The organism is Mesorhizobium sp. W050 (genome assembly GCF_054719535.1).
On sequence record NZ_JBTTIH010000001.1, the window covers coordinates 1,753,126 to 1,865,808 of the forward strand.

A 112,683-nucleotide genomic window follows, 5' to 3' on the forward strand; every position below is an offset into this window, starting at 1 on the left:
GCCTGGGTGAGATGCTCGCCGGCAGGCTCACGCTCGGAGAGTGCATAGAGCGCGAGGCCTAGATTGTTCTGCGAACCGGCCCAGTCCAACGGCAGCTTGTCGCGCGGACGCTTCTCAAGGGTGGCGCGCGTCGCCGCCACCGCTTCATTGAGACGCTTCGGGTCGCTCTCGCGTTCGCCGATCTTCAGAAGCACGTTGGCCAGGTTGTTCTGCGCCGCGGCCCAGTTGCGGTCGTCCTTCTCGCGCTCGAAAACGGCAAGCGAACCGCGGAAGATCTGCGCTGCCTCTTCCAGATGCGCGGTCTCGGTTTCGCGTTCGCCGATGGTTTGCAGCACGACCGCCATGTTGTTGCGAGTGATTGCCCAATCGCGGCTCTGTTCGCCATTGGGAATGAAGTTCAAGATGACATGATAGGCCTCGATGGACTGTTGTAGCGCATCGAGGTCGCCGGTGGCGTAGCCATGAGCGTTCAACGCCTCGGCCTCCTGGTTCTTGTAGTTCCAGCGCAGCTTTTCGTCCCACTTCTCGACCAGCGAATACGCCTTGGCATAGTCGTTGGCGGCGGATTTGTAGTCGAAGACCAGCGCGGCGGCGTCGGCGCGTTTGGCATAGATGGCGGCGTCGGCGATGCGCTTTTGCCGGAGCAGGTCCTCGGCCTCATCCACCGCACCGCTGTTTTCCTCGATCCGGCCGACCGCGTCGTCGAGGAATTTGCGCGCCGTCACCATGGCGCCCTGGCCTATGGCCTTGTCGGCGGATGCGACCAGGCGACTGATCTCGGGATCGTCGGTGCGTAATGCGGCGCGCTCGGCCATCATCTTCTTCAGACGCTCGGCCTGGCTGTCCAGCACCTTCTGCAGGTCGTTGGGATCCTCAGGGATCTTTTCCGTGCCGAGCGCCTTGAGCACGCCGTAGAGCGCGTCAAGGGGCACGCCGTCCTGGAGAGAAGCCAACTCCACCTGAGCCCGTTTGGGATCGGGCAGGTCGGAAATGGTCAGCAGCAATTGCCGCCGCTCACCGGTGATCAGCCCGTCGTCGCCGGTCGGTTCCGGCGGCGCGACGCCGAAATAGAGCAGGCGACGCAGACTCTCGCTGACCCAGGGGCGCTGCTTTGCCTTGGTGTCGAGATAGACCTCCTCGGTGACCATGCGCATGACCGAGCCGAATTCCGTGCCTTTCATCGCGGTGAGGTGGCGCAGCAGGGCGGCGGCGTAGGGGCTGTTTTCGCCGGCTGCGCCATCAAGTGCGGGTCGGCCCGGCTCGGCGGCGAAGCCGACCACGGTTCCCAGGCTCGCATCGGCGGCTGGTGCATTGCCGAGGGCCTTGGCGCCGCGCACCGGTTCCAGCCCGCCGGCGCCGACAGGCTCGGCGGAAGCCGTCGGCCCCCGGCGCACCACGGCATCCGGCGGAAACGGGTTGGTGCGGCAGGCGTCAAGCAGCACGATCGTCACCGGCACGGTCTTTTTCAGCTCGTCCATGACGGCTGAAATCGGCACCAGCGCCTCACCGGCATTTTTCAACGACGAGACGTCGGCATCGACCGGCACCAGATAATTCTCGCCGCCCGCCTCGATGCCGTGGCCGGAATAATAGATGAAGGCGACGTCGGCGCCTTCGGCATCCTCGACGAAGCGATCGAGATCGCGCTTCAGTTTGGCGGCATCGCGATCGGTGACGTTGCGGGCATCGAAGCCGAGGTCGGTAAGCATCTTGGCCATGTCGCGGGCGTCGTTGGCCGGGTTGGCAAGGGCTGCGATGTGCTCGTATTTCGACTGGCCGATGATCAGCGCCACGCCCTTGAGACTTTTGGTCTCGGCGGCCTGGGCCTCAGATACGCCAAGGCAAAGCAGTATAGCGACGAAACCCGCCAGCCACCCCTGTCTGACCAGCCACACTTGTCTGACCAGCCACTCCTGTCTGACCAGCCACTCCCGTCTGAAATGACGCTGTTTCGGCGTCGCAACCATTCGCTGTGTGTCCGCCCTGACGATCCCAAGCCTGTATAGCGCTGCCACCCGACCATGATCAAATTCAGGCGCCGGGCGGATCGAGGATCAGTTTCTGAAGATCATGGCGATTGCGCTGGAATCCGGGCTCGCCTATCCCTGAAAAATGTCTCCGCTCACCGAAACCGTTCTTTTCGTCTTCAGCCTCGTCGCGCTCGGCTATGTCACCGGGCTCACCGGCTATCTGAAACCGGCCAGCGGGGACGGCATCTCCGAATTCGCCATCAACGTCGCGATGCCGCTGCTGCTGTTTCGGACGATGGTGAATTCGGATTTCCACGGCGTGGCGCCCTGGTCGCTGTGGGGTGCTTATTTCGCGGCGGTTGCAATGACATGGGCCGCCGGCCATCTGGTGACGACACGGATCTTTGGGCGGGACGCGCGCACCGGCATCGTCGGTGGAGTGTCGTCATCCTTCTCGAATGTGGTGTTGCTGGGCATTCCCTTCGTTCTCGGCGTATTCGGGTCCAGCGGATTCGAAGTGCTGTCGCTGCTCGTTTCCGTGCATCTGCCGACCATGATGATGGCTTCGATCATCATGTTCGAGATATTTGGCCGCGGCGGCAGCGAGCCCGTACACCCGCTGCGCATCATCCAGAGCTTTCTGAGAAGACTGTTCACCAATCCGTTGATCATCGGCATCCTGGCCGGGCTGGCATGGCGCCTCACCGGCGCGCCGCTGCCGAACCTTGCCATGCGACTGGCCGATGCGCTGGCTAACACCGCCGGGCCGGTGGCGCTGTTCGCCATGGGGCTCAGCCTGCGCCGTTTCGGCATTTCCGGTAACATCCGACCGGCGCTGGCGCTGTCGACGCTGAAACTGTTCCTGATGCCGGCGCTGGTGCTCGGCCTGGTCTGGCTGTTTGGCCTGCCGCCCTTGACGGCCAAAGTGGCGGTCGTGGTGGCGGCGCTGCCGTCCGGCATCAATTCCTATCTCATCGCCGTGCAGTTCAACACCGGCCAGGCGCTGGCGTCGAACCAGATGACCATCGCCACGGCAAGCGCGGTTGTTACAACCGCCTTTTGGCTGACGGTGGTGGTGCATGTCTTTGGGTAGGCTTGGTCTTCTGTAAGGCTGGTCTTTGGCAAGGCTGGTCTTTGGCAAGGCTGCGGCCCAAACTAATTTACATGTGAATTTCTCTGGCGTTGGGCTGGCCCAAAGCCTATATGCCATCTTGCAATTGCTTGCCGGGCTTGCCCTAGGTAAAGAGCAGTGGCTTCAGCGTGTCGGCTCCGCCGCCATTGTGCACGCTCGTTCAAGAGATCCAGGAAACCGGCCCGTCAATGCGCCGAACGGAGGCTAGACCATGCTGCAGAAAACCAGCCATTTCATGCGCCAGGCCAATCTCATCAATGGCGAATGGGTGCAGGCCGACAGCGGCCAAACGGTCGACGTCAACAACCCGGCCACCGGTCTCAAGATCGGCACCGTGCCGAAGTCGGGCAAGGCGGAAACCCGCCGCGCCATCGAAGCCGCAAGCGAAGCCTTCAAGACCTGGCGCAAGACGACCGCGCTGGAGCGCTCGAAGCTGTTGCGCAAGCTGCATGACGCGATGATGGACAATCAGGATGTGCTGGCCGAACTGCTCACCATCGAGCAGGGCAAGTCGCTCGCCGAATCCAAGGGTGAGATCGGTTCGGCTGCCGCCTACATCATGTGGTTTGCCGAGGAAGGCCGCCGCACCTATGGCGATGTCGTGCCATCACCATGGGGCGATCGCCGCATCCTGGTGACCAAGGAGCCGGTCGGCGTCATTGCCGCCATCACGCCGTGGAATTTCCCCTCCTCCATGCTTGCCCGCAAGCTCGGCCCCGCGCTTGCCGCCGGCTGCACCGCCGTGGTCAAGCCGGCTTCGCAGACGCCGTATTCCGGCCTCGCATGGGGCGCGCTCGCCGAGGAAGTCGGCTTCCCCAAGGGCGTCATCAACATCCTGACGGGTGCTGCCGGCGAAATCGGCGACGAGATCTGCGCCAATCCGCTGGTGTCGAAGATCACCTTCACCGGCTCGACCGAGATCGGCAAGCTGCTGATCCAGAAGTCGTCCGTCACCGTCAAGAAGGTCTCGATGGAACTCGGCGGCAATGCGCCGTTCCTGGTCTTCGACGATGCCGACCTTGATCGCGCCGTCGCCGGCGCCATCACCGCCAAATACCGCAATTCCGGCCAGACCTGCGTGTGCACCAACCGCTTCCTGGTGCAGGCCGGCATCTACGACAAGTTTGTCGAGAAGCTGGCCGCTGCCAGCAATGCGCTGAAAGTTGGCTCGGGCCTGGAAGAGGGCGTGCAGCAGGGACCGCTGATCGACGTGAAGGCGGTCGAGAAGGTCGAGGAATTCATCGCCGACGCCACGTCGAAGGGTGGCAAGGTCGTTGCCGGCGGCAAGCGCCACGCGCTTGGCGGCTCATTCTTCCAGCCGACCGTCATCGCCGATGCGAAGCCTGACATGCGCTTCATGAAGGAAGAGATTTTTGGCCCGATCGCCCCGGTGTTCAAGTTCGAGACCGAGGAGGAAGCCATTGCGCTTGCCAACGACACCGAGTTCGGCCTTGCCGCCTATTTCTACACCGGCGACCTCGGCCGCGCCTTCCGGGTCATGGAAGGCCTGAAATACGGCATGGTCGGCGTCAATGAAGGCCTGATCACCACGCCGGAAGCGCCGTTCGGCGGCGTCAAGGAATCGGGCCTCGGCAAGGAAGGCGGACATCAGGGCATCGAGGATTATCTCGACACCAAATATGTCTGCATTGGCGGCCTCGGCCTCTAAATCATTGACGGGCAGGGCAGGGCAGGCCGCGGGCCGGCCCTTGCCAGACGACATTCAGCCGGACTGGAGCGGTTCAGCGTTTCACGGAAACGCCGAACCGCTCCAGTTCTTTGTTTTTTGCAATTCCGGACGGAAAACCGTTTCACACTTTTGCTGGAATTGCTCTAAGTCGATAGATCGACGAATTAGCATTTGGACATAGAAGATGAAGGACGGCGAAGTCTTCGGCACGACGCAGGCAGGCGAACCCGTTCGCCGTTTCACCATCCGGGGCGGCGGCGTCAGCGCCAACATCATCGGGCTCGGCGCAATCATCCAGGATCTGCGGCTCGCCGGTCACGACGCGCCGCTGGTGCTGGGCTACGACCGCTTCGAACCTTACGAGACCGACCGGGCCTTCTTCGGCGCGGTCGTCGGCCGTTACGCCAACCGCATCCGCGACGGCCGCTTCACCATTGCCGGCCAGCGCTACCAGACCGAGCGCAATTTCCTCGGCAAGCACACGCTGCATGGCGGCTCGGAGGGCTTCTTCCACCGGCCGTGGACGGTTTCGCTGCACGGCCGGGATTTTGTCACGCTGACCCTGCACGATCCCGAGGGCACGATGGGCTTTCCCGGCGCGCTCGACGTCACCTGCACCTACCGGCTGAAGATCCCCGGCACGCTCTCGATAGAATTGACCGCCACCTGCGAGGAGCCGACGCTGTGCAACCTGGCGCAGCATTCCTATTTCAATCTCGACGATGGCGGCACCGGTGACATTCTCGACCACCGGCTGATGCTGAATGCCGGCGCCTATACGCCTGTCGATGGCGAGATGATCCCGACCGGCGTCGTCAAACCTGTCGACGGCACGCCCTTCGACTTCCGCCAGGCGCGGCCGCTGCGCATGGAAACGGAAGGCGGGCAGCTTCCTTACGACGTCAATTTCTGCCTGGCGTCAGCCCGGGGCCCGCTTCACCAGGTGGCGTGGGCGCAAGGCGCCAATTCCGGCGTCGAGATGGAGGTCTGGACCACCGAGCCGGGCCTGCAGCTTTACACCGGCCAGTATGTCGCGCCGACCTCGGGCGGCCTGGACGGACGGCGCTACAAGGCGTTTTCCGGCTTTTGCCTGGAAGCGCAGACGTGGCCCGACGCGCCGAACCGGCCCTATTTCCCACAGGCCACGCTGTGGCCGGGCCAGATCTATCATCAGGTGACGGAATATCGTTTCAGGCTTCCCTAAGGTCTTAGCCCTCGAAAGCGGTTCTTAGAACCTCGAACGGCGCCAGCGCGCCTCGCACCTGCACGACAGCGGCGGCGACGCGATGCGCGCGCTGCACGGCATCCGCCGGGGCATGGCCGGCAAGCCGGGCGGCGAGATAGCCGCCATTGAAGGAATCGCCGGCGCCGGTGGTGTCGACCGGGGTGGCGACATGCTGGGCCGGAACCGGCTGCAGGGCTCCGCCAGCAGCGATCAGCGCGGGCTTCTCGCCATTCTTGACGACGACTTCGCCGACGAGTTTTCCGAACCGTTCGGCGGTCGCTTGCGGTGCCGAGTCGCCAAACAGCATCTGCTCGTCGGGAAAGGTCGGCAGCGCGATGTCGGTGACGGCAAGCGCGTCGAGGATCGCGGCTTGCGCCTCCTCGCGGCTCTGCCACAGGCGCGGCCGGTAGTTGGGGTCGAAGGCGACGAGCGAACCGGCAGCCCGCGCCTTGGCCACTTCTGCCAGCAACGTCTTGCGCGCGGCGGCATCCAGAATTGCCAAGGTGATTCCGGAAAAATACACAAGAGCCTGGTTTTCAAGGCTTTTTGCCAAGGCGGCCGGGTCCGAGGCAAGCCGCCTGGCCGCCGCGTCGCTGCGCCAATAGGTGAAGGCGCGTTCGGCGCCGGTCAAGGTGATGGCGTAGAGGCCGGGCCGCGCGCCTGGGATGACCGGGCTGGCGCCGATGTCGATGCCGTTTTCGGCGAAGAACGAAATCTGGCCCTGCGAGAAGGGATCGTCGCCGAAGGCCGAGACATAGGTCGCCGGCCGCTCGCCGCTCAGCGCATGCAGCGCCCACAACGTGTTGAACGTGTCGCCGGCAAAGCCCATGCGCCAGTTCGGCCCGGCCTGGCCGGACAGCTCGAGCATGCATTCACCGATCGAAGCGACGCCGTCTGCTGCCATGTATCTGTCTCCGGACCAGTTCGCTGCTGTAGCTTTTTGCGGCCGGCAGCGCCATGCTTGGCGGCGGCGGTTTTTTGCGCCAGAAGCGTTTTCCCACAGAAGCGGCGGGACGCGAATTGCTTCCCGAGACGTTATGTCCAGAAGAGGAACCGGTTTGGCATCGATATGGCGTTATCTTCTTGCGGGCGTTGGTCTGGCCGCCTTGCTGGCTGGCATATTGGCGATCGTCTATCTGACCGCGCCGCAGTCGGCGCCGGGCCCCGATGTTTCGCGCTCGAAGAAGACGGCGAACGGCTTGTTTGTCGCCAGCATTCAGCCGGAACGCGGCGTTATCCGGCAAGGCGAACTGCAATCCTGGTTGCTGACCCTGAAGACGGTCAAGGGCGATTCCGTGGAAGGTGCGGCGATCTCGGTGTCCGGCGGCATGCCGCAGCACAATCACGGCTTGCCGACCAGTCCGCAGGCGACCGATTATCTTGGCGAGGGGCGTTACCGCATCGAGGGGCTGAAATTCACCATGAGCGGCGTGTGGCAGTTGCGCTTCGCCATTTCGGCGGCGGCCGGTTCCGACACGGTCGTCTTCAACGTGGTGCTGTGAGCGGATGAACGGCCTGTTGCGCCTTCTGGCATTGGCGGCGGTCGTGCTCGTTGCCGGCTGCGGCAAACCGGATTTTTCCGATGCCGAGAAGAAGACCATCGCTTCGCTGGCGCTGAACACCTTGCCGGCGCTCAAACCCGACACCACCAACCGGTTCGCCGACGTGCCGGCCGCCGCCGCCTTGGGCTCCACTCTGTTCTTCGACCAGGGCATGAGCCGCGACGGAAACGTATCCTGCTCGACCTGCCACAAGATCGACCGGCAGTTCCAGGATGACCTGCCGCAATCCGTCGGTGTCGGCCGCACCAACAGGCGCTCGATGCCGCTGGCCGGCATCGCCCGCAATCCGTGGTTCTTCTGGGATGGACGGCGCGACAGCCTGTGGGCGCAGGCGCTGACGCCGCTGGAAAATCCGCTCGAGCAGGCGGGGAACCGCGCGGCCTTCGCGCATTACATCCAGAAGCGGTTCGGCGAGCGCTATGAGCGCATCTTCGGGCCACTGCCGGATCTTTCCGCCGTGCCGGCCAACGCCAGCCCGCTCGGCAATGAGGCCGAGCAGGCGGCATGGAAGGCAATGACCGCGGCCCAAATGGACGACGTCAACCGCGTCTTTTCCAACATCGGCAAGGCGATCGCCGCCTTCGAACGGTCGATCGAACCGGCACAGACGCGCTTTGACCGCTTTGCCATCGATCTTGCGTCAGGCGCCAAGCCGAAAGCCGACGATGCCTTTTCGCCGGAGGAGATGCTCGGGCTGAAACTGTTCATCGGCAAGGCCAATTGCGTCACCTGCCATAACGGCCCGCGCTTCACCGACAACGCTTTCCACAACACCGGCGTGCGGCCGGTCAGGGATTTGCCATTGGATCGCGGCCGTTTCGATGCGGTGGCCCAGGTTCAGGCCGACCCATTCAACTGCTTCGGCGCCTTCCGCGATGGCGACGCCGGCGCCTGCGGAGAACTGCGCTTCATCGTCAAGGCAGCACCCGAACTGATGCGTGCTTACAAGACGCCGTCGCTGCGGGGCGCGGCGACACGGCCGCCCTATATGCATGCCGGACAGTTCTCCACGCTGGAGGAGGTGGTGGCGCACTACGCGAAGGCGGAGGCGGCCGTTGAAGGCACCTCCGAAGTGCACCCGTTGCAACTGTCGGACCGCGAACGCGCGGCGCTGGTGGCGTTTTTGAAGACGCTGTCGGAGTGAGCTAGCGATCCTTCACCGTCTCCATGGCCACGAAGGTCGAGGTCTGCGCAACATGCGGCAGTGCCGAGATGCGCTCGCCGAGCACGCGGCGATAGGCGGCGATGTCGGTGGTACGGACTTTCAGGAGATAATCGAAGCTCGACGCCATCATGTGGCACTGCTCGATCTCCGGCACGGCCTGCACCGCACGGTTGAAAGCATCGAGCGCGGCCGAGCGCGTGTCCGACAGTTTGACCTGGACGAAGGCGACATGGCCTTCGCCCATGCGCTCGCGATCGATGATCGCCTGATAGCCCCTGATATAGCCGTCCTTCTCCAGGCGCTTCACCCGCGCCTGCACCGGCGTCTTCGACAGGCCGACCTTGCCGGCCAGTTCCGACATGGACAGCCGCCCGTCGCGCGCCAGCGCCGACAGGATGTTTTTGTCGATGCGGTCCAATTGGTCTTCTGTCACCGGTATCACAGTCCACCTGATAATAATTTAACCGCAATGATAGACCGATCGGCCTGCCATGTCGATTTCTTTGGACCGGCCGAAAATGCGGCTCTGTGCTAGCTTGCGCCATTCGGTCCGGCGACCGCCGGCCCGCTCCCAGATGCTTGCTCCGCAGGACCGCCATGCCGCTCGACACCATCCGCCAGCAGATCCGCGCCAACTACCTGCCCGACGAAGACGCGGCTGTGAAGCGCTTGGCTGCCGCGACAGAACTTTCGGCCGATGACCGCAAAGCCGTCTCGGCCCGTGCCGCGGATCTGGTGCGCGCGGTGCGCGGCTCGTCCGACCCGCGGCTGATGGAGGTTTTTCTCTCGGCCTACGGCCTCTCCACCAAGGAAGGAGTGGCGCTGATGTGCCTGGCCGAGGCACTGCTGCGCGTGCCTGACACCGAGACTATGGACGACCTGATCGCCGACAAGATCGCACCGCATGACTGGTCGGCGCATTCGGGCGGTTCGAGCTCGATCTTCGTCAACGCCTCGACCTGGGCGCTGATGCTGACCGGCCGTGTGCTCGACGAAGGCGAGGGCGGCATTGAAGGCACGCTGCGCTCGATGGTTCGCCGACTGGGCGAACCGGTGATCCGCAAGGCGGTCGCCGCCGCCATGCGCGAAATGGGCGAGCAGTTCGTGCTCGGCCGCACCATTGCGGAAGCCGTCAAGCGCGGCAAGTCGATGATCCAGAAAGGTTATCTCTATTCCTTCGACATGCTGGGCGAGGCGGCCCGCACCAAGGCCGACGCGCTGCGCTACCTCAAGGCCTATGCCGATGCGATCTCCTCGCTCGATTCAGGCTCCAACGGTCCCGATATCCGCCAGAACCACGGCATCTCGGTCAAACTGTCGGCGCTGCATCCGCGCTACGAAGAGGCACAGAAGGAAAAGATGCTGCCGGTGATGGCCGAGCGGCTGCTGTCGCTGGCGCTGGCCGCACGCCATTCGCGCATGGGCCTCAACATCGACGCCGAGGAGGCCGACCGGCTCGACCTGTCGCTCGACGTCATCGAGCGTGTGTTGTCCGAGCCGGAGCTTGCCGGCTGGAATGGCTTTGGCGTCGTCGTCCAGGCCTACGGCCCGCGCGCGGCCTTCACCATCGACTGGCTCTATGCGCTGGCGGAAAAGTACGACCGCAACATCATGGTGCGGCTGGTCAAGGGCGCCTATTGGGACACCGAGATCAAGCGGGCACAGACGCTCGGGCTTTCCGGCTACCCCGTCTTCACCCGCAAGGCCAACACCGATGTTTCCTACATGGCCTGCGCCAAAAAGTTGCTGTCGATGACCGACCGCATCTATCCGCAATTCGCCACGCACAATGCCCATACCGTCGCCGCCATCCTGTCGATGGCTGACAACCGTGACGCTTTCGAATTCCAGCGCCTGCACGGCATGGGCGAAGCGCTGCATGAGACGGTGCGCCGGGCCGAAGGCACGCGCTGCCGCATCTATGCGCCGGTCGGCGCGCACTCCGACCTCTTGGCCTATCTGGTTCGCCGCCTGCTGGAGAATGGCGCCAACTCCTCCTTCGTCCATCAGCTCACCGACGAGGACGTCGAGCCGGAGGATATTGCGCGCGATCCGCTCGAGACGGTCGAGAGCCAGGGCCCCGCCGCCAATCCGGCAATCGCTCGTCCTGCGACGATCTTCGGCGCTGGTCGGCGCAACTCGAAGGGGTTCGACATCACCGATCCGGTGACGCTGGCGGCGATCGACAAGGCCAAGGCGGCCTTTGCCGGGCCCGAGCGCTGGCATGCCAAGCCGATCACGCGCGCCGCCGGCTACGGCAAGCAGCGCCCGGTGGTCAATCCGGCAAAGCCTGCCGAGATCGTCGGCACGGTCGCCGAAGCCACCGTCAAGCAGGTCGCGACCGCGGTGCGCTTTGCTGTGGAAGCGCAGCCGGCCTGGGCGAAGCGTCCCGTTGCGGAGCGCGCCGCCATCCTCAACCGCGCAGCCGACCTCTATGAGGCCAATGCGGTCGAGTTTTTCGCGCTCGCCACCAGGGAAGCCGGCAAGTCGCTGGCCGACGGCGTGGCCGAAGTGCGCGAAGCCGTCGACTTCCTGCGCTACTACGCTGCCGAAGCGGCCAACAACGAAGCGGGCACCGAGGCGCGCGGCGCGATCGTGTGCATTTCGCCGTGGAATTTCCCGCTCGCCATCTTCACCGGCCAGATCGCGGCAGCGCTCGTCACCGGCAATTCGGTCATCGCCAAGCCGGCCGAACAGACGCCGCTGATCGCCTTCCGCGCCGTCGAGCTGCTGCGCGAGGCCGGCGTGCCGGAAGATGTGATCCAGCTTCTGCCGGGCGACGGCCCGTCGGTCGGCGGACCGCTGACCGCGCATCCGCGCATTGCCGGCGTCTGCTTCACCGGCTCGACCGAGGTTGCAAAGCTGATCGAGAAGCAACTGGCCGAGACGGCCGCGCCCGACGCCATGCTGATCGCGGAGACCGGCGGTCTCAATGCCATGATCGTCGATTCCACAGCACTGCCCGAACAGGCGGTGCGCGACATCCTGGCGTCCGCCTTCCAGAGTGCGGGTCAGCGCTGTTCGGCGCTGCGCGTGCTCTACGTGCAGAAGGATGTCGAGAAGAAGATGCTGGATATGCTGAAGGGCGCCATGGAAGCGCTCACCATCGGCGATCCCTGGCAGATTTCGACCGATGTCGGGCCGGTCATCGATGACGAGGCGCAGGAATCGATCCGCGAGTATTGCACCAAGATGGGGCTTCAGGGCCGGTTGATTGCCAAGCTCGAAGCACCGAAGGACGGCCGCTTCGTTGCGCCGCATGTGTTCCGGGTCAAAGGCATCGAGGAGATGGAGCGCGAAGTGTTCGGCCCGGTGCTGCATGTCGCCAGCTTCGACGCCGACGGGATCGACGCCGTCATCGCCGCCATCAACCGCAAGGGCTATGGCCTGACCTTCGGCCTGCACACCCGCATAGAAGGCCGCGTCCAGCATTTCGTCGACGGCATCCACGCCGGCAACATCTATGTCAACCGCAACCAGATCGGCGCGGTCGTCGGTTCGCAGCCCTTTGGGGGCGAGGGGCTTTCGGGCACCGGGCCGAAGGCCGGCGGGCCGCATTATCTCCGGCGGTTCCGCAAGGGGCCGGAGGCGGGCACGGAGATTGCCGAGGGCCACAAGGTGACTGCGACCGAACTCGCCGACAATCTGCCCGATCCGACGCTTGGCGGCTGGTCGACGAGGCCGGACCGCATCGCCATTTTGAGAAAGCATTTGCGCGGCAAGGGCGCTGCAGCGATCGGCGCTGCAGCCGCCATCGATTTCGGCCAGGTCGACCTGCCCGGACCGACCGGCGAGGCCAACACGCTGTCGCTGTCGCCGCGTGGCCGGGTGCTGTGCCTCGGTCCGGACGCCGACACGCTGCTTGCCCAGACGATCCAGGCGCTGGCCGCCGGCAATGCGGTGCTGGCCGTGGCGCCGGGCGCGCCGGCAGCACTGTCGGCGCTGACCGGCAAGGGGTTGCCGCTGGCGGCCATAGACGGTCGGTCAGACCCAGTCGAAGCGCGTTCGCTGCGCGTCGATGTCGTCGCCTTCTCGGGCAGGCCCGAGGCGGCGCGGATCGTGCGCAAGGTCATTGCCGACCGCAGCGGGCCGATCGTGCCGCTGGTCAGCGAGGTGCTCAACCCGGCGGCCTATGCGCATGAACGCGCTGTCTGCGTCGACACCACGGCTGCCGGCGGCAATGCCAGCCTGCTCGCGGCGGCCTAGGGGGCTTTTCGCGGCTCGCTTGCCTGCGTCGGGTTGCAAGGGTATGCGCAAGGGACAGAGAGCAACTCGAGCGGGGCAGCGGAACAGATGGAAGACACGTCCCGGCCGTTTGAGCTGCCGCGGGTGGCGGTGGTCATCACCTGCTTCAACTATCGGCCGTACGTCGAACAGGCGATCCGCTCGGTGCTTGCGCAGACCTACCGGAATTGGGAATGCGTCATCGTCGACGATGCCTCGACGGACGGCTCGGCCGACCAAGTCCGCCAGCTCCTAAGGGATATAGACGACCCGCGCCTGCGCCTGATGGCGCGCACGGAGAATGGCGGGCAGATCGCCGGATTCCGCGACGGCTTTGCCGCAACCGACGCGCCTTTCGTCGCGTTTCTGGATTCCGATGACGTGTGGCTGCCGGATTTTCTCCTGGCGCATCTGTCCGCCCACCTCAACACGACGCATTCGGCCGCACTGTCGAGTTCCGATGTGTTCCTTGTCGATGGCGGCGGCACCTTGCTGGGCGGCACCTTCCTTGCCTTGCGCAAACCGCGGTCCGGACCGGATCGGAGTGGCGTCGCCATCGCGCCCGGTGGCCGGCTTGCCGGCATGGCGCCTGGGATCGCCTATGCATCGGAGCATCCGGTAACCTATTTCGCACCTGCGGTGACGGGCTGGCTGTGGTCGCCATGCTCGGCGATCATGTACCGGCGTGGCGCGCTGGAACCGGTATTGTCCTTCCCGTTCAAGGCCAAGGTCGGGACCGATTATCTGACGGCGACACTCGCGCACCAGGCCGGCGGCAGCCTCATCCTGTCAGAAGGTCTCGGCCTCTATCGCCTGCATGGCTCCAACCTGTCCACCGGAACTGCCTTTGCCGGCGGCAATGTGCGGCAAACGCCTGCATACAGGAGCTACAGGAGCGTGTTGGCGGCGGATGCCGCAGACTATTTGCTGGCGAATTCTGCCTGGCTCAGCGATCTCAACGGGCGCAATTTCATACCTGCATTCCTGACGCAGCATGTGCGCCAGTTCCCGGAGCTGGCCGGTGATCCGCGGTTGGCGCGCTACCTGACACGCGGACAGCCCTGGCGGCGGCTGCGCCTGCACATTGCCCAGCGGCTTCGGCGACTGGGCGGCCGGAATTCAACCGGAACATGAGGGCATCTGCCCGTCGTCAGATCTCGTCGACGGGTGAAATCTCAATCAGGCCCCTTCGACGACCGAAAAGCCTTCGAACTGCGGATTGCCGAGATAATGCACCTTCGAGGTGCCGGTGTTGCGGTGGGCGGCGCGAAAATTCTCGGATTTGGTCCAGGCGACGAAATCCTCATGGCTTGCCCACACCGTGTGCGAGGCAAACAGCGTGTAACCCTCGGCCTCGTTGACCGGGCCGCGCAGCAAGTGGAACTCTCTGAAGCCTTTCATTTCCGAAAGGCTGGAATCGCGGTTCTTCCAGACATCCTCGAAGGCGGTCTCGGAGCCGTTCTGGACCTTGAAGCGGTTCATGGCGATGTACATTGGGCTTCCTCTTGAATTGGTGGACGATGACATTTGGCGAAGGTCTGCGAGCTGGTTAAAACGGACCGATCCGCGCCCTGAACACCCAACTTGATAATCCGATCTCGGGTGGAATGGGCGGGAACGGGGCTTGCTGGCGCACCAGTTTCAAAGCGAATTGGTCTAGTTCGGCAGACCCTGAACTTTCGACAAGCTGCAAGTCGCTGACGCTGCCGTCAGCCATGACGACGAAATAGACCCTGGCATTGTTGCGAGCCTTAGCTTGAATTTCCTTCGAAACGCGCCGGTTAGCGCGGGCAAGCTTCTTTTGAATTTCACCGCCGTAACGAGATTCCATCGCATTGCCAGCCGCGTCCTGGTTTTTACCCTTGCTGGCAACCGCCGGTGCGTCGCGTTCTTCGCCATCTGCCGCACCGCGGGTATCTCCAGATCCGGCTGGAGGGGTCGGCCGCGGGCTCGGGACTGGTGGTTTGGCAGCAGGCAAATCAACGGCGGGCTCGTCGGCGGGCGGTGCCTCTGAACTTTGCGTTTGAACCCCTGGCGGAGTCGACGTCTCAGCGCTTGGGGCGACAGTTTGATCATTCGGGATGGCGGCCGTCAGTGTATCTGGCGCGGCGGTCGCCTGTTCGGCGGCTTCCGGCGCAGGCTTGGGCGCCGCCGGCTCCTTTACCGGTTGAGGCGCCTCGGTCGGCGGCACGGGTCGAACGGCCTCGGGCTTGGCCGGCTGCGGATCGGTTACCAGGGTAACATCGACCGCGTCGGGAGCCTGGCTGTCCAAGGCGCTGCCGACCACCTCGGCGCCCGATTGGTCGGTGCCTTCGGATTGTATCGCGTTACTGGAATCGAATGTCCCTGCGGGTCCGATGAAGAACGCCGCTGCGGCAGCGGCATGGAGCAGGCAGGACGCGACGATCGCCACAGTCCATTTGCGGTCCGCGGCTGCCGGCTGTGCGAGCTCGTCCATCGTAATCGCCGGTTCGTTGCCGGCGTCGGGGAGGGGGGTGATGTCCTGCATGGTTCGCGGCGAGACCTGCCGCGAGCGGGGTGGGATTGTCAAATCAAGATCGGTTGCCGGCCATGACGGCGGAGCTGCGACGGGTCGTGTCGCATTGTCGTGCAGGAAGGCGGGATGCAGACCCACCTCAAACGCCGAATGCGATACCGGTCTTGGTCTGCGTCTTCAGGCCGCGCATGCAGGCGCCCGGTTCGACGCCGGCGCATTCGGTGGCGCTGTTGATCAGCACGCGGCTGAGTTTGGTGCAGTCGGTGCCGGCGAGGTCGAAGCGGATCACCTTGGTCTTGCCGGCCGGCAGGTCCTTGAAGTCGAGCACGCTCAGGCGGCCGACCACGCCGGCCTCGTTGAACAGCGCGATTTCGAAAGCCGCCTTGGACAGATCGGCGCCGAGCGCATTGTTGACGACGAAGGTCAGCCGGCAACCCTTGTCCGAGGGCTGCACGGCATTGAGCTCGAGGCTGAGTTGCGGAGCCGGCGCGGACTGAGCCCACGCCGGCGCCAAGCCAAGCGACATCGCCAACGTCGAGGTCAGGAGCCGAAGCGATGCCGTCAAACTTGTCATGGGTGTCAGCCTCCAAAGCGCATGGTTGCGGCCAGCTTCAGCGTGATGCCGGGTTCATAGATGACGGCGGTGGTGCCGCCGTTCAGCGGGTTGGTGTATTTGACGTCGAACAAATTGTCGGCGCGGAAGTCCACCTTCAGATTGTCGGTGGCCTGGTAACTGGCGAAGGCGTTGACCAGAGTATAATCCTTGGCCACGGGGTTGCCCTTCGGCTTGCCGTTGTACTGCACCACGCCGCCGACGGTCAGCTTGTCCTGAAGGAAACGGAAGCCGAGCTGCCCGGTGACCTGCGACGACGGGATGGTGGCAAGGTCGGCCCGCTCGCCTTCATCGGAGATGGTGTGGCCGTTGATGATCGAGGCCGACAGCCCGGCATAACCCCAGGCGGCATCGTAGACGCTTTCCAGTTCGAAGCCGTTGATCTTGGCCTGGGCGACGTTCTGGTACTGGAAGCAGATCGGAATCCCGGGGCCGAACGGGCAGCCGCTGGTCGGGTCGAATGCCGACAGCGTGACGCCTTCGATGTAGTCGTCGACATCGTTGTGGAAGTAGCCGGCCTTGAGCCGGAACGCGTCGCCGGCCTCGATAAGGTCCTTCAGCTTGTAGTTGACGCCGAACTCGGTCGTCTTGCCGGTTTCTGGCCGCAGGTTCGGATTGGGCAGGAACGGGAAGGTGACGCCCGCCGGATGGTTGCCGCTGATCAGCGTTTCGGTCAGCGACGGCGAGCGGTAGCCTTCCGCGTAGGTGCCATAGAACTGCAGGCCCGCCAGGCTGGCGCTTTCGAAGGGCGTGACACCAACGGTGATGCGCGGCGACAGACGATCACCTGACGTTTCGTGGGTGCTGTCTTCGAGGCTGTAATTGTCGTAACGCAGCCCGGCAATGACCTCGAGCCAGTCCCAGGTGAGCTTGTCCTGGATGTAGGCGCCCGAAACACTACGCTTGCCCGATGGGGTGTAGAAGCTGTCGCCGCCGGCGGTGCCGCCGGTCTCGACATCGTCACCCACCCAGTCGCCGCCATAGGTCAATTCGTGCGCAACACCGGCTGTTTCGAAGCGCGACGTGTTCCAGATGTCGACGCCGGCCGTGCCAACGTCGAAGGTCGAGGTCGAACCGACGGGCAGCAGCACGGGAAGGCCGGTCGACGGATCGAAGCGGTTCTGCGGGACCAGCGTGGTGAGGTCGAGATTGGTCTTGTTGTAGGAGGCGTTGATGTGGAGATCGAGCCAGCTCCTGGCGTCGTCAGTGATGTTGTAGCGGGCGGTGAAGGTGTTCGACTTCAGGTCGACGTCGTTGGCCGGCACGCCGCCGCTGGTTTCCGTCCAGCCGTCGCTCGAGCCGACCCAGCCGAGCTTCAATTCGCTGTTCTCGCTCGGGCGGATTGTGGTCTTGAGCAGGCCGCTCAGCACGTCGAAACCGGTACCGGCGACGGTGTCGCCGCTGCCATTCTTGTAGTCGCCGTAGTCGCGGTAGACGATGTTGCCCAGCACATCCAAATCGTCGTTGAATTTGTAGGCGCCGCTGGCGCTGGCGGTCCAGCCCTTGCCGTTGCTTTCATAGCGCCCGGTGACGGAGCCGGCCCAGGTTTCGCCCGGTCTGAGGAAATCCACCGCATCCTTGGTGTCGAAGAAGACGACGCCGCCAATGGCGCCGGAGCCGTAGGTGTTGGCGGTCGGTCCGCGAATGACGTCAACGGATTTGATGAGCTCGGGATCGACATAGAAGGTCGACTGCGTGCCGTGGTCTGAGCGCTGGAAATTCTGCCTGGCACCGTCGACGATGACCGCGACGCGACCGAAATCCTGCAGGCCGCGGATGTTGATGCTGGAGCTGACGCGTCGCGCATCGGCCTGCACGGCGACACCAGGCACACCGAGCAGCATTTCGTTCGGCGTCGGCGCCATGCGGCGGTCGAGCTGTTCCTGGTCAACATGGCTGGCCGAGGCCAGCGATTCGATTGCCGTCTCGCCGGTGCGGCTGATGACGAGGATCTTGTCCAGCAGGGTCGCGCCGGCGGGCGCCGGCTTGGTGTCCTCGGTTTTCCTGGTCTGGTCGGCCTGGTCAGGGGCCGGCTGAGCGCTGGCCGGCGATGTCAGCAGCGCGATCGTCGCTGCCCCCGCAAGCAAGGCTGCCATTGCCTTTGCCATAGGCCGATGCACCGGATCGGCGTTCGCCAGACCCAGTCGTCCACAATTTCCCAAGCCCATGCCCCAACTCCAAAATTCCAGGTTCGATGCTGGCTGGCTTGGTGCTCGCTGGCATTTTTCATTCTGTCCGGCGTCTTAAATGTTGACTCATTTGGTCCGGTATTGCACTGACTAATAAACATGATTATTCGAGTCAAGAAATGAATCGGCATTTTTGCAACGCCTAGCCAGTTGCCCGGCACAGGAAAGGGATCGAAAGAGATGAACACCCACAATCCCAACGACTTTCGTTACCGCGTCCGCCGTTCCGAAGAGACGCCGACCCGCTTCGACCGGGTGCCGCTGGCGGTGCGGACGCTGTCCTCCAACACGCTGTTCCAGGGCGAGCACGAGATCGGCATCGAGCACCATGGGGCGCTCTATCGGCTGAAGATCACCCGCCAGGGCAAGCTCATCCTCAACAAGTGACGAAACAGCCAGGCAGGCCAAAACGCCAGGCAGGACAGGTAAGCAGGACATGGACCAGCGCGTAAAACCCGCACCGCATGAAATCCGGCGAGCGCGGGCAGACAATCCGAAAGCGCGCGAGCGCGATCTTGCCGCCGAGCTCGGTATTTCCGAAGCCGAGCTGGTGGCCGCGCATTGCGGCGACGGTGTCGTGCGCGTCGAGCCCAGGGTCAACGATCTTCTGACCGGCCTCGACGCCGTCGGCGAAGTGATGGCGCTGACCCGCAACGAAAGCGCGGTGCACGAGAAGATCGGCGTCTACAACAAGGTTGTCACAGGCACGCACAATGCCATGGTGCTGGGCGAAAACATCGACCTGCGTATCTTTCCAAAGGTCTGGGCGCATGGCTTTGCCGGGGAAAAGCGCGACGGTGGCGACATCCGCCGCAGCCTGCAATTCTTCGACGCGGCCGGCGATGCGGTGCACAAGGTGCATCTGCGGCCGGCGTCCAATCTCTATGCCTACCAGAAGCTCGTGGCCGCACTCGAATCGCCGAACCAGGAGGCAACCGTGTCTATCGAAGGCCTGGCCGACGACGACGCGGAGACGTCGGGCATTGCCGCAGACATCGATGATCTGCGCGACCGCTGGAGCCGGCTGACCGACGTCCACCAGTTCTTTGGCATGTTGAAAACGCTGAAGCTCACCCGCCGCCAGGCCGTGCGCATGGTCGGCCAGGACTATGCCTGGCTGCTCGACAATGACGCCATCGTCGCCATGTTCCACCATGCCGCCGCCGACGGCATGCCGATCATGTGTTTTGTCGGAAACCGAGGCTGCATCCAGATCCATTCCGGTCCCGTCAAGTCGATCAAGCCGATGGGGCCGTGGATCAACGTCATGGACGAGACGTTCCACCTGCATCTGCGCACCGACCACATCCAGGAGGTGTGGGCGGTGCGCAAACCGACCAAGGACGGTCATGTCACCTCGCTCGAAGCCTATGGCGCCGACGGCAAGATGATCATCCAGTTCTTCGGCAAGCGCCATGAAGGCGAGGGCGAGCGCGACGACTGGCGGTTCCTTGCCGAGAACCTGCCGCGCATTCCAAGCCCGACCGCAGCCTGAGGAAACGACGATGATTTCACTGTTCAGGACGCTTGCCGCGGCCATGGGCCTGTCGCTGTTTATTGCCGCCCCAGTGCCGGCCAGCGAGAACGTGGCCGTGTTGGCCGACACGTCGCGGATCGTGGCGATCGGCGGTTCGATCACCGAGATCGTCTACGCGCTTGGCGAGGAAGGTCATCTCGTCTCCCGCGATTCGACCAGCCGCTACCCCGCCGCCGCGGTCGCGCTGCCCGACGTCGGCTATATGCGCCAGCTGTCGCCGGAAGGCGTGTTGTCGGTCAATCCTTCGGGCATTCTGGCGCTGCATGGCAGTGGGCCGAAGGAAGCGGTCGATGTGCTGAAAAAGTCGAGCGTTCCGTTCATCGACGTGCCCGAGCATTACAGCCATGACGGCATCCTGGAAAAGATCCGCATCGTCGGCAAGGCGCTTGGCGTCGACGCCAAGGCCGAGACGCTGGTGGCTGAGACCGACGCCAAGCTGAAGGCGGCCGAGAAGCAGACGGCGTCGATCAAGCAGCGCAAGCGCATCCTGTTCGTGCTGTCGATCCAGGGCGGCAAGATCCTGGCCGCCGGCACCGACACCGCCGGTGACGGCATCATCAAGCTCGCCGGTGCCGTCAATGCGGTCGAAGGTTTTTCCGGCTACAAGCAGATGTCCGACGAGGCGATCGTCACTGCCAGGCCGGACGTGATCCTGGCCATGAAGAATGCCGGCCCGCCGATTGCGGAGGCCGAGCTGTTCGCCATCCCGTCGATCACCTCGACGCCGGCGGGCGAAGGCCGCAAGCTGACCCTGATGGATGGCAGCTATCTCCTCGGCTTCGGGCCGCGCACGGCCGATGCCATCCACGATCTGGCCGCCTCGCTCTATGGCAGCCAGGTCACGGACTGAGCCGATGGTGGATCAGTCGATCGCCGGCGCGGCGGGCAAGGTGGCCGAGGGCGATCGTTCCGGGCGCGCTCGCCTGGTTATTGTGCTCCTGTGTGTGGCGCTTGCCCTTTCGATGTTCCTGTCGCTGAGGTCGGGCGCTTCCGATGCATCGGCCGTTGGTGTCATTCGTGACTGGCTGACCGGCGCCACGCCGGACGACGCCGCGCTTGGTGCCCGCGACCGGTTGATCGTCTACGATATCCGCATGCCGCGCGTACTGCTCGGTGTGCTCATCGGGGCGGCACTGGCCGTATCGGGTGCGGTCATGCAAGGCCTGTTTCGCAACCCGCTCGCCGATCCCGGCCTGATCGGCGTTTCCGCCGGGTCGAGCCTCGGCGCGGTCGCCGTCATCGTGCTCGGCACGACGTGGCTGGCGCCGCTCACTCTGGCGCTCGGCGGGCTGGCCTTGCCGCTCGCCGCTTTCTGCGGCGGCCTTGCGGTCACGCTGGTGCTCTACCGCGTCGCCACGCGGCAGGGGCGCACATCGGTCGCTACCATGCTGCTTGCCGGCATTGCGCTCGCAGCCCTTGCCATGGCGCTGACCGGTATCCTGATTTTCATGGCCGACGACCGGCAGTTGCGCGACCTGACCTTCTGGCAACTGGGCTCGCTGGGCGGCGCGACCTGGCCGAAGATCGCTTCCGTCGGTCCGATCATCATCCTGGCGCTTGCGGCAATGCCGTTCCTGGCCAAAGGCCTCAACGCCCTGGCGCTCGGCGAGGCGACGGCCGGACATCTCGGCATCCCGGTACAGCGGCTGAAATACACCGCGATCGTCGGCGTCTCGGCAGCGGTCGGCGCCTCTGTCGCAGTCAGCGGAGGCATCGGTTTTGTCGGCATCGTCGTGCCGCATCTGCTGCGGCTGCTGATCGGTCCGGACAATCGCTATCTTTTGCTCGCATCGGCGCTGCTCGGCGCCTCGATGCTGCTTCTTGCCGACGCAGTTGCCCGCGTCATCGTGGCGCCGGCCGAATTGCCAATCGGCATCGTCACGGCGATCGCCGGCGCGCCGTTCTTCCTCTGGATCCTGCTGCGCAAGCGCGGCGTAATCGACTTGTGAGGCGGCATGATCGAAGCACGCGATGTCTCGGTGGCGATCGGCGGCAAGCGCATTGTTGCCAATGTCGATTTCGTCGCGCGGCCGGGCGAAATTGCGGCAATCGTCGGACCCAACGGCTCGGGCAAGACGACGTTTTTGAAGGCGTTGTCGGGCGATCTGGCGTTTGCGGGGACAGTGGCCGTCAACGGGCGCGACCTCTCCGCGATGAAGCCGGTGGAGGCCGCGACTGTGCGTGCCGTGCTGCCGCAGGCCGCGACGCTGTCCTTTCCCTTCACCGTGCACGAAGTGGTCAGGCTCGGCCTTATCGGCGGCCGTTCCGGCGTTCTGCCGGGCGAAGATGATCGTCTGCCCGAGCGGGCGCTGGTGCGGGTCGACCTCGACGGCTTTGCCGGCCGCTTCTATCAGGAGCTTTCGGGCGGCGAACAACAGCGTGTGCAACTGGCGCGCGTGCTGTGCCAGGTCTGGGCGCCGGTGCTCGACGGCAAGCCGCGCTATCTCTATCTCGACGAGCCGGTCTCCAGCCTCGATATCAAGCACCAGCTGATCATCATGAACATCGCCCGCGATTTCGCCCGGCGCGGCGGCGGTGTGATCGCCATCCTGCACGACCTCAATCTGACGGCCATGTATGCCGACCGGATTTTCGTGATGCATCGCGGCCGGCTCGCCGCCGACGGTTCACCGCAGGAGGTGCTGAGCGACGATCTGATCGAAAAGGTGTTCGATTGTCGGCTAAGGGTCGGTGTGTTGCCGGCGGCGAGCATGCCGTTCGTCTTGCCGCAGTCAGCCGCCTAAAAGCGCGTCGCGTTTGAACGGACTCAGGCGACGCGCTTTAGGTCTTTGTTTTTATGCATGTCGTTGTCTCAAAACCGGGGCCACTTTTGAGCGACATGCACTAGAAAACTCAGGCGGCCGGAGCTCGCTGGACCAGCATGTCGATGCCGAGCAAATGACGCACATTCGGGCGCGCCGCTACCATATCGGCGATGGTGTAGCGGGAGAGTACGGCAAAGAAGGCGTTGAGCGCCTCGCGCAGCGCCGAATTCAGCTGGCAGCTGTCGACCAGCGGGCATTCGGCGGCGTCGTTTTCGAAGCACTCGGCCATGGCGAAGCTCTCTTCGGTCACCCGTACGACGTCGAACAGGCTGATCTGCTCGGCGGGGCGGCCGATCCTCACGCCGCCATTCCTGCCGCGCACCGTCTCGACCAGGCCATGCTCGACCAGCGGCTGCAGGATCTTGAACAGGAAAAGCTCCGACACCGAATAGGCGGCCGCAATCTCGGGGATGCGGCTCAGGCGATCGTTGTTGGCGGCGCAATACATCAGGATGCGCATGGCGTAGTTGGTCTGGCGCGTCAGCCGCATTTAATTCCTCACCCGAGTGCTGGCGCGCTGGAACTGCACCAGATTTTAGATTGTGCTGGTGCGGCTTTCTCACCCGGAGTTTCGGATTCGCCCACACTGGCCCGATCGGAATATGGCCTATACCTTGGAACAATTCCAGACTGGGATTGCATGATAGATGAACATTCTTGTCAACTTTGCGTGCGAAACCGGCAATTCCCGGACGAAATCGGCCCATCCGATCATGCTACGGGCCCAAACACCCCCTAAATAGCCCATGCCAGATAGCCAAGAGATCGATGAGGAGCGGCGTATCATGTCCCAATCGGCTTCGTCCCTGGCGCCTGGCGGTTTTGATGCCGAGACGGGCGCCAAGCTTTTCGCGTTGCGGCGGACAAAGTTCCTCGCCACGGCTGCGCTGGTGCTTTGCGTCGTGGTTTTTGCCGTGGCCAAATCGTTCGAGGCCAAGTATCCGTGGCTGGGCTTCGTGGCGGCCTTCGCCGAGGCGGCGACCATTGGCGGCCTGGCCGACTGGTACGCGGTGGTGGCGCTGTTCAAGCGGCCGCTGGGCCTGCCGATCCCGCACACCGCCATCATCCCAGCGAACCAGAACCGCATCGCCGATAATCTGGGCCGCTTCATCGAGGTCAATTTTCTGGCGCCGGAGCCGGTGCGGGAAAAGCTGGCCGAGGTCGATTTTGCAGCACTCGTCGCCGACTGGCTGACTGACGCCGAACGCTCTGCCGGCCTGTCACGCTTCGTCGTACGGCTGGTCCCGCAGACGCTTGCGGCGATCGAGCAATCCGGCCTGCGCGGCTTCGTCACCAGCCGCATGCTGGAGCAGATCGACAAGGTGCCGCTGGCGCCGCTCGCGGCCGAATTGCTGTCGGCACTGACCGACGACCGCCGCCACCAGAAACTCTTCGACGAATTCACCAGGGTGATCGGCCGGTTCCTGAACGATGAAGAGGCGCTGGCGACCATGCGCGAGAAAATCCGCGAGGAATTGCCGTCGCTGTTCAACCTGTTCAGAGCCGACGCCTATCTGCTGAAAAAGATCGTCGCTTCCGCCGGTTCGCTGCTTGACGAGGTGCGGGCCGACCCCGACCATCCGATGCGCGCCGAATTCGACCGTTTCGCGCACAGCTTCATCGAGCGGCTCAGAACCTCGAAGCAATACGCCAAACGGGCCGAGAAGCTGAAGCGCGATTTCCTGGCGCGGCCGGAAGTGAAGTCGCTCGCCGGCGACATGTGGCAGAGCCTCAGCGTGTTCATCGAACAGGACGCCAAGGCGGAGAATTCGATTGTTCGCGCGCATCTCGCCAACATGTTCGTCGAGGTCGGCCGCCATCTCTCAGGCGATCCGCAGATCAGGGCCGACATGAACCGGGGCTTTGTCGTGGCGCTGTCGTCGTTCGTGGAGAGCCAGAAGAGCGGTGTGTCGACATTCATCGCCGACCAGGTCAAGCGCTGGGACCTCGCCCAGCTGACGAGGCTGATCGAGATGAACATCGGCAAGGACCTGCAATATATCCGCTTCAACGGCATGATTATCGGCGGATTGGCGGGTATCGTGCTCTACACGGCGGAGAGGCTGTTTCTCGCTGGCTGATGCTGCATTTGCCGCTGAATTGCTTGGGCGTGCGAATGGACACACGGCGCGCGAGTGCTATTGTCCAGAACAGGGTTCAGCATTTGCGACAACTGGGGAGCACGAGCAATGGCCAAACAACCCGACTCCGATTCGTTCCTGGACATGTTCAGCCGGTTCGGCCGTGACCTGAAGGTGCCGAATGTCGAGGCGATCCTCGCGCATCACCGCAAGAACCTCGAGGCGCTGGAAAGATCCGCGCGGGCGGGAGCTGCCGGCGCGACCTCATTGTTGTCCAGACAGCGCGAGATGCTGCAGGACACGCTGCGTGAAGTCAGCGACATGGCGCAGAGCTACAAGGCGCCGGGCAATCCCCAGGAACTGATGACAAAACAGGCGGAGTTCGCCAGGAAATCCTTCGAAGCCGCCCTGAAAAATGCCGGCGAAGTGGCCGAGCTGGTCAAGAAATCCGGCACCGAATCGATCGAAATCCTGCGCAGCCGCATCAAGGAAGCGATGGAGGAAATCCGCTCGGGCTATGACAAGAAGTGACTCTCAACGCAACCATGAGAGGAGTGGCCGGTTGCGGCGCATGAGCATGGACGAGGGACGCTGTTTGGCGGAAAATGGCGGAACGGAATCGCAACGGGCGAATTGACAGGAGCCGTCCGTTCGTGGTCCGAGGCACTGGGAGCCACCGGGAAAGCAGGAATGACGGAACTACGGCCGAAAACGCCGCCGACCTTCGAGCAGTTAAGGGCGATGGCCGGGCAGGAGCTCGGCGTGTCGGAATGGACGACCGTCGACCAGAACCGCATCAACCAGTTTGCCGAATGCACAGGCGACCATCAGTGGATCCACGTCGATCCGGAGCGGGCGAAGCGGCAGAGCCCATTTCGCACCACGATCGCGCATGGCTATCTGACGCTGTCGATCATCGGCGCGCTGGCGCTGGGCATGGGCATCGTCCCCGAAAACACGCAAGCCGCCTTCAATTACGGCTTCGACAAGGTGCGGTTCCTGGCGCCCGTCAGGGTCGGCGCACGCATCCGGCTGCGCACGACGCTGTTGTCGGTGGAGGACAAGGGGCCGGGCCAGTATCTGATGAAGGCCGCCAATACGGTCGAGATCGAGGGCGAACAGAGGCCGGCGCTGACCGCCGAAACGCTGGTCATGCTTTATGAGCGGCGCAAGCGGGCGGGAGCGTAAGCTCCCTATCTTCGGTCATGATGGCTGTTGCCGCACCGACAGCCTGCCGCCGGCGCGGGTCGAGAGCAGTGCCAGCAACAGCGCAGCCACCGCCAGGACCGTTGCCGTCTGAAAGGTAACCTGCATGCCGCGCGCGGCTGCCGCTGAGGTCAGCATGTCCTGGCTTTGCCGTTCTGCCGTCGAGGCAGCTGCAAAAATGGCCCCCATAAGCGATGCGCCGGTGATCAGGCCGAGATTGCGCGACAGATTGAGCAGGCCGGACACCATGCCGCGCTCGCCGGCAGCGACACCGCTCATGACGGCGGCATTGTTGGATGTCTGGAACAGGGCGTACCCGAAGCAGGTGACGGCGATCGGCACGATATAGCTGGCAATGCCGAGTTTTGTTGCGGCGAGCGACAACAATGAGGTTCCGACGGCAAGACTGAACAGTCCGACGACCATCATCCTGTGCGCGCCGAAGCGATCGGTGAGGCGGCCGGCGATAAGCGCCGAGAGCGCGGAGACCAGCGGACCTGTCGACAGGACCACGCCGACCATCGCAGCATTGAGCCCCAGCGCTCGCGACAGATAGAATGGAGCGACCACCAGGGTCGCCATCATCACTGTGGCGACGACGAGGTTCGTGGCGAGGCTGGCGCTGAGCCGGATGTCGTACAACCGGGCAAGCCGGATCAAGGGATTCTTCGCCCTCTTCTCCGCGACGCCGAACAGAACGACGCCGATGCCGGCGGCAACCAGCAGGCCGGTGTTGAGGGCGCCGAAATGGCCGCGGCCAAGCGTCATGGCCAGTGCATAGGCGGCGAGCGTCAGGCCTAGCAAGACCGTCCCGATCGCGTCGAACCCGCCTTGAACGCCCGCAGCCTTGCCGCGGGCAGGCAGGGCCAGCCAGGCGAGGGCAAAGGTCAGGAGGCCGAGCGGCACATTGACGAGGAAGATCGCCCGCCAGCCAAAGCCAGCGATCAGCAAGCCGCCGAGCGAGGGTCCGAGCGTCGTGCCGATCGCCGACATGGCGCCGAGCAGGCCCATGGCGCTGCCGGTTCTCTCCCTGGTCACGGTCTCCGCGACAAAGGCCAGCGTCAACGCCATCATCAGCGCGGCACCCAGTCCTTGTACGGCGCGCGCCGCAATCAGCAGCCAGAGCGTCGGCGCCAGGCCGCAGAGCACCGAGGCCAGTGTGAACAGCGCGATGCCGCCGAGCAGCAACGGCCGGCGGCCGACCATGTCAGCCAGGCGCCCGGCGCTGACGATCAGGGCGGTGATGGCGAGCAGATAGGCGAGAACCACCCATTGCACGGACTGGAAGGACGCACCGAACGCCTGCATGAGGGAAGGCAGTCCAACGCTGGCAATGCTGGTTCCAAGCGAGGACAGCAGCGTGGCGAGCGACAGGCTGGCCAATGCCAAGACAGGAGAGTGGGCCAGGCCTGCGGACCGGGTTTTCTGCGGCGCCGATGCGCACTCGTTCTGCTCGGCAGTTGCCATGGCGATTTCCTCCTTGTCAGTCCCGCAACCGAGATCTAGTCGTCAGGGTGGAATGGCGGAAGGTGCAGCATTTGCATCTTATTCGTGCGCCAAACGCCATGGCATGTGCTACAATCCGCCAATGACATCGCCCGACCTCAATCTGCTGTTCGCTCTCGACGTCCTGCTGACCGAAGGTAGCGTGGCTCGCGCGGCAACCCGGCTGCGGCTCAGCCCTTCGGCGATGAGTCGCACCCTGGCGCGACTGCGCGAAGCGACCGGCGACCCGCTGCTGGTTCGGGCCGGTCGAGGCCTTGTGCCGACGCCGCGCGCGGAGGCATTGCGGCAGCAGACCGGCCGTGTCGTCCAGGAAGCAGAAACGTTGCTGCGCCCTGCCAGGCCTCTCGATCTCGCGAAGCTGAACCAGATCTTCACGCTGCGCACCAATGAAGGGTTCGTCGAGGAGTTCGGGCCGCGTCTTGTCGCTCGCATCCAGGCCGAGGCGCCGGGCGTGCGGCTGCGATTTGCGCCGAAAGCCGACAAGGATGTCGCCTCGTTGCGCGACGCAGCGATCGATCTGGAAATCGGCGTTGCCGGCGAGACCGGACCTGAAGTGCTGATACAGGCGCTGTTCCGTGACCGGTTCGTCGGCGCCGTAGGAGCCGGCCATCCCTTGAGCGAAGGCGCGGTGACGCCTGAACGCTACGCGGCCGGCCGCCACATCAGCGTTTCACGGCGGGGTCGGGAAAGAGGGCCGATCGATCAGACTTTGGCGCTGCTCGGCCTGCAGCGAACCGTGGCGTGCATGGTCTCCGGCTTTTCGGCTGCACTCGCCATGGCGCGCGCTTCGGACCTTATTGCCAGCGTGCCCGAACGGCACACGCAAGGCGCACGCGCCGGCATGGTCAGCTTTCTGCTGCCGGTCGCCACGGTGGAGGTCACCATCTCGATGCTCTGGCATCCACGGCTCGATGCCGATCCGGCGCAACGCTGGCTGCGAGATTGCGTTCGGAAGGTCTGCGCGGCCTCCCGCTGAGCGCTCAGCGCGCCATTGCCGCCTTGAGCACCCTGAAAATCCGCTCGTCTTGGCATTGGGCAACGTTGAAGCGCAGGAACCGGCTGGCGGTTCCCGACAGGCTGAATGCATTGCCGGGCGCCAGCACGATGTTGTCGGCCAATGCACGGCGAGCAATTTCAGCCGCATCCACGCCATCCGGCAGGCTGCACCACAGGAACAAGCCGGCCGGTTGGTCGATCCAGGGCGTGATGCCGATCGCCTTCAGGCGCGCGCCCGTCTCACCCATGGCGCGGGAAAGCCGCGCGCGCAGCAATTCCATGTGCTTGCGGTAGCTGCCGTCCCTAAGCAGCGTCAGCACCAGTTCGGCCGCCAGCCGGCCGCCGCCGAAGGTGGTGGCAATCTTGAGGTCGGTGAGTTGCTCGATCCAGTCGCGCGGTGCCGCGATGAAGCCGCAGCGAACCGATGCCGATAGCGTCTTGGAGAAGCTACCGATATGGACGACGCGGTTGAGGCCGTCGAACGCCGCCAGCCGGGGCGCGGGACTGTGCTCGAAATCGGCGAAGATGTCGTCCTCGACGATGGTCAGGTCCGACTGGTCGGCGAGCTTCAGCAGCCGGTGCGCGGTGACCGGCGACAGGATCGCGCCGGTCGGGTTGTGGATGGCGGAATTGGTGATGTAGAGGCGCGGCCTGTGCTCGGCGAGCGCCTGCGCGAACAGCTCGATATCAGGCCCCGATGGCGTGTAGGGCACGCTGACGACCTTGGCGCGGTGGGCGCGCAGCAGCGCGTGAAAATTGAAATAGCAGGGGTCGTCGACCAGCACGGTATCGCCCGGTTCGATCAGGAAGCGGCACAGAAGATCGATGGCCTGCGTGCCCGATTCGGTCAGCATGATCTGTTCGGGCGAGACCTCGATGCCGTGGCCAGCCATGCGCCGCGCGAGCAATTGCCTGAGCGGCGGCAGGCCGAGCGGCGTGCCGTAATCGGCTAGGTCGACATCGTCGGCGCGCGCCACGGTGCGCAGCGCCCGGCGCAAGGCCCCCTGCGGCATCCATGAGGCCGGCATCCAGCCGCAGCCGGGTTTCAGCATCTCGTCGCCGGCTTCCAGTGACTGGCGCGAAACCCAAAGCGGATCGACAGCGCGGTCGAGCCGCGGGCCTATCTCGGCCAGCGACAGTGGCGCCAGCGATCCGGCGGCATAAAAACCCGAACCCGGCCGTGAGCGTATCGCGCCTTCGGCAGCGAGCCGCTCATAGGCTTCGACCACGGTCGACTTGGACACCTGCATGGCCTTGGCAAAGGCGCGGATCGAAGGTAGCCGCGCGCCTGGCGTCAGGCTGCGCGCCGATATCCGCTGGCGGATGGTCGCCATGACAGTTTCCACAAGCGTGGTCGCGACAGGAGGGTGCGCATTGCCGGTTTCCAAAATGAGTTCGGTCATCTGTATTGCTCTGATAGCCATTACAGTTTTGCGGAATTGTACTGCATTGTCTCTGGCTGCACCATAGGCACTTGCCCGATAGAGGGCGAAAGCAATGGAGCCTGGAATGGACAAGACCGCGAGCGGCTGGATGAACGGATTCATCGGCGTGCTGATCTTCTCAGGCTCGCTGCCGGCAACGCGCGTGGCCGTGGCCGATTTCGATCCGATATTCCTGACCTCGGCCCGCGCCGCGATTGCCGGACTTCTCGGTCTCGCCATGCTGATGCTGTTTCGGCAGAAACGCCCGGAGCGCGGCGATTTTCTGTCGCTGGTGATCGTCGCCCTTGGCGTGGTTGTCGGCTTTCCCTTGCTCACCGCGCTGGCGCTGAAGCACGTCACCTCCGCCCATTCCATCATCTTCGTCGGCCTGCTGCCGCTGGCCACCGCGATCTTCGGCGTGCTGCGCGGTGGCGAGCGTCCGCGCCCGGCCTTCTGGCTGTTTTCCTGCATCGGCAGCGCGCTGGTCGCCGGTTTTGCCCTGATGCAAGGCGTGACGGCCTCACCTGTCGGCGACGGCCTGATGCTGGCCGCCATCATCGTCTGCGGCCTGGGCTATGCCGAGGGGGCGGCATTGTCGCGCAGGCTGGGCGGCTGGCAGGTGATCTGCTGGGCGCTGGCGATCTCGCTGCCGATCATGCTGGTTCTGACCTTTGCGACGCTGCCGTCGTCCTTCGCCGGCATCGGCTCTCACGCCTGGATGGGTCTCGCCTATGCCTCGCTGTTCAGCATGCTGATCGGCTTCGTGTTCTGGTATCGCGGCCTGGCCCAAGGCGGCATCGCTGCCGTCGGGCAGTTGCAGTTGCTGCAGCCCTTTTTCGGCCTGGCGCTGGCAGCGTCGCTGCTGCACGAGCAGGTCAGCCCGCTGATGGTGGTCGTGACGCTCGGCGTGGTGGCTTGCGTGTTCGGGGCGAAGAAATTTGCGCGCTAGGAGTTTGGTGGTGGAGGGCGACTCCGCCCTAGAACTTCGTCACCACCCCAATGCCAATCCCCTCGAAACCGCCCATCGCCATCAGCGCCGCCGGCGCCTCATCAAGGCTGATCTTCTTGCCGACCAGCAGTTCGGGCTTGAGCTTGCCGGCGCGGATCATTTCCATCATTGCGGGGTAGCGGTAGGCCTGCATGCCGTGACTGCCGAGGATTTCGAGCTCGAAGGCGATAACCTTGTCCATCGGCACTTGCGGGCGGGCATGTTCGCCCAGCATCAGGCCGACCTGCACGTGGCGGCCGCGCCGGCGCAGATTGGCAATCGAGTTGAACGATGTCGTGGGGTGGCCGAGCGCGTCCATCGACATATGCGCGCCGCCATTGGTGATCTGCTTGACCGCCTTGACCACGTTCGGCGTCGTCGAGGCGTTGATGGTCGCCACCGCGCCGATCTTTCTGGCGAATTCCAGTTTCTCGTCGGTGAGATCGATGGCGATGACATTGGCGCCCATGGAACTGGCGATCATGATCGCCGACAGGCCGACGCCGCCGCAGCCATGCACCGCCACCCATTCGCCCGGCGTCACCCGGCCCTGGTCGACAATGGCGCGAAACGAGGTGACGAAGCGGCATCCGAGGCTGGCGGCGGTGGCGAACTCCATCTCCTCGGGCAGGCGCACGAGATTGGTGTCGGCATGCTCAATGGCGACATATTCGGCAAACGAGCCCCAGGCGGTGAAACCGGGCTGCGTCTGGTGCTCGCAGACCTGATGATTGCCCGAATTGCATTCGAAGCAGCGGCCGCAGCCGACGCAGAACGGCACGGTGACGCGTTCGCCGGCCTTCCAGCGGGTCACCTGCTTGCCGACGGCGACGACGATGCCGGCCAGTTCATGGCCCGGCACATGCGGCAGCGTGATGCCGTCATCATGACCCATCCAGCCATGCCAGTCGCTACGGCAGAGCCCGGTCGCCTCGACCTTGATGACGACGCCGTCGGCAGCCGGTTTCGGATCCGGCACGGTCAGGATTCTCGGCGTCTCACCGAATTTTTCGAAGACGACGGCTTTCATCGGCAACTCTCCGTGCTCTGCTCCGGCATTGTGAGCCTATTCGGCATCTATCTGATTCTCCGGCGCCGCCTTCTGAAAGGCCGGCAGCGCCATGCAGGCGGCGTGGATGCGCGAGATCTCGGGGTAGGGTGTCAGGTCGACGCCGAAGCGGGCGTTGCTGGCGATCTGGGCGACCAGGCAGATGTCGGCGAGGCCCGGTGCGTCGCCATGGCAAAATGTGCCGGTCTCATCCGATGAAGCCAGAATCTTTTCAAGCGGCTGGAAGCCTTCGTTCACCCAGTGGCGGAACCAGTTGACGACATCCTGGTCGCCTGCGCCGAACAAAGTGCGCAGCGAGGTCAGCACGCGCAGATTGTTCACCGGGTGGATGTCGCAGGCGATCATCTGCGCCAGCATTCGCACGCGCGCCCGGCCGAGCGCGTCCTTCGGCAACAGCGGCGGTTCGGGATGGGTCTCGTCGAGATATTCGATGATCGCCAGCGACTGCGTCAAAAGCGTGCCGTCGCCCAGGATCAGCGCCGGCACCAGCCCCTGCGGATTGACCGCCAGGTAAGCCGGCTCCAGATGGTCGCCATGACGCAGATGATGCGGCACGTAATCGTAGGTCAGGCCCTTCATCTCGAGCGCAATGCGTGCGCGATAGGAGGTGGAAGAGCGGTAGTAGTTGTGGAGGACGAGGTCGCTCATTGGATCACGGCTTGTCGGTGGAATTTTGGCCGATCGAATCTTGGCCGACAGTGATCTCGATGGTGCCGATGCCGTCGACGCCGCCGGTCATCGTCTGGCCCGGCACCACCGCGCCGACGCCGGCCGGCGTGCCGGTGAAGATCAGGTCGCCCGGTTGTAGTACAACCGCACTGCTGCAGATCGAAACGATATCGGCGATCGGCCAGATCAGTTCGGCGAGGTCGCCCTCCTGCTTCACCGCGCCGTCGACGGCGAGCCAAATGCGGCCCTTTTGCGGATGGCCGGATTTGGCGGCCGGCACCAGCGGACCGCAGGGCGCCGAGCGGTCGAAGGCCTTCGACCAGTCCCAGGGCCGCGCGGCTTTCTTGGCCTCGTCCTGCAGGTCGCGGCGAGTGAGGTCGATGCCGACGCCGTAGCCCCAGACATGGTCGAGCGCCTGCGCGCGAGGAATGCGGAAGCCGGCCTTGCCGATCGCCGCGACCAGCTCGATCTCGTGGTGCAGGTTCTTGGTCAAGGGCGGGTAGGGGATCGTGGTGCCGGAATCGACCACCGCATCGGCCGGCTTGGTGAAAAAGAACGGCGGGTCGCGCTCGTCATTGCCGAGTTCGCGGGCGTGGGCGGCGTAGTTGCGGCCGACGCAGAAGATGCGGCGCACCGCAAAACGCTCGGCCGAGCCGGCGACGGCGACCGATGGTGTTGCGGGCAGGGGAAGGACGAAGTCTGTCATGCGCGGGTCTCTGCTTGGGATCTTGACGGCACATTTGACCGATTTGAACCCCCGGGCAAGGCATCAGCGTCCGCAAAAGCACGAGCTGCGCCTTGATTGTCGGATAAAGTCGGCTTCGCCTCCGGGGGTTAAGATGGCGATAGACTATTTGCCAATAAGCTGGCCATACCAGCGGGAGTATCGTGCCCACGGAGAACTGAAACAAACACCATGACCGCAATCAACGATCGCGCCCGGTTTCTGATCATCGACGACCATCCGCTGTTTCGCGAGGCGCTGCACAGCGCCGTGCAGATGGCGTACCCGGAAGTCGACACGGTGGAGGCGCGCTCGATTGCCGAAGCGCTCGATCTCCTGGGTGGGATAAAACCGTTCGATCTGGCGCTGCTCGATCTCAACATGCCCGATGTGCATGGCTTTGACGGGTTGCTGCAGCTGAGGACCCGCCATCCGCGGCTGCCGGTGGTCGTCGTCTCGGGCTATGAGGAGCCGAAGATCATCTCCGAGGCGTTGTCCTATGGCGCTGCCGGCTTCATCCCGAAATCGGCGCGCAAGAGCGATCTTGCGGCCGCAATCCGCTCGGTGATGGAGGGCGCGATCTATGTGCCGGAGACCTATGAGGGACAGCCGCCCGACGCCGACAGCGCCGACCGCGCCGACATGGTGCAGCGGCTGGCCAAACTGACGCCGCAGCAGCTGCGCGTGCTGCAGATGCTGCGCCAAGGCCTGCTCAACAAGCAGATCGCCTACGAGCTGCAGGTCGGCGAGACCACGGTCAAGGCGCATGTCTCGGAGATCCTGCGCAAGCTCAACGTCTACAGCCGCACGCAAGCGGTGATCGAGGTGTCGAAGCTGGACAATGCGGAGCTGTTTCGCGATCAGGCCGGGTTTTGATCTTTACCCTCCCCCTTGTTGGGAGGGTCGATCCGCGAAGCGGAGCGGGGTGGGGGACCTTGGCGCTGCACCCCGCCCCGGCGTTGCGCGCCGACCCTCCCCATCAAGGGGAGGGTATGGGGCTCAAGCCAGCAGATGCGCCAGCAGCGCCCTTAGCTGCGCCGGTTTCAGCGGCTTGCGCATCAGTTCGATGCCGGCGGCGCGGGCGGCTTTGGCGACGGCCTCCGATCCGTCGGCGGTGACGATCAGCGCCGGCACGGCGCGGCCGAGATAATCGCGCACTTCGGCTATTGTTGCGGTGCCGAGGTCGCCGTCGTCGAGATGCTGGTCGGCAATGACGATGTCGGGCACCCAGTCGGTGTCGCCGAGCAGGCTGAGCGCATCCTCGGTCGAGGTCGCGGCACGCACCAGGCACTGCCAGCGCTCGAGCAGGAAGGTCATCGCCTGCAACACATCGGCGTCGTTTTCGACCAGCAGCACCTTGGTGCCGAACAGGCCGTAGCCGCGCGGCCGCTCCATCTCGGCAAGGCTGGCGATGGCGTCGGCGCTGGCGCCGATGCCGACCGGCACATCGATGTGGAAGATGGTGCCGCGCCCGACTTTCGACGAAAACGTCACGGGGTGGCCGAGCGCGGCGGCCATGCGCCGCACGATGGCAAGGCCCAGCCCCAGCCCGCCGCCGGAAATTCCGGTATCGGCCGGAATGGCGGAGCCGCGATGGAATTCCTCGAACACCGCCTCGCGCTGGTCGTCGGGAATGCCGCAGCCGGTGTCGGCGACATCGATGCGGATGGTGTCGCCGCGATGCCTGGTGCCGACCAGCACGCCGCCCGAGCGGGTATAGCGCAGCGCATTGGACAGGATGTTCTGCAGGATGCGGCGCAAAAGCGTGCGGTCCGAACGCACCACGGCGCTGACCGGGCGGAATTTCAGTGTCAGCCCCTTCAGCTTGGCAACCGGCTTGAAATCCGAGCGCAGCGACGAAAACAACGTCTCCAGATTGACGTCGCCAATGTCGGGCTGGACCACGCCGGCGTCGAGCTTGGAAATGTCGAGCAGCGTGCGCAACAGGTCTTCCATCGTCTCCAGCGAGCGCTCGACCTGACGGACGAGTTTCTTGCCCTCGTCGCTGGTCTGCACTTCGGCCAGTGCCGAGACCGAGAGGTGGGCGGCGTTCAGCGGCTGCAGCACGTCATGGCTGGCGGCGGCCAGGAACCTGGTCTTGGACAGGTTCGCCAGCTCGGCGTTTTCCTTGGCGGCGCTGAGGTCGATGTTCGACTGTTCCAGCCGGCGCAAGGTCGAGTGCAGTTCCTCGGTGCGCATGCGCACCCGGTTTTCCAGTGAAATTGCAGTCTGGAACAGCGAGAAGGCATTGCCCTGCTGGTCCATCGAGCGCTCGACGCGGCTGACCAGAGCGGCGTTGATCTTCTTCAGCCTGTCGACGTCGTCGATGTCCCTGAGCGGCATGGGCTATTCCGCCGCCTGGCGTTCGCCGAAGGCGATGCCGGTGAAAGTCTGGTTGAGGTGCATCGAACGATACTGTTCGCCATAGGTGCCGAAGCCGATGACATTGTTGACCCGGTAAAGCTCCGAAATGTCGCGGAACACCTGGCGGTTGCGGGCGTCGAGCCGGCGCAGCACGCAATCGAAGCCGAGGATCATGTCGATGCCGCCGAGCCGCTCCTCGACGTCGCGCAGTGCGGCGCGCGTCGATTCCACCATGTCCTTGGGCTGGGCGATGGACAGCACGACGCCGTCGTCGATGGCGCAGAAGAACGACAGCGAGCCGTCGGGATGCATCTTCTGGATCGAGCGGCAGTAGTATTCGCCGCCCACCTTCACCACAACGGGGTGAGAGGCGAAGCTCAGCGGCGTCAGGTTCTGCGCAACGATGCCGACCGAGGCTGCATATTCCTCGGCCGCATTGGTGGCGTTGAACTCGCGCACGGTGCGGTGGTCCGGGTCGGATGCCGTCACCACCAGCTTTTCGTCGGTGGGGATGAAATTGTCGGTCTTGAAGACGTGGAAGGGAATTTCGGTAGCAATCAACACGATGATGGCGCTGTCTGACGCCACCTTGCCGTTCGAAATCAGACTGGTGGTTTCGAATTTGAGGTCGTCGCCCGCCGAACCGCCGAGCAGCGGGATGTCGTCCAGCCCCCAATGGATGGCCGAGGTCACCGCTTCCTCGGCAAAGGACAGGCCGTCGATGAAGCAGAGCGCGAAGGTGCTTTTGGTATGGCAACAGCCGAGGCGCCCGCGCAGTAGGCGCCGCAGGGCCTCGACTTCATCAGTGATCCTGTCCATGCCCGACGAGGAGAGATTGTCGACCATGGTGCTGACCGCCGAAAACGACGCGGAGGGAAAGAGCAGCGCCAGCACATGGCCTTCCTCCAGGCCCTGGGGGGTAATCTCGCCGGCGGTCGAGCAGGCGGCGTAGGCCAGCGTCGGCGCGTGGGTCTTCAGCCCTTGCGAAAGGACGCTCGCGTCAAACAGGCTCTGGGAGAAGAACAGCAGGGCAAAGCCGGCATCGATGGCTGCGGCCTCGACGGCGACCGCCAGGGCGAATGCATCGGCGTCGGGCTCGTCGGTGGTGAGCGCCGACAGACCGGATGCATAGCTCGTCCGTGAACTGGCCAGAGGCTTCCTCCCGATATCCTCCGACGCTTCCTGCGCGCGCCCGTTTTATGTCTCTCGGCGCGCTGGCGTCGAGGGCATTGTTGCCCCCTATTCGCTCTTTGGCAATGGGGCGGACAGGCCCATGATTTTCGTTTTCTCCATGACCGAAAGTACAATGAGCGCCGTGTGTTTTTTGCGCTTTGTGCAGTGTACCAATAGCGCATGGCCGAGCGCCAAAGCCGCATCGGCAGCATGACTACCAAGGTCATACCCAGGGAGGATGCATGTCGGACGTTTCGTTTGTCGTGAACGGAAAACGGATCAGCGGCGCTGCCGAGGACCGAACGCTTCTGGTTCATTTCCTGCGCGAAAATCTTGGTCTCACCGGAACGCATGTCGGTTGTGACACCTCTCAATGCGGCGCCTGCGTCGTGCATGTCGACGGCAAGGCGGTGAAGTCCTGTTCGATGCTGGCCGTGCAGGCCTCCGGGTCGACCGTGGTGACGATCGAAGGGCTTGCCAATGGCGGCGACCTGCATCCGATGCAGGCCGCGTTCAAGGAACATCATGGGCTGCAATGCGGCTTCTGCACGCCGGGCATGATCATGACGGCGACCGACATGATCGCGCGCCATCCCGAAGGCCTTGACGAGGCGACGGTGCGCGCCGAGCTCGAAGGCAACATCTGCCGCTGCACCGGCTACCACAACATCGTCAAGGCGATCCTCGCCGCATCGCAGACGATGGCGAAGGTGCCGAAGGGCAGGGCGAAACAGGCAGCGTAAGAAAGAAGCGAGTAGTGAATAGTGAATAGCGAGTAGTCGGTTTAGCCGAACCGCTCCGAGCACAATTCCCTACTCACTGTTCACTATTCGCTACTCACTATTCGCTATTCCGGAGGAATTCCTATGGGCATTGAAGGCATCGGCGCTCGGGTCGTGCGCAAGGAAGACAAACGGTTCATCACCGGCGCCGGCCGCTATGTCGACGACATGGTGGTTCCCGGCATGAAGCATGCCGCTTTCGTGCGCAGCCCGCACGCGCATGCTCAGATCAAGAAGATCGACGTCAGACGAGCGCAGGCGATGCCCGGCGTCATCGGCGTCTTGACCGGCAAGGAGCTCAAGGCCGACGGCATCGGCAACCTGATCTGCGGCTGGATGATCCATTCCAAGGACGGCTCGCCGATGAAGATGGGCGCGTGGTCGCCGCTGGCCGTCGACAAGGTGCGCTATGTCGGCGACGCGGTCGTCATCGTGGTGGCGGAAACCAAGGGCCAGGCCCGCGACGCGGCCGAAGCGGTCGAGATCACCTACAAGGAATTGAAGGCGGTGGTCGATGCCACCAAGGCGCTGCAAAAAGGTGCGCCGCAGGTCCATGCCGAAGCCGAGGACAATCTTATCTTCGACTGGGAGATCGGCGATGCCAAGGCGACCGACGCGGCGATCCAGGCGGCGGCCCATGTCACCCGCATGAAGATCGTCAACAACCGGCTGGTTCCCAACGCCATGGAGCCGCGCGCGGCCCTTGGCCATTACGACAAGGCCGAGGACCATTTTACCTGCTGGACGACGTCGCAGAACCCGCATGTCGCGCGGCTGGTGATGAGCGCCTTCTACAATGTCGCACCGGAAAACAAACTGCGCGTCATTGCGCCCGATGTCGGCGGCGGCTTCGGCTCGAAGATCTACATCTATCCCGAAGAGATCGTCTGCCTTTGGGCGTCGAAGAAGACCGGCGTGCCGGTCAAATGGGTCGCCGACCGCACCGAAAGCTTCCTCACCGACGCACATGGCCGCGACCATGTCTCGACGGTCGAAATGGCGTTCGACCAGAACAACAAGATCACCGGCTTCAAAGTCGACACCATCGCCAATCTCGGCGCCTACATGTCGCTGTTCTCGTCTTGCGTGCCGACCTATCTCTACGCGACGCTGCTGTCGGGCCAGTACAACATCCCGACGATCCACGCCAATGTGCGCACCGTCTACACCAACACGGCACCCGTCGATGCCTATCGCGGGGCAGGGCGGCCGGAAGCCACGTATCTGCTCGAACGGACAATGGAGACCGCCGCGCGTGAACTTGGGGTCTCTCCGGCGGAGTTGCGGCGCATCAATTTCATCACCGAGTTTCCGCACCAGACGCCGGTCATCATGAACTATGACGCCGGCGACTATGGAGCTTCACTCGATGCGGCGACACAGGCGTCCGACTATGCCGGCTTTGCCAAGCGCAAAGCGGCGGCCGGCAGCCAGGGCAGACTGCGCGGCATCGGCATGAGCTGCTATATCGAGGCCTGCGGCATCGCGCCGTCGGCGGCGGTCGGTTCGCTCGGCGCCGGCGTCGGTCTGTGGGAATCCGCCGAAGTGCGGGTCAATGCCGTCGGCACGATCGAGGTGCTGACCGGCTCGCACAGCCATGGCCAGGGCCATGAGACGACCTTCGCGCAACTCGTCAACCAGCGTTTTGGCGTGCCACTGGACTCGGTCTCGATCGTCCATGGAGATACCGACAAGGTGCAGATGGGTATGGGCACCTACGGCTCGCGCTCGGGCGCGGTCGGCATGTCGGCAATTGCCAAGGCGCTCGACAAGGTCGAGGCCAAGGCCAAGAAAATCGCCGCCCATCTGCTCGAGGCCGACGAGGGCGACATCGTCATCGAGAATGGCGAGGTCAAGGTTGCCGGCACCGACAAGAGCCTGCCCTGGTTCCAGGTGGCGCTTGCCGCCTACACCGCTCACAATCTGCCGGCAGGCATGGAGCCGGGACTGAAGGAAACAGCCTTCTACGATCCGGCGAACTTCACTTTCCCGGCGGGCTGCTACATCTGCGAGGTCGAGATCGATCCGGAAACCGGCACGACCGAGATCGTCCAGTTCGTCGCGGCGGACGATTTCGGCAACATCATCAACCCGATGATCGTCGAGGGTCAGGTGCATGGCGGCATCGCCCAGGGCATCGGCCAGGCGCTGCTGGAAGGCGCGCACTATGACGATAGCGGGCAGCTGCTGACGGCGAGCTACATGGACTACACCATGCCGCGCGCGGACGACCTGCCGTCATTCAAGGTCTCGACGTCGAACACGCCGTGTCCGAGCAATCCGCTCGGCATCAAGGGCTGTGGCGAGGCCGGCGCCATCGGCTCGCCGCCGGCGGTCATCAACGCCATCACCGACGCTTTGGGGATTGTGGACATCGCCATGCCGGCCTCGCCGTCGAAGGTGTGGGCGGCGATTAGGGCGAAGAAATGAGTGAGTAGGGAGAAGTGAGTAGGGAATGGGCATTACCGGAGATGACAGCGTCCCTATTCCCTATTCCCTACTCCCTACTCACTACTGCCTAACCACTTCAAGGGAGGATCCCATGTACGCAGTCAACTACCACCGCGCCGCCTCGGTCGCCGACGCCGCCAAGCTGGTGAAGAGCGGCGACGCCAGGCTTTTGTCAGGCGGCATGACGCTGATCCCGGCGATGAAGACGCGGCTCGCCGCACCGTCCGACCTGATCGACCTGTCGCGGATCAGGGAGCTGCAAGGCGTCAAGGTGTCGGGCAAGACCGTCACCATCGGCGCCGCCACAACCCATTACGACGTCGCCAATGACGAGAAGCTGCGGAAGGCCTGTCCGGCGCTTGCGCACCTTGCGTCGCTGATTGGCGATCCGGCGGTGCGCCACAAGGGCACGATCGGCGGCTCGGTCGCCAACAACGACCCAGCCGCCGATTATCCGGCGGCGCTCTTGGCGCTGGGCGCCACCATCGTCACCAACAAGCGCGAGATTTCAGCCGCGAAATTCTTCACCGGCCTGTTCGAAACGGCGCTGAAAGAAGGCGAGATCATCACCGCGGTGAGTTTTACCGCGCCGGCCAAGGCTGCTTACGAAAAATTCCGCAACCCGGCCTCGCGCTATGCGATCGTCGGCGTGTTCGTGGCAAAGGGCAAGGACGGGGTCAGCGTTGCCGTTACCGGCGCCGGCGATGACGGTGTGTTCCGCTCGAAGGAGATCGAAGCAGCACTGGCGAAGAATTTTGCCGCATCGGCGCTCGACGGCGTGAAAGTGCCGGCGAAGAATTTGATGACCGACCTCCACGCTTCGGCCGAATACCGTGCCAATTTGATCGCCGTGATGGCCAAGCGCGCGGTGGCGGCAGCCAACGCCTGACATCATAAAGCTACTGACAAGGAAAGGGGCCATCGCGGCCCCTTTGTTCGTCTGTGGCGGGCTGTAACTGCCCAGTCCTTGCGGGTTCGCTGCCACGCGCAAATCCGTTGTTTCAGGTAATTCCCGTGCAAGAACAGGCGCATACTTCCCAAGGGACTGCCCAGCCCCATTCTCGCACTTGCACAATCTGATATTGCACTGCAATATGTATAGCTTGGCGGAACACGGGGTGGATTCTGCGCGCGGCGGTGTGAGCTGCGCCAAGATCTTGCGTCGTAGAGGATCGGCATGGCCGACATCTCCGCAGCGTCTGTTGCCCTGCCGCGGGCCACAGCCGACAAAGCAGCCAGAGCAAGACTGGCCTATCTCGATGGCTGGCGCGGGCTTTCGATCGCACTGGTGCTGATCGGCCATTTCTTCCCCGTTCCCGGGATCAATCTCGGCGTGCTCGGCGTCGAGTTCTTCTTCGTGCTCTCAGGCCGGCTGATGGGCGAGATACTGTTCATCGAACGCTTTCCGCTGAAAAAATTCTTCAAGCGCCGCTTTTCGCGCATCTATCCCGCGCTGCTGGTGTTCGTGACATCAGCCATGATCGGGCTCTCCGGCACCTTTATCGGCTTCAAATGGAAGGCGGCGCTGACGGCGCTGACATTCACCTACAACTATGCCGGAATTCTCATCACCCGCGCCGGCGCGCTCGACCACATCTGGTCGCTATGCGTGGAAGAGCATGCCTACATCATCCTGGCGCTGATCAGCGTGGTGGTGACCGGGCGGGGTAATGTCGTTCGGCTGCTGGTGACGCTGTCGCTGCTGGCGATGGCCAATGGCGCCATTTCGTACTGGGCACTCGGCATGGATTACGAGCACAGCTATTGGCGCACCGATGTGCATATCGCCTCGATCCTGCTGTCGGCATCGATCTGCCTGCTCAAGCACGATGACCGGCTGCCGGCATTCCTGAAGAGCCCCTATGTCAGCCTCGTGTCGGCGGCGGCGGCTATATTGCTGTTCCTCGATCCGGTGCCGACGCCGATCCATTACCTACTGGCGGTGCCGTTGCTGGCGCTTGCCGTCAATACGCTGGACACCAGCAGCCGGCACCTGACCGGCCTGCTATCGTCCAGGCCGATGGTGATGATCGGGCTGTGGTCATACTCGCTCTATCTCTGGCAACAGCCCTTCTACAAATTCGTCGCCGAGCAGGGCAGTGCGCCGATCCCGATGCTGGCGGCTGTCTTCGCCTGTGCACTATGCAGCTACTATCTGGTCGAGAAGCCCGCGCGGGCCTGGCTGAACCGGAATTGGTGAGGGCTACGGACTCCTAATCTTATGCCGCCGTGGCGATCTGCTTGCCGATCATCAGCCAGCGACCCATCAGCCGGCGATCTCCTTGAGGTAGTAGCGCACCGCCTTCTTGCCGCCATGGATCACCGCGTCACCGACCTCGGCAAAGCCAAGCGCCGCATGGAAGGCGTCCGAAGCCGGATTGGGCGGTTCGACATTGACCTCGCAGGTGACGATGCTGTGGCCCGCGCGGGCGACTTCCCCGAACAGATCCTCGTAGAGCCGGCGGGCATGGCCGCGGCCGCGCGCTTGCGCCGCGACGACGACGCGGTCGACATAGACGAAGCGTGGATAGCGCTCGCGGAACCAGAGGAAATTCGGGCTGTCGTAGGCCGCATTCTGGTCGAACGTCATGATGAAGGCTTCGAGCGCGCCGATGCGCCTGATGTAAAACGCTTCGCCAAGCAGGAAGGACAGCCGTTCCGGCTCGAGCCATGACAGTTCGGCGGCGTGCTCATTGTTGAGCGCGAGGATGGCGGCTTCGTCCTGAGGCAGGACGCGGCTGATCGGCGATGGCCGCCCAGTCACGGCTTTGCTCATCATGCTCTGGCCGCCGCAATCGTCGCCGCAACCAGCGCCCCATCGGTGACTGTGGTGCGATACTCGCGGTCGAGATCGGTGCCCCCCATGCCGACTTGCGGGTTGCGGTAGGCCATGGCGCTCGGTACGTCCTTGAGCGCGGCGAAATGCATTTCCGTCAGCCCGGTTGATGCCAGCACCCCGGCGATGTTTTCGGGGTCCAGCGCGCCGCAGCCGAGGATGATGATGCGGCCGTCGGCCTGGCGGACGAGATCCGCCAACAGGCCGGCGCCTTCCACCGCGGTGTCCCTCTGGCCGCTGGTCAGCACGCGGCCGACCTTGCAGCGGATCAGCGCTTCCAGCGCCTCGGCCGGGTCGCGCGTCATGTCGAAGGCGCGGTGGCAGGTGACGGCGAGCGGACCGGCGGCATCGACCAGCGCGCCCATGCGGGTTTCATCGATGGTGCCGTCGGCATCGAGGCAACCGACGACGACACCGGCGACGCCGAGGTCACGAAGCGCTGCGACATCGGCGAGCATCGAGCTGTATTCGGCCTCGCTGTAGAGGAAATCGCCGCCGCGCGGCCGCACGATGACATGGAAGGGAATGGTCGCGCTCTCGAGTGCGGCGCGCACCGTGCCGAGGCTGGGCGTGATGCCGCCTTCGACCAGGCTGGCGCAGAGCTCGACCCGGTCGGCGCCGGCGGCCTGCGCGGCCAGCAGTCCATCGATGCCTTCGACGCAGATTTCGATCAGGGGGCGAGCATTTCCTGCCAAGGGGCGATCCTTCATGATTGCATGACGGCCAGCCCTAGCATCGGCTCGGTTGGTGGGGAAGCCGGAACAGCCAGTCGCTGCTTGGGCCAGCCCGGCAACCCTGCCTAGGTCCGTAGCGAGAGATCTATTGTTTCTGCAGCGCCGTGTTCTTGGCGCCTTGTTCGACCTGGTCGATGACCAGCAGCTTGACCGGGGCGTCGCCGATGTTGGTGGCCTGGTGCCACTGGCCGATCATCTCGATGATGAAATCGCCCGTCTTGTAGGTGTTGCTGTTGCCGGTCTCGACATTCGTCACTTTGAGTGTCCCGGCCTCGACATAGGCGTAGCGGGCAAACGGGTGCTTGTGCACCGGCAGAGTGGCGCCGACCGCAATGTCATAGGTTGAAACCAGGACCTGGACATTTTTCTGCGGCAGCACGATCGGCTGACCGGACGCCGTCTGGCTGCGATCCGCAAGCGGTGTGACGACAACCGGCGGGATGGTACTGTCCAGCGCCCGAGCGGGGTTTGCAAATAGCGCTGCCGCGAACAGCAGCATCGATGCCAGGATCTTTCGCATGGTTCCTCCAGGTTTTACCGCCACCGCGCGGCGCGACGCCAAAGTTCTAACTCTCGTCAGTTACTGGAGACACAACGTCATCCGCCGGTGCCGTCGTCCATCATCGTATTCGTGAGCGCTTCATAGATGTTGCTGCATACCTGAGACCGCGGACAGTGTTTTACGATGAATGCCGGCACGACAGTCAGTGCGGCGGCGATCAGGATTTGCAGGAAGAGAGGAGCAGGCTCGAAGCGTTTGCCAAGCAAGGCTCGGCAAGCGAAGTAGAGACTTTGAGCCAGGCACGCCCAGACAAGGACATGCAACAGCGTGCTCGTTGCTCTTGCATAGGGCGTTATGTATCCGTCGGGAAAGCCGACCATGCCAAGGTCGACGAGCCACTGCAGAGCCAGCAGGCAGGACAGGCATGCCCACAGAAAGGGCGCTACGCGGGTAACTAAAATTCTGCTGCGGTCAACGCTCATGTGCAATCGAAGCACAACAGCGCTCGGCCTTCCAGAGCGGCTGCTGCGTGGCTTGGAGTATCGCCTATTTAAGAGTGCGCAGCGTGATGGAGTAGCGGTGACCGGCGACCGGCGGAATGCTGTGCTCCCACTCGTGGCGCGCCGGACCGTCCATGAGATAGAGGGACCTCGGTTCGACCTCGATCGTCTCGCGATCCCATTTGGAGCCGTTTTTGCGGCGCAGCCGAAAGCTGCAGGGCGCCAGCAGCGAGACGCCGGCGACGAGATCGAAATGCGGCTTGTCGCGATGCCAACCTATGCCCGCGCCCGGCGGATACTCGTTGATGAGCACTTGGGCGAATTCCGTGGCCTGCCTGCCGGCAAAATCCGCGACCTTGTCGCGAAGCGGCAGCAGGAATTTCGGGATGGGCGGCGCTTCGACGACCTGGCGCCGGTCGTAGTCATAGCGCCAGCCGAAGCCGGCGACCTGCCGGTTGGCAATATGGCCATGGAAATCGAACGGCTTGAAGGACAGTTCATTGAGGTGACGGACCAGTTCCGCCTCTTCGTCCGTTGTGATCAGGCCCGGCCGGTAGGAAAATCCTTCCGGCAGCGTGTCGGCCGCGCCGAAGAGATCGCCCTGGCTGGCATACGCTGTTGTGCTGGATTTCGTCTGTGCCATCTGACGGAGAGATAGGAAGCCTCGCCGCCTGGGCAAGATTTTCGGCGTTGTGATGCGCCTCCCTGACGGAACCTCCGCATCGTTGCGGCATTACGCATTTTCGAAGCAGGATCTGGGGCGAAGCAAGATTTTGGGACGAAGCAGGATTTTCGACATGCCGTCCACTGCCATCCGCAACACCCATTACGACCCGTCGACGAAAATCCTCTCGGTCTGGTTCGTTCCAAGCGGAGCCCGCTACGACTATGAAGAGGTCGAGCCTGAGACCTATGCGGCGTTCCGGGCCGCCTTCTCGAAAGGGCAATTTTTCAACGAGTTCGTGCGCGACCGCTACCGGTTTCACTTGGTTGAAGAAGGGCGTCCGCGAGCAACCGGGTTCTGAAGGTGCGGTGATCCGTATAAGGTCGCGAACCCCAATTGCTTTTCAAATTGACTTGTTTCAACCTGCTTTGTGGGGACGGACAATGCCGTGGTCGAGATGGCCGTAACATTGGGGGAGGCAGCTTTTGAAATGCATATTGATTATACTCGGCGTGGTAGGTGTCCTGTCTTCCGCTGCGTCTGCAAAAGATAATCGACAACACATCGACCCTGCCTATCAAAAAAACATCAACTATCTGGCCGGGCTGTCCGACGCCCAGTTGAAATTGGTCGTAACATGGTCAGCTAACGTCATCGCCGTTACGACGCGATGCCCGGCGCTGCAGCTGACTCCAGACGGAAAATCCAAAATAACGGCGATATACATCTTGTACGATGTGCAAGATAAACACCTGATACCCAATCCCCCCGAATTCAAGAGAGCCATCAGGTTTTATGAAGGCGCTTACCGCACGGCGGCGCAACGCACGGACAGCTGTCGGGCGGAGAAAGCCAAGGACCCGGGAAGCTACCGGTAAATAGTTGTCGGCATGATCGACTAGAAGTGATTTGGCTCGCCGGAACCCCGGCGAAGCGCGAATTCTCTATAGCCCCTTCGCCAAATCGCCGTGAGAACTCACGGCCCGAAAACGCGACCGGACCGCGCGGACGCGCTTCGCCTTGCTGGTGACGCCCCCACCGTCACTTCGCAACCGAGCCCCCGAGAAAATGGACCTGGAGGCTTCTAGCGCGGGCATCGATTGTCTGGAAAGGCAACGGCGCTCTGGCTTGGTTGAATTATCGGCCGCCACCGCGGAAATCGTGCGGACGGAAGCCAAACGGCGACTGCATAGCCGCTCATCAAAGCCCTGTTCAACTCCTCAATTCGTGGTAAGGTGATTATACCAGTTAATAACATGACGATCGGCGCGGCCGTCGTTCAAAGCGGGAGTAGGGATAGATGACGACGATTGCGCTGTTCGGTGCCGGCGGCAAAATGGGTTACCGCCTGTCGACCAATTTTCGCGGATCGCCCTACACGGTACGCCATGTCGAGGTCAGCGAGGCCGGCCGCGATCGGCTGAAGACCGGACTGGGCTTCGACGCGGTCAGTGCCGATGCGGCGCTGGACGGGGCGGATATCGTCATCCTGGCCGTTCCCGACACGCATATCGGCAAGGTGGCGGCTGATATCGAGAGCAAGCTCGCGCCTGGCACGATGGTGATAGTGCTCGACGCGGCCGCACCCTTCGCCGGCCATCTGCCCAACCGGCCGGACCTGACCTATTTCGTCACCCATCCCTGTCATCCGCCGATCTTCAACGACGAGACCGACATGGCGGCCAAGAAGGATTATTTTGGCGGCGTCAAGGCCAAGCAGCATATGGTCAGCGCGCTGATGCAGGGGCCGGAAGCGGACTACGCCAAGGGCGAGGCGGTCGCGAAAATCATCTGGGCGCCGGTCATGCGCTCGCACCGTGTCACCGTCGAACAGATGGCGCTGCTGGAGCCCGGTCTATCGGAGACGGTGTGCGCGTCACTGCTTGTCGTCATGAAGGAAGCCGTCGACGAGGTCGTCGCGCGAGGCGTCGACCAACAGGCGGCGCTCGATTTCCTGCTCGGCCACATGAACGTGCTCGGCGCCGTGATTTTCGGCGAGACCAAGGGCGTATTCTCGGATGCCTGCAACAAGGCGATCGAATTCGGCAAGCCGGTGCTGATGCGCGACGACTGGAAGCGGGTGTTCGAGCCGGAAGAGATCGCCGCGAGCATTCGGCGCATTACCTGAGACAGGCCGAGTCGGGGGGCTTGCCGGAGCGCCTCGATGGCTCGACACACCCGCCATGACGCCCAGATGTTTTTGCTCGGTGGGCACACGTCACCTCAATTCATGATTGACTCATCATACCAGTTGGCTTAGCTGTTGATGGCTTGAGCAAGGGTCCGCGGGAAGTACGAAGCCTGGGCGAGTGGAGGGACGGCGGGGGAGCAGCGATCGTTTGGGAAGCCGGCAACGGCATTTCAGCCCGAACCGATCGGCGGCCCGCGCTGCGCGACGAATTCGAATGCAGAGGCCTTGATTGATCAAGGCAATTTTTCAAACGGGAGGACATCATGAAACTCACACGCAGAATGACACTTGCGGCGTTCGCCGGCATGCTGGCGCTTGGCACGGCGGTACCCGCCTATGCGGCCGACCTCATTGCCATCATCACGCCCTCGCACGACAATCCGTTCTTCAAGGCGGAAGCCGTCGGCGCCGAAGCCAAGGCCAAGGAACTCGGCTACGAAGCGCTTGTGCTCGTCCATGACGACGATGCCAACAAGCAGTCCGAATTGATCGACACCGCGATCGGTCGCGGCGCCAAGGCGATCATCCTCGACAATGCCGGCGCCGACGCCACTGTCGCTGCCGTGCAGAAGGCCAAGGACGCGGGCGTGCCGTCGTTCCTGATCGATCGCGAGATCAACGCCACCGGCGTCGCCGTGGCTCAGATCGTCTCCAACAACTACCAGGGCGCCCAGCTCGGCGCGCAGGAGTTCGTCAAGCTGATGGGCGAGAAGGGCAATTTCGTCGAGCTGGTCGGCAAGGAATCCGACACCAATGCCGGCATTCGCTCGAAGGGCTATCATGACGTCATCGACGATTATCCGGATCTGAAGATGGTCGCCCAGCAATCGGCCAACTGGAGCCAGACGGAAGCCTATTCCAAGATGGAATCGATCCTGCAGGCCAACCCGGATATCAAGGGCGTCATCTCCGGCAACGACACCATGGCGATGGGCGCGTATGCGGCGCTGGTTGCGGCGAACCGCAAGGACGTCATCGTCGTCGGCTTCGACGGATCGAACGACGTGCGCGACTCCATCACCGCGGGCGGCATCAAGGCAACCGTCCTGCAGCCGGCCTATGCGCAGGCGCAGATGGCGGTCGAGCAGGCCAACGACTTCATCAAGAACAAGAAGTCGCCGGCCAAGGAAAAGCAGCTGATGGACTGCGTTCTGGTCAATGGCGACAATGCTGCCAAGCTGGAAACGTTTGCGCTGACCAACTGAGCCGGCGTGACATGAACAGCGAGGGGCTACCCAAGGGTCGTCCCTCGTCGCCCCTTTCCGTGGGTATTGATCACATGCTCAACAAGCCATCATGCTGAACAACAAGCCGATCTGGCCGATCCTTGCCGTGATACTCGGCATCAGCTTGACCGCCTGCAAGATCCTCCCGACCCCTTCGGGGGACAGCGGCAATGCCGCCGTCTTCAATCCGGACAAGATGGTCGAGGAGATCTGGGCCGCGAAGGTCGTGCCTTACCTCCAGCAGAAGGCCGGGCCGTTTGCCGAGGTCCACGCTCTGGCGAAAACCGATCCTGCTTCCGCTGGCGCCAAATATGGCAATCCGAACAAGCAGGCGAATTCGCCATGGACCTTCGCGGTTCGCGCCGAGGGCAAGATCATCGCAGCCAACACGGCGTCACGCGCGGCAACGATGGATATCGATGTCGACGGCGACGGCAAGGCCGATGCGCGTGTGCAAATCGGACCGGCGATGCGGGGAACCGCGCTGCGCGACAGTCTCGATTTCATCCAGTTCAACGATTTTACCAACCAGATCGACTTCGCCCAGTTCGGCAAGGCGTTCAACGCCTATGCCGTCAAGGCCGTGCTTGCCAAACTGCCGCGTGACGCGCTGGAAGGCCGGACCGCCAAGGTTCTCGGCGCCTATACGCTCGAGAGCGGCCAGGACCTGCCGCTGGTGACGCCGGCGGAGGCAGAGATCGGGCCGAAGCCATGAGTGCCGCCGCCGCTCACGATGTCATCCTGAAGCTGGAAGACGTCTCGAAGGTCTATTCCGGCACCGTCGCGGTCAAGCGCGCGAATTTCGAGGTACGCAAGGGGGCGGTCAATGTGCTGGTCGGCGAAAACGGCGCCGGCAAATCGACGCTGATGAAGATTATCGCCGGCGTCGAACAGCCGACGCTCGGCCGGATCCTCCTGGAAAGGGAGGAGGTCTCCTTCTCGTCCTCGGGCGACGCGGTGAACCGCGGCATCGGCATGGTGTTCCAGGAGCTGAACCTGTTTGGCAATATGACCGTCGCCGAGAACATCTTCGCCACGCGCGAGATCACCAACCGGTTCCGCAAGATCGACCGCAAGGAACAGGAGCGTCGCGCGGCGCAATTTCTCGAACGGCTGCAGGCCGGGATAAGGCCGGACATGCTGGTCGAGGATCTGCGCATCGGCCAGCAGCAGCTGGTCGAGATCGCCAAGGCGGTCTCGCTCGATGCACGCATCCTGATCATGGACGAGCCGACCTCGGCGCTGAGTGCGGCGGAAGTCGAGATCCTGTTCAAGGTGATCGCCGACCTCAAGGCGCGCGGCGTGGCCATCGTCTATATCTCGCACCGGCTGGAAGAGCTGATCCGCATCGGCGACTACATCACCGTGCTGCGCGATGGACACATCACCGGCCAGGAAGAGATGAAAAACGTCGACACGCGGTGGATCGTGCGGCAGATGATCGGCTCCGACGCCAAGGATTTCGCCAAGGCCGACGGCCATTTTCCCGGCGAAGAGATATTCCGCGCCGAGGACATCTGCCTGCCGCGCGCCACCGGCGGGCTGGCGGTCGATCACGTCTCGCTGTCGCTGCGCGCCGGCGAGATCCTCGGCATATACGGCCTGATGGGCGCCGGGCGGAGCGAGCTGTTCGACTGCATCATGGGCCGCCATGGCCAGGCTACCGGCGCAATCTTCATCGCCGGCAAAAAGGTCAAGGAGCGCGACACGACGCGGCGTATCCGGCGCGGGCTGGCGCTGATCCCCGAAGACCGCCAGCGCGAAGGGCTGGTGTCGATCCTCTCCGTCGCCAGCAATCTGACGCTGGCCAGCCTGTCGCGCTTTGTCCGCCTGTTCCACATCAGTGGCGGCCAGGAGAAGCAGGCGGTGACGCAGATGGTGCGGGAACTGGCGATCAAAGTCGCCGACCCGGCGCAGGAGGTCTCATCGCTGTCAGGCGGCAACCAGCAAAAGGTGGTGATCGGCAAGGCGCTGCTCACCGGGCCTAAGGTGCTGCTGATGGACGAGCCCAGCCGCGGTATCGATGTCGGCGCCAAGGCCGACGTCTTCCGCACCATGCGCAAACTGTCGCGCGACGGGCTGGGCATTCTGTTCGCCACCTCGGATCTCGATGAGGTGATGGCGCTGTCCGACCGCATCGCGGTGATGAGCAATGGAAAACTGACGGGCATGTTCGATCGCGCCGAGGCGACGGAGGCAGCCCTTGTCGCCGCCTCGGCACTTGGCCACGGACCGGCCCCGCACACGGAGAACCCATGACTGACATCCCGGCCAAGGCGGCTGTCTCCTCCGTTTCGAGCGGCTCGCTGCTGCTGACGCTGATGAAGGCGAGGACCTTCATCGCGCTGATCGCCGTCTTGATCTTCTTCTCGATCGCGGCGCCGAATTTCCTGTCGACAGCCAATCTGATCCTGATGTCGAAACATGTGGCGCTGAACGCCTTCCTCGCCATGGGCATGACCTTCGTCATCATCACCGGCGGCATCGATCTCTCAGTCGGCTCGATCGTCGGCCTGTGCGGCATGGTCGCCGGCTACCTCGTGCTGAACGGCATCGACCTGCAATTCGGCTACACCGTCTATTTCAACGTCGTCGAGATCGCGCTGATCACGCTGGCGGTCGGCATATTGATCGGCGCCGTCAACGGATTGCTGATCACCAGGTTGAATGTAGCGCCGTTCATCGCCACGCTCGGCGTGCTCTATGTCGCGCGCGGCCTGGCGTTGCTGTCGTCGGACGGCCGCACCTTCCCCAACCTCGTCGGCAAGCCGGAGCTTGGCACCACCGGGTTTGGTTTCCTCGGCGCCGGGCGGCTGCTCGGCCTGCCGGTGGCGATCTGGACACTGATCGTCGTTGCGCTGGCGGCGGCCTACCTCGCCAAATACACCCCGCTCGGCCGCCACATCTTCGCCGTCGGCGGCAATGAACGGGCGTCGCGAATTTCGGGCGTTCGTGTCAACATGGTGAAAATATTCGTCTACATGTTCTCCGGCTTCTGCGCGGCGATCGTCGGCCTGATCATCTCGTCCGAACTGATGGCCTCGCACCCGGCAACAGGCGAAAGTTTCGAGCTCAACGCCATTGCGGCGGCGGTGCTCGGCGGCACCTCGATGTCGGGTGGGCGCGGCACGATCGGCGGCACCATTGTCGGCGCCTTCGTCATCGGCATTCTTTCGGACGGGTTGGTGATGATGGGCGTGAGTTCCTTCTGGCAGATGGTGATCAAGGGCCTTGTCATCATCGTCGCCGTCGTCGTCGACCAGGCGCAGCGCCGGCTGCAGAGCCGGGTGACGTTGATGCAGATGGCAAAGGCAGGCTGAGCATGGCGGAGTTGCGGGGAGGGCTCATCGGCTGCGGCTTCTTTGCCATCAACCAGATGCATGCCTGGCGCGACATTGAAGGCGCCGCGATGGTCGCCATTTGCGACCGCGACCCGGAGCGGCTGCGCATCATCGGCGACCAGTTCGGCATTGCGAAGCGCTACACCGACGCGGCAGAGATGTTTGCAAGCGAAAGCCTCGACTTCGTCGATATCGCCACTACCGTTCCCAGCCATCGTCCGCTGGTCGAGATGGCGGCGCTGCACCGTGTGCCGGTGATTTGCCAAAAGCCGTTCGCGCCGACGCTTGCCGACGCCAAGGCGATGGTGAGGGCCTGCGTGGAAGCCGGCGTACCGCTGATGGTGCATGAGAATTTTCGCTGGCAGTCGGCGATCCAGGCGGTGCGTGCCGTGCTCGACAGCGGCGAGATCGGCACGCCGTTCTTCGGGCGCATCTCCTTCCGCTCTGCCTATGACGTGTTTTCCGGCCAGCCCTATCTCGCCAAGGGAAAGCGCTTCATCATCGAGGACCTCGGTATCCACAGTCTCGACATCGCCCGTTTTCTACTGGGCGACGTGTCGACGATCACGACGCGAACGGCGCGCATCAACCCCGATATCGCCGGCGAGGACGTCGTAACGATGCTGATGGATCACAAGAGCGGCGCCACCTCAGTCGTCGACTGCAGCTACGCGACGAAGCTTGCCGTGGAGCCGTTTCCCGAAACGCTTATCGAGATCGACGGCAGCGACGGCACAATCCGCCTGGCGCAGGGATATCGGCTCACCGTGACCGGCAGGCGCGGCACGAAGATCACCGACGTTTCGCCGCCCGTACTCGCCTGGGCATCGCGCCCATGGCACAACATCCAGGAGAGTGTCGTCGCCATCCAGCAGCACTGGGTCGACTGCCTGGCAGAGGGAACCGAGCCGGCGACCTCGGGCGCCGACAATCTCAAGACATTCGCGCTGGTCGAGGCGGCCTATCTGGGCGCCGCGAGCCACGAACCTGTCCACCTGGATGGCTTGCTGACATGACAGCCGACGCCTTCCTCCTATACGGCGCACGCGTGGTCGAGGCCGAGCCGGTCAGGCTGAGTGCGGGCCTGCTCAGCGCCGACTTCGTCAACGGCAATCTGCGCACCATCCGTTACGGCGGCATCGAAGTGCTGCGCGCCATCGCCTACATCGTGCGCGACCGCGACTGGGGCACTTACGAGCCTGAACTGACCGACCTTGCCGTCGATTAGGACGCCGACAGCTTCTCCGTCAGCTACTCCGCAAGTTGCTTAGCGCCGGGCGGAAGCCGGCTCGACCTTCGCGCTACGATCAAGGGCTCCGCCAACGGTCACCTGGTCTTCGACGTCAGCGCGGTCCCTGAAAGCGATTTCGAGACCAATCGCTGCGGCTTCTGCATCCTGCATCCGATCGCCGGCCTCTCCGGAAGCCCGGTGACGGTCGAGCATACGGACGGCAGCTTGGTGGCGGCGAAGCTGCCGCTGTTGATCGATCCCTGGCAGCCTTTCAAGGATTTGCGCTCGATCACCCATGAAGTCCGGCCGGGCATCACTGCCGAATGCCGGATGGAAGGCGACACTTTCGAGATGGAGGACCAGCGCAACTGGTCGGACGCGTCATACAAGACCTATGTGCGGCCGCTGGCGCTGCCATGGCCCTATGTGCTGCCGGCCGGCCAAACTGTAAGCCAGACGGTCAGCCTTCGCATCACCGGCGAGGGGGGAATGCCGGCCGCAGCATCTGCCGCCGAACCGGTCAGCGTCGAACTCGGCGAGACCGGGCAGAGGCTGCCGGATCTCGGCGTGATCATCTACCCGGATGAGGTCGAAGCAGCGCTCGCAAATCTTTCGACATTGACCGAGCTCGGCCCGCAGCAACTTGTCTTCCACTACGATCCGACGCGCGGCCACGGTCTCGAAGCATTGCAGTCTTATGCAAGGCTCACCGCCGCCTATCCGGTGCAGACGACGCTGGAATGCGTCGTTGCCTGCGCGGGCGACCTCGATGCCGAGCTGTCAGGCGTTGCCGACATGGTGCGTCAAGCCGGGTTGAAGCTTTCGGCCATTGCCGTCTCGCCTTCGGTTGACCGGCAGTCGACACCGCCGGGCAGCGCGTGGCCGGACTGTCCGCCGCTCGAAGACGTCTATGCCGCGGCCCGTCGCGCCTTTCCCGATATCCGGCTCGGCGGCGGCATGTTCAGCTATTTCACCGAGCTCAACCGCAAGCGCGTGCCGGGGGGCCTGCTCGATTTCGTCACTCACTGCACGTGCCCGATCGTGCACGCTGCCGACGATCTCAGCGTCATGCAGTCGCTGGAGGCGCTGCCCTTCATCACCCCGTCGACGCGGGCGATCTTCGGGGCAAAGCCCTACCGCATCGGTCCGTCGACGATCGCCATGCGCCAGAACCCCTATGGCGGCGCGACGAAGGGCAATCCCGGGGGACAGCGCATCGCCATGGCCGATCGCGACCCTCGTCATGCCGGCCTGTTCGCTGCCGCATGGACGATCGGCTATGCCGCGCGCGTGGCGCCGGCTGGGCTGGAACTGCTCACGCTCTCCGGCTTCGCCGGGCCGTTCGGCGTGCTGGCAGCATCCGGCGAACCCGTCGCGGAAGGATCGCCCCGGCCGATCTTCGATGCCATCAAGGGGCTTTGCGAAATGGCCGGCCTTGCGTATGTGGCGGCAAGGACGAGCGATCAGACCAAGGTGCTGGCGCTGGCCGGCCGCTCCGCTTCGGGCAAGACCTTCGCGTGGCTGGCGAACCTGACAGCGAACGACGTGACGGTCGACATCTCAGCGTTTGGCCGAGGCCAACTGGTGATGGCGCCCTATGCGATTGCCCGGTTCGGCTGAACTATTTTTCGGTATTCATCACATAGAGCGCGCGCGAGCGCTCGAGATGCTTGATCATCGCCTTCTCGGCGCCGTCGGCATCCTTCTTCTCGATGCGGCCGATGATCTCTTCATGCTCGGTCAGCGTGAACTGTTCCTTGCCGGTCCAGATCAGCATTTCGGTATGATATTCCTTCAGCCAACCGAGCATCGCCTCGCTGACGGCGATATAGATCGGGTTGCCTGAAATGGCCGCGATCTGGGTGTGAAACTTCATGTCGGCTGAAATGAAAGCCTCGGAATCGCCGCGAAAGCCACGCTGTTCGGCAATTGTGGCCCGCAGTTGCTCAACGTCCTCGGCAGTGGCGTTTTCGGCGGCTTCCCTGACCATACCGCGCTCGAAGAAGATGCGCGCCGTTTTCAGGTGTTCCAACGTGTCCTTCGACGACGACAGGATGATCTTGGCTGCGCCATCGACCTGCTTGATGATCGACTTGGCGGTCAGCTGCAGCACCTTGGCGCGTTCCCCATGCGAGATCGCGACGAGGCCCATATTGCTCAGCGCCTGCATCGCCTCGCGGATCGCGGGACGGCCGACCTCGAAGCGCTCCATCAACTCGCGCTCCGACGGCATGTCGTCGCCCGGCGTCAATTCTCCGCTGGTGATCAGGCGCTTCAGCCGCAAAAACACTTCGTCGGAAAGTTTGCGCCGGATGATCGGCTCCGAACGGTTCATCGTCGCGAATCACTCCCTTGACCTGTCTCTATCTAGCATTGCCACAGCCATTCCCGGAATGGCCGTCGCCCCGATCGGCCATAGCCGCAAGACAGGATATTGCTTGCAAAGCTTATGTACTCATTATACCAGATTCTGACGATCAAGGAACTCATTTCGAACCTCCGCGGCCTCAGACAACGAACCATGATCACGCTCACCTACCGCATCGAAACGTCAGGTAGCATCGAGGCGCTGGCGACCAAGATCGCCAGCGACCAGTCGACTGGAACCTTCGTCGCGCTGCCCGGCGAAACCGAGGAACTAAAGGCCCGGGTGGCCGCGCGCGTCCTGGCCATCCGGCACCTGCCGGACGCACTTCGCCCCTCCATTCCCGAGGCCGGTAACGGGCCGTTCAAGCGCGCGGATGTCGACATCGCCTTTCCATTCGATGCCATCGGCCACGACCTGTCGGCTCTGATGACCATTGCCATCGGCGGCGCCTATTCGATCAAGGGCCTGTCCGGCATTCGCGTTGTCGACATGAAGCTGCCGGAGCAATTCCGCGGCGCGCATCCAGGGCCGCAATTCGGCGTCGCCGGCAGCCGCAGGCTGACAGGTGTCACGGACCGACCGATTATCGGCACCATCGTCAAGCCGGCGCTGGGGCTTCGGCCACACGAGACCGCCGCAATGGTGGGGGAGCTGATCGCCGCCGGCGTCGATTTCATCAAGGACGACGAGAAGCTGATGAGCCCGGCCTATTCGCCGCTGGCGGAGCGGGTGAAGGCAATCATGCCGCTGATCCTCGACCACGAGCAGAGGACCGGCAAGAAGGTGATGTATGCCTTCGGCATCTCGCATGCCGACCCGGACGAGATGATGCGCAACCACGATCTGGTGGCCAAGGCGGGCGGCAATTGCGCGGTGGTCAACATCAATTCGATAGGCTTCGGTGGCATGGCGTTTCTTAGAAAACGCTCCAGCCTGGTGCTGCATGCCCATCGCAACGGCTGGGACATTCTTACTCGCCATCCCGGCCTCGGCATGGACTTCAAGGTCTGGCAACAGTTCTGGCGGCTGCTCGGCGTCGACCAGTTCCAGATCAACGGCATCCAATCGAAATACTGGGAGCCGGACGCGTCTTTCGTCGAGTCCTTCAGGGCGGTGACGACGCCGATTTTTGCGCCTGAGGATTGCGCCTTGCCTGTGGCGGGCTCCGGCCAATGGGGCGGGCAAGCGCCCGAGACCTATGAACGGACCGGCCGCACGGTCGATCTGCTCTATCTGTGCGGCGGCGGCATCGTCAGCCATCCGGATGGACCGGGCGCCGGGGTGCGTGCCGTGCAGCAAGCCTGGCAGGCGGCGGTCGACGGCATTCCGCTGGCGGAATTCGCCTTGAGCCATCCCGAACTGGCGCGGTCGATCGAAAAGTTCGGCGACGGCAAAGCGGCCTGAAGCAATGCAAGACCTGCTTCTCAGCTATTATGGCGACGACCTCACCGGCTCGACCGACGTCATGGAAGCGCTCGAACTCGGCGGCGTGCCGACCGTGCTATTTATGAGCCAGCCGGACGCGGCCATGCTTGCGCAGTTCAGCCACTGCCGCGCCATTGGATTGGCCGGCACCAGCCGCAGCGAGACGCCACAATGGATGGACACGCATCTGAGCGATGCCTTCGCTTGGCTGAAGACGCTGAATGCCGCGATCTGTCACTACAAGGTCTGCTCGACCTTCGATTCCAGCCCGGCGATCGGCAGCATCGGCCGGGCGATCGAGATCGGCCGCTCGGTCTTCGCGCAGGACAGCGTGCCGCTGCTGGTCGGGGCGCCGCAACTCAAGCGTTACACTGCCTTCGGTCATCTATTCGCGGCCTATCGTGAAAAGTATTTCCGCATCGACCGCCATCCGGTGATGAGCCGCCACCCGACGACGCCGATGGATGAATCCGACCTGCTGATCCATCTGTCGCGGCAGACGGAGCTCACGTCGGGGCTGGTCGATCTCGCGACGTTGCAGTCGGCGTCGCGCTCGGAAGCCTTCGACCGCTTGATCGCAAAGGGCACCGACATCGTACTTGTCGATGTCGACAGCCTCGAGACGCAGGCGCTTGCCGGCAAGGAGATATGGCGCGCCCGCAAGCCGGGCGGTTCGTTCGTCGTCGGCTCGTCGGGGATCGAATATGCGCTGCTGGCCGAATGGGTGTCGAACGGGACAGTCAGAGCTGAACCAGAATTTTCGCCGCCGGGTGCCGCCGACCGGATCGCGGTCGTCTCGGGCAGTTGTTCGTCGACGACCGAACGACAGATCCGTCACGCTTTGACTGACGGCTTCGACGGCATCGAGGTCGATCCCGTCGAACTGGTCTCCGAAGCTTCCGGAGATGCGATCGCACGCGCAGCAGCAGCCGGTCGCGCCAGCCTGGAAGGCGGACGCAGCGTCGTTCTCTACACGGCCCTTGGACCCACGGCCGACAGGGGGGGCGAAATCGACCGCCAGGAAGGCGCCCGCCACAAGCTCGGGCGGGGCCTCGGCGAACTGCTTCGCGCGCTGACCATCGAGCAGAAGTTGCAGCGCGTGGTCGTTGCCGGCGGCGATACGTCGAGCCACGCGCTCGGCCAGATGGGTGTCGATGCGCTGACCGTGCGGATGCCGTTGCCGGCGTCGCCGGGCTCGCCGCTTTGCGTCGCTCACTCGCGCGTCAAGGCGATCGATGGGCTGGAGGTGGCACTCAAGGGCGGGCAGGTTGGAACCGACCGCTATTTCAGCGCCATCCGTGACGGCCTTAGCAGCTGATTACGCGTCGCCTGGCAACCGCGAGATCCATCCGTGGCTCCCTGGCGCCGAAGCCTTTTTGTCGCGTATGTTGACGTTAAATTCACATAAAGATATGAGTTCTTTGTTGCGGCGAGGTGCTTTTGCCGTTTGTCCCCCTTGCTCAATCGGGGTTGTCGCCATGTGTTTCGCCCTTGCATCAGACTGCAGGATCGCCCTGTAGCAATCGCCAGTTGCTGAAAGAGGCGGTGATCATGCCCAGCCTGCTCGGAATCGATAACGGCCTCACGGTCACCAAGGCGGTCATCTTCGATGCCGACGGCGCGCAATTGTCCGTGGCCCGTCGCCGGGTGCCGCAATCGATGCCCCACGCGCGCTGGGTGGAGCGCGACATGTCAGGCCTGTGGCAAGCAACAGCCGACGCCATCAAGGAGGCGATCGCGCTCTCCGGCAGGCCGGCGGAAGACATCAAGGCGGTGGCGGCGACCGCGCATGGCGATGGTCTCTATCTGCTCGATCATGATCGTCAGCCTTTGGGACCAGGCATCCTGTCGCTCGACAGCCGCGCCGGCGACATTGTCGAAAGGTGGTCCGCCGGTACCGTTTTCACCGATGCACTGGCGACGACAGGCCAGACGCCGCATGTTTCGGCGCCGTCGGCGCTGCTGGCGTGGCTTAAGCAGAACGATCCTGATCGCTATGGCCGCATCGGCCATGTGCTGGCCTGCAAGGACTGGCTGCGCTTTTGCCTGACCGGCACGATCGGGACCGACCGCACGGAGGCCAGCACTTCATTCACGGATTTTCGCACGCAAGCCTATGCGCCTGAAGCGCTGCGCATCTTCGGGTTGGAGGATCTGTTCAACGCGCTGCCGCCGGTGGCGCATTCCGCTGACATCGCCGGTCAAGTCACAGCCGATGCCGCCGAAAGGACCGGCCTTCGCAGGGGAACACCGGTCGCCTGCGGCCTGCACGACGTGGCCGCCTCGGCGCTTGGCATGGGCGGCCATGAAGACGGCGTGCTCGCCATCGTCGCCGGCACGTATTCCATCAACGAAGTCGTCTCTTCGCAACCGCGCGTCGACCGACGTTGGTTCTGCCGCAACGCCATCGATGCGGGGCGTTGGAACAACATGTCGATCTCGCCGGCCTCGACCGCGAACTACGACTGGTTTCTCGACACTTTCTGTCGCTTGGAGCAAGACAGGACAAACGCGGATGGCGGCTCGCTCCACGAATTGCTGGCGGGAGAGATCGACGCGGCGTTGAAGAAGCCTTCGACCATCCTGTTTCATCCCTATCTGTTCGGCTCTCCCTATGGCGATTTGGCCAGCGGCAGCTTTGTCGGCCTGCATGGCTGGCACAATCGCGGCGACATGCTGAAGGCGGTTCTGGAAGGCATCGCCTTCAATCACCGCACCCATGTCGAGGCTTTGCGCGACGGCTTTGCCGTCAGCGAGATCCGCCTGACCGGCGGCGGTTCGCGCAATCCTGCTTTCGTCCAGATGTTTGCCGACGTGCTGAACGCCCCGGTCACCGTCACCTCGACGGATGAGACCGCGGCCCTCGGTGCCGCGCTTTGCGCAGGTGCTGCGGTCGGCTTGTTCAAGACGCCGCAAGAGGGCGCCAGGCAGGTCGGCATGACGGAGCGGACGTACCAAACCGTGCCCGCTTCCAGTGCTGTGTTCAATGAGCGGTTTTCGCTCTACTGCCGCATAGCCGAGCAGCTGAAGTCGCATTGGCCTGATATCGAAAGGCTGGCGGGGGTAAACGCATGATCAAGGCCGACGAACGACGCGAAGAGATCGCCGATTATGTGATCAAGCTCGGCCAGGTGCGCATCGATGATCTGGTCGAGCATTTCGGCGTGTCGCGCATGACCATCCACCGGCATATCGACCGGCTGGCGCAGCAGGGCGTGCTGCGCAAGCTGCACGGTGCGGTGACGGTCCAGCCTTCCGGCCTCTACGAGAGCGCTTTCCGCTACCGGGTGACCGTCAATCGAGCCGAGAAGGATGCACTGGCGCGGGCGGCACTGGATTATATCGAGGCCGGCCAGGTGGTGATGCTGGACGATTCATCGACGGCAAACGCGGTCGCGACGCTGCTGCTCGACGTCAAGCCGCTGACCGTCATTTCCAACAGCGTCTCGACGGCGGGCCAATTGATCAATGTGGACGATATCGATTTCATCTGCCTCGGCGGCCAGTATCATCCCACTTACAACGCCTATATCGGCATTGTCTGCGAGAACGCCGTGGCGCAGTTGCGCGCCAATGTGCTGATCTGTTCGGCTTCGGCCGTCACCGGAACCACTGCTTTCATCCAGGATCCGAATGTCGTGCGGGTCAAGCAGGCGATGATGACCGCCTCCGTGAAGCGCATCCTTTTGGTCGACCACGCAAAATTCGACCGGATCGCGCTGCATGTCTTCGACGATCTGACCAGTTTCGACGCCGTGCTGGTGACCGAGGGCCTGGGCGATGCGCAGGCGCAGAGCCTCGAACGGGCGGGGGTGAAGTTGCGCATCGTCAAGACGAAGGCGCCATGAACCCAGCAGATGGAGCCGGGGCGGACAATCCCGCAGGGCGTCTCGCCGCGATGGCCGGGACCGGCGAAGTCGACGTCGTCATTCTTGGCGCCGGCATCAACGGGGCTGGGCTGTTTCGCGATCTGTGCGCGCAAGGTGTCAGCTGCCTGATCGTCGAAAAGGCGGATTTCGGCTCGGGCACCAGTGCCGCGCCGTCGAGGCTCATCCACGGCGGCTTGAAATATCTCGAGACCGGCGAGTTCGGGCTGGTGGCGCAGTCGACGCTCGAACGCAATCTGCTTCTTCAAAACGCGCCGCACTATGTCAGCCCGCTGCCGACCGTCATCCCGATCTTCTCGTGGAGCAAGGGCATGCTCGCGGCGTTGCGAACGCTGTTCGGCTCGACCAGCGCGCCGCGCAGCCGCGGCGCCATACTGATCAAGATCGGCTTGATGATCTACGATTTCTACGGTTCACGAAACCAGGTCATGCCGCGCCACCGCATGGTCGGGCGGCGGCAGGCGCTTGTTGAGATGCCGGCGCTCAATCCGGCGATCGTCGCCACCGGCACCTACTACGACGCCAAGATAAGTCACCCGGAAAGGCTGGTGCTGGAACTGATCCTCGACGGCTTGCAGGCTCACGCGGCGTCTGCCGGTGCCAACTACACGACACTGGCGGCTTCAGCCAATGGCGTGCTCACCTTCCAGCCGGAAAACGGCGCGGCCTTTTCGGTGCGGCCGAAGCTGGTGGTGAACGCCGCCGGTCCGTGGATCGACGACGTCAACGCGCTGCTTGGTGCTCCATCGAAGATGATCGGCGGCACCAAGGGCTCGCATATCCTGTTAAGGCATGACGAACTGGTCAAAAGCCTCGCCGGGCGCATGCTCTATTTCGAGGCCGATGACGGCCGCATCTGCCTGGTCTACGACTATCTCGGCCTGGCGCTGGTCGGCTCGACCGACATCAAGGCCGACAATCCGGACGCGGTCCGCTGCGAACCCGAAGAAGCCGACTATCTGCTCGACAGCGTGCGAACGCTGCTGCCGGGCATGGCGTTCGAGCGCGACCAGATCGTCTACGCCTATAGCGGCATCCGGCCGCTGCCGACGTCTGAAGCAGCGACGCCCGGACTGATCAGCCGCGATCATTCGGCGCCGGTCGCCGAGCCGGACGGCAACAGGCCCTTTGCAGTCATTTCGCTGGTCGGCGGCAAATGGACGACGTTCCGCGGCTTTGCCGAGGAAGTCACTGATACCGTACTCAAGCGCTTGCAGCGCAGCCGCAAGGTGTCGACACGATCGATGCCGATCGGGGGTGGCCGGGATTTTCCGGCCAACGCCGCGGCGCGCGCGAACTGGCTGGCTGAGGCACAGCAGGCAGCAGGCGCCGGGGAAGGGCGCCTCGACCAATTGCTGTCGCGCTATGGGACCAGAGCCGTTGAGATCGCCAGGCACGGGTCGAATGATGAGGGTCGTCTGCCGGACTCGGACGGCTACGGCAAGGCGGAAATCGACTACATCGTGCGCAACGAATTCGTCGAACATCTGGCCGATGTCGTCATGCGCCGCAGCACGTTGGCGATAGGCGGCTCGTTGACGAGCCGCGACCTGACGGAGATTGCCGCGATCGCCGGGCGGGTGTTGGGGTGGAGCACCGAGCGCCTCGCGCGGGAGGTCGAAGCCGCTGTTGTCGAGCTCGAGGGCAGGAACCTGATGCGGCTGGACTGATCGCTTGATCGCTGACGCCGATAGCTTTCCTGAGGCAACCCATCGGTTTGCCCTCGTTGGGCCGTGTTGCTCCAAACTTCCCATCTTAAACCCAGGATTTTGCCCGCGCCTACGGGTGCCACCACCGGGATGGATAACACAAATTGACGTTAATATAACGCTGCCATATGGTCATATTATTTACCTTCTAATAGGCGCGTTGGCTGCCGAACGTCGGCTGGAGGCTACCATCTGCGGAGGGATTGACAGCGATACAAAGGTATGAAAATTTTTGCACACAAAGATAATATTATCACCCTGGGGAGGGAATGGCTTGAATTCCGGCGGATCCGCGAACCGCGGCCATGAGTCCAGTCTCGCCACGCGCGCGGCCTGGCTGCACTATGCCGGTGGTCTGACCCAGGCCCAGGTGGCCAAGCGGCTTGGCCTGACCAGTCTCAAGGCGCATAGGCTGATCACCAAGGCCAACCAGGAAGGTCTGGTCAGGGTCTTCATCGACGGCGACGTCGCCGAATGCGTCGACCTGGAACAGCGCCTGATCGCCGCCTATGGGCTCCACTATTGCGAGGTGGTTCCCGATCTCGATCAGGACGAACTGCCGCTCAAGGGGCTGGGCATTGCCGGCGCCCAGTTCCTGAAGCGCGAAATCGATCGCGGCGAAGACATGCTGATCGGCGTCGGCCATGGCCGCACGCTTGCCGCCAGCGTCGAATATCTGACGCGCGCAACTGCTGCTCACATCCGTTTCGTCTCGCTGCTTGGCGGCGTGACGCGCAAATTCGCCGCCAACCCGCACGACGTCATGCATCGCCTGGCAGAGCGGACCGGCGCGCAGGCTTTCGTCATGCCGGTGCCTTTTGTCGCCAATACCGCCGAGGACCGCGAAGTGCTGCTTGGCCAGCGCGGCATCAGCGATGTGTTCGCTCTCGCCAGCCGGTCCGACCTGATGTTCGTCGGAATAGGCACGGCCGAGCGGGAGGCGTCTCTGGTCGCCACCGGCATGATCGAGCCTTCCGAAATCGACGAGGTCAAGCGTGACGGCGGCGTTGGTGAATTGCTGGCGCATTTCTTCGACGACAAGGGGCGTCCGGTCGAAACGGCCCTGTCGGAAAGAATACTGGCGCTTCCGCGCGATCAGTTGAAGGGCCGCAGGATCGTTGCCGTTGCCGGCGGCAAGGTGAAGGTGCGCGCCATCAAGGCAGTACTCGAAAGCCGTTATCTCAGCGGCCTGATCACCGACGAATGCACGGCCCGCGCCCTGGTCGAGCTCGACGATGCAGCCGGGGCCGCGAAGCGCCGCGTGAACGGAGGAACTTCGAATGCGTGACAACGCACAATCCGCACCGCTGGTGGTTGCATCATGAGCGCGAAAGCCACCGCCCGGCAAGCTTCGCCCGGCCTGCGCCGGGTGCTTGCCGGCGCCGCGGCTCTGGTTCTGCTCGGCGCCATGGCGCTCGACACCAAGGTGATCAAGATCGGCTCTGCCGGCGATGTTCGCAACGCCGTGTTTTCGGCAGCCGACTACGGCAAATCTGAATTCCCCAAGGTGCAAGCCGATGTCGAAGCGCGTGCCGCCGACGCCGCGACGGTGGCGACGGCGATCGCCAAGGACAGGGCGACGGCCGAAAAGGAATATGGCGTGCCGGCGGGTGTCGGACCGGTCATTTCGGTCAAGTTCACCGGCGTCGTCGGCGAGGGAAAATCGGGCATCTACAAGGTCGCCGTCGACGGTTTGCCCGACACTTTGACGGTCCGCGTGCAGACTGGGCCGGCGATCAACGGAACCGAGCTTCGCGACGCCACCGGCAAGATCACCTTTGGTCAGTTCACCAACCAGATCGAGTATCAGGACGCCGGCTCGGCGCTGAACAACGAGATGAAGAAGGAGGTGCTGGCGAAAGTCGATACCAGCGCCTTGACCGGCAAGACAATAGCGGTGGTCGGCGTCTTCAAGCTGGTCAATCCGAAGAGCTGGCTGGTCACACCGGTGAGGCTGGACGTCAAATGACAATGACTGCCGGCATAGAACCCGCGACTGGCGATGCCGTGCTTTCGGCGCGCAATGTCGTCATGTCGTATGGCGGCGTCCACGCGCTCAAGGGCGTCAACTTCGACATCCATCGCGGCAAGGTCACCACCCTGTTCGGAGAGAATGGCGCCGGCAAATCGACGCTGATGAAGATCCTGTCCGGCGTGGTGACGCCGACATCCGGCGACATCGTGCTCGACGGCAATCTCGTCAGCTTTGCCTCGTCTTCGGACGCGCGCGATCGCGGCATTTCGATCATCCACCAGGAGCTCAGCCTGGCGCCGAACCTGAGCGTTCGCGACAACATCTTCATGGGCCGCGAACTGCGCACCAGAACCGGCCTCGACTTCGCCGAGGAGGCGCGCCAGGCGCGGGCGCTGATGGCCGACCTCGAAGAAGACATCGATCCGATGACCCTGGTCGAGGACCTGCGCCTGGGGCAGCAGCAGATCGTCGAGATCGCACGCGCGCTGTCGGTCGATTCCCGCATCCTGATCATGGACGAGCCGACCTCCGCGCTGAGCGCCACGGAGGTCGAAGTGCTGTTCAAGGTGATCCGCGACCTGACCAGCCGCGGCGTCTCCATCGTCTACATCTCGCATCACCTCGAAGAGGCGCTGCAGATCACCGACTACGCCGTCGTGCTGCGTGACGGGGCGATCACGGCGACGGCCGAGGCCAAGGACATCGACCTCGAATGGATCGTCCGCAACATGGTGGGCGAGAATTTCGATCTCGGCTCGCCGCCGACCGGCCACGAGTTCGGCGCGGTGGCGCTGTCGATCGAGGATGTCAGCGTCACCGACGCTTCGGGTTCAGGCTACGTCGTCGATCATCTGTCGCTGGATGTCAAAGCGGGCGAGATCGTCTGCATCTATGGGCTGATGGGCGCGGGCCGCACGGAATTGCTGGAGGCCGTCGCCGGCCGTGTGCCCATGGCGGGCGGGCGGGCGCTGCTGGAGGGTGAGGACGTTTCGGGACTGACCATTGCCCAGCGCATCGCCCGAGGTCTGGTTCTGGTCCCCGAGGATCGCCAGCGCGATGGCCTGGTTCAGACCATGACCGTCGGCCGCAACCTGTCGCTTGCCAGCATCGAGGCATTCGCCAAGGGGCTCTTCCTCTCCCGGCAGAGGGAGCGCGCACTGATCGACGATTCGATCCGCAAGGTGACCATCAAGACCGCGGGCGGAAACGCCATGATCGGATCGCTGTCGGGCGGCAACCAGCAGAAGGTCGTCATAGGCAAGATGCTGACGACGAATCCCAAGGTCATCCTTCTCGACGAGCCGAGCCGCGGCATCGACGTCGGCGCGAAGGCCGAAGTCTTTCGCTTGCTCAGCGAGCGTGCCGCGCAAGGCCTGGCGGTCGTCTTCTCGACCTCGGAGGTCAATGAGTGCCTCAGCATCGCCCACCGCATAGTCGTCATGCGGCGCGGCAAGATTTCCGCCGAATTCGGCGCCAACGCCACCAAAGAGCAGATCATGGCCGCCTCCGGCGAAGCCGTGGTCGCCTGATCGTAGATTCCGGAGCCCCGATCATGAGCGATGTCAGCCAGGCCAGCAAACAGTCCAGCCCCAATGCGGGCGGCGAGGGCTTCGACGTGGCCAAGCTGCTGCTCGAAGGCCGGGCCTTCTTTGCCCTGATCGTCATCATCGTCGTCTTCTCGATCCTGTCGCCCTATTACCTTTCGGTGGCGAATTTCCTGACCATGGCCTCGCATGTCGCCATCTTCGGGATTCTCGCCGTCGGCATGCTGCTCGTCATCCTCAATGGCGGCATCGATCTGTCGGTGGGGTCGACGCTCGGGCTTGCCGGCGTCGTCGCCGGGTTTCTGATGCAGGGCGTGACGCTGACCTGGGTTGGCGTCGTTCTCTACCCGCCGGTCTGGGTGGTCGCGGTGCTGGCCTGTATGCTGGGTGCGGCCGTCGGGCTTATCAACGGCGTGCTGATCGCGCGGTTCAAGGTTCCGGCCTTCGTCGCCACGCTCGGCGTCATGTACATGGCGCGCGGCCTGGCACTGCTGATGACCAGCGGCCTGACCTACAACAATCTCGGCGGCAAGCCGGAGTTGGGCAACACCGGTTTCGATGCTCTCGGCTTCAACCGCCTGTTCGGCGTGCCGACCGGCGTGGTGGTGCTGGCGGTCATCGCGCTGATCGGCAGCATCGTCCTGAACCGCACCGCCTTTGGACGCTGGCTCTACGCCTCGGGCGGCAATGAGCGCGCCGCCGAACTCTCCGGCGTTCCGGTCAAGACCGTGCAGATTTCGGTCTATGTGCTGTCGGGCATCTGCGCCGCCATTGCCGGCCTGATCCTGTCCTCGCAGCTGACCTCGGCCGGGCCGACCGCCGGCACCACCTACGAACTGACGGCCATTGCCGCCGTGGTCATCGGCGGCGCCGCACTCACCGGCGGGCGCGGCAACATTCGCGGCACCTTGCTCGGAGCCTTCGTCATCGGCTTCCTGTCCGATGGTCTGGTGATCATCGGCATCTCATCCTACTGGCAGACAGTGTTCACCGGCGCCGTCATCGTGCTCGCCGTGCTCCTCAATGCCGTTCAGTATCGCCGCCGTAGCAAGCTTCCAGCTTCGACGGGCGGCCAACCGACTTCTCAGAAACGGGGGAAGGCCGAACCGGCCAATCCTGCCCAAGGGAAGACTGCCAGCTGACTGGCAGCAAGACCGCGTAAAATCATTGGAGGAATGTACATGAAAATCGTGCTTAGAAGTTTGCTTGCCGCCGCGATGGTGGTCGGGTTTAGCGCAGCCGCATCGGCCGCAGGCCTGATCTCGATCATCGTCAACGATCCGGCCAACCCCTACTGGCTGACCGAAGGCAACGTCGCCAAGGCCGAAGCCGAAAAGCTTGGCTATACAGCCAACGTCGCCGCCCACAAGGGCGACACCAATACCGAAAGCAATCTGATCGACACCGCCATCACCAACAAGTCGGTGGCGATCATCCTCGACCCGGCCAATGCCGATGGTTCGGTCGGCGCGGTGAAGAAGGCGATTGCCGCCAACATCCCGGTTTTCCTCGTCAATGCCGAGATCAACCAGGAAGGTCTTGCCAAGGGCCAGCTCGTCTCCAACAACGCCCAGGGTGCGGCTCTCGGTGCCCAGCAGTGGGTGCAGGCGGTCGGTGAAAAGGGCAAGTATGTCGAACTGCTCGGCGCCCCGTCGGACAACAACGCGGCCACGCGCTCGAACGGCTACGCGACCGTGCTGAGCCAGTATCCGGATCTCGAAAAGGCCGCTTCGCAGGTCGCCAACTGGGATCGTACCCAGGGACACGACAAGATGCAGAGCATGCTGCAAGCCAATCCCGACATCATCGCCGTGATTAGCGGCAACGATGAAATGGCGCTTGGCGCGGTTGCGGCGCTGAAGGAAGCTGGCAAGCTCGCCGGCATCAAGGTCGGCGGCTTTGACGGTTCCCCGGATGCGGTTGCGGCCATCAAGTCCGGCGAACTGCAGTACACCGTGCTTCAGCCGGTGGCCATCTTCTCGGCCAAGGCTGTGCAGCAGGCCGACTCGTTCATCAAGTCGGGCGCTACTGGCGCCACCAGCGAGAAGCAGCTGTTCGATTGCCTGCTCATCACCAAGGACAATGTGGACAAGTACACCGCACCCTTCGTGCTGTCGGAATAAAACGTGCTCAGGGGGTGTCCTTTGCGGACACTCCCTGGCTCTTCCACGGCTCCAGACAATAAAGACTGCTCCTTGTGAATTGCCTTCATAACCATCCGGAACGTGCGGCATGAAAGACCTGCTGATCGGGATCGACGCGGGAACGTCCGTGATCAAATCGGTCGCTTTCGATCTGTCGGGGCGGCAGCTTGCCATGGCGTCGGTGACCAACAGCTTCGTCACGCTGGAAGGCGGCGGCGCCGAGCAGGACCTTAATCAGACCTGGCGCGACATGGTGCTGACCGTTCTCGATCTGGCGACGAAAATTCCAGACCTCGCGCGGCGAACCGCGGCCGTCGCGGTCACCGGGCAGGGCGACGGCACCTGGCTGATCGATGGCGACGGCATGCCGGTCGGGCGCGCCTGGCTCTGGCTCGATGCGCGCGCCGGACATCTGGTGGACGAGATGCGCGGCGATCCCCGGGATCGCACGCGGTTCGCGATCACCGGCACCGGGCTCAACGCCTGCCAGCAGGGCGCTCAGCTCAGCTGGCTGAAGAAAAACAGCCCGGAAATCCTGGAGCGCGCCGCCAATGCCTTTCACTGCAAGGATTGGCTCTATTTCAAGATGACCGGCGAGCTCGCCACCGATCCTTCGGAGGGAACATTCACCTTCGGCGATTTCCGCTCGCGCAGCTATTCCGACGAGGTGCTCGACATTCTCGATCTGACGTCGCACCGCCGGCTGCTGCCGCCAATGCTCGAAGGCACGACCGACCATCATCCGCTTTCTGCGTCGGCAGCAAATGAGACCGGCCTGCTTGAGGGCACGCCGGTGGTGCTGGGCTATGTCGACATGGTCAGCACCGCGCTTGGCGCCGGCCTCTATGATCCAAGCGGCAATGTCGGCTGCACGGTAATCGGCTCGACCGGCATCCACACACGCCTGGCGCGCACTGCCGACGACGTCGTTCTCAACGACGATGCATCAGGCTACACGATCGCCATGCCGGTTCCTGGCGCGTATGCGCAACTGCAATCCAACATGGCGGCGACGCTCAACATCGACTGGCTGCTTGGCCTGGCGCGCGACGTGCTGACCGCCAGCGGCGCCAAGCCTTCGCGCGACGAATTGCTGAAAGCGCTCGATGTCTGGGTCGAAGGATCGGAACCGGGGTCGCTGGTCTATCAGCCCTACATCTCGCTTGCCGGCGAACGCGGACCGTTCGTCGATCCAGACGCGCGCGCCGGCTTCATCGGGCTTTCCGTCAAGCACGGTTTTGGCGATCTGGCGCGCGCAGTTCTCGAAGGATTGGCCTTCGCGGCCCGCGATTGCTACCAGGCAATGGGCAGCATGCCCAGCGAAATCCGCCTGTCTGGCGGCGCCGCGCGCAGCCCGTCGCTGCGCCGTATCATCGCTGCGGCGACCCGCGCGCAAGTCAGGACCAGCAGCCGCCAGGAAGCCGGCGCCGCGGGTGCGGCGATGATGGCCGCGGTCGGGCTTGGCGTCTATCGCTCGATGGATGTTTGCTGCGCCGAGTGGGTGACGCCGCTGCTGGGCGAATGCGACGCCTATGACGAGGCGCTTTCGCAAACCTACGATGCGCTGTTTCCGTCCTTTGTCGCGGCGCGTCAGGCGCTGCATCCGGTGTGGAAATCGATGGCGCACCGCACAGGAGCTAAGTCTTGAGCGATACAACGGATATTGTCGATCTCTTCGTGATCGGCGGTGGCGTCAACGGCGCCGGTATAGCGCGCGATGCCGCGGGTCGCGGGCTGTCGGTCATCCTGTGCGAGAAGGACGATCTGGCGCAAGGCACCAGCTCGCGTTCCGGCAAGCTGGTGCATGGGGGCCTGCGCTATCTCGAGTACTACGAGTTCCGGCTGGTGCGCGAGGCGCTGATCGAGCGCGAGGTGCTGCTTGAGGCGGCGCCGCACATCATCTGGCCGATGCGCTTCGTGCTGCCGCACAGCCCCGAAGACAGGCCGGCATGGCTGGTCCGGCTCGGGCTGTTTCTCTACGACCATCTTGGCGGCCGCAAGCGCCTGCCGGGAACGAGGACGCTGAATTTGAGAACCGCGCCGGAAGGAGCGCCGATCAAGGATGAATTCAAACGAGGCTTCGAATATTCGGACTGCTGGGTCGATGATGCACGGCTGGTGTTGCTCAATGCGCTCGACGCCAGTCAGCGTGGCGCAAAAGTCTTCACGCGCACGGCCTGTATTGCCGCCAGGCGCGAAGGCGGCCTGTGGTCGATCGACATGCAGGATGGCCGCACGGGTGCTGTGACGAGGGCCCGCGCACGCGGGTTGGTCAACGCGGCCGGGCCATGGGTGAATGACATCGTCAGCCGCGTCGCTGGACAGAATTCCACCCGCAACGTTCGCTTGGTGAAAGGAAGCCATATCGTCGTGCCGAAATTCTGGGAGGGACGGCAGGCCTATCTCATCCAGAACAACGACAAGCGGGTGATCTTCGTCAACCCGTATGAGAACGATCTGGCGCTGATCGGCACCACCGACATTCCTTATGAAGGTCGGCCCGAAGAAGTGGCCGCCGAGGCAAGCGAGATCAATTATCTGATCAAGGTGGTCAATCGCTACTTCAAGCGGCAGCTGACCGCGCAAGACGTGGTCTACAGTTTCTCGGGCGTGCGTCCGCTCTATGACGACAATGCCGACAACCCGAGCGCGGTGACGCGCGACTACATCTTCGAACTCGACGCCCCGAACGGTGGCGCGCCGCTGCTTTCTGTGTTCGGCGGCAAGATCACCACCTTCCGCAAACTGTCCGAACATGCGCTCGAAAAAATACAGCCCTTCTTTCCGACCATGAAGAAGGCCTGGACGGCCAAAATTCCCCTGCCGGGAGGCGACCTGCCCAACGCGGATTTCGAGCAGTTCCTGGGTGATCTGCACGCCGAGTTTTCGTGGCTTAGCCCGTCGCTGGTGAAGCACTATGCTCGAAGCTACGGCACGCGCACACGCGCTTTGCTGAAAGGGGTCAAAGACGAAGCGGATCTCGGCCGTCGTTTCGGCCCGGATTTCTACGAGCTCGAAGCTGTCTTCCTGTTCGAGACCGAATGGGCGATGACCGCCGCCGACGTTCTCGAGCGCCGGACCAAACACGGGCTGCATATCAATGCGGCCGAGCGGAAAACATTCGAAGACTGGTGCACAAAGACAATGGCGGCGGTGAACTGATGACCTTCACGCTTTCGCTGAACACCAACCCGCTGGTCAATCGCTTCGCCGATCCCGACGATCTGATCGACGCCATTGCCTATGGCATCGGCATCCGCGACGTGCAGCTGACGCATGAATTCGTCAATCCGGGCTGGCCGGCGGCAACGATCGCCAAGTTCGTTCGCCTGTTCAACAGCGCCCTGGCGCGGACCGGCGTGCGGATCACTTCGGGTATGACCGGTCCCTATGGCCGGCTCAATCATTTCGGCCATCCGGACGCGGATGTGCGCCGCTATTATGTCGATTGGTTCAAGACCTTCGCCGACATCTCCGCCGAACTCGGCGCGTCGGGCATGGGCACGCAGTTCGCCATATTCACCTACAAGGATTTTGACGATCCGCAGCGGTGCGCGGCGCTTCTCGACATCGCGCTCGAATGCTGGCGCGAAGTGGCCGAGCACGCCAAGGCGGCGGGCCTGACCTACCTTTTCTGGGAACCGATGTCGGTCGGCCGCGAGTTTGGCCACACGATCGAAAGCTGCGTCGAATTGCAGGGCGCCATCGATGCGGCCAAGCTGCCGATCCCGATGCAGATGATGGTCGACATCGACCATGGCGACGTGACCTCGCCCAATCCTGACGACACTGATCCCTATGCCTGGGCGAAAGCGTTCCCGTTGCAATCGCCGATCATCCACATCAAGCAATCGTCGATGAACAAGGGCGGGCACTGGCCGTTCACCGCCGCCTACAACAAGGATGGCCGCATCATCCCGCAGAAGCTGCTCGACGCCGTGCGGGCGGGTGGCGGAACCGACAATGAAATCTGCCTTGAACTTTCCTTCCGGGAGAGGGAACCGGTCGATCATCAGGTTATTGCAATGATCCGTGAGTCGGTGGATTTCTGGGCGCCTTACATCGACAGCGGCCGCGAAAGTCTCAAGCCTCGCGCTTGAGGCAAACCGCCGGCCCGAAGGCCGGCGCAGACCCGGAAACACGCATCATTCGAATTTCGGATCGAAGGAGAGAAGAATGGCCCCATATTGGGTCGGCACGAGCTGGAAGATGAACAAGACGCTGGCGGAGGCGCTGCAGTTCGCCGAGGGATTGGCGGCGTTCGTGCCGGGCTTCGATCCGGCGATACAGCCTTTCGTCATTCCCCCCTTCACCGCGGTGCGGCAGGTCAAGGCGGCGCTCGCCAACACCCGCGTCAAGGTCGGCGCCCAGAACATGCATTGGGCCGATGCCGGCGCCTGGACGGGCGAGATTTCGCCGGTGATGCTGAGGGATTGTGGGCTCGACCTGATCGAACTCGGCCATAGCGAGCGCCGTGAGCATTTTGGCGAGACGGACAAGATCGTGGGACTGAAAACCGCAGCGGCAGTCAAGCACGGCTTCGTACCCTTGATTTGTGTCGGCGAGACGCTGGCCGAGCGCGAGGGCGGCCGCGCCGACGAAATCCTGACCGCGCAGGTTTTGGGCGCGCTGCAGGGTCTCGCAAACAATGAGTTGTCGGCAGAGATACTCTTTGCCTATGAACCGGTGTGGGCGATCGGCGAGAAAGGCATTCCGGCCAGCGCCGACTATGCCGACAAGCAGCAGGCGCTGATCAAGCAGGTCGCAGCAACCCGGTTGCCGACCGCCCCGCTTGTGCTCTACGGCGGCAGCGTCAATCCCGGCAACGCGGCCGAACTGATCGGCCAGCCGCATATCGATGGGCTGTTCATCGGCCGCTCGGCATGGCAAGCGGAAGGCTATATCGACATTCTCAAAAAGGCGTCGGCCGCCATCGCGCGCTGACCACGAAAACGAAGGAGTTAATTGCCATGAAGATCGCACTCGGAGCCGACAGCGCCGGCAAGCCGCTGCTCGATGTCATCGCCAAGCATCTCGCCACCAAGCCAGAACTGCAGGTCGTCGATCTCAGCCAGGCCGGATTCTACGCCGATATTGCCGCTGCGGTCGGCCACGAAATTGTCGACGGCAATTACGATCGCGCCATCCTGTTTTGCGGCACCGGCATCGGCGTCAGCATCTCGGCCAACAAGGTGCCCGGAATCCGTGCCGCGCTAACCCACGACACCTATTCGGCGGAACGCGCTGCGAAATCCAACAATGCCCAGATCATCACCATGGGTGCGCGCGTCATCGGCCCCGAACTGGCCAAATCGATCGCCGACGCCTGGCTGGCCTCGGAGTTCGATCCGAACGGTCCCTCTGCCGCCAATGTGCAGGCTGTCGACAAGCTCGACGCGAAGCGCTGAGGATCCGCTCCCGACCTAGCCGGTCAAGGCGATCCGCATCGCCTCGATGACGGTTACGGCGGACGCCGCGCCTGGATCCATATGGCCAAGCGAGCGTTCGCCGAGGCGGGAGGCCCGGCCCTTGGTGGCGATCATCGCCTTGGTCGCCTCCGCGCCGGCCTTTGCCGCCCCGGCTGCAGCCGCGAGGCTGCCGGCCAGCCCCTTGCCGGCGGCCAGTGCCTCGCCCGCAGCCGTCGCGGCCGGCGCCCACGCATCGATCATTGTCTTTTCGCCAGGCTCGGCCTTGCCGCGATCCTGAATGCCTCTGGCCATCGCTTGGAACATAGCGACCGCGTCGGCGTCGTCGAGCGTCGCCTTGCCCTTGACGGCGGCCGCGCCGCGCATGAATGCCGTGGCATAGAGCGGGCCCGAGGAGGCGCCGACGGCGTTGAGGAACGACTTCGCCGCCGTGTTCAGCAAGATGGTCGGATCGGTGGTGCCGGTATCCAATGCGGCCACCGCATCGCGTGCCGCGGAAAATCCAAGCTCCATCGCAATGCCGTGGTCGGCATCGCCGATCACCCCGTCAAGCGCGCACAACCGATCCCGGTCGGCTGACATAGCGTCGGCGATGGCCGCGAACATCGCGGCAAGGCGGGTGGTGTCGATTGTCGTCATCTCTTGTTCCTTGCCGTTCACCAAGTTTACCCGGCGCGAAACATGGCGCAGTCGCAAGGGTGGTCGAGCATCGTTTGCAACTCGTCGTCGAGGTGGTGCAGCGTAATCGAAGCGCCGGCCATTTCGAGCGAGGTGCAGTAATTGCCGACCCAGCTTGCGTGAATGGATACACCGATATCGTCAAGCCTCTGCTTCACGCGCCGGTTCATGATGTAGAGTTCCATCAGCGGCGTCGAACCCAGCGAATTGACCAGCACGGCGACCTTCTCGCCGCGTGCCGGCGCCATCTCGGCGAGAATCCTGTCCAGCATTTCGTCAGTGATCTCGTCGGCCGTTTTGAGTTTTCCGCGTGCGATGCCGGGTTCGCCATGGATGCCCATGCCGATCTCCATCTCGTCGGGTCCGATTTCGAAATTCGGCCGGCGGGTTTGCGGCAACGAACACGGCGCCAATGCGACGCCCATGGTAAAGGTGTGGTCGTTGGCTTTCCCGGCAATGCGTTCGCATTCATCGAAAGACAACATGCGGTCGCAGGCGGCGCCTGCCGCCTTGAAGATGAAGAAGTTCCCTGCGACACCGCGCCGCTTGTGCCTGTCGCCAACGGGCGCGGAAGCGACGTCGTCGGTGCTCAGCACCGTGCGCACCTCGATGTCGTCCATCGCGGCCATCTCGGCCGCCATGTCGAAATTCATGACGTCGCCGGCATAGTTGCCGTACATGAACAGCACACCGGCGCCGCCGCTCGCCGCCTTGGCGCATTCGAGGATCGGGTCGGGCGGCGGAGAGGCGAAGACATTGCCGATCGCCGCCGCGTCGGCCAGCCCCTTGCCGACGAAGCCGAGAAAACTCGGCTCGTGGCCCGAGCCGCCACCAATGACGAGGCCTACCTTGCCTTGGCGCGGTCCATCGCGGGCGATGATCGAGCGCGGGCTTCCGTCAACGGCTTTGAGATGGCGGGGATGCGCAGCCAGGATGCCTTCCAGCATCTCGTCGACGGCCCGATTGCCGTCATTGATGATCTTCTTGGTTTGCACCAACGTCCTCCCGATTTGGTATTTTCATAGATGATATCGGGCTTTATCAGGCTGCCTTCGGGCGAGGGCAGGGGCGCGATGCCCACCAAACTGCCTCGATCGGCTTCGTAGCTGTTAAAGCCGTTCTGGCAGAAGCTAAGCGGACCGAAGTGCGCGGACAATGGCGCTGTAGTGTACAAGATCGCACCACGGCTTAGAAAAGGCGGTGGCTCCCCGGGCCGGATTCGAACCAGCGACCAACCGGTTAACAGCCGCTCTCGGGATAGCCCACCAGCGCCATATCCCGGTTGTTCCACTCCTGAAAAACCCCTTGTTTCATAACGATTTCAGCTTTCCTGTTGCACATTAGAGCACACAGGGCAACATAGGCAGCAGTTGCATCCTGTTGCCCCGACGTTGCCCCGGAGAGCCCTAATGCCCCGCGAGACCCTGACCGACAACCGCCTGAAGGCTTTGAAGCCGGCTGCTCCTGGCAAGCGATACGTGATCATGGATGCCCAAGTCCCGAGCATGGGCGTCCGCGTAACCGACAAGGAGCCGTCCAACGGTTCAAAGCTTAAGGCCGGACAAGTCAGCTTTGTCTACATCGCCCGTTTCGGTGTTGCAACTCAGCCAGCCCGCCGCGCGCTGGGAGAGTACGACGTCATGTCGCTTGAAGCGGCACGCACCAAGGCGAGGCAGTGGGCAGCGCTCATTGATCGCGGCATTGACCCGAAGGTCCAGGCTGACGAGGAGCGGCAGGCGGCGGCGAGGGCAGCGACAGAGAGCCGTGACCGGTCTTTCGAAACCATCCTTGAACGGTTCATCAAAGCCCGGCGCCGCGATGGCATCCGCAAGGCCGACGAGGACGAGCGCGACCTCAACCGGGAATGCCTGCCGAAGTGGAAGGGCAGGGACGTCGCCACCCTCACCAATGCCGACATCATGGAAGTGGTCGAACCGATCTATGCGCGCGGCGCGCAGCGGCAGGCGCTCAACATCGCCCAGAAGATCGGGACGTTCTTCGGCTGGTGTGTCGATGACGACCTGATCACCGCCTCACCCTTCCGGGCAAAGAAGGTGCGCACCACCATCGGCGAGAAGGGATCAAGGGACCGCGTCCTGACCGATGCTGAGATTGGGGCGCTCTGGACTGCCACGGCCGCTGGCGACGTCTACAGCGCCGTCTATCGGCTGCTGCTGCTGACCGGCCAGCGCCTCAACGATATCGCCCAGGCGTCATGGACCGAAGTCGACGTTGACCGCAAGACGCTGACTGTGCCGGCGGCGCGCTTCAAGTCCGGCCGCGATCACGTTGTGCCTCTCACTGACGAAGCGCTCGGCATCATCGCCAAGTTGCCGCGGTTAAAGAAATGCAACTGGCTTTGCTCGCTCGACGGCGCGGGACCGGTGACGATCGGCCATAAGGTCAAGCTGCGGATTGACGCCGCCATGCTCGCAGCGCTTCGGAAAGACGATCAAGAGGCCAAGCTGCCGGCGTGGGTCAATCATGACATCCGCCGGACGGTTCGCACCCGGCTGTCCGAGCTCGACGTGATGGGCGAGGTTGCCGAGGCTGTCATCGGGCATGTGCCTACGGCGCTAGTCAGGACGTACAACCAGTCTGACCGCCTCAAGGTGAAGCGAGACGCCCTGACGCGCTGGGAGGGCGCGCTTGTGGCGCTGACAGGCCGCAAGACGGCCAACAATGTCATCCAGATAAAGGCGGCCGGTCAATGACCCTCAATTTCAACTATCAGCACGATTTCTCGGAGCGAGCCGAACGAGAGATCCTTTCAATGCTGGAATCCCAAGGGTTTTCCATGCCTCATGGCGATTGGCTGAGAACGAAGCTGCACGACATTGCAAATACGTTTCATTGGTCGGCCGAGCGGCGGAAAAAGGACACATCAAGGGACCGTCGATGAATGGAAAAGGCTCCAGGAGGCGGTGTCGTCCACCGTGCAGTATTCGGATAGCCAAAAGCTCGAGTTGTCGACGGCTACCGAGTTTGGGGCGGGTGTGCGCCTGCCTGATAGTTGGGACGACGCAGCTCCGGTCCCCATGTCGGAAGAAGAACTAAACGCATGCCTCGTTCCGGCTGAGTTCACCGAGGGTGACGTCGAGATCGCTAAACGGGTGCTTCACCGCCTGCTTGCGAGCGTGACCGCTATGGCTGACGGCATGGAAAAATGGTTGGAAGGTCGACCGACGAAAAACGAGCAGCCCGAGATCGATGGGCTCATACGTGGCCTTGCTCGGCTCTGGTGCGCGGCGTTTAAAGTGCCGATTGCTCATATAAGATATCGGGGAGCGCCGGCAGCCCTACTGCCAATTTCATTGAGACCGGTGCCAAGCTATTCCTTGGCGCCGCGCCGCCTCGCAAGTCGATCGTCACTCGCATCATCGCTTATAGGGATGAAGAGAAAAGCAAGCTATCCTGATTTGCCAGTGCTGATTGCGCTCTAAACCAGCACGCGGGTTTGTTCGCACAAAATTTCTTCAAAGAAGTGTATTTCCCGACGCTGAAATGACTACGCTATGAGGCCTTCGATAGCAACGTAAGGCACTCCAATGCAAACTCTTGTCGCCTTCAGTGAACGCCCCTCAAAGGGGATCGTGTACTCTCGAAATTACATCGACCGCATGATCAAGGAGCACCGGTTTCCTAAGCCGGTGTTCCTTTCGCCCCGTCGGCGCGCCTTTGTCGAGGCTGATTTAGATGCTTGGGTGAAGGCCCGCGTCGACCAGCGAGACGCGGTGGCCTAATGACCACTGATCACGAACATAGCGCCGCTATCGATGAGGCTGCAGCCTGGCTGCGATCTGACAGCCGGGAGCGCATCAGCCGGCCAATTATCCCCCACCGCGCGCGAGGCTCCTCATTGCCCCTGTTTGCATTGAAACTGAGTTCTGAGAAAACCGCCCAATGCTCCTGCTCGGAACGCGACTTTTTCTCACCCGCTGCTAAGCGTCAAAAAATAGCGCACACTAGCGCCCATCCGGCTTCAAACCGGTTGTTCTCACCCGTCGAACCCTTGCAAATCAGCCATTCTTGCCGCATCGTCTGCGTCGATAATTTATCTGGGGCAACGCAAGGGCAACGAAAGTGCTAGCCATCAACCCCGCTCAAGCGCCTGACATGGCCCGCAAGCATGGCGGCCTTGCTCAAGGCATGCTGGACCGCCGCACGCGCGAGTGGCGCCGCCGGCAGGAGCTTGTCGACATGTTCGCCCAGGCGCTCGGCGGTGCCGGCGCTGACCCCTGTGAAGGGCAAAATTCGAAGCGTCGACGCGATTTCGAAGGCGATCCGGGAGAACCCGGAACGTGCCATCCGGTTTGCAAGGCAGCCGGGGAAAACCTCGACGCCTGGTTCCCGATGAACCCGAAATAGACGCTAGAAGACGCTCTGCGGACGCACGGCCTGATCAACTAGTCCAGGCCGACCCTGCGCCGGATGCGTGTTGCCAGCAGGCTAACCAGTTCCCGCGTGGGGATGGTGTCTCTGGCGGCCGGCACCTTGACGATTTCCCGCTCGATCTTCACCGGCTGGATTTCGCGATAATCCGGCCCGACTTCGGCATCGAATTCCGCGTGATGCCGCAGAGCGAGCTTGATGCGGACGGCGTTTAGGGCGTCGTTGGAAAGCGCCGCATGGGTGTCGCTGCGGCGCAGCTGCACCACGAACTCCGAACCGATATTCTCTTCGATGAAGGCGATCTTAAAGTTGACAAGCTTGAGCGCGTTCAACTCGAAAATCGCCAGCTCGAACATCGCCGGCGTGAAGAACCATGCGTGGTTGTCGACATAGGGCCTGCTGTCGGACATGTCGCCTTTAAGGTCGCCCTGATATTCCGTCCATGCCGCTTCAAGGCTGTGGGCGTAGCCGAGCGGCGAGTGATCGCCTTTGATCCACGCCGACTTTCCGCCCCGTGTCGCCGCCGAGCATCGCCCCTCAAACAGCGCTTCCGGTGAATGCCTGATGCGGCCTTCCCGGTAGGCGGTGAGAATTTCGCGCAGGCTGGTGGGAGACTTGAGCAGGTCGAAGCATTTTCGCATATCGGGAACGGCCAGCGAAATGATGCCGTCCGGCTTCAACAGGCGGGAGCATTGCTGCAGGAAGCGAATAAGGTCCGGCGTATGCTCGATCACGTGGCTGGCGATGAGGCAATCAAAACCATCCGACCGGACGGCCAGGGCGGCTTCGTCCAAGGGCTGGCCGGTCCAGACGATGTCGACATTTTCAATCTCGTCAACCTTGTTGCGGATGACTTCGGCCGTGTGACCACGGGCCATCTCGCGCAAAGCATCGCCGTCCTGGAAGTCCACTATTGTCGTATCCCAGCCGTCCGCCCTCGGAGCGATCGGGCTGAAGAACGGCCCGATTTCAATTATCGACATGCTGGTTTTGTCGATATTTCTCCGCAACTGTTCGAAACGGTCCAAAGTTGTTTCCTCCGCAAAGTAATACCCCGCCCGGCCGTCTGATATTTGCTCGCGCGCGCTTCGTCCAGCCCGCCAGTTGGCGGAAAGGAACTCGCATGGCTGTTTCTCGCGAGAAGCAAAGCCTTGACCTCGTGCTGGTGCACGAACGCGGCTACTCCAACCATCCTGCCGACGGCCCGACCATGAAGGGCGTGACCCAGCGTGTTTATGACGGCTACCGCAAGCGCAAGGGCCTTGCGCTTGCGGTATAGCAAGACGCCGGCAGCGGTTGGCGCAGCCGGGTGATGTCGTCGAACCGAAAGTCAAACGGCAGTTCCGCTCCACTCTCCAATCGGAGAAATTGGCTACAGTGCCGTCCTCTTTGATTGCGTGGCCTTCCACGCTGCCGTTGAAAGACAGTTAAAAGAAGGGCATGAGGAGCGCTGCCAAAGCTAGTTAGATTGGATGAGTCCTATGACGCAGAGCATTCTCGATAAGACATTGGCAGGGGCCCAGAAGGATCAGGAGACGGTTCGATCCGGCGAGCCGATCGGCAAGGTCCCCGACGGCGTGACGTTTCACGACATGACCGCTCACCTCGACGACAGGGGAAGCGTCACCGAGGTCTACGACCCTCGCTGGAATTGGCATCCCGATCCGCTTGTTTTTTGCTACATGTTTACCATACGACCGAGAACGGTGAAGGGTTGGGCGCTGCATAAGCTTCACGAGGATCGATACTTCGTTGTCGATGGCGAGATGGAGGTCGTCCTGTATGACCCAAGGCCCGAGTCGAGCACCTGCGGACAGGTATTTCGGATTGTTCTGTCTTCAGCCCGGCCACGCCTGATGAACATCCCCAGATTCGTCTGGCACGCGGACCACAACATCGGCGCGAGGGACGTTAGAGCAATCAATTTTCCTACAATGCAATATGACCACGCCAATCCCGACAAATACCGGCTGCCGCTGGATACCGATTTGATCCCGGTCGACTTTGGCGGCCTCAAGGGATGGTAGACGACGCTCCGCCGCTCTTCAGCGTTCTGATGCCGACCCATAATCGTCCCGACTCTCTTGCCTATGCGATCCAGTCGGTGCTGGCGCAGACGGAGCAATCGTTCGAGCTTCTGGTCGTTGGCGACGGTGCAGCACCGGAGACCGAAGCGGTCGTGAAAAGCTTTTCCGACCCGCGCATTCGTTGGTTTGATTTCCCCAAGGCGCCTCACTTTGGCTATGCCAATCGAAATCTGGCGCTTCGATCGTCACGCGGGGAATTGATAGCCTTCGCCGCCGACGATGACCTGATGATGCCGGATCATCTTGCACTCATGCGCGGCCAGTTCGTCGATCCGTCGGTGGCACTTGTCTACGGCCAGGTCCTCTGGGTCTCGACCGACGGCATTTGCGGTCCTGATCTTACCAACCTGTTTTTTCCCGAAGAGCGGCGCCAATTCATGGCGAGAGGGAACACGATAGCGGCCTCAGGCGTCGTATATCGCGCCAGCGCTCTTGCAGAGCGGACGGTGTGGCCAGAAGATGTGAACGGGGCGGGAGACTGGGAGATCTGGCGTCGGATCGTGCTCACAAAGGGCTTCGCCGCCGTGCGCTACCTTCGCCTTCCTACGTGCCTGCATTTCTCCGCTAAGTGGAAAAACCTCAGAGACTCCGGATTCGCGAGGCTGACGGGCTTCATCAAAGCGTGTGAGACGTCGATCTGGTTTCCGGCGCCGCTACGGGTCGCCATTCCGACAGGACACCTGGAACAAAAGGTCTTCTGGGACATCATGTGTGTCGATCCCGATGGCTGGACCGCGCTCATTCGGGAAGCCGCAGCCGACGCCGTGAACCGACTTGCGCTCGACCGTCTCGAAAACCTGGCTACACCCGACTCGCCGCCCACACCACCTCCTCCCCCCGCTGCCCCAGATGACGGCCGAGCCGAGGCGCTTGCGGTAGAAGTACAGGCTCTCGCGATTGAAAGGGACGCTATGAAGATGGAGATGGAGGCGCTCAAGCGCTCGAAGAGTTGGCGTTGGACTGCCCCTTTAAGGCAATTGCGAAGGCATATCGGCCGATAGGAGCCGGCGCCAAAGGGCATGAAGCGGCCGGATAATCCTATTCGTCCCCGTCGCCGAGGTACGCCTTCACACGTCCGAAATCGCGGTACATTCCGCCGTCCGGGTGTTTCTTCTCATGCCAGGTGATCGCCCAATAGCCGGTGTCCTGAAGACCCTCCATGACCATCACCCGATCGCGGTCGGTCGGGAAATGCTCCTTGAGAAGATCGTTGACGGCATTCAAGCCGCCGTCTCGGTAGGCTTGCAGATATACATCATCGACCATGGGATAATTCCCCTTTTCGCGGACTGTTGCTACCGACAGGGATGTTGCAGCCGGTGCTCTAGCAAGAGGGTTAAGACCTCTTCGGTTTTGTCCCGCCGGTGCTTCTCTGCCAAAGCGACTCTATCATTGCTAGGCCCCAGCGGCATCGATATCAGGAGGTCGGTGAGTTGCGGGTTGCACTCGAAGAGGATTGCCCTGGCCAGTAGGTCGGCCGGCTCGCAGAGGCCTTTGAACCGGTCGATCCCGGCGCCAAGGCAGGCTTCGAACGCCTCCCGCTTAGTAGTTTCGGCGCCCGCGGTGCAGATCGTCGCACCCATCACCAACGAACAAAGCATCGCTTTCATGGCTGAAGCATCGCGCGCAAGCTGCGCCCCCGCAAGGGCGTGCTTGAATTTTTAAGGATGTCGGCGCATCATCATCGGCGGAGCGTGAGAACTCCCGCGGATGGCCCTGCCGGGCTATTTGCACCCAGAGCGTTGGCGGGGCGATCCCTGCAAGGATTGATATTGCCAACGGGTAGAACGAGCCGACTTGCCGTCGGAGCGAACGGCAGCACTATGCGGGGAGAGCGGCGGCTATACAAGACCCGAAAGGGAAAGGCCGTTCGCGCATGGTCTCTGGCCATGTTCTCACCCTCCCGGCGCCAGTGCTGTCCATTGGCAACCGGCCGTGAGAAGCCGAAACCAGAGAGCCTACATCATGACCATCCATCAACCTGAAATGCGCCGTGGCAATCGCCACCTCGATCGAGCGGCTGATTGACCTGCTCGACGCCATGAGCCCGGATCCTGACCTCGAGGAAAGCCTCGGATGGGGATATGGCAGCCAACTGGAGTTGCACGCCCAGGACGGCGAGCGCGAGGAGGAGAACGAGCACGGCGGCGACATCAACGACGAGCCGCACGACGATAACGAGTATGAGCAAGACGCCGTAGACTGTGACTGGCCCGGCTTCATATGGGGCGGCGGGGAAGGCGGCGGCCGAGCGCACGAAGGTGCTTGAACCGTAACAATGTTACATTTGGCCCGCTGCCTCACGGTGGCGGGCCTTTTAGGCGCGCCGGCTTACTGCGACTGTCTTGACCGGTCCCCACATTCCGCCTGTAAAACTTTCAGAATCGGCGATCTGCAACATGTTCGGCCGGTCTCTTCTATATTTTTCTCCGAACCAACCTTCATACTCGATCTGAATTAGGAACTCGGCCTGTGCAATCCAAAAGCTCTGACGCGGATCTCTATGGGTTAGACCAAAGGAACATGAGGTCCTAGCACCGTTCTGGAGGAGACGGATCACGCTGGAAGGCTCGAAACAAGCCAACCATCGGCCCTTGTTCTCGTCATTGGCGCCGGCGCCCAACGCCGCCCGCAGCGCTGCCTGATCGGTAACAAGGAGCCTTATGTTCTTTGCAGGGATCGATCCGGAGTTAAGGATGACCAGGTCATACGCGATCCCTTCAGTGCCGCCGTGGTGCGTCTCAACCATTGCCGTTACAATCGGCCGAAACTGACGGTACCAAAAGAAGATGGAAAAACCTAAGGCCACCGCCGAGACAACCAGTGCAACGGCTGCGACTGCAAGATTGAGCAAGTCTGCGTATACGCCCATTATTGCCCTTTTCCGTAACCTCAACAGTAGCAAGAACCAATTCACCCGCATCGCCGCTGCCTTTCCCTGGCGGCCGGGTGTATCATTTCGTACCCGGAACGCTTGCGCCTATTTCTTTTTCCCGCCACTGCTGGTGGTGGGCGTCACCTTCGGCGCGCCGCCGCCAGAAACCGGCTTATACCCGCCCTGCACATTGCTTTTGGTCGGGGAGTAGCCCTTCTTGACGGCAGCCTGTTGTACCGTCTTGGTCGTCCCTTTCTTGTCAGTCATTTCCTTCCTCCGTTCGATCAATGTCTAAGAACTCAAGGGTGCTCACCTCTGATGCCTGGACCCAAAGGCCATTTGGCATTGGCACCCAGCTGCCGCCTCTGCCCCGACTGAAAATTTGCTCGACGTAAATGTCGCGGTCGTTGTCGGAGGAAGCGAACGACCGGCGCCCGTAATATCCATGGAAGACAGTGCCGTCTTTCAACGTGATGATGAGCCAATGCTCGGTCCGCTGGGCAAACTTCCAGTCCCATGCGGTCGGCATGGTGTGGACGACCTCAAGGTTCAGTTTCTCACAAATTGTTCCATACCATCCCTTTTGTGCCCTAGTCCGAGTAGAAGGCCGATGGCCATGGGCACGATGATGATCAGGCCGGCCCATCCAATCCAGACCCACCACGGCGCTGAGTCCTTATGAATGCCTAGGGCGAACAGCGGCAGGACCGCCGCATAATAAATGACGGTCACTACCAAGTAGGAGAGCAGGGCTTCGGTATGAGAGGGGGTGCGTCCAGTGAGGAATTGTGCACGCACGTAGAGAATGAGCAAACCCGGGACGAGCAGGGCGAGGCCATTGGCGACCTTAGACAGGTCTTCCACCTCGAACCCCATTGTCGCGAATCACTCCTGTTTGTCGGGCGGCGGACTTTCGCGCGCGAAATTGCAGGAGTTCAATGAGCCTTCGTGATTAATCACAGGGAAGATTGTTGCCCCAATTGTTGCCCTGGATCTTGGGTTGCCAAATCGGTCGAGCCGCTAACTTCAGTAAGTGTTTGGAAATGTTGGCTCCCCGGGCCGGATTCGAACCAGCGACCAACCGGTTAACAGCCGGTTGCTCTACCACTGAGCTACCGGGGAATAGAGGCTCTCATGTGAGTGGCGCAGCCTATAGCAAACCCTTTTCGGCTTTGCAAAGAAGCATTTCGCATTTTTTAGCGCATTTTCACCCAATGGTTTCTGGCAATCGCCGGATGACACCACATATGAGCCGTCTTGGGCGCCGTCGGACCTTGGTCGGCGGAACCTGAACGGCGATTGCAGCCTTTAGCGCATATGGCTTTATCGAAGGCAACCGGATCGACTTTCGACATGACTGCAGCAGACGAAAACCAGGCACCGGCGCGGAAAATCTCGGTGTTCGGGCGCGAGTTCACCATGCCGCGCTCGCGCGGGCTGAGGATCGCCATCGGTATCGTTCTGGTGTTTTTCGGCCTTCTCGGCTTCCTGCCGATTCTCGGCTTTTGGATGATTCCGCTCGGCCTTTTGGTGCTTTCCTACGAATTTGCCGCGGTGCGCCGCCTGCGGCGCCGGTTCGTCGTCTGGTGGGAACGGCGTCGCCGGCCAAGTTGAAAGCGATGGCGCGCGATCCCGGAGCGGCCGCTTCGCTTTTCCAGCCCGTCGCAGATTTCCCCCTCAAGATCTCCTTGAGAACGGCAACTGCTGGTGCCAGCCGCGCGCGATATGCGGTGAAAGCCGGTTTGCACCCGCTGCGTAAAGCTGCGGGTTCGAGTTTCGCCGGTCGCGCAGCCATGCTTGACGAGCGGCCAATATGCCGGTGCGCCAAGCGCTGAAACCGCTCGGGAACCACGTTGCGGCGGCTGATGAGGAAAGCGCGCCGGAATGCCGCGCGGACGCTTGACGACCTTTCGCTGCCACCATATTGAGTTCGCTCGCCGGGAGCGATGAGGCCTCGTGGCGGAGTGGTTACGCAGAGGACTGCAAATCCTTGCACCCCGGTTCGATTCCGGGCGAGGCCTCCAATCGCTTCAACTCCCGCATGCCGGGGGCTTGAGTTCCGGTCGAATGCGCCGCAGTGTCGGCGCGACAAGCGCATTTCAGCGCATTGGCTTTGACGGATTGGTTGGGACATGAGCGCTGATTTCTCCGAACTTCGCGTCAAGATGGTCGACGGCCAGGTCCGCACCACCGATGTGACCGACGCAGCATTGCTCGATGCCATGCTTGCCGTGCCGCGCGAGGCCTTTGTCGGGGCCGGCCGACAGGCTCTCGCCTATATCGACGAGGATATCCGCATCTCCGACGGCGCCGATGGCAGCGGTGCGCGCTACCTCATGGAGCCGTCGCCACTGGCCAAGCTTTTGCAGTTGGCCGAGATCGACGCCGGCGATTCGGTGCTCGATGTCGGCTGCGGCACCGGTTATTCCGCGGCGCTGCTGTCCAGGCTGGCCAAATCCGTCGTGGCGCTGGAAAGCGATACCACACTGGCGGAAGCAGCCAAAGCGGCGCTTTCGGCGCAGGGCTGCGATAACGTCACCGTGGTCACCGGCCCACTGCCGCTAGGTCATGCCGCCAAGGCGCCCTACAATGTGATTCTCATCGGCGGCAGCGTCGAGAAAGTGCCTGCGGCGCTGCTTGACCAGCTTGCCGAAGGCGGCCGGCTGGTGGCTGTGGAAGGGCAGGGCAATGCGGGCGTAGCCCGGCTCTTTTTCAATGCAGGGGGGGTTGTAACCGGAAGACGGGCATTTAATGCGGCAATTAAGCCACTACCCGGATTTGAACGCATTCATGCCTTCGAGTTCTAAGTGATTTTGCCTTGCAGCAAAGACTCTGTCATGTTGGCTTGCGATTGAACAATCGTTGCTGATTGGTTAACCGGGGTTTCGGGAGGCTGTCAGCGGGGGAACGATACATCGACGCGGCGCTGGCCGATCCCTAGGGATGGGCTGGCGTGGCGTGGTTCCCGTGCAAAACGAATGAGGGATATAAAGTGCCGTCTTTAGCCAAGAGTTTGTTTGTTACTGTCCTCATTTCCGCGACAGCGCTTTCGCCGATAGCCGCCTCGGCGGAAACCATTCTCGGCGCGCTTTCCAAGGCCTACCAGAACAATTCCTCGCTGAATTCGGCCCGTGCCGGCGTGCGCGTCACCGATGAGGGCGTGGCGATCGCCAAGTCGGGCTATCGCCCGGTGATCACTGGTTCGGCTGATATCGATTACACCTCCAGGCACCTAAACGGCAGGAACGCGAGCCTGGCATTGACCACCGGCAGCTTCGGCGTTCGGATTGATCAGACGCTGTTCGACGGCTTCCAGACCAAGAACAGGGTCGCGTCGGCCGCTGCACAGGTGAGGGCCTCGGTCGAGGGCCTGCGCAACACCGAAGAGAACACGCTGTTCAACGCGGCGAGCGCCTATATGGACGTGATTCGCGACCGCCAGGTGGCGGTGCTGACCGAACAGAATCTGCAGTTCCTGACCGAGCAGGCGCGCGCGGCACGCTCGCGCTTCGAGGTCGGCGAGGGCACGCGCACCGATGTAGCGCAGGCCGACGCGTCGCGTTCGGCCGCGGTGGCGCAATTGAGTGCTGCCCGTGCGCAGGCTCTGGCCAGTGCGGCAACCTATCATCAGATCGTCGGTGACGAGCCGGGCAAGCTCAAGGCCGCGTCGCCGTTGGCGAAGCTGTTGCCGAGGAGTCTCGAGGCGGCGATCGGTATTGCATCGAACGAGCATCCGGCCATCCTGGCCGCCCTACATTCCGTCGATGCAGCCGGATTTGATGTAAAGACGCAGGAGGGTGCGTTGCTGCCGCAGTTGACTGCCAGTGCCGGCCTTTCCCATGTCTATCAAAATACCGTACCTGGCGCGGGGGATTCGGACGGCGATTCCAATGCCGCCACCGTCGGCGCGACGCTGACCGTTCCGATCTATTCGGGCGGCCGAACCTCCGCACTCGTTCGTCAGTCGAAGGAATCGCTCAGCCAGGCTCGCATCGAGGTGGATGTCAGCCGTGACTCGGTGCGCCAGGCCGTGACCTCGGCATGGACGCAATACATCGCAGCGCGTGAAAGCGTCGACGCTAATCGGCAGGTGATCGCGGCCGCACAGTTGGCGCTCAACGGCGTCATCGAGGAGCGCAATGTCGGACAGCGCACCACGCTCGACGTGTTGAATGCCCAGAACGCCGTCATCTCGGCAAAGATCGACCTCGCCAGCTCCGAGCGCGATGTGGTTGTAGCGAGCTACGCCATCCTGTCGGCCATGGGCCGCCTGTCGGCCGATCGCCTGGCGTTGAATGTGGTGAAGTACAAGCCTGAAGAGCACTACAGAGCCGTCAAGGACAAATGGATCGGGCTGCGTACGCCGGACGGTCGTTGATCGCGACTGAGCGGTTCAAATCCCGCCAAGATTGAAAGTATCGTAGCGCCGCGCTTCCCAAGGATGCGCGGCGTTTGTCTTTTGTAGCCTAAATTGTTGAAATCCGGCGTCTTCCGAGATTGGGGATTCTCGGATGGCGATCCGTCGGCTACGCTGTCGCCATGATTCGTATCCGGCTTTGCCGGACAGGAATCCAGGAACGGGTCACTGCAGCGCCACGCGTCCGATGGATGCGCAAAGGAGGCTGTAGAACTTTGATTTTGCGCCTGATCCTCTTCGAAAATCGAAGATCGATTTTCGGGATCATGCGCGGGGGCGGCGGATGTGACGATGGCGACGGCAAGCAGCGCACAGCGCGAACCTTCCATGGAAGAAATACTGGCTTCCATCAGGAGGATCATCGAAGACAGCGACACAGGCCGCAAGCTGCCGGGCGACGCGGATGAGTTGCGCCAGGACGTTGTGCCGGCCGCCGGGCCTGTTTCGGATGTCGAGGCCTTCCGCAGCGAATTGCACAGCTCGACCGAAAGCAAGAAGCCGGTGACGCTGGCCGAGGTGCAGGCCCAACTGGCCGAGCCGGTGGTTGCGCGGCTGGAGCCGCGCTCCGAGCCGTCGCCAGTGAAGCCGGCCATTGCGGCAAATGCCACGACCGCCGCGCCACCCGCGCATGCTCCGATGACATTGGCGGAAGTAAGCGCCAGGATAGCCAGTGAGCCAGCTCCCGCCGTCAGGGCAGAAGTTGCAGTGCGGGCAAAGGCGGAAACCACCGACTCGATCGTCACGGATTGGCGCCGCGAAATCGCGGCCGTTGGCAATCAGGCAAAACCGGCTGACACAGTACGGCGGCCCGAGATCAGGCAGCCGGAGATCAGGCAGCCAGAGACTGAAAATCGGCAGGCAGCAATCGCGGAGGTCGAGGCTTTCGAGGACGATCTCGCTGCCGAGCCGGCTTTCGAGCCTCGTCCTTCGAGCGGCGAGCGCGCGCGCCCGGCCGATACAACTCCGGTTCGGTCGGCGATCGTTTCGGAACATACGGGACGGCAGGTCGCAGCCGCCTTCGGCGAGCTCTCCGACGCCTTCGCCAGCCGCAGCAAGAAGACCTTCGACGAGATGGCCGAGGAGATGCTGCGGCCGATGTTGCAGGACTGGCTGGACAACAATCTGCCGACGCTGGTCGAGCGCCTGGTACGCGAAGAAATCGAGCGCGTCGCGCGCGGCGCGCAGTAGACATCACCATAGCCCGTTCCGGATTAAGGCGCCGCCTTCGGGCGACGCTTTCGCTGCAGGTCAGCTTCCGGCCGATGTCGCGAACACGATCAGGTTACCGTCGGGATCGCTGACGATGAAGGTGCAGGCATGGCCTTCCCGTTGAAATGACCAGGGCCCCGCCTATTTGCGTTGAAGGACTGAGGCCGCCCTCGCGGTTGACTTGGCCAAAACCTTCCGATTTACACCGGGTCAGCAAAACTCCCGACCGCGCGGACCATTTTCCCATGCTTGAAAAGACCTACGACGCCAAGACCGTCGAGCCCAGGATCGCCAAAATCTGGGAAGAGGCGGACGCATTTCGCGCCGGCGCCGGCGCCGAGGAGGGGGCGGAGGCCTTCACCATCGTCATCCCGCCGCCCAACGTCACCGGCTCGCTGCATATGGGCCATGCACTCAACAACACGCTGCAGGACATACTCGTGCGCTTCGAGCGCATGCGCGGCAAAAACGTGCTGTGGCAGCCCGGCATGGATCATGCCGGCATCGCCACGCAGATGGTGGTCGAACGCCAGCTTATGGAAAAGCAGATACATCGCCGCGATCTCACCCGCGAACAGTTCATCGACAAGGTCTGGGAGTGGAAGGCCGAGTCCGGCGGCGCCATTTTCAACCAGCTGAAGCGGCTCGGCGCCTCGGCGGACTGGTCGCGCGAACGCTTCACCATGGATGAAGGCCTGTCCAAGGCCGTGCTCGAAGTTTTTGTCAGCCTCTACAAGGAAGGGCTGATCTACAAGGACAAGCGCCTTGTGAACTGGGACCCGAAGCTGTTGACGGCGATCTCCGACCTGGAGGTCGAGCCGCAGGAGGTCAATGGCAATCTCTGGCACTTCCGCTATCCGATCGAGGGCGAGATTTTCGATCCGGAAAATCCTGGGACATTCATCACCGTGGCGACGACACGGCCCGAGACGATGCTGGGCGATACGGCAGTCGCCGTGCACCCGGACGACGAGCGCTACCGGCATCTGGTCGGCAAGAATGTCGTGTTGCCGATCGTCGGCCGGAAAATTCCGGTTGTGGCTGACGAGTATTCCGACCCGGAAAAGGGTTCCGGCGCCGTCAAGATCACGCCGGCGCACGACTTCAACGATTTCGAGGTTGGCAAGCGCCACAAGCTGCCGGCGATCAACATCCTGACCATCGAGGCGGCAATAACGCTCAGGGATAATGAGGATTTTCTCGCCGGGCTCGACGTGACGCCGGAGCGCCAGGCCGTCTGGGACGAGCTCGACGGTCTCGACCGTTTCGTCGCGCGCAAGAAAATCGTCGAGCTGATGGAGGCCGGCGGCTTCCTCGACAAGATCGAGCCGCATCGCCACGCCGTGCCGCATGGCGACCGCGGCGGCGTGCCGATCGAGCCGTTTCTGACCGAGCAGTGGTATGCAAACGCCGCTGAGCTGGCCAAGCCGGCGATCGCATCGGTGCGCGAAGGCCGTACCAACTTCGTGCCGAAGAACTGGGAAAAGACCTATTTCGACTGGATGGAGAACATCCAGCCCTGGTGTATTTCACGCCAGCTATGGTGGGGTCACCGGATCCCGGCCTGGTACGGGCCGGACGGCCGGGTCTTCGTCGAGAAGACCGAGGAAGAGGCGCTGGGCGCCGCGATCGAATATTATCTGGCGCTGGAAGGTCCATGGAAGGCCTGGGTCGAGGACAAGCTCGAGACCTTCAAGCCGGGCGAGATCCTGACCCGCGACGAGGACGTGCTCGACACCTGGTTCTCGTCGGCGCTTTGGCCGTTCTCGACACTGGGCTGGCCGGATCACACGCCGGAGCTGAAGACCTATTACCAGACCGACGTGCTGGTGACCGGTTTCGACATCATCTTCTTCTGGGTCGCCCGGATGATGATGATGGGCCTGCATTTCATGCACGAGGAGCCGTTCCACACCATCTATGTGCATGCGCTGGTGCGCGACAAGAACGGGCAGAAGATGTCGAAGTCGAAAGGCAACGTCATCGATCCGCTCGACCTCATCGACGAGTTTGGTGCTGACGCACTGCGCTTCACGCTGACGGTGATGGCGGCGCAGGGGCGCGACGTAAAGCTCGATCCGGCGCGCATCGCCGGCTACCGCAATTTCGGCACCAAGCTGTGGAACGCGACACGCTTTGCCGAGATGAACGAGGTCGCGCGCAATGACGACTTCTGGCTGAACGACGCCAAGCTGCCGGTCAATCGCTGGATCCTGACCGAATTGACCAGGGCGTCGCACGCGATCACCGAAGGGATCACCGGCTACCGCTTCAACGAAGCGGCGGGCGCCGCCTACCGCTTCGTCTGGAACCTGTTCTGCGACTGGTATCTGGAACTGCTGAAGCCGGTGTTCATGGGCACCGACGAGGCGGCCAAGGCCGAAAGCCGTGCCTGCGTCGCCTTCGTGCTCGACGAGATCTACAAGCTGCTTCACCCCATGATGCCGTTCATGACCGAGGAGCTGTGGGCGCAGACGGCAGGTGAGGGCAGGACGCGCGCAACGCTGCTTTGCCACGCCGCCTGGCCATCACCGGACTTCGAGGACGCCGATGCAGCCGCCGACATCAACTGGCTGGTCGATCTGGTCTCCGGCATCCGCTCGGTGCGCTCTGAAATGAACGTGCCGCCGGCGGCGATCGCGCCGCTGGTGGTGGTCGGCGCCAGCGCCGAGACTCACCAGAGGCTGGAACGCCATGCGTCCGCCATCAAGCGGCTGGCGCGGGTCGGCGACATCTCGCTGCAGGACGCCGCACCCAAGGGCTCGGCCCAGATCGTGCTCAACGAGGCGACGATCTGCCTGCCGCTCGGCAGCCTGATCGATCTGTCCGCCGAGGCGGCGCGGCTGCAGAAGGAACTGGCCAAGGTGACCGAGGAAATCGCGCGGCTGCACAAGAAGCTGTCGAACGAACGGTTCGTCGCCAGCGCGCCGGAAGAGATCGTCGCGGCCGAGCGCGAAAAACTCGCGGAATACCGTGATCAGCAGGAGAAGCTTTCGGTGGCGTTGACCCGGGTGCGCGACGCCGGCTGAGCGCCGGATTCGCGATGCCTGGGAACGGCGTCAAGGCAGTCTTGTGCCCGAAAAACAGGCATTCCGTAACGTTAATGTTGACGTAAACGGAAAGTTTGCGCCCCATTGTTGCCTTAATGTAACAATGGGGCCTAATGCCGGTAAAACATCCGCGTTTTATACTGTTTAGAGCGGTTTTTCATGATTTTTTGCGCCGATTGCCGCTCAAATGGCCATTTTCCGGCATGCTTGCGCGGCGCGCCACTTTGTCCGAAATGCGTTCCGCAAGTGCGTACATGTACGCTGTTTCAATTCATTGTTGCACCGTTAACCCGAATTGGTTCTAGCTTGACGCACTGGAATTTCGGGGAGGACATCCATGAACAATTTGCGTTTGAAAACACTGCTGGGGGCGGGGTGTTTTTCGCTGGGTTTGATCGGTTCCGTGCATGCCGGCGGTCTGGAGCGCGGTGGCTACGACATCGACCTGCTTTTCGATCCGGCGCAGGTCACAGGCGAGGTGACCGGCACTTATGTCATGCCGCAACGCGACTTGAAGAACGTGGTGGATATCGATCCAAACCCGGTTACGGGTGGCGGCAATCTTAACGCTCTGGGCTTCTCCAACAGTGCCCGTGATACCGAAAGCTATTGGGTGCCGAGTGTCGGTATCAAGGCTGGTATGGGGCCCGTCGATTGTCTTATCGACTACGGCCAGCCGATCGGTGCGTACAGCAATCCCGGCGCCAACTGGGCCGGCGCGAACGGTAACATCATAACCAAGGTCAAGAGCGAGGCCGTAGGCGGGACCTGTTCGTATAAGATGGATCTCGGAAAAGGACAGGTGCGCTTTATCGGCGGCGTGTTTCACGAGGATGTTTCGGGTTTCAAGGAACAGCTGGTTTCGCCTTTTGTTGGTCCCCTTGGGTTGTCGGGAATTGGCCGTCTTGATCTCGAAGGTGACGGTTGGGGATGGCGCGCCGGCGTAGCCTATGAGATTCCGGATATCGCGCTGCGCGCCAGCCTCGTTTACAACTCGGCGGTCAAGCTGGACCATTTGGACGGAACGCTCGACCTGACGCAGCTTCCCGCCGTCGGTCCGGCCAACCCGTTCCTGGGCAATGTTACGAATGTCAGCGGCTCGTCGGAGGTTCCGGAGTCGCTGGAACTCAAACTTCAGTCGGGCATAGCTCCCGGTTGGCTGGCGTTCGGGTCCATCAAATGGGTCAATTGGAGCGTGCTGCAGAGCATTCCTTTCTGCCCGACAGGCGTTCCGTCTTGCACGACGACCAGTGCTTTGAGGCTCACGTCGCTTGATCTGCTCTATCGTGATGGCTGGACGGTTTCCGGCGGCATTGGCCACAAGTTCAATGACCAGTGGAGCGGCGCCGCGGGTCTGACCTGGGATCGTGGAACCAGCACAGGCCTCAGCGCCCAGACCGATACATGGACGGTCAGCGGTGGTGTATCCTACACCCCGACCGCGAACGTCGAGCTTCGTCTTGGCGGCGCGTTGGGTGTGCTCACAAGCGGATCGATCCATCCCGTCGTAGGCAAGGATGGCGTCACATATGGTACGGACTACACCGCCGATTTCGGCAACGATCTGGTTTCAGCCGTTTCGACTTCGTTCAAGGTGAAGTGGTAAGCTTTTCAAATTAAAAGAGAAAAGGGCGGGCAGTGCCCGGCCTTTTTCAGTTTGCGGCACAGCGTCGAGCCGTGCCGTCAAGCGCCGGCGTTCAAAATCCGCCGCACCTATGTCGCCTCTCGTAATTGTGACGTTTTGGCAACAGTTCCGGACCAACCCCCGCGCTACGGTCCCGCTCGACCAAATTGCCCATTTCCCGCCATAAACCCGGCGCACCTCGAATTCGTCTCGGGACACGCGCCAAAAGGCTCGGCGATGAGGCAGGCCGCACCGCCCGCGGCAAGGAAGAGAATGGACGCCAAAGTCATCTCCAAGGCCAAGCTGCCTAGCCGCCATGTGACCGTCGGTCCGGCGCGTGCGCCGCACCGTTCGTATCTCTATGCCATGGGGTTGTCGGCGGCCGAGATCGCGCAGCCGCTGGTCGGCGTTGCCTCCTGCTGGAACGAAGCGGCGCCTTGCAACATCTCGCTGATGCGCCAGGCGCAAGTGGTCAAGAAAGGCGTCGCGGCCGCCAACGGCACGCCGCGCGAATTCTGCACCATCACCGTCACCGACGGCATCGCCATGGGCCACCAGGGCATGAAGTCGTCGCTGGTATCGCGCGATGTCATCGCCGACTCGGTCGAACTCACCATGCGCGGCCATTGCTACGATGCGCTGGTCGGCCTTGCCGGCTGCGACAAGTCGCTGCCCGGCATGATGATGGCCATGGTGCGGCTCAACGTGCCGTCGATCTTCATCTATGGCGGCTCGATCCTGCCGGGCTCCTATCGCGGCCGCCAGATCACTGTGCAGGACGTGTTCGAAGCAGTCGGCCAGCATTCGGTCGGCACGGTCAGTGATGCCGAACTGCTCGAGATCGAGCAGGCGGCGTGTCCGTCCGCCGGCTCCTGCGGGGCCCAGTTCACAGCCAACACCATGGCCACCGTCGCCGAGGCGATCGGCCTGGCGCTGCCGTACTCCTGCGGCGCGCCGGCGCCTTACGAGATGCGCGACCGCTTCAATTTCGCCTCCGGCGAAAAGATCATGGAGCTGATCGCCAAGAACATCCGGCCGCGCGACGTCGTCACGCTGAAGGCGCTGGAGAATGCGGCGACCGTGGTTTCGGCCACCGGCGGCTCGACCAATGCGGCTTTGCACCTGCCGGCGATCGCGCATGAGGCAGGCATCAAGTTCGACCTGTTCGACGTTGCCGCGATTTTCGAGAAGACGCCCTACATCGCCGACCTCAAGCCGGGCGGCAAATATGTCGCCAAGGACATGTTCGAGGCCGGCGGCATTCCGCTGTTGATGAAGACGCTGCTCGACCACGGCTATCTCCATGGCGACTGCATGACCGTGACTGGCCGTACTTTGGCCGAAAACATGGAGCATGTTGCCTGGAATGATAGCCAGGATGTGGTCCGTCCCGCCAACCGACCAATCACCCAAACCGGCGGTGTCGTGGGCTTGAAGGGCAACCTTGCCCCCGAAGGCGCGATCGTGAAGGTCGCGGGCATGACGGAGCTGAAATTCTCAGGTCCGGCACGGTGTTTCGATTCGGAAGAGGAATGTTTCGAGGCGGTCACGCACCGCAACTACCGGGAAGGCGAGGTTCTCGTCATCCGTTACGAAGGTCCGCGCGGCGGCCCGGGCATGCGCGAGATGCTGTCGACGACGGCGGCGCTCTACGGCCAGGGCATGGGCGGCAAGGTCGCTCTCATCACCGACGGTCGTTTTTCGGGCGCGACGCGCGGTTTCTGCATCGGCCATGTCGGGCCAGAAGCTGCCGTTGGCGGCCCGATCGGACTGCTGAAGGATGGCGACGTGATCTCGATCGACGCAACCAAAGGCACGATCGAGGTCGACCTGTCCGAGGCTGAACTGGCAACGAGGGCGAAGGCCTGGAAGGCGCGCACGACCGACTATCAGTCGGGCGCGATCTGGAAATATGCACAGACGGTAGGGCCAGCCCGCGACGGCGCGGTCACCCATCCCGGCGGTGCCAAAGAAACACATTGCTATGCGGATATCTGAGTTGTTGAGGTCGTCTGTCCTTCCGGCACTGGTCGCTGTTGCGATCTTTGGCGCCGTGGGCCAGGCCATGGCCTTCGACGACAAGGTGTTCGACGACAAGACCGGCGTGAAGCCGCAATCGAGCCCATGGGCCGTGTTCCAGTTCGGCTTCTCCGCCTACAAGAGCGGCCACAAGGAACAGGCGGTCGAGGCCTATAAATACGCCGCCGAAAACGGCCAGATCGGCGCCACCTGGAAGCTCGCGCGCATGTATGCCGAAGGCGACGGCGTGACGCGCGACGACTATGCGGCCTTCAAATTCTTCTCCGAGATCGTCGATCAGGATGTCGAGCCGGGATCGCCGGAGGAAAGCTATGTCTCCGACGCGCTGGTGGCGCTGGGCGACTATCTCCGGACAGGCATCCCCGGCAGCCCGGTCGAGGAAAACGAGGTCGCGGCGCAGGAATATTACATGCGTGCGGCCGCCAATTACCGCAACCCGAACGCCCAGTTCGAGATGGGCCAGATGTTCCTGAAGGGCGAGGGCGGCGTCAAGGCCAGCGTCAAGCAGGCCGGCCGCTGGTTCCAGCTCGCCGCCGAAAAAGGCCATGCCGGCGCCCAGGCGACGCTTGGCAATCTTCTGTTCCAGAGCGGCAAGATCGTGCGCGGGCTGGCCATGATGACCGCCGCGCTCGAACGCGCCTCGCCGAGCGACCAGCCGTGGATCCGCGGCATGCAGGAAGAGGCATTTGCCGCCGCCGGCGAAGCCGACCGCCGCACTGCGATTTCGCTTGCCGACGATCTTCTCACCAAGGGTGGTGACGACCAGTGAAATTGCCAATCTCCCCCCTCAAGGGGGAAATTAGCTCACATCCATCAGTTCTCGGTGAGTTCCGCCGGCGCCGCTCTGTGTACCGGCATCGAGATCGGCGTGACGTGCAGATGCGGCTTCATCGTGCTGTCGGGGCAGCTGTCGCCGATCTTGGTCCATGAGGTGTTGTTGAGCACCAGGTCGCAGCGGGCCATATGGCTCTTGTCTGAAACCGTCAGGCAGGTGACCTGGCCGACCTGGTAGGACTTGCCATTGGCCAGGCACTGCTGATCGGCAAGTGCCGCTGCAGGAGAGGCCATGGCAAATGCCAGACCGATCGGGCAAAGGAGGAATCGTAGTGCCATGGAACCCCAGCCGCCATGCTGACCTCTGACTGAATGGCGCGATTGTGGCGACATCAGGGTTTCGGCTGATATCAGGCCGGCAGCAGCGCCAGATCGATCGCCACCGGCACATGGTCGGAAGGCTTTTCCCAGGCGCGCACGTGCTTTTCAATCGAGGCCGAGGAAAAGCGGTTGGCGGCTTCGGGCGACAACAGCAGATGGTCGATGCGGATGCCGTTGTTCTTCTGCCAGGCACCGGCCTGGTAATCCCAGAAGGTATAGACATCGGCCGCATCGGTGACGGCGCGGACTGCCTCGGTGAAGCCGAGATTCTTCAGCCGTCGGAAGGCCTGCCGGGTCTGCGGCTGGAACAGCGCATCGCCAAGCCAGTTCTCGGGGAAGCGCGCATCGACCGGCTCGGGGATGACATTGTAGTCGCCGGCCAGTACCAGCGCCTCCTCCAGAAGCAGCCGTTGCTCGGCCCAGCGATGCAGCCGTTCCATCCAGGCCAGCTTGTAGGGAAACTTCTTCTCGTCATCGACCGGGTTGCCGTTGGGCAGATAGAGCGAGGCGACGCGAAGCGCGCCCTGGTCGGTCGAGAACACGCCCTCGATGAAGCGCGCCTGCTCGTCGGTGTCGTCACCGGGCAGGCCCCTGATAACCTCGTCGAAGGGAAGCTTCGACAGCAGGGCGACGCCGTTAAAGCCCTTCTGGCCATGGGTTTCCACGTTGTAGCCAAGCGCCTCGATCTCGGCGCGCGGGAACTGCTCGTCGACCGACTTGATCTCCTGCAGGCAGACGATGTCGGGCTGGCTTTCGCTCAGCCAGTGGGTGAGGTTGCCGATGCGGGCGCGAATCCCGTTTATGTTCCAGGTAACGATTTTCATGGGCGGCCTCAGGGATGTTCGGGCGAAAGACGTTCGACAAGCCCGATCGTATTGCCTGCCGGGTCCTTTAGAAAGGCCATCCACTCGCTTTCCCCCGCCGTTCCGAACGTGCCTTCGGTGTCGTTGTGGACGAGCGCCGGCGGTGCGGTGAAGGGAACGCCGGACGCTTTCGCCTCGGCGTGGAAGGCTTCGAGCCCGGCTATATCGAGATAGACGGTGCCGGCCGGAACGCCATCGGTGAACAGCAACCTGATATCACCGGCCATGATGAAGGCGATGCCCGGCGGATCGTAGCGGGCGTGAACGTTGAGGCCGAGCACATCGCGCCAGAAGGCCAGCGTCACGTCGAGATCGCGCCCGGCCGACAGTGCGACCTGACGGACCGCGCCGACGCCGGACATCTGCCTAGATGGAGAAACTGGTGCCGCAGCCGCAGGAGGCGACTGCATTGGGGTTGCGGATCTGGAACGATTGGCCCATCAGATCGTCGACGAAGTCGATCACCGAGCCGCCCATATAGACCAGCGACAAATCGTCGATCAGCACGGTGGCGCCGTCCTTTTCGATGGCGACGTCGTCGTCGTTGCGCGTACCGACCAGGTCGAACTTGTAGGAAAAGCCGGAGCAGCCGCCGCCTTCGACGGAGACGCGCAGCGCCGTCTTGCCGGCCTCGCCCGAGACGATTTTCGCGATCCGCCTGGCGGCGGACTCGGTCATCTCGACTTTCATGGCAGTCTTGGCATCAGCGCCCATGGGCGTCACCTTGCTTTCAGTTTCACATGATAGGTATGAAGCGGGAAGGGGCAAGTCAACTGCGGCGGCATCAGCCATGACAAATGAGCTTGGCGACATTGGGTTCGGCTATCGGCCGCGCGCGGCCTATGCCAGCGACCCAGCCAGGTCGCGCGGGCGGCTCTATGACGAGGTCGAGAGCCCGACTCGCACGCCATTCCAGCGCGACCGCGACCGTATCATTCATTCGACTGCCTTCCGCCGCCTGAAGCACAAGACGCAGGTGTTCGTCGCCCATGAAGGCGACCACTATCGCACCCGGCTGACGCATTCGATCGAGGTCGCGCAGATTGCGCGGGCTCTGGCGCGAGCGCTGCGCGGCGACGAGGATCTGGCCGAGGCGGTCGCCTTGGTGCACGATTTCGGTCACACGCCGTTCGGCCATACCGGCGAGGACGCGCTGAACGAGCGGATGGCCCAATGGGGCGGCTTCGACCACAATGCGCAGTCGCTGCGCGTGGTGACGCGGCTGGAGCGGCGCTATGCCGAGTTCGACGGGCTAAACCTGACCTGGGAAACGCTGGAAGGGCTGGTCAAGCACAATGGGCCGCTGACAGATGCCAAGGGAAAAGGGCTCAAAGGCCCGGTGCCGCAGGCGATCCGCGACTATTCCGAGCTGCACGACCTCGAACTCGACCATTTCGCCGGCATCGAGGCGCAATGTGCTGCGATCGCCGACGATATCGCCTACAACACCCATGACATCGACGACGGCCTGCGCTCCGGCTTCCTGACCTTGGACATGCTGGAAACGGTGGCGCTGCCGGGATCGATCCTGGCAAGCGTGCGCGCGCGCTATCCGGGCCTGGACGATGTGCGCACCGGCCATGAGCTGATGCGCCGGCAGATCACGATGATGGTCGAGGATGTCATTGTTTCCACCACCGCCAATCTTGAGCGCATCAAGCCTGACAGCGCCGAAGCGGTGCGGGCGGCGGGCGAAACGATGGTGACCTTTTCCGCTGACGTGGCGGCGACCGAGAAGGAATTGAAGACCTTTCTCTACAAGCATCTCTACCGGCATGACGAGGTGATGCGCGTTCGCACTCAGGCCGAGCAGATCGTGCGCGACCTGTTCGATGTCTATTTCGCCGATCCGCGCGCCATGCCGGACGGCTGGCGGGAGGGGCTCGACCGGGCGGAGGACCGCATCAAGGCGCGCAGCGTCGCCGATTTCCTGGCGGGGATGACGGATACCTACGCCTTGAAGGAACACCGCCGTCTGTTTGACCATACGCCCGATTTAAGCTAGGGCGGGCGCGATTTGCCGGCCAATGAGCCGGTTCCCCTGCACAGTCCGCCAGAGCAAGACCCATGAACATCTTCGCCGATTTCAGCGCGCGAATCACAAAAGCCGTCGAAGCGCTTGATTTGAAAGACAGTAATGGCGTTTCGCCCGACCTGTCGCGCATCGCCGTCGAGCCGCCGCGCGACGCCAGCCATGGCGATCTCGCCACCAATGCGGCGATGGTACTGGCCAAGCCCACCGGGCAGAACCCGCGCGCGCTGGCCGAGCGGCTGGTGGAAGTGCTGCGCAGCGACGCCGATGTTGCCGAAGCCGACGTCGCCGGTCCCGGCTTCGTCAATCTCCGGCTCAAGGACGCTTTCTGGCAGGCACATCTGACTGCGCTGCTGGGCGAGGGGCAAAACTACGGCCGCTCGACCATTGGTGGCGGCAAGAAGACCAATGTCGAATATGTCTCGGCCAATCCGACCGGGCCGATGCATGTCGGCCATTGCCGGGGCGCGGTTGTCGGCGACACGCTTGCAAATCTGATGGCCTTCGCCGGCTATGACGTCACCAAGGAATACATCATCAACGACGCCGGCGCGCAGATCGACGTGCTCGGGCGTTCGGCCTTCCTGCGCTACCGCGAAGCGCTGGGCGACGACATTGGCGAGATACCGGCCGGTCTCTATCCCGGCGATTACCTTGTGCCGGTCGGTCAGGCGCTGGCTGCCGAATTTGGCCGCAAGCTCTTGCAGATGCCCGACGATGAGTCGCTGGTAATCGTCAAGGACCGCACGATCGACGCCATGATGGTGATGATCCGCGAGGATCTGGCGTTGCTCAATGTCCATCACGACGTTTTCTTCTCCGAGCGCACGCTGCATGCCGACAATGCCAGGAGGATCCGCTCGGCGATCAACGATCTGACGCTGAAGGGCCATATCTACAAGGGCAAGCTGCCGCCGCCCAAGGGCGAGAAGCCGGACGACTGGGAAGACCGCGAGCAGACGCTGTTCCGCTCGACGGCGGTCGGCGACGACATGGACCGGGCGCTGGTCAAGTCCGACGGCTCGTTCACCTATTTCGCCGCCGACGTCGCCTATCTCAAGGACAAGGTCGACCGCGGTTTCGTCGGCCTGATCTATGTGCTGGGCGCCGACCATGGCGGCTACGTCAAGCGGCTGGAAGCGCTGGCGCGGGCGATTGCAGGCGATGATCTGAAGCTGCAACTCACGGTGCTGCTGTGCAATCTGGTGAAGCTGTTTCGCGATGGCGAACCGGTTCGGATGTCGAAGCGGTCGGGCGACTTCGTGACCTTGCGCGAAGCGGTGGAGGAGGTGGGCCGCGATGCTATCCGCTTCATGATGCTCTACCGCAAGAGCGACGCGCCGCTCGACTTCGATTTCGCCAAGGTCACCGAACAGTCCAAGGACAATCCCGTGTTCTACGTGCAGTACGCTTCGGCGCGCTGTCATTCGGTGTTCCGGCAGGCGAGCGAGCAACTGGGCGAGGCCAATTTCGACCGCAACAGCCTGGCCGCGGCCTCGGCGTCGCTCACCGACGAGGGCGAGATCGGCCTGATCCGGAAGCTGGCTGAATATCCAAGGCTGATCGAATCCGCGGCCCTTGCGCTGGAGCCGCACCGGCTGGCATTCTACCTCTACGATCTGGCTTCCACCTTCCATGGACACTGGAATCGGGGCACCGAGAATCCCGACTTACGTTTTGTTAAGGTTAACGACCGACAATTGACTCATGCCAGACTAGGGCTGGTGCAGGCTGTTTCGGATGTTTTGACTTCCGGCCTGACGCTGATTGGGGCTGATGCGCCCACTGAGATGCGTTAGGTTTAACTAAAACACCTGTCACCATTTGCCCACATTGCGCTGGTAAGGGCCAACCCTACGCGACGTCCATGGCGTCCGAATGAGTGCGAGTTCGGGAACAATAATGGCAGACAGAACCCAGCTGAGAGTAGCCGACAACAACGACATCGCCGAAGATGATCCGTTCGCTGAACTGACCAGGATCATGGGTTTCGATCCGCGCCAGCCGGTCAAGCCGCAGGCGCCAGCCGTCGAGACGGCTGCGGACGAGGGCGATTTCGACATCGACCTCGAGAAGGAGTTGATGGGCGAATTCGGCGATGAAGTCGGTTCCATGGAGGCCAGCCAGCCAGCTCCCGAGGTTCACCAGCCTGCCGCTGAACCCTACGACTCTGCTGCCGAGATTCGCGAGCCGGCTTTCGAAACCACCGATGCCGCGATGGACGATGCGCTGGCTGCTTCGCTGGAATATGATTTCGTCTTCGACGATGCCGCCGATCTGGATTTCGGCGCTGCCCCGCAGGCTGCGGCTGCTCCCGTTGAACCCTCGTTTGCCGAAACTTCGTTTGTCGAGCCCGCATTCGACGAAGCTGCATTCGACGATGATTTCGACAATGCCGTCGCCAGCTCGCTGGAAAACGTATCGCCGCTCGAAGACGACCTGCCGATGGATCACGACCTTGCCGCTTCGCTCGAGCAGGGGTTGCTGCTCGATGACGGCGCGACCGTCGCCCATGCCGCAGATGTCGCGCAGGTTGCTGCTGCGCCTGCCGACGATCTCGCGTTCGACGATGATTTCGACAATGCCGTCTCGATGTCGCTGGAAGACGAGCTGACGCTGGACGGTCCTGCGCCGGCGCAGGACCAGTATGCCGCGCCAGTAGCCGAGGCGCCGGTCGTCGGCGCCGCCGACCACGCTGTTGCCGACGAGGATTTTGCGGTTCATTTCGATGACGCGATGGCCGATGTCGACATGGACTTTGCAGCCGAGCATTTCGAGCCTCAGGCTTTCGAGGCTCAGCCTGTTGAGGCCGAGGATCCGGAAGAGCGCGATCTGGATGTCAGCGATCTGCAGGTCAGCGCGCCGGTTGAGATGGATGCGCCGGAAGTGGACGAGACGCCGGCCTGGACCGTGGAGGCCAGCCCCTCTCATGAGACTGCGCACGAAGCATTCGACGATTTCGATCTGAGCATCGATGATGCGCTTGCCGATCACGAGCCGGTGGCCGAGACCGCACCCGCTCCGGTTCAGCCAACTCCGGTCGCACCAGCCTATGTGGCGCCTACCAATATGGCGACCCCGGCCGCTCCGGTCGCTGACGAACGGACGTTGGAAGATGAACTCAACGCGCTGCTTGGCGCCATGACCACACCACGCCCGGCGCCAGTCGCCCCGATTCCGGTGGTCACCGAGCCCACCAGGGCTGCCGCCATCGAGCCCACCAGGACTTATGAGCCGGTTGCCCCGGTGCAGCGGTCCGTCGCGACGCCGGTCGCTCCGGTCGATAATCTCGACTGGGACCTAGACGAACACGCGCCTGCTCCTCAGGAGGCCCAGGCGGACGATGCCGATTTCGACGATCTGCTTGCCGGCGAACTTGAAGGCCATGTGCCCGAGATCGAGTTCGATGATCACGCCTTCGACGCGGCGCTGGCCAAGGGCATCGATCTCGGTCATGACGATACGGCAGCACCGGTCGCTGGCGATTGGCGCTCGACGCCGCCGGAGCCGGCGCGTTCGTGGAGCCGCGTGACTCCCACCCCGGCCCAGCCTTCCTTTGCAGCGCAGCCGCAACCTTCTTTTGCAGCGCAGCCGCAAGCTTCTTTTGCAGAAAAGCCGTCCATGCCGCCGGCGGCAGCGCCAAGCTATCGCGACCAGCCGGTTGCCGCTGCTGCCTATGTGGCGCCGACGCCATCGCGCCAGGCGCCGCCTCAGGCCTATGACGAGATGCCGGATGTTGAGACGGTCGATGTGCCGGAGCGTGTGGTGGCGATTGCCGACGACCTCGACATTCCAGAACTCAGCTTCGAGCAAGACGAGCCGGCCGCCTATGACGACATCGACGCCGAATTCGCCGGCATGCTCAACGACATGAACGCGGTGGAAGTGGCGCCGCCCACTGCCGCACGCAGTGCCGGCTATGATGACGATTCCTACAGTTCCGGCTTCAGTTCGGGCCACGAGCTCGACCGGCGCGCCTATGCGGCGCGGCCAGCCGAAGTGCTTGCAGCCACGCAAGCTCACCACGCCGATGCCGCCGGCGGCTTCGACATGGACGATCTGCCCGGCAGCCAGCCGGTTTCGCAGGCCGACGATTTCGCGGTCGACGAACTCGACTACGATCCGGATCTGGACGAGGCAATGGCGGTGCCGGGCCTCGCCGAGCAGGAAGCCGCACGGCCGCGCAGGAGCGGCCTGCTGGTCGCGGGGGTCGTTGCTGCGGTTGCGATTGCCGGCGGCCTTGGCGCCCTCGCCTTGTCCTTCGGCGGCAAGGGCGGCAGCGATGCGCCGGTCATTGTCAAGGCCGACAACAGGCCGATCAAGGTCAAGCCCGAAAATCCGGGCGGCGCCGTGGTGCCGAACCAGGACAACAAGGTTTATGATGCGGTCGCCAAGGGCACCAAGCCGGCCGAGCCGGTTCAGGAGAAGCTGGTCACCAACACCGAAGAGCCGGTCGATGTGAAGGCGCAGGAGCCTGAAAGCCGCGTCGTCGATCTGTCGCCCGACGATACCGACGCTGCCCCAGGCCCCGACGCTGCCGGCAACCCCGAAGCTGCCGTCAACCCCGACGCGGCTGTCGCGCCGGCGCCAAAATCCGAGGACCGCATCGCGCAGGTGCTGCAGGAAGCCGACAAGAACCCCGATACCGTCGCCGTTGCCCCGCGCAAGGTGCGGACCATGGTGGTCAAGCCCGACGGCTCGTTGGTGGCCCGCGAGGACTCGACGCCGGCCGCGCCGCAGGTTGCGGCGACTGAGCCGCTTGACCCGGCGCCGCAGCACGTCGCCCCTTCGGCCGATGCCGAGCAGACCGGCACCGTGGCGCCTGCCGATCAGGCAAATAGCGACCAGGCAAGTGCCGAGACCGCCAAGCCGGTCAAGCCGGTGAAGCCGGCGGCCACGCCGAAGGCTGAGACCCAGTCCGCCAACACGCCGCAGACGGTTGCCGTGGCGCCGCAGCGCCCGTCCGACCAGCCGGTCGACGTGGTCGGCGAGGTCAAGCCCGACCAGGTTGCCTCCATTCCGGCGACGGCTTCGACATCGGGCGGTTCGTGGTCGATGCAGATCGCTTCGCAGCCGACGGTCGAAAGCGCCCAGGCCAACTACGCCGACCTGCAGCGCCGCTATGGAAATGTGCTCGCCGGTCGCACCGCCAACATCGTCAAGGCGGAGATCGCCGGCAAGGGCACCTTCTACCGTGTCCGGGTGCCTGCGCAATCGCGCAACGATGCGATCAATCTGTGCACCAGCTACAAGGCTGCCGGAGGCAACTGCTTCGTGTCGCGGTAAGGCCGGATCCAATTATCAGAGCCGGTGCGTTCCCAAGGGTCGCGCCGGCTTTTTCATGTGGATGGGCGAGAGGTTGAGGCGCTTGCCGTCCGGGGAGATTCCCTTTGGCGGCGCGAAGCCCTAAACTGGTGGAATGACCGAATCAAAATCCATGATCCTCGGCTGTGCCGGGAAATCGCTGACCCGCGAAGAAATCCGTTTCTATCGCAATGAATGCCCGTGGGGCTTCATCCTGTTTGCGCGCAATATCGGCGAAACGGAGCAGATCCGCGATCTGGTCGCCGAAATGCGCGACTGTATCGGGCGCCCCGATGCGCCGGTGTTCATCGATCAGGAAGGTGGCCGGGTGCAGCGCCTGCGGCCGCCGCTGGCGCCGAACTATCCCGCCGGCGGCGCGCTCGGTGCATTGTGGCGCAAGGACCATGATGCCGGCACCCGCGCTGCCTGGCTGATGGCGCGGCTGCACGCCTTCGACCTGTTGCGCTTCGGTATCTCGGCCGATTGCCTGCCGGTGCTGGACGTGCCGATCGAGGGCGCCAGCGACGTCATCGGCGCGCGCGCCTATGGCAAGGAGCCGCGCCCGGTCATCGAACTTGGCCGCGCCGCCGCGGAAGGGCTGATGTCCGGCGGCGTGTTGCCGGTCATGAAGCATATTCCGGGCCATGGACGCGCCTTCGCCGACACGCATTTCGAGCTACCTGTGGTCGACGCCTCGCTGAGCGACCTGCAGCGGCATGATTTCGCCCCTTTCCGCGAGCTTAGCCATCTGCCGATGGCGATGACGGCGCATGTCGTCTACAGCGCCATCGATCCGAACAACCCAGCGACCACCTCAGGCAAGGTCATCGACGAGATCATCCGCCGCGAGATCGGCTTCGACGGGCTGTTGATGAGCGACGACACCTCGATGAAGGCGCTTTCTGGGGATTTCCCGACAAAGGCGGCCTCGATCCTTGCGGCGGGCTGCGATCTGGTCCTTCACTGCAATGGCGTTTTCGAGGAGATGGCAGGCATCGCATCGCGAACCACGGGACTTGAAGGGACGTCGCTGGAGCGCGCCAAGCGGGCGCTGACCTATATAAGGGATCGCGACCGGGCCGACGAAACCGAGATACGCGCCGAGTTTGCCACCTATTTCGATGCGGTGGCCTAGAGACGGATGATTTCAGGTCTGTTCGACCTGAAATCTGAATCCGTCTCTAAATTAGATAGAGAGAGCATGATGTCGTCCGAAAACCGCTTCACACTTTTCGGCATCATGCTCTAACCAGAGGTAAAGGAACAGTGGCGGAGACATTGGACAGCAAGGCTGCGAAGGCCGCACCGATGGACCGTCTGTGGGCCGAGAACGACGATTCACGGGTCACCGGCGACCCGTCGCTTGTCGTCGACGTCGCCGGGTTCGAAGGTCCGCTCGACCTCTTGCTGCATCTCGCCCGCAACCAAAAGGTCGATCTGTCGCGGATTTCCATCTTGGCGCTGGTCGAGCAGTATCTGACCTTCGTCGAGACGGCGAGGGCGCTAAGGCTTGAGCTTGCCGCCGACTACCTGGTGATGGCGGCGTGGCTGGCCTTCCTCAAGTCGAAGCTCCTCATCCCCAAGCAGCCCGGCGAGGAAGGCGAAAGCGGCGAGGAACTGGCCGCGGTGCTGCAGTTCCGGCTGAAGCGTCTGGAGGCCATGCGCGACGCCTCGGCAAGGCTGGTCAACCGCAACCGGCTCGGCCGCGACGTGTTTGCACGCGGCATGCCTGAAATGGTCATCGTCGAGAAGCGTAACGCCTATTCGGCCTCGCTCTACGATTTGCTCACCGCCTATGCGCAGCAGCGCCAGAAACAGGCGATCACCAATGTGACAATTGCCCGGCGTGGCGTGTGGTCGCTCAAGGATGCGCGCGACATCCTGACCCGGCTGATCGGCTCGCTGCGCGACTGGACGGCGCTGGACAGCTATCTGATCAATTACCTGACCAGCCCGGACGAACGGCGTACCGCGATTGCCAGCTCGTTCGCGGCGTCGCTGGAACTGGTGCGCGAAGGCAGCATCGAGATGCGACAGGACCAGGTGTTCGCGCCGCTCTATCTGCGCGGCCGCGCGCAACCAATCAAGGCAGTCGAGGTGGCATCATGAGCGAACGCGCCAACGCTTCGGTCATTCCGTTCAAGGTCGAAGAAGAGACCGAGGAGGGCATTATCGCCCAGGACCCGACTGATACCCTGCTTCTGAATCCTGGCGAACGGCTGCATATGGCCGAAGCCATACGCATGGCCGAGGCGATCGTGTTCGCCAGCGCCGAGCCGGTCAGCGAAAAGCAGCTCGCAGCCAGATTGCCCGATGGCATCAGCATTGCCGCTGCCATGGCTGAGCTGCAGCAGATCTATGCGCGGCGCGGCGTCAATCTGGTTCGGGTCGGCGATGCCTGGGCTTTCCGTACCGCCGGCGATCTCGCCTTCCTGATGAGCCGCGACACGGTGCAGCAGCGCAAGCTGTCGCGCGCCGCGCTCGAAGTGCTGGCGATCATCGCCTACCACCAGCCGGTGACGCGCGCCGAGATCGAGGACATCAGAGGCGTCGAGACCTCGAAGGGCACGCTGGATACGCTGCTCGAAACGGAATGGGTGCGCATGCGCGGCCGCCGCCGCACGCCCGGCCGTCCCGTCACCTACGGCACGACAGACACTTTCCTCGACCATTTCGCACTGGAGGAGATCCGCGATCTTCCCGGGATGGACGAACTGAAGGGGGCAGGGCTGCTCTCCGGCCGCATGCCGTCGAATTTCGCCATCCCGTTGCCGCCGGCCGATCCGGACGCGCTGACCGAGGACGAGGATGCGTTGACCGACATCGATCTCGAGGAACTCGGCCTGCTGACGCCGCGCGTCACGGAAGATTGACCGCAAGCCGCTGTCAAAAAGCTGCATTGCTGCGGTAGATGCGCCGATTGGTAGCGGGCAGCTTTGCCGAAAATGCGTGACATAAGCCGCGCCTTCATAAACTTTGTCGCTGTTGTGTTTGAATCCCAACGCGAAAACGCATAGATCATCGCCAGGGAAAACATTCGAGAGAGAGTTACAATGGGTTCATTTTCGATTTGGCACTGGATGATCGTGCTGGTGATCGTGCTGCTGGTGTTCGGCCGCGGCAAGATACCCGAGCTGATGGGCGACATGGCCAAGGGCATCAAGAGCTTCAAGAAGGGCATGGCCGACGACGATACCGCCGAAGACAAGCGCACCGTCGAGCACCGCCCGGACGAGACCGTTTCGGCAGTGAAGGAAAAGGCCAGCAAGAGCTGAGCCGAAGGTTGTTGCTTTTGTGCAAGTCGTTGTCCCAAAACCGCTTCGCACTTTTGGGCGACAAGCACTAGTCGGAACTGATTGCCATGTTTGAAGTCGGCTGGACCGAAATGCTGGTGATCGCGATCGTCATGATCGTGGTCGTCGGACCCAAGGATTTGCCCAATATGCTGCGCACCTTCGGCCGCACGACGGCGAAGCTGCGTGCCATGGCCTCCGACTTCCAGAAGCAGTTCAACGAGGCGTTGAAGGAAGCCGAGCTCGACGACGTCAAGAAGTCTGTCGATACGCTGCGCGGCCTCAATCCGGCGGCCGAGATTCGCAAGCAGCTCAATCCGTTCGAACAGGCGGCAGCCGAGGTTCGCTCCGGCGTCGATGCGGTGATGAAGCCGAAGCCCGCCGTCGACCCCTCAACGCCCGCGGCAGAAACACCACAGCCGGCCGAGCCGCTCAAGAACGGCGCGACGGTGATGCCGGGTGTCAACGGACCGGAAACAGCGCCGGCGGCGCCGATTCTTCCGGCGATGACCGATCAGGCGGTGGTGACACCGGGTGCAGCAACAGCAGCGCCACGAAACGCGCGCGCCAAGGGGGCTGCGATATCAAAGGCCCCGGCAACCAAAACAGCGGCAGCCAAGGCAGCACCGGCAAAGCCGGCGCCTGCGGCGAAGGTTGCGGCCAAGCCGTCAGCGGCGCCCGCCAAGGCTGCACCTGGAAAAGCCGCCACCAAGCCCGCTGCTGCACCGAAGGCAGTCGCAAAGGCTGAGCCGAAGCTTGCGCCGGCCACGAAGCCCGCGTCCAAGAAGACGGCGGGGGCCGCCAAGTGAGCATTACGGATAGCGAAAAGGACGAGATCGAGAAGTCGTCGGCTCCGCTGATGGAGCATCTGATCGAACTGCGCCGGCGGCTGATCTGGTCGATCGGCGGTTTCTTCGTCGCCTTCCTCGTCTGCTTCTTCTTTGCCAAGAAGCTGTTCAATCTTTTGGTCGTTCCGTTCAAGTGGGCCACGCAGTGGGCCGGGCTCGATCCGCACAAGGTCGAGCTGATCTATACGGCGCCGCAGGAATTCTTCTTCACCCAGGTCAAGCTCGCCATGTTCGGCGGCATGGTCATCGCCTTTCCGCTGATCGCCACGCAGATCTACAAATTCATCGCGCCAGGCCTCTACAAGAACGAACGCAACGCCTTCCTGCCGTTCCTTATCGCATCGCCGATCCTGTTCCTGATGGGAGCGTCGCTGGTCTATTTCTTCTTCACGCCGATGGTGATGTGGTTCTTCCTCGCCATGCAGCAGGCCGGCACCGACGACCAGGTGCAGATTTCGCTGCTGCCGAAAGTGTCGGAATATCTCAGCCTGATCATGACGCTGATCTTCTCCTTCGGCCTGGTGTTCCAGCTGCCGGTGGTGACCAGCCTGATGACGCGCGTCGGCATGCTGTCGTCGAAGGCGCTGGCCGAGAAGCGCAAATGGGCGATCGTCATCGCCTTCGTCGTCGCGGCGGTGCTGACGCCGCCTGATCCGATGAGCCAGATCGGTTTGGCCATCCCGACCATCCTGCTCTACGAGGTGTCGATCTGGGCGGCCCGGCTGATCGAGCGCGATCAGGTCAAGCAGAAGCTGGCGCGCGAGAAGCAGGAAGCCGCCGAAGCCGTGGCCGAAAAGGCGGCGGACGCGTCCTCAAAGCAGGCTCGTTCATAGGCTGTCGCGTTCGGGTATCCGCGTTAGCGGAAAAACGCGACAGCCGCCATCTTGCATCGATGAAGGATGCGGTTTACGCCCTCAGGCCTTAGCTCGAGGACGACCAACCATGCTTGATATCAAATGGATTCGCGACAACCCGAAGGCCCTTGTCGAGGCGCTGGCCAAGCGCTCGTGGTCGGCTGACGAGGCGCAGTCCACGGTCGATGAGCTGATCAAGAAGGACGAAGCGCGGCGCGAGCACGTCACCGAGCTGCAGACCAAGCAGGAACGCCGCAACGCCGCCTCGAAGGAGATCGGCAACGCCATGCGTTCGGGCGACACGGCACTTGCCGAAAAGCTCAAGGCCGAAGTCGGCGATATCAAGACCTTCATCCAGAATGGCGAGGCGCGCGAGCGCGAGCTCGACAAGACGCTGAACGATGCGCTGGCGGTGCTGCCGAATGTGCCGCTCGACGACGTGCCGGTCGGCAAGGACGAGCACGACAATGTCGTCAAGCATATCGTCGGCGAGGTGCCGACCCGGCCGAACTGGGTGAAGGAGCATTTCGAGATCGGCGAAGCGCTCGGCATGATGGATTTCGAGCGGGCGGCAAAGCTGTCGGGATCACGCTTCACCGTGCTGAAGAGCGGGCTGGCGCGGATGGAGCGCGCCATCGGCCAGTTCATGCTCGATCTGCACACGACCGAGCATGGCTATGAAGAAGTCATCCCGCCACTGATGGTGCGCGACGAAGTGCTTTTCGGGACCAACCAGCTGCCGAAATTCGAGGACGACCTGTTCTTCGTGCAGCATGGCGATGGCCGGCTCGGGTTGATTCCAACCGCCGAGGTCCCGCTCACCAACCTGGTGCGCGAAGAAATCACGGCCCATGAAAAGCTGCCGCTGCGCTATACGGCGCTGACGCCGTGCTTCCGCTCGGAAGCGGGCTCCGCCGGCCGCGATACGCGCGGCATGTTGCGCCAGCACCAGTTCTACAAGGTCGAGCTGGTCTCGGTCACCGACCAGGAGTCTTCGCTCGCCGAGCACGAGCGGATGACGCAGTGCGCGGAAGAGGTGCTGAAGCGACTGGAGCTGCCGTTCCGCACCATGGTCCTGTGCACGGGCGACATGGGGTTTGGCGCGCGCAAGACCTACGACATCGAGGTCTGGCTGCCCGGCCAGAACGCCTATCGCGAAATCTCGTCCTGCTCGGTCTGCGGCGACTTCCAGGCCAGGCGCATGGATGCCCGCTACAAGGACCGGGATGGCAAGGGCAACCGCTTTGTGCACACGCTGAACGGTTCGGGCACCGCTGTCGGCCGTGCGCTGATTGCCGTCATCGAAAACTACCAGAATGAGGATGGCAGCGTAACCATTCCTGAAGTGCTGCGGCCTTATATGGGCGGTCTGGCGAAGATCGAATCGAAGTAATGCGCATCCTTCTGACCAATGATGACGGCATCCATGCCGAGGGCCTGGCGTCGCTCGAACGCATCGCCCGCACGCTGTCGGACGATGTCTGGGTCGTGGCGCCGGAGCAGGACCAGTCCGGCTACGCGCACTCGCTGTCGATCTCGGAGCCGCTCCGGCTGCGCAAGATCGGCGAGAAACACTACGCCGTGCGCGGCACGCCGACCGACTGCGTCATCATGGGCGTCAAGAAGATCCTGCCTGGCGCGCCGGACCTGATCCTGTCCGGTGTCAATTCCGGCGCCAACATCGCTGACGACGTCACCTATTCCGGCACCGTCGCCGGCGCCATGGAAGGCGCGCTGCTCGGCATCCGCTCGATCGCACTCAGCCAGGGTTATTCCTATGTCGGCGAGGACCGCGTCGTTCCCTACGAGACCACCGAAGCGCTGGCGCCGGCGCTGCTGAAAAGGCTCGTCGCCATGCCGCTGCCGGACGGCGTGCTGCTCAACGTCAACTTTCCCAACTGCCTGCCTGACGAGGTTGCCGGCACCGTCGTGACGTCGCAGGGCAAGCTGGTGCACAGCCTTTGGGTCGACGAGCGCCGCGACGGGCGCGGCCTGCCTTATTACTGGCTGCGCTTCGGCCGCGAGCCGGTCGAGGGCAAGCAGGGCACCGATCTCCATGCTCTGCGCAACCGGCTCGTGTCTGTGACGCCGCTGCAGCTTGACCTCACCGCGCATAAAATCCGTGACCAACTGACCAAGGCGCTGTCTGAATAAGGTGTTCGCATGAAGAAGGTTCTGGCATGAACTTGCCGCTCGA

The 112,683-nt window shown here is 63.0% G+C and carries 107 protein-coding genes, 2 tRNA genes and 1 pseudogene (2 of these 110 cut by a window edge); 75 read left to right on the plus strand and 35 right to left on the minus strand.

What is annotated here, in order from left to right; translation table 11 throughout:
* Positions 1-1,967: the 5' portion of a caspase family protein gene (locus tag ACYG9Y_RS08360; RefSeq protein ID WP_023739074.1), read on the minus strand. Its footprint begins 1,102 nt before the window's first position; the window shows 1,967 of its 3,069 coding nt (coding positions 1-1,967); the start codon lies at positions 1,965-1,967; its stop codon lies beyond the left edge, outside the window.
* 145 nt (positions 1,968-2,112) lie between these two features.
* Here ACYG9Y_RS08360 and ACYG9Y_RS08365 point away from each other — a divergent pair, with 145 nt between their 5' ends.
* The 3 genes from ACYG9Y_RS08365 to ACYG9Y_RS08375 all read left to right on the plus strand — a co-directional run bounded on the left by ACYG9Y_RS08365 (position 2,113) and on the right by ACYG9Y_RS08375 (position 5,996).
* On the plus strand, positions 2,113-3,063 hold the full coding sequence (locus ACYG9Y_RS08365) for an AEC family transporter (RefSeq protein WP_023681741.1): 951 nt from the start codon (positions 2,113-2,115) through the stop codon (positions 3,061-3,063).
* Positions 3,064-3,313: 250 nt separating this feature from the next.
* Positions 3,314-4,771: an NAD-dependent succinate-semialdehyde dehydrogenase gene (locus tag ACYG9Y_RS08370; protein ID WP_023670445.1), complete on the plus strand. Its 1,458-nt coding sequence runs from the start codon at positions 3,314-3,316 to the stop codon at positions 4,769-4,771.
* 205 nt (positions 4,772-4,976) lie between these two features.
* A complete protein-coding gene (locus ACYG9Y_RS08375; protein WP_023739073.1) occupies positions 4,977-5,996 on the plus strand; it encodes an aldose epimerase family protein in 1,020 nt (339 codons plus the stop codon).
* A 4-nt stretch (positions 5,997-6,000) separates the two neighbouring features.
* On the opposite strand, the gene ACYG9Y_RS08380 is transcribed toward ACYG9Y_RS08375, so the two are convergent.
* Positions 6,001-6,921 carry a sugar kinase gene (locus tag ACYG9Y_RS08380; RefSeq protein ID WP_023739072.1) on the minus strand — a complete coding sequence of 307 codons (921 nt, stop codon included), beginning with the start codon at positions 6,919-6,921 and terminating at the stop codon, positions 6,001-6,003.
* Between the two features lie 154 nt (positions 6,922-7,075).
* On the opposite strand from ACYG9Y_RS08380, the gene ACYG9Y_RS08385 reads away from it, so the two are divergent.
* Both ACYG9Y_RS08385 and ACYG9Y_RS08390 read left to right on the plus strand, forming a co-directional pair.
* Positions 7,076-7,519, plus strand: a complete 444-nt coding sequence (locus tag ACYG9Y_RS08385; RefSeq protein WP_023739071.1) for a FixH family protein — start codon at positions 7,076-7,078, stop codon at positions 7,517-7,519.
* Between the two features lie 4 nt (positions 7,520-7,523).
* The gene (locus ACYG9Y_RS08390; protein WP_023739070.1) at positions 7,524-8,723 is read left to right on the plus strand and encodes a cytochrome-c peroxidase; all 1,200 of its coding nucleotides are present in this window, start codon (positions 7,524-7,526) and stop codon (positions 8,721-8,723) included.
* Between the two features lies 1 nt (position 8,724).
* On the opposite strand, the gene ACYG9Y_RS08395 is transcribed toward ACYG9Y_RS08390, so the two are convergent.
* Entirely contained in the window at positions 8,725-9,177 is a 453-nt protein-coding gene (locus ACYG9Y_RS08395; RefSeq protein WP_023739069.1) for an Lrp/AsnC family transcriptional regulator, read from the minus strand.
* A 164-nt stretch (positions 9,178-9,341) separates the two neighbouring features.
* Here ACYG9Y_RS08395 and putA point away from each other — a divergent pair, with 164 nt between their 5' ends.
* Together putA and ACYG9Y_RS08405 are read left to right on the plus strand one after the other, a co-directional pair.
* Positions 9,342-12,950, plus strand: coding sequence for a bifunctional proline dehydrogenase/L-glutamate gamma-semialdehyde dehydrogenase PutA (gene putA / locus ACYG9Y_RS08400; RefSeq protein WP_023739068.1), 3,609 nt, complete (start codon positions 9,342-9,344; stop codon positions 12,948-12,950).
* A gap of 87 nt (positions 12,951-13,037) precedes the next feature.
* Complete coding sequence (locus ACYG9Y_RS08405) at positions 13,038-14,102, plus strand: glycosyltransferase (RefSeq protein WP_023681735.1); 1,065 nt, start codon at positions 13,038-13,040, stop codon at positions 14,100-14,102.
* Positions 14,103-14,147: 45 nt separating this feature from the next.
* Here ACYG9Y_RS08405 and ACYG9Y_RS08410 read toward each other — a convergent pair whose 3' ends face one another.
* From ACYG9Y_RS08410 to ACYG9Y_RS08425, 4 genes are all read right to left on the minus strand, one after another.
* Positions 14,148-14,462 carry an antibiotic biosynthesis monooxygenase family protein gene (locus ACYG9Y_RS08410; protein WP_023739067.1) on the minus strand — a complete coding sequence of 105 codons (315 nt, stop codon included), beginning with the start codon at positions 14,460-14,462 and terminating at the stop codon, positions 14,148-14,150.
* Positions 14,463-14,517: 55 nt separating this feature from the next.
* A complete protein-coding gene (locus ACYG9Y_RS08415; RefSeq protein ID WP_023681733.1) occupies positions 14,518-15,477 on the minus strand; it encodes an energy transducer TonB family protein in 960 nt (319 codons plus the stop codon).
* Positions 15,478-15,604: 127 nt separating this feature from the next.
* Positions 15,605-16,039 carry a hypothetical protein gene (locus ACYG9Y_RS08420; RefSeq protein WP_023739066.1) on the minus strand — a complete coding sequence of 145 codons (435 nt, stop codon included), beginning with the start codon at positions 16,037-16,039 and terminating at the stop codon, positions 15,605-15,607.
* A gap of 5 nt (positions 16,040-16,044) precedes the next feature.
* Positions 16,045-18,174, minus strand: coding sequence for a TonB-dependent hemoglobin/transferrin/lactoferrin family receptor (locus ACYG9Y_RS08425; RefSeq protein WP_031253348.1), 2,130 nt, complete (start codon positions 18,172-18,174; stop codon positions 16,045-16,047).
* A gap of 273 nt (positions 18,175-18,447) precedes the next feature.
* Here ACYG9Y_RS08425 and hemP point away from each other — a divergent pair, with 273 nt between their 5' ends.
* From hemP to ACYG9Y_RS08450, 5 genes are read left to right on the plus strand one after another with little or no spacing between them, the layout of a single operon-like run.
* Entirely contained in the window at positions 18,448-18,654 is a 207-nt protein-coding gene (gene hemP, locus ACYG9Y_RS08430) for a hemin uptake protein HemP (protein ID WP_023673860.1), read from the plus strand.
* Between the two features lie 49 nt (positions 18,655-18,703).
* Positions 18,704-19,762 (plus strand): hemin-degrading factor, encoded by a 1,059-nt coding sequence (locus tag ACYG9Y_RS08435; RefSeq protein WP_023739064.1) that lies wholly within the window; start codon positions 18,704-18,706, stop codon positions 19,760-19,762.
* A 10-nt stretch (positions 19,763-19,772) separates the two neighbouring features.
* Positions 19,773-20,654 carry a heme/hemin ABC transporter substrate-binding protein gene (locus tag ACYG9Y_RS08440; RefSeq protein ID WP_031253349.1) on the plus strand — a complete coding sequence of 294 codons (882 nt, stop codon included), beginning with the start codon at positions 19,773-19,775 and terminating at the stop codon, positions 20,652-20,654.
* 4 nt (positions 20,655-20,658) lie between these two features.
* The gene (locus ACYG9Y_RS08445; RefSeq protein WP_286461669.1) at positions 20,659-21,753 is read left to right on the plus strand and encodes a FecCD family ABC transporter permease; all 1,095 of its coding nucleotides are present in this window, start codon (positions 20,659-20,661) and stop codon (positions 21,751-21,753) included.
* A 6-nt stretch (positions 21,754-21,759) separates the two neighbouring features.
* Positions 21,760-22,548, plus strand: a complete 789-nt coding sequence (locus ACYG9Y_RS08450; protein WP_023681728.1) for a heme ABC transporter ATP-binding protein — start codon at positions 21,760-21,762, stop codon at positions 22,546-22,548.
* 109 nt (positions 22,549-22,657) lie between these two features.
* Here ACYG9Y_RS08450 and rirA read toward each other — a convergent pair whose 3' ends face one another.
* Positions 22,658-23,119 carry an iron-responsive transcriptional regulator RirA gene (gene rirA, locus ACYG9Y_RS08455; RefSeq protein WP_023672640.1) on the minus strand — a complete coding sequence of 154 codons (462 nt, stop codon included), beginning with the start codon at positions 23,117-23,119 and terminating at the stop codon, positions 22,658-22,660.
* Between the two features lie 295 nt (positions 23,120-23,414).
* Between rirA and ACYG9Y_RS08460 the strand changes: the two genes are divergently transcribed.
* From ACYG9Y_RS08460 to ACYG9Y_RS08470, 3 genes are all read left to right on the plus strand, one after another.
* Positions 23,415-24,710: a DUF445 domain-containing protein gene (locus ACYG9Y_RS08460; protein ID WP_023739062.1), complete on the plus strand. Its 1,296-nt coding sequence runs from the start codon at positions 23,415-23,417 to the stop codon at positions 24,708-24,710.
* Positions 24,711-24,818: 108 nt separating this feature from the next.
* Positions 24,819-25,241, plus strand: a complete 423-nt coding sequence (locus ACYG9Y_RS08465) for a phasin family protein (protein ID WP_023672638.1) — start codon at positions 24,819-24,821, stop codon at positions 25,239-25,241.
* A 159-nt stretch (positions 25,242-25,400) separates the two neighbouring features.
* Positions 25,401-25,898: a MaoC family dehydratase gene (locus tag ACYG9Y_RS08470; protein ID WP_023681725.1), complete on the plus strand. Its 498-nt coding sequence runs from the start codon at positions 25,401-25,403 to the stop codon at positions 25,896-25,898.
* A 15-nt stretch (positions 25,899-25,913) separates the two neighbouring features.
* Here ACYG9Y_RS08470 and ACYG9Y_RS08475 read toward each other — a convergent pair whose 3' ends face one another.
* Positions 25,914-27,383, minus strand: a complete 1,470-nt coding sequence (locus ACYG9Y_RS08475) for an MFS transporter (RefSeq protein ID WP_023739061.1) — start codon at positions 27,381-27,383, stop codon at positions 25,914-25,916.
* 121 nt (positions 27,384-27,504) lie between these two features.
* On the opposite strand from ACYG9Y_RS08475, the gene ACYG9Y_RS08480 reads away from it, so the two are divergent.
* Complete coding sequence (locus ACYG9Y_RS08480) at positions 27,505-28,398, plus strand: LysR family transcriptional regulator (protein ID WP_023691058.1); 894 nt, start codon at positions 27,505-27,507, stop codon at positions 28,396-28,398.
* A gap of 4 nt (positions 28,399-28,402) precedes the next feature.
* Here the strand turns inward: ACYG9Y_RS08480 and ACYG9Y_RS08485 are convergent, their stop codons facing one another.
* Positions 28,403-29,821: an aminotransferase-like domain-containing protein gene (locus ACYG9Y_RS08485; protein ID WP_023739060.1), complete on the minus strand. Its 1,419-nt coding sequence runs from the start codon at positions 29,819-29,821 to the stop codon at positions 28,403-28,405.
* A 106-nt stretch (positions 29,822-29,927) separates the two neighbouring features.
* Between ACYG9Y_RS08485 and ACYG9Y_RS08490 the strand changes: the two genes are divergently transcribed.
* Positions 29,928-30,791 (plus strand): DMT family transporter, encoded by an 864-nt coding sequence (locus ACYG9Y_RS08490; RefSeq protein WP_023739059.1) that lies wholly within the window; start codon positions 29,928-29,930, stop codon positions 30,789-30,791.
* Positions 30,792-30,819: 28 nt separating this feature from the next.
* Here ACYG9Y_RS08490 and ACYG9Y_RS08495 read toward each other — a convergent pair whose 3' ends face one another.
* The 3 genes from ACYG9Y_RS08495 to ACYG9Y_RS08505 are packed head-to-tail and all read right to left on the minus strand — an operon-like array spanning position 30,820 to position 33,274.
* Positions 30,820-31,860, minus strand: a complete 1,041-nt coding sequence (locus ACYG9Y_RS08495; protein WP_023739058.1) for a zinc-dependent alcohol dehydrogenase family protein — start codon at positions 31,858-31,860, stop codon at positions 30,820-30,822.
* 36 nt (positions 31,861-31,896) lie between these two features.
* Positions 31,897-32,547 (minus strand): maleylacetoacetate isomerase, encoded by a 651-nt coding sequence (maiA, locus tag ACYG9Y_RS08500; protein ID WP_023710731.1) that lies wholly within the window; start codon positions 32,545-32,547, stop codon positions 31,897-31,899.
* Between the two features lie 4 nt (positions 32,548-32,551).
* Positions 32,552-33,274, minus strand: coding sequence for a fumarylacetoacetate hydrolase family protein (locus ACYG9Y_RS08505; RefSeq protein WP_023739057.1), 723 nt, complete (start codon positions 33,272-33,274; stop codon positions 32,552-32,554).
* A gap of 210 nt (positions 33,275-33,484) precedes the next feature.
* Here ACYG9Y_RS08505 and ACYG9Y_RS08510 point away from each other — a divergent pair, with 210 nt between their 5' ends.
* Positions 33,485-34,168, plus strand: coding sequence for a response regulator (locus tag ACYG9Y_RS08510; RefSeq protein ID WP_023672627.1), 684 nt, complete (start codon positions 33,485-33,487; stop codon positions 34,166-34,168).
* Positions 34,169-34,291: 123 nt separating this feature from the next.
* Here ACYG9Y_RS08510 and ACYG9Y_RS08515 read toward each other — a convergent pair whose 3' ends face one another.
* The gene (locus ACYG9Y_RS08515; RefSeq protein WP_023672626.1) at positions 34,292-35,635 is read right to left on the minus strand and encodes a hybrid sensor histidine kinase/response regulator; all 1,344 of its coding nucleotides are present in this window, start codon (positions 35,633-35,635) and stop codon (positions 34,292-34,294) included.
* A gap of 3 nt (positions 35,636-35,638) precedes the next feature.
* Positions 35,639-36,823 carry an FIST signal transduction protein gene (locus tag ACYG9Y_RS08520; RefSeq protein ID WP_352653838.1) on the minus strand — a complete coding sequence of 395 codons (1,185 nt, stop codon included), beginning with the start codon at positions 36,821-36,823 and terminating at the stop codon, positions 35,639-35,641.
* Positions 36,824-37,071: 248 nt separating this feature from the next.
* Between ACYG9Y_RS08520 and ACYG9Y_RS08525 the strand changes: the two genes are divergently transcribed.
* From ACYG9Y_RS08525 to ACYG9Y_RS08540, 4 genes are all read left to right on the plus strand, one after another.
* Positions 37,072-37,572: a (2Fe-2S)-binding protein gene (locus ACYG9Y_RS08525; RefSeq protein ID WP_023681712.1), complete on the plus strand. Its 501-nt coding sequence runs from the start codon at positions 37,072-37,074 to the stop codon at positions 37,570-37,572.
* A 123-nt stretch (positions 37,573-37,695) separates the two neighbouring features.
* Positions 37,696-40,041 (plus strand): xanthine dehydrogenase family protein molybdopterin-binding subunit, encoded by a 2,346-nt coding sequence (locus ACYG9Y_RS08530; protein ID WP_023691066.1) that lies wholly within the window; start codon positions 37,696-37,698, stop codon positions 40,039-40,041.
* A 112-nt stretch (positions 40,042-40,153) separates the two neighbouring features.
* Positions 40,154-40,951 (plus strand): FAD binding domain-containing protein, encoded by a 798-nt coding sequence (locus tag ACYG9Y_RS08535; protein ID WP_023739056.1) that lies wholly within the window; start codon positions 40,154-40,156, stop codon positions 40,949-40,951.
* A gap of 288 nt (positions 40,952-41,239) precedes the next feature.
* Positions 41,240-42,262: an acyltransferase family protein gene (locus ACYG9Y_RS08540; protein ID WP_023739055.1), complete on the plus strand. Its 1,023-nt coding sequence runs from the start codon at positions 41,240-41,242 to the stop codon at positions 42,260-42,262.
* A gap of 66 nt (positions 42,263-42,328) precedes the next feature.
* Here the strand turns inward: ACYG9Y_RS08540 and ACYG9Y_RS08545 are convergent, their stop codons facing one another.
* The 5 genes from ACYG9Y_RS08545 to ACYG9Y_RS08565 all read right to left on the minus strand — a co-directional run bounded on the left by ACYG9Y_RS08545 (position 42,329) and on the right by ACYG9Y_RS08565 (position 45,277).
* On the minus strand, positions 42,329-42,838 hold the full coding sequence (locus ACYG9Y_RS08545) for a GNAT family N-acetyltransferase (RefSeq protein ID WP_023739054.1): 510 nt from the start codon (positions 42,836-42,838) through the stop codon (positions 42,329-42,331).
* Positions 42,838-43,608, minus strand: a complete 771-nt coding sequence (locus ACYG9Y_RS08550; RefSeq protein ID WP_023739053.1) for a copper homeostasis protein CutC — start codon at positions 43,606-43,608, stop codon at positions 42,838-42,840. The genes ACYG9Y_RS08545 and ACYG9Y_RS08550 overlap by 1 nt, the downstream gene beginning before the upstream one ends.
* Positions 43,609-43,717: 109 nt before the next feature.
* A complete protein-coding gene (locus tag ACYG9Y_RS08555; protein WP_023739052.1) occupies positions 43,718-44,152 on the minus strand; it encodes a cupin domain-containing protein in 435 nt (144 codons plus the stop codon).
* 77 nt (positions 44,153-44,229) lie between these two features.
* Complete coding sequence (locus tag ACYG9Y_RS08560; protein WP_023739051.1) at positions 44,230-44,616, minus strand: hypothetical protein; 387 nt, start codon at positions 44,614-44,616, stop codon at positions 44,230-44,232.
* Between the two features lie 64 nt (positions 44,617-44,680).
* Positions 44,681-45,277, minus strand: a complete 597-nt coding sequence (locus ACYG9Y_RS08565; protein WP_023701700.1) for an alpha-ketoglutarate-dependent dioxygenase AlkB — start codon at positions 45,275-45,277, stop codon at positions 44,681-44,683.
* Positions 45,278-45,431: 154 nt separating this feature from the next.
* Here ACYG9Y_RS08565 and ACYG9Y_RS08570 point away from each other — a divergent pair, with 154 nt between their 5' ends.
* The 9 genes and pseudogenes from ACYG9Y_RS08570 (at position 45,432) to apnL (ending at position 54,907) form a co-directional block, all read left to right on the plus strand.
* Positions 45,432-45,659 (plus strand): KTSC domain-containing protein, encoded by a 228-nt coding sequence (locus ACYG9Y_RS08570; protein ID WP_023691072.1) that lies wholly within the window; start codon positions 45,432-45,434, stop codon positions 45,657-45,659.
* 136 nt (positions 45,660-45,795) lie between these two features.
* Complete coding sequence (locus tag ACYG9Y_RS08575; protein WP_023697645.1) at positions 45,796-46,176, plus strand: hypothetical protein; 381 nt, start codon at positions 45,796-45,798, stop codon at positions 46,174-46,176.
* 422 nt (positions 46,177-46,598) lie between these two features.
* Entirely contained in the window at positions 46,599-47,426 is an 828-nt protein-coding gene (locus ACYG9Y_RS08580; protein WP_023697644.1) for a phosphogluconate dehydrogenase C-terminal domain-containing protein, read from the plus strand.
* Between the two features lie 326 nt (positions 47,427-47,752).
* Entirely contained in the window at positions 47,753-48,694 is a 942-nt protein-coding gene (locus ACYG9Y_RS08585; RefSeq protein WP_023681704.1) for a D-ribose ABC transporter substrate-binding protein, read from the plus strand.
* A gap of 91 nt (positions 48,695-48,785) precedes the next feature.
* Positions 48,786-49,430, plus strand: coding sequence for a DUF2291 family protein (locus ACYG9Y_RS08590; protein WP_023739050.1), 645 nt, complete (start codon positions 48,786-48,788; stop codon positions 49,428-49,430).
* On the plus strand, positions 49,427-50,974 hold the full coding sequence (locus tag ACYG9Y_RS08595; RefSeq protein WP_023739049.1) for a sugar ABC transporter ATP-binding protein: 1,548 nt from the start codon (positions 49,427-49,429) through the stop codon (positions 50,972-50,974). The genes ACYG9Y_RS08590 and ACYG9Y_RS08595 overlap by 4 nt, the downstream gene beginning before the upstream one ends.
* On the plus strand, positions 50,971-52,035 hold the full coding sequence (locus ACYG9Y_RS08600; RefSeq protein ID WP_023739048.1) for an ABC transporter permease: 1,065 nt from the start codon (positions 50,971-50,973) through the stop codon (positions 52,033-52,035). The genes ACYG9Y_RS08595 and ACYG9Y_RS08600 overlap by 4 nt, the downstream gene beginning before the upstream one ends.
* A 2-nt stretch (positions 52,036-52,037) precedes the next feature.
* Positions 52,038-53,072: a Gfo/Idh/MocA family protein gene (locus ACYG9Y_RS08605; RefSeq protein ID WP_023739047.1), complete on the plus strand. Its 1,035-nt coding sequence runs from the start codon at positions 52,038-52,040 to the stop codon at positions 53,070-53,072.
* Positions 53,069-54,907: pseudogene (apnL, locus tag ACYG9Y_RS08610) on the plus strand (D-apionate lactonase). The gene ACYG9Y_RS08605 and the pseudogene apnL overlap by 4 nt, the downstream one beginning before the upstream one ends.
* Position 54,908: 1 nt before the next feature.
* Here the strand turns inward: apnL and ACYG9Y_RS08615 are convergent.
* The gene (locus ACYG9Y_RS08615; RefSeq protein WP_023733710.1) at positions 54,909-55,622 is read right to left on the minus strand and encodes a transcriptional regulator NanR; all 714 of its coding nucleotides are present in this window, start codon (positions 55,620-55,622) and stop codon (positions 54,909-54,911) included.
* A gap of 186 nt (positions 55,623-55,808) precedes the next feature.
* On the opposite strand from ACYG9Y_RS08615, the gene oiaX reads away from it, so the two are divergent.
* The 15 genes from oiaX to derI all read left to right on the plus strand — a co-directional run bounded on the left by oiaX (position 55,809) and on the right by derI (position 73,747).
* Positions 55,809-57,059 carry a 3-oxo-isoapionate-4-phosphate decarboxylase OiaX gene (gene oiaX / locus ACYG9Y_RS08620; RefSeq protein ID WP_023739046.1) on the plus strand — a complete coding sequence of 417 codons (1,251 nt, stop codon included), beginning with the start codon at positions 55,809-55,811 and terminating at the stop codon, positions 57,057-57,059.
* Positions 57,060-57,063: 4 nt separating this feature from the next.
* On the plus strand, positions 57,064-58,398 hold the full coding sequence (locus tag ACYG9Y_RS08625; RefSeq protein ID WP_023739045.1) for a four-carbon acid sugar kinase family protein: 1,335 nt from the start codon (positions 57,064-57,066) through the stop codon (positions 58,396-58,398).
* Between the two features lie 233 nt (positions 58,399-58,631).
* Positions 58,632-60,155: an FGGY-family carbohydrate kinase gene (locus tag ACYG9Y_RS08630; RefSeq protein WP_023739044.1), complete on the plus strand. Its 1,524-nt coding sequence runs from the start codon at positions 58,632-58,634 to the stop codon at positions 60,153-60,155.
* Entirely contained in the window at positions 60,152-60,928 is a 777-nt protein-coding gene (locus ACYG9Y_RS08635) for a DeoR/GlpR family DNA-binding transcription regulator (RefSeq protein WP_023672603.1), read from the plus strand. The genes ACYG9Y_RS08630 and ACYG9Y_RS08635 overlap by 4 nt, the downstream gene beginning before the upstream one ends.
* Positions 60,925-62,637 carry a glycerol-3-phosphate dehydrogenase/oxidase gene (locus ACYG9Y_RS08640; RefSeq protein ID WP_023739043.1) on the plus strand — a complete coding sequence of 571 codons (1,713 nt, stop codon included), beginning with the start codon at positions 60,925-60,927 and terminating at the stop codon, positions 62,635-62,637. Before ACYG9Y_RS08635 ends, ACYG9Y_RS08640 begins: the two co-directional genes overlap by 4 nt.
* A gap of 313 nt (positions 62,638-62,950) precedes the next feature.
* Entirely contained in the window at positions 62,951-63,964 is a 1,014-nt protein-coding gene (locus tag ACYG9Y_RS08645) for a sugar-binding transcriptional regulator (RefSeq protein ID WP_023739042.1), read from the plus strand.
* A 33-nt stretch (positions 63,965-63,997) separates the two neighbouring features.
* Entirely contained in the window at positions 63,998-64,645 is a 648-nt protein-coding gene (locus tag ACYG9Y_RS08650; protein WP_023697633.1) for a DUF2291 domain-containing protein, read from the plus strand.
* Positions 64,642-66,180, plus strand: coding sequence for a sugar ABC transporter ATP-binding protein (locus ACYG9Y_RS08655; RefSeq protein WP_023739041.1), 1,539 nt, complete (start codon positions 64,642-64,644; stop codon positions 66,178-66,180). Before ACYG9Y_RS08650 ends, ACYG9Y_RS08655 begins: the two co-directional genes overlap by 4 nt.
* A gap of 23 nt (positions 66,181-66,203) precedes the next feature.
* Entirely contained in the window at positions 66,204-67,337 is a 1,134-nt protein-coding gene (locus ACYG9Y_RS08660; protein WP_023739040.1) for an ABC transporter permease, read from the plus strand.
* 39 nt (positions 67,338-67,376) lie between these two features.
* On the plus strand, positions 67,377-68,318 hold the full coding sequence (locus tag ACYG9Y_RS08665; protein WP_081725422.1) for a D-ribose ABC transporter substrate-binding protein: 942 nt from the start codon (positions 67,377-67,379) through the stop codon (positions 68,316-68,318).
* Between the two features lie 109 nt (positions 68,319-68,427).
* Positions 68,428-69,987, plus strand: a complete 1,560-nt coding sequence (locus tag ACYG9Y_RS08670) for an FGGY-family carbohydrate kinase (RefSeq protein ID WP_023739039.1) — start codon at positions 68,428-68,430, stop codon at positions 69,985-69,987.
* Positions 69,984-71,501 carry a glycerol-3-phosphate dehydrogenase gene (locus ACYG9Y_RS08675; RefSeq protein ID WP_023739038.1) on the plus strand — a complete coding sequence of 506 codons (1,518 nt, stop codon included), beginning with the start codon at positions 69,984-69,986 and terminating at the stop codon, positions 71,499-71,501. Before ACYG9Y_RS08670 ends, ACYG9Y_RS08675 begins: the two co-directional genes overlap by 4 nt.
* Complete coding sequence (locus ACYG9Y_RS08680; protein ID WP_023739037.1) at positions 71,501-72,439, plus strand: sugar phosphate isomerase/epimerase family protein; 939 nt, start codon at positions 71,501-71,503, stop codon at positions 72,437-72,439. Before ACYG9Y_RS08675 ends, ACYG9Y_RS08680 begins: the two co-directional genes overlap by 1 nt.
* 76 nt (positions 72,440-72,515) lie before the next feature.
* On the plus strand, positions 72,516-73,283 hold the full coding sequence (locus tag ACYG9Y_RS08685; protein WP_023739036.1) for a triose-phosphate isomerase: 768 nt from the start codon (positions 72,516-72,518) through the stop codon (positions 73,281-73,283).
* Positions 73,284-73,309: 26 nt separating this feature from the next.
* Positions 73,310-73,747 (plus strand): D-erythrulose-4-phosphate isomerase, encoded by a 438-nt coding sequence (gene derI / locus ACYG9Y_RS08690; protein ID WP_023672592.1) that lies wholly within the window; start codon positions 73,310-73,312, stop codon positions 73,745-73,747.
* A gap of 15 nt (positions 73,748-73,762) precedes the next feature.
* Here the strand turns inward: derI and dhaL are convergent, their stop codons facing one another.
* Entirely contained in the window at positions 73,763-74,404 is a 642-nt protein-coding gene (dhaL, locus tag ACYG9Y_RS08695; protein WP_023739035.1) for a dihydroxyacetone kinase subunit DhaL, read from the minus strand.
* A 26-nt stretch (positions 74,405-74,430) separates the two neighbouring features.
* Positions 74,431-75,438, minus strand: coding sequence for a dihydroxyacetone kinase subunit DhaK (locus tag ACYG9Y_RS08700; RefSeq protein WP_023667709.1), 1,008 nt, complete (start codon positions 75,436-75,438; stop codon positions 74,431-74,433).
* Between the two features lie 414 nt (positions 75,439-75,852).
* On the opposite strand from ACYG9Y_RS08700, the gene ACYG9Y_RS08705 reads away from it, so the two are divergent.
* From ACYG9Y_RS08705 to ACYG9Y_RS08720, 4 genes are all read left to right on the plus strand, one after another.
* The gene (locus ACYG9Y_RS08705) at positions 75,853-77,157 is read left to right on the plus strand and encodes a site-specific integrase (protein WP_023739034.1); all 1,305 of its coding nucleotides are present in this window, start codon (positions 75,853-75,855) and stop codon (positions 77,155-77,157) included.
* Between the two features lie 210 nt (positions 77,158-77,367).
* A complete protein-coding gene (locus ACYG9Y_RS08710) occupies positions 77,368-77,886 on the plus strand; it encodes a hypothetical protein (RefSeq protein ID WP_023749166.1) in 519 nt (172 codons plus the stop codon).
* 105 nt (positions 77,887-77,991) lie between these two features.
* Complete coding sequence (locus tag ACYG9Y_RS08715) at positions 77,992-78,186, plus strand: helix-turn-helix transcriptional regulator (RefSeq protein WP_023739032.1); 195 nt, start codon at positions 77,992-77,994, stop codon at positions 78,184-78,186.
* Positions 78,187-78,526: 340 nt separating this feature from the next.
* The gene (locus ACYG9Y_RS08720; protein ID WP_156929760.1) at positions 78,527-78,811 is read left to right on the plus strand and encodes a hypothetical protein; all 285 of its coding nucleotides are present in this window, start codon (positions 78,527-78,529) and stop codon (positions 78,809-78,811) included.
* Between the two features lie 38 nt (positions 78,812-78,849).
* On the opposite strand, the gene ACYG9Y_RS08725 is transcribed toward ACYG9Y_RS08720, so the two are convergent.
* On the minus strand, positions 78,850-79,863 hold the full coding sequence (locus ACYG9Y_RS08725; protein WP_023739030.1) for a class I SAM-dependent methyltransferase: 1,014 nt from the start codon (positions 79,861-79,863) through the stop codon (positions 78,850-78,852).
* Positions 79,864-79,958: 95 nt separating this feature from the next.
* Between ACYG9Y_RS08725 and ACYG9Y_RS08730 the strand changes: the two genes are divergently transcribed.
* The 3 genes from ACYG9Y_RS08730 to ACYG9Y_RS08740 all read left to right on the plus strand — a co-directional run bounded on the left by ACYG9Y_RS08730 (position 79,959) and on the right by ACYG9Y_RS08740 (position 81,923).
* Positions 79,959-80,114 carry a glycosyl hydrolase 108 family protein gene (locus ACYG9Y_RS08730; protein WP_023739029.1) on the plus strand — a complete coding sequence of 52 codons (156 nt, stop codon included), beginning with the start codon at positions 79,959-79,961 and terminating at the stop codon, positions 80,112-80,114.
* Positions 80,115-80,316: 202 nt separating this feature from the next.
* Complete coding sequence (locus ACYG9Y_RS08735) at positions 80,317-80,862, plus strand: cupin domain-containing protein (protein WP_023681672.1); 546 nt, start codon at positions 80,317-80,319, stop codon at positions 80,860-80,862.
* Positions 80,856-81,923, plus strand: coding sequence for a glycosyltransferase family 2 protein (locus tag ACYG9Y_RS08740; RefSeq protein ID WP_023681671.1), 1,068 nt, complete (start codon positions 80,856-80,858; stop codon positions 81,921-81,923). The genes ACYG9Y_RS08735 and ACYG9Y_RS08740 overlap by 7 nt, the downstream gene beginning before the upstream one ends.
* A gap of 37 nt (positions 81,924-81,960) precedes the next feature.
* On the opposite strand, the gene ACYG9Y_RS08745 is transcribed toward ACYG9Y_RS08740, so the two are convergent.
* Both ACYG9Y_RS08745 and ACYG9Y_RS08750 read right to left on the minus strand, forming a co-directional pair.
* Entirely contained in the window at positions 81,961-82,188 is a 228-nt protein-coding gene (locus ACYG9Y_RS08745) for a hypothetical protein (RefSeq protein WP_023739028.1), read from the minus strand.
* Positions 82,189-82,217: 29 nt separating this feature from the next.
* Positions 82,218-82,532, minus strand: a complete 315-nt coding sequence (locus ACYG9Y_RS08750) for a hypothetical protein (protein ID WP_023739027.1) — start codon at positions 82,530-82,532, stop codon at positions 82,218-82,220.
* A 383-nt stretch (positions 82,533-82,915) separates the two neighbouring features.
* Here ACYG9Y_RS08750 and ACYG9Y_RS08755 point away from each other — a divergent pair, with 383 nt between their 5' ends.
* Positions 82,916-83,191: a hypothetical protein gene (locus ACYG9Y_RS08755; protein WP_023739026.1), complete on the plus strand. Its 276-nt coding sequence runs from the start codon at positions 82,916-82,918 to the stop codon at positions 83,189-83,191.
* Positions 83,192-83,239: 48 nt separating this feature from the next.
* On the opposite strand, the gene ACYG9Y_RS08760 is transcribed toward ACYG9Y_RS08755, so the two are convergent.
* The 5 genes from ACYG9Y_RS08760 to ACYG9Y_RS08780 form a co-directional block, all read right to left on the minus strand.
* The gene (locus tag ACYG9Y_RS08760) at positions 83,240-83,794 is read right to left on the minus strand and encodes a hypothetical protein (protein ID WP_023749168.1); all 555 of its coding nucleotides are present in this window, start codon (positions 83,792-83,794) and stop codon (positions 83,240-83,242) included.
* A 108-nt stretch (positions 83,795-83,902) separates the two neighbouring features.
* Positions 83,903-84,064, minus strand: a complete 162-nt coding sequence (locus tag ACYG9Y_RS08765) for a hypothetical protein (RefSeq protein ID WP_023739024.1) — start codon at positions 84,062-84,064, stop codon at positions 83,903-83,905.
* Complete coding sequence (locus ACYG9Y_RS08770; protein ID WP_460223111.1) at positions 84,057-84,443, minus strand: DUF6338 family protein; 387 nt, start codon at positions 84,441-84,443, stop codon at positions 84,057-84,059. The genes ACYG9Y_RS08765 and ACYG9Y_RS08770 overlap by 8 nt, the downstream gene beginning before the upstream one ends.
* Positions 84,347-84,673 carry a DUF6338 family protein gene (locus ACYG9Y_RS08775; protein WP_023739022.1) on the minus strand — a complete coding sequence of 109 codons (327 nt, stop codon included), beginning with the start codon at positions 84,671-84,673 and terminating at the stop codon, positions 84,347-84,349. Before ACYG9Y_RS08775 ends, ACYG9Y_RS08770 begins: the two co-directional genes overlap by 97 nt.
* A gap of 171 nt (positions 84,674-84,844) precedes the next feature.
* Positions 84,845-84,919, minus strand: a tRNA-Asn gene (locus ACYG9Y_RS08780).
* A gap of 231 nt (positions 84,920-85,150) precedes the next feature.
* Between ACYG9Y_RS08780 and ACYG9Y_RS08785 the strand changes: the two genes are divergently transcribed.
* The 9 genes from ACYG9Y_RS08785 (at position 85,151) to ACYG9Y_RS08825 (ending at position 96,906) form a co-directional block, all read left to right on the plus strand.
* Positions 85,151-85,411 (plus strand): PGPGW domain-containing protein, encoded by a 261-nt coding sequence (locus tag ACYG9Y_RS08785; protein ID WP_031203994.1) that lies wholly within the window; start codon positions 85,151-85,153, stop codon positions 85,409-85,411.
* Between the two features lie 336 nt (positions 85,412-85,747).
* Positions 85,748-85,821, plus strand: a tRNA-Cys gene (locus ACYG9Y_RS08790).
* Positions 85,822-85,929: 108 nt separating this feature from the next.
* Positions 85,930-86,604, plus strand: coding sequence for a protein-L-isoaspartate O-methyltransferase family protein (locus ACYG9Y_RS08795; RefSeq protein WP_023701682.1), 675 nt, complete (start codon positions 85,930-85,932; stop codon positions 86,602-86,604).
* 185 nt (positions 86,605-86,789) lie between these two features.
* Positions 86,790-88,175, plus strand: coding sequence for a TolC family outer membrane protein (locus ACYG9Y_RS08800; RefSeq protein WP_023691095.1), 1,386 nt, complete (start codon positions 86,790-86,792; stop codon positions 88,173-88,175).
* 330 nt (positions 88,176-88,505) lie between these two features.
* A complete protein-coding gene (locus ACYG9Y_RS08805; RefSeq protein ID WP_023739020.1) occupies positions 88,506-89,402 on the plus strand; it encodes a PopZ family protein in 897 nt (298 codons plus the stop codon).
* Between the two features lie 266 nt (positions 89,403-89,668).
* The gene (locus ACYG9Y_RS08810; RefSeq protein WP_023739019.1) at positions 89,669-92,452 is read left to right on the plus strand and encodes a valine--tRNA ligase; all 2,784 of its coding nucleotides are present in this window, start codon (positions 89,669-89,671) and stop codon (positions 92,450-92,452) included.
* A gap of 358 nt (positions 92,453-92,810) precedes the next feature.
* Complete coding sequence (locus ACYG9Y_RS08815) at positions 92,811-94,079, plus strand: OmpP1/FadL family transporter (protein WP_023739018.1); 1,269 nt, start codon at positions 92,811-92,813, stop codon at positions 94,077-94,079.
* 291 nt (positions 94,080-94,370) lie between these two features.
* Complete coding sequence (ilvD, locus tag ACYG9Y_RS08820) at positions 94,371-96,095, plus strand: dihydroxy-acid dehydratase (RefSeq protein WP_023706010.1); 1,725 nt, start codon at positions 94,371-94,373, stop codon at positions 96,093-96,095.
* The gene (locus ACYG9Y_RS08825) at positions 96,082-96,906 is read left to right on the plus strand and encodes a tetratricopeptide repeat protein (RefSeq protein WP_023714413.1); all 825 of its coding nucleotides are present in this window, start codon (positions 96,082-96,084) and stop codon (positions 96,904-96,906) included. The genes ilvD and ACYG9Y_RS08825 overlap by 14 nt, the downstream gene beginning before the upstream one ends.
* Before the next feature lie 44 nt (positions 96,907-96,950).
* Here the strand turns inward: ACYG9Y_RS08825 and ACYG9Y_RS08830 are convergent, their stop codons facing one another.
* From ACYG9Y_RS08830 to erpA, 4 genes are all read right to left on the minus strand, one after another.
* Positions 96,951-97,205 carry a hypothetical protein gene (locus ACYG9Y_RS08830; protein WP_245260192.1) on the minus strand — a complete coding sequence of 85 codons (255 nt, stop codon included), beginning with the start codon at positions 97,203-97,205 and terminating at the stop codon, positions 96,951-96,953.
* A gap of 116 nt (positions 97,206-97,321) precedes the next feature.
* Complete coding sequence (xth, locus tag ACYG9Y_RS08835) at positions 97,322-98,116, minus strand: exodeoxyribonuclease III (protein WP_023706008.1); 795 nt, start codon at positions 98,114-98,116, stop codon at positions 97,322-97,324.
* An 8-nt stretch (positions 98,117-98,124) separates the two neighbouring features.
* Entirely contained in the window at positions 98,125-98,517 is a 393-nt protein-coding gene (locus tag ACYG9Y_RS08840) for a VOC family protein (RefSeq protein WP_023691101.1), read from the minus strand.
* Between the two features lie 4 nt (positions 98,518-98,521).
* Complete coding sequence (gene erpA / locus ACYG9Y_RS08845; protein WP_031198637.1) at positions 98,522-98,869, minus strand: iron-sulfur cluster insertion protein ErpA; 348 nt, start codon at positions 98,867-98,869, stop codon at positions 98,522-98,524.
* Between the two features lie 76 nt (positions 98,870-98,945).
* Here erpA and ACYG9Y_RS08850 point away from each other — a divergent pair, with 76 nt between their 5' ends.
* The 12 genes from ACYG9Y_RS08850 to ACYG9Y_RS08905 form a co-directional block, all read left to right on the plus strand.
* Positions 98,946-100,160 (plus strand): deoxyguanosinetriphosphate triphosphohydrolase, encoded by a 1,215-nt coding sequence (locus ACYG9Y_RS08850; protein ID WP_023739017.1) that lies wholly within the window; start codon positions 98,946-98,948, stop codon positions 100,158-100,160.
* A gap of 62 nt (positions 100,161-100,222) precedes the next feature.
* Entirely contained in the window at positions 100,223-101,986 is a 1,764-nt protein-coding gene (gene argS, locus ACYG9Y_RS08855; protein WP_023739016.1) for an arginine--tRNA ligase, read from the plus strand.
* A 103-nt stretch (positions 101,987-102,089) separates the two neighbouring features.
* The gene (locus ACYG9Y_RS08860) at positions 102,090-105,473 is read left to right on the plus strand and encodes an SPOR domain-containing protein (protein WP_023739015.1); all 3,384 of its coding nucleotides are present in this window, start codon (positions 102,090-102,092) and stop codon (positions 105,471-105,473) included.
* A 133-nt stretch (positions 105,474-105,606) separates the two neighbouring features.
* A complete protein-coding gene (gene nagZ, locus ACYG9Y_RS08865) occupies positions 105,607-106,626 on the plus strand; it encodes a beta-N-acetylhexosaminidase (RefSeq protein WP_023697621.1) in 1,020 nt (339 codons plus the stop codon).
* A gap of 173 nt (positions 106,627-106,799) precedes the next feature.
* Positions 106,800-107,600, plus strand: a complete 801-nt coding sequence (locus ACYG9Y_RS08870) for a segregation and condensation protein A (protein WP_023667690.1) — start codon at positions 106,800-106,802, stop codon at positions 107,598-107,600.
* Positions 107,597-108,364: an SMC-Scp complex subunit ScpB gene (gene scpB / locus ACYG9Y_RS08875; protein ID WP_023667689.1), complete on the plus strand. Its 768-nt coding sequence runs from the start codon at positions 107,597-107,599 to the stop codon at positions 108,362-108,364. Before ACYG9Y_RS08870 ends, scpB begins: the two co-directional genes overlap by 4 nt.
* Before the next feature lie 180 nt (positions 108,365-108,544).
* On the plus strand, positions 108,545-108,766 hold the full coding sequence (locus ACYG9Y_RS08880; protein WP_023681650.1) for a twin-arginine translocase TatA/TatE family subunit: 222 nt from the start codon (positions 108,545-108,547) through the stop codon (positions 108,764-108,766).
* 86 nt (positions 108,767-108,852) lie between these two features.
* A complete protein-coding gene (gene tatB, locus ACYG9Y_RS08885) occupies positions 108,853-109,593 on the plus strand; it encodes a Sec-independent protein translocase protein TatB (protein WP_023739014.1) in 741 nt (246 codons plus the stop codon).
* Positions 109,590-110,465: a twin-arginine translocase subunit TatC gene (gene tatC / locus ACYG9Y_RS08890; RefSeq protein WP_023667686.1), complete on the plus strand. Its 876-nt coding sequence runs from the start codon at positions 109,590-109,592 to the stop codon at positions 110,463-110,465. Before tatB ends, tatC begins: the two co-directional genes overlap by 4 nt.
* A 109-nt stretch (positions 110,466-110,574) precedes the next feature.
* Positions 110,575-111,879 carry a serine--tRNA ligase gene (gene serS / locus ACYG9Y_RS08895; RefSeq protein ID WP_023667685.1) on the plus strand — a complete coding sequence of 435 codons (1,305 nt, stop codon included), beginning with the start codon at positions 110,575-110,577 and terminating at the stop codon, positions 111,877-111,879.
* The gene (gene surE, locus ACYG9Y_RS08900; RefSeq protein WP_023739013.1) at positions 111,879-112,640 is read left to right on the plus strand and encodes a 5'/3'-nucleotidase SurE; all 762 of its coding nucleotides are present in this window, start codon (positions 111,879-111,881) and stop codon (positions 112,638-112,640) included. Before serS ends, surE begins: the two co-directional genes overlap by 1 nt.
* 26 nt (positions 112,641-112,666) lie before the next feature.
* A protein-coding gene (locus tag ACYG9Y_RS08905) for a protein-L-isoaspartate(D-aspartate) O-methyltransferase (RefSeq protein WP_023667683.1) crosses the window boundary here: on the plus strand, positions 112,667-112,683 show its beginning. It continues 637 nt past the right edge of the window; the window shows 17 of its 654 coding nt (coding positions 1-17); it begins with the start codon at positions 112,667-112,669; its stop codon lies off the right edge, out of view.

Excerpts from the sequence above, each read along its gene's own strand:
- nagZ (WP_023697621.1), top strand. The coding sequence starts at position 105,607 with ATGACCGAATCAAAATCCATGATCCTCGGCTGTGCCGGGAAATCGCTG.
- ACYG9Y_RS08585 (WP_023681704.1), top strand. The coding sequence starts at position 47,753 with ATGAAACTCACACGCAGAATGACACTTGCGGCGTTCGCCGGCATGCTG.
- ACYG9Y_RS08415 (WP_023681733.1), bottom strand. The coding sequence starts at position 15,477 with ATGCAGGACATCACCCCCCTCCCCGACGCCGGCAACGAACCGGCGATT.
- rirA (WP_023672640.1), bottom strand. The coding sequence starts at position 23,119 with ATGCGGCTGACGCGCCAGACCAACTACGCCATGCGCATCCTGATGTAT.
- erpA (WP_031198637.1), bottom strand. The coding sequence starts at position 98,869 with ATGGGCGCTGATGCCAAGACTGCCATGAAAGTCGAGATGACCGAGTCC.
- ACYG9Y_RS08365 (WP_023681741.1), top strand. The coding sequence starts at position 2,113 with ATGTCTCCGCTCACCGAAACCGTTCTTTTCGTCTTCAGCCTCGTCGCG.
- ACYG9Y_RS08600 (WP_023739048.1), top strand. The coding sequence starts at position 50,971 with ATGACTGACATCCCGGCCAAGGCGGCTGTCTCCTCCGTTTCGAGCGGC.
- ACYG9Y_RS08380 (WP_023739072.1), bottom strand. The coding sequence starts at position 6,921 with ATGGCAGCAGACGGCGTCGCTTCGATCGGTGAATGCATGCTCGAGCTG.
- ACYG9Y_RS08705 (WP_023739034.1), top strand. The coding sequence starts at position 75,853 with ATGCCCCGCGAGACCCTGACCGACAACCGCCTGAAGGCTTTGAAGCCG.
- ACYG9Y_RS08550 (WP_023739053.1), bottom strand. The coding sequence starts at position 43,608 with ATGAAGGATCGCCCCTTGGCAGGAAATGCTCGCCCCCTGATCGAAATC.
- ACYG9Y_RS08470 (WP_023681725.1), top strand. The coding sequence starts at position 25,401 with ATGACGGAACTACGGCCGAAAACGCCGCCGACCTTCGAGCAGTTAAGG.
- ACYG9Y_RS08515 (WP_023672626.1), bottom strand. The coding sequence starts at position 35,635 with ATGCCGCTCAGGGACATCGACGACGTCGACAGGCTGAAGAAGATCAAC.
- ACYG9Y_RS08535 (WP_023739056.1), top strand. The coding sequence starts at position 40,154 with ATGTACGCAGTCAACTACCACCGCGCCGCCTCGGTCGCCGACGCCGCC.
- ilvD (WP_023706010.1), top strand. The coding sequence starts at position 94,371 with ATGGACGCCAAAGTCATCTCCAAGGCCAAGCTGCCTAGCCGCCATGTG.
- ACYG9Y_RS08750 (WP_023739027.1), bottom strand. The coding sequence starts at position 82,532 with ATGAAAGCGATGCTTTGTTCGTTGGTGATGGGTGCGACGATCTGCACC.
- ACYG9Y_RS08745 (WP_023739028.1), bottom strand. The coding sequence starts at position 82,188 with ATGGTCGATGATGTATATCTGCAAGCCTACCGAGACGGCGGCTTGAAT.
- maiA (WP_023710731.1), bottom strand. The coding sequence starts at position 32,547 with ATGAGCGACCTCGTCCTCCACAACTACTACCGCTCTTCCACCTCCTAT.
- ACYG9Y_RS08390 (WP_023739070.1), top strand. The coding sequence starts at position 7,524 with ATGAACGGCCTGTTGCGCCTTCTGGCATTGGCGGCGGTCGTGCTCGTT.
- ACYG9Y_RS08850 (WP_023739017.1), top strand. The coding sequence starts at position 98,946 with ATGACAAATGAGCTTGGCGACATTGGGTTCGGCTATCGGCCGCGCGCG.
- ACYG9Y_RS08505 (WP_023739057.1), bottom strand. The coding sequence starts at position 33,274 with ATGACAGACTTCGTCCTTCCCCTGCCCGCAACACCATCGGTCGCCGTC.
- ACYG9Y_RS08440 (WP_031253349.1), top strand. The coding sequence starts at position 19,773 with ATGATTTCACTGTTCAGGACGCTTGCCGCGGCCATGGGCCTGTCGCTG.
- ACYG9Y_RS08540 (WP_023739055.1), top strand. The coding sequence starts at position 41,240 with ATGGCCGACATCTCCGCAGCGTCTGTTGCCCTGCCGCGGGCCACAGCC.
- ACYG9Y_RS08660 (WP_023739040.1), top strand. The coding sequence starts at position 66,204 with ATGAGCGATGTCAGCCAGGCCAGCAAACAGTCCAGCCCCAATGCGGGC.
- ACYG9Y_RS08655 (WP_023739041.1), top strand. The coding sequence starts at position 64,642 with ATGACAATGACTGCCGGCATAGAACCCGCGACTGGCGATGCCGTGCTT.
- ACYG9Y_RS08580 (WP_023697644.1), top strand. The coding sequence starts at position 46,599 with ATGACGACGATTGCGCTGTTCGGTGCCGGCGGCAAAATGGGTTACCGC.
- ACYG9Y_RS08460 (WP_023739062.1), top strand. The coding sequence starts at position 23,415 with ATGTCCCAATCGGCTTCGTCCCTGGCGCCTGGCGGTTTTGATGCCGAG.
- ACYG9Y_RS08405 (WP_023681735.1), top strand. The coding sequence starts at position 13,038 with ATGGAAGACACGTCCCGGCCGTTTGAGCTGCCGCGGGTGGCGGTGGTC.
- ACYG9Y_RS08740 (WP_023681671.1), top strand. The coding sequence starts at position 80,856 with ATGGTAGACGACGCTCCGCCGCTCTTCAGCGTTCTGATGCCGACCCAT.
- ACYG9Y_RS08560 (WP_023739051.1), bottom strand. The coding sequence starts at position 44,616 with ATGAGCGTTGACCGCAGCAGAATTTTAGTTACCCGCGTAGCGCCCTTT.
- ACYG9Y_RS08730 (WP_023739029.1), top strand. The coding sequence starts at position 79,959 with ATGGCTGTTTCTCGCGAGAAGCAAAGCCTTGACCTCGTGCTGGTGCAC.
- ACYG9Y_RS08880 (WP_023681650.1), top strand. The coding sequence starts at position 108,545 with ATGGGTTCATTTTCGATTTGGCACTGGATGATCGTGCTGGTGATCGTG.
- ACYG9Y_RS08680 (WP_023739037.1), top strand. The coding sequence starts at position 71,501 with ATGACCTTCACGCTTTCGCTGAACACCAACCCGCTGGTCAATCGCTTC.
- ACYG9Y_RS08570 (WP_023691072.1), top strand. The coding sequence starts at position 45,432 with ATGCCGTCCACTGCCATCCGCAACACCCATTACGACCCGTCGACGAAA.
- ACYG9Y_RS08785 (WP_031203994.1), top strand. The coding sequence starts at position 85,151 with ATGACTGCAGCAGACGAAAACCAGGCACCGGCGCGGAAAATCTCGGTG.
- ACYG9Y_RS08370 (WP_023670445.1), top strand. The coding sequence starts at position 3,314 with ATGCTGCAGAAAACCAGCCATTTCATGCGCCAGGCCAATCTCATCAAT.
- ACYG9Y_RS08495 (WP_023739058.1), bottom strand. The coding sequence starts at position 31,860 with ATGAAAGCCGTCGTCTTCGAAAAATTCGGTGAGACGCCGAGAATCCTG.
- ACYG9Y_RS08555 (WP_023739052.1), bottom strand. The coding sequence starts at position 44,152 with ATGCGAAAGATCCTGGCATCGATGCTGCTGTTCGCGGCAGCGCTATTT.
- ACYG9Y_RS08375 (WP_023739073.1), top strand. The coding sequence starts at position 4,977 with ATGAAGGACGGCGAAGTCTTCGGCACGACGCAGGCAGGCGAACCCGTT.
- ACYG9Y_RS08815 (WP_023739018.1), top strand. The coding sequence starts at position 92,811 with ATGAACAATTTGCGTTTGAAAACACTGCTGGGGGCGGGGTGTTTTTCG.
- ACYG9Y_RS08860 (WP_023739015.1), top strand. The coding sequence starts at position 102,090 with ATGGCAGACAGAACCCAGCTGAGAGTAGCCGACAACAACGACATCGCC.
- ACYG9Y_RS08685 (WP_023739036.1), top strand. The coding sequence starts at position 72,516 with ATGGCCCCATATTGGGTCGGCACGAGCTGGAAGATGAACAAGACGCTG.
- ACYG9Y_RS08670 (WP_023739039.1), top strand. The coding sequence starts at position 68,428 with ATGAAAGACCTGCTGATCGGGATCGACGCGGGAACGTCCGTGATCAAA.
- ACYG9Y_RS08830 (WP_245260192.1), bottom strand. The coding sequence starts at position 97,205 with ATGGCCTCTCCTGCAGCGGCACTTGCCGATCAGCAGTGCCTGGCCAAT.
- ACYG9Y_RS08825 (WP_023714413.1), top strand. The coding sequence starts at position 96,082 with ATGCGGATATCTGAGTTGTTGAGGTCGTCTGTCCTTCCGGCACTGGTC.
- ACYG9Y_RS08435 (WP_023739064.1), top strand. The coding sequence starts at position 18,704 with ATGGACCAGCGCGTAAAACCCGCACCGCATGAAATCCGGCGAGCGCGG.
- ACYG9Y_RS08565 (WP_023701700.1), bottom strand. The coding sequence starts at position 45,277 with ATGGCACAGACGAAATCCAGCACAACAGCGTATGCCAGCCAGGGCGAT.
- ACYG9Y_RS08450 (WP_023681728.1), top strand. The coding sequence starts at position 21,760 with ATGATCGAAGCACGCGATGTCTCGGTGGCGATCGGCGGCAAGCGCATT.
- ACYG9Y_RS08525 (WP_023681712.1), top strand. The coding sequence starts at position 37,072 with ATGTCGGACGTTTCGTTTGTCGTGAACGGAAAACGGATCAGCGGCGCT.
- ACYG9Y_RS08630 (WP_023739044.1), top strand. The coding sequence starts at position 58,632 with ATGCCCAGCCTGCTCGGAATCGATAACGGCCTCACGGTCACCAAGGCG.
- ACYG9Y_RS08485 (WP_023739060.1), bottom strand. The coding sequence starts at position 29,821 with ATGACCGAACTCATTTTGGAAACCGGCAATGCGCACCCTCCTGTCGCG.
- ACYG9Y_RS08650 (WP_023697633.1), top strand. The coding sequence starts at position 63,998 with ATGAGCGCGAAAGCCACCGCCCGGCAAGCTTCGCCCGGCCTGCGCCGG.
- ACYG9Y_RS08420 (WP_023739066.1), bottom strand. The coding sequence starts at position 16,039 with ATGACAAGTTTGACGGCATCGCTTCGGCTCCTGACCTCGACGTTGGCG.
- ACYG9Y_RS08465 (WP_023672638.1), top strand. The coding sequence starts at position 24,819 with ATGGCCAAACAACCCGACTCCGATTCGTTCCTGGACATGTTCAGCCGG.
- oiaX (WP_023739046.1), top strand. The coding sequence starts at position 55,809 with ATGATCACGCTCACCTACCGCATCGAAACGTCAGGTAGCATCGAGGCG.
- ACYG9Y_RS08770 (WP_460223111.1), bottom strand. The coding sequence starts at position 84,443 with ATGGGCCGGCCTGATCATCATCGTGCCCATGGCCATCGGCCTTCTACT.
- tatB (WP_023739014.1), top strand. The coding sequence starts at position 108,853 with ATGTTTGAAGTCGGCTGGACCGAAATGCTGGTGATCGCGATCGTCATG.
- ACYG9Y_RS08590 (WP_023739050.1), top strand. The coding sequence starts at position 48,786 with ATGCTGAACAACAAGCCGATCTGGCCGATCCTTGCCGTGATACTCGGC.
- ACYG9Y_RS08410 (WP_023739067.1), bottom strand. The coding sequence starts at position 14,462 with ATGTACATCGCCATGAACCGCTTCAAGGTCCAGAACGGCTCCGAGACC.
- scpB (WP_023667689.1), top strand. The coding sequence starts at position 107,597 with ATGAGCGAACGCGCCAACGCTTCGGTCATTCCGTTCAAGGTCGAAGAA.
- ACYG9Y_RS08625 (WP_023739045.1), top strand. The coding sequence starts at position 57,064 with ATGCAAGACCTGCTTCTCAGCTATTATGGCGACGACCTCACCGGCTCG.
- ACYG9Y_RS08805 (WP_023739020.1), top strand. The coding sequence starts at position 88,506 with ATGGCGACGGCAAGCAGCGCACAGCGCGAACCTTCCATGGAAGAAATA.
- ACYG9Y_RS08665 (WP_081725422.1), top strand. The coding sequence starts at position 67,377 with ATGAAAATCGTGCTTAGAAGTTTGCTTGCCGCCGCGATGGTGGTCGGG.
- ACYG9Y_RS08795 (WP_023701682.1), top strand. The coding sequence starts at position 85,930 with ATGAGCGCTGATTTCTCCGAACTTCGCGTCAAGATGGTCGACGGCCAG.
- ACYG9Y_RS08595 (WP_023739049.1), top strand. The coding sequence starts at position 49,427 with ATGAGTGCCGCCGCCGCTCACGATGTCATCCTGAAGCTGGAAGACGTC.
- surE (WP_023739013.1), top strand. The coding sequence starts at position 111,879 with ATGCGCATCCTTCTGACCAATGATGACGGCATCCATGCCGAGGGCCTG.
- ACYG9Y_RS08615 (WP_023733710.1), bottom strand. The coding sequence starts at position 55,622 with ATGAACCGTTCGGAGCCGATCATCCGGCGCAAACTTTCCGACGAAGTG.
- ACYG9Y_RS08605 (WP_023739047.1), top strand. The coding sequence starts at position 52,038 with ATGGCGGAGTTGCGGGGAGGGCTCATCGGCTGCGGCTTCTTTGCCATC.
- ACYG9Y_RS08490 (WP_023739059.1), top strand. The coding sequence starts at position 29,928 with ATGGACAAGACCGCGAGCGGCTGGATGAACGGATTCATCGGCGTGCTG.
- ACYG9Y_RS08870 (WP_023667690.1), top strand. The coding sequence starts at position 106,800 with ATGGACCGTCTGTGGGCCGAGAACGACGATTCACGGGTCACCGGCGAC.
- ACYG9Y_RS08640 (WP_023739043.1), top strand. The coding sequence starts at position 60,925 with ATGAACCCAGCAGATGGAGCCGGGGCGGACAATCCCGCAGGGCGTCTC.
- serS (WP_023667685.1), top strand. The coding sequence starts at position 110,575 with ATGCTTGATATCAAATGGATTCGCGACAACCCGAAGGCCCTTGTCGAG.
- derI (WP_023672592.1), top strand. The coding sequence starts at position 73,310 with ATGAAGATCGCACTCGGAGCCGACAGCGCCGGCAAGCCGCTGCTCGAT.
- argS (WP_023739016.1), top strand. The coding sequence starts at position 100,223 with ATGAACATCTTCGCCGATTTCAGCGCGCGAATCACAAAAGCCGTCGAA.
- xth (WP_023706008.1), bottom strand. The coding sequence starts at position 98,116 with ATGAAAATCGTTACCTGGAACATAAACGGGATTCGCGCCCGCATCGGC.
- ACYG9Y_RS08425 (WP_031253348.1), bottom strand. The coding sequence starts at position 18,174 with ATGGCAGCCTTGCTTGCGGGGGCAGCGACGATCGCGCTGCTGACATCG.
- ACYG9Y_RS08475 (WP_023739061.1), bottom strand. The coding sequence starts at position 27,383 with ATGGCAACTGCCGAGCAGAACGAGTGCGCATCGGCGCCGCAGAAAACC.
- hemP (WP_023673860.1), top strand. The coding sequence starts at position 18,448 with ATGAACACCCACAATCCCAACGACTTTCGTTACCGCGTCCGCCGTTCC.
- ACYG9Y_RS08480 (WP_023691058.1), top strand. The coding sequence starts at position 27,505 with ATGACATCGCCCGACCTCAATCTGCTGTTCGCTCTCGACGTCCTGCTG.
- ACYG9Y_RS08840 (WP_023691101.1), bottom strand. The coding sequence starts at position 98,517 with ATGTCCGGCGTCGGCGCGGTCCGTCAGGTCGCACTGTCGGCCGGGCGC.
- ACYG9Y_RS08735 (WP_023681672.1), top strand. The coding sequence starts at position 80,317 with ATGACGCAGAGCATTCTCGATAAGACATTGGCAGGGGCCCAGAAGGAT.
- dhaL (WP_023739035.1), bottom strand. The coding sequence starts at position 74,404 with ATGACGACAATCGACACCACCCGCCTTGCCGCGATGTTCGCGGCCATC.
- ACYG9Y_RS08635 (WP_023672603.1), top strand. The coding sequence starts at position 60,152 with ATGATCAAGGCCGACGAACGACGCGAAGAGATCGCCGATTATGTGATC.
- ACYG9Y_RS08530 (WP_023691066.1), top strand. The coding sequence starts at position 37,696 with ATGGGCATTGAAGGCATCGGCGCTCGGGTCGTGCGCAAGGAAGACAAA.
- ACYG9Y_RS08715 (WP_023739032.1), top strand. The coding sequence starts at position 77,992 with ATGCAAACTCTTGTCGCCTTCAGTGAACGCCCCTCAAAGGGGATCGTG.
- ACYG9Y_RS08775 (WP_023739022.1), bottom strand. The coding sequence starts at position 84,673 with ATGGGGTTCGAGGTGGAAGACCTGTCTAAGGTCGCCAATGGCCTCGCC.
- ACYG9Y_RS08510 (WP_023672627.1), top strand. The coding sequence starts at position 33,485 with ATGACCGCAATCAACGATCGCGCCCGGTTTCTGATCATCGACGACCAT.
- ACYG9Y_RS08445 (WP_286461669.1), top strand. The coding sequence starts at position 20,659 with ATGGTGGATCAGTCGATCGCCGGCGCGGCGGGCAAGGTGGCCGAGGGC.
- ACYG9Y_RS08760 (WP_023749168.1), bottom strand. The coding sequence starts at position 83,794 with ATGGGCGTATACGCAGACTTGCTCAATCTTGCAGTCGCAGCCGTTGCA.
- putA (WP_023739068.1), top strand. The coding sequence starts at position 9,342 with ATGCCGCTCGACACCATCCGCCAGCAGATCCGCGCCAACTACCTGCCC.
- ACYG9Y_RS08545 (WP_023739054.1), bottom strand. The coding sequence starts at position 42,838 with ATGAGCAAAGCCGTGACTGGGCGGCCATCGCCGATCAGCCGCGTCCTG.
- ACYG9Y_RS08765 (WP_023739024.1), bottom strand. The coding sequence starts at position 84,064 with ATGACTGACAAGAAAGGGACGACCAAGACGGTACAACAGGCTGCCGTC.
- ACYG9Y_RS08810 (WP_023739019.1), top strand. The coding sequence starts at position 89,669 with ATGCTTGAAAAGACCTACGACGCCAAGACCGTCGAGCCCAGGATCGCC.